The 113,607-nt window shown below is 51.4% G+C and carries 102 protein-coding genes, 1 rRNA gene and 1 pseudogene (1 of these 104 running past the window's edge); 77 read left to right on the plus strand and 27 right to left on the minus strand.

From position 1 onward, the window contains the following. From NR121_RS04840 to rpoN, 20 genes are all read left to right on the plus strand, one after another. Nucleotides 1-333, plus strand: the 3' portion of a protein-coding gene (locus tag NR121_RS04840) for an ABC transporter substrate-binding protein (protein WP_062410617.1). Its footprint begins 987 nt before the window's first position; only the last 333 of its 1,320 coding nucleotides appear in the window; its start codon lies beyond the left edge, outside the window; its stop codon occupies nt 331-333. A 72-nt stretch (nt 334-405) separates the two neighbouring features. After that, a complete protein-coding gene (locus tag NR121_RS04845) occupies nt 406-1,278 on the plus strand; it encodes a carbohydrate ABC transporter permease (protein WP_054817350.1) in 873 nt (290 codons plus the stop codon). Between the two features lie 10 nt (nt 1,279-1,288). Further along, the gene (locus NR121_RS04850; protein WP_062410618.1) at nt 1,289-2,116 is read left to right on the plus strand and encodes a carbohydrate ABC transporter permease; all 828 of its coding nucleotides are present in this window, start codon (nt 1,289-1,291) and stop codon (nt 2,114-2,116) included. Then, nucleotides 2,116-3,078 (plus strand): phosphoglycerate dehydrogenase, encoded by a 963-nt coding sequence (locus NR121_RS04855; protein WP_074727395.1) that lies wholly within the window; start codon nt 2,116-2,118, stop codon nt 3,076-3,078. Before NR121_RS04850 ends, NR121_RS04855 begins: the two co-directional genes overlap by 1 nt. Before the next feature lie 23 nt (nt 3,079-3,101). Beyond that, the gene (gene rbsK / locus NR121_RS04860) at nt 3,102-4,016 is read left to right on the plus strand and encodes a ribokinase (RefSeq protein WP_074727394.1); all 915 of its coding nucleotides are present in this window, start codon (nt 3,102-3,104) and stop codon (nt 4,014-4,016) included. Between the two features lie 18 nt (nt 4,017-4,034). Further along, a complete protein-coding gene (locus NR121_RS04865; RefSeq protein WP_074727393.1) occupies nt 4,035-4,943 on the plus strand; it encodes a dihydrodipicolinate synthase family protein in 909 nt (302 codons plus the stop codon). A 597-nt stretch (nt 4,944-5,540) separates the two neighbouring features. Then, nucleotides 5,541-6,272 (plus strand): IclR family transcriptional regulator, encoded by a 732-nt coding sequence (locus tag NR121_RS04870; RefSeq protein ID WP_062410623.1) that lies wholly within the window; start codon nt 5,541-5,543, stop codon nt 6,270-6,272. A gap of 63 nt (nt 6,273-6,335) precedes the next feature. After that, nucleotides 6,336-7,733: a dihydroorotase gene (locus NR121_RS04875; RefSeq protein ID WP_054817355.1), complete on the plus strand. Its 1,398-nt coding sequence runs from the start codon at nt 6,336-6,338 to the stop codon at nt 7,731-7,733. After that, nucleotides 7,730-8,854, plus strand: coding sequence for a betaine/proline/choline family ABC transporter ATP-binding protein (locus tag NR121_RS04880; RefSeq protein WP_054817356.1), 1,125 nt, complete (start codon nt 7,730-7,732; stop codon nt 8,852-8,854). The genes NR121_RS04875 and NR121_RS04880 overlap by 4 nt, the downstream gene beginning before the upstream one ends. A 15-nt stretch (nt 8,855-8,869) precedes the next feature. After that, the gene (locus NR121_RS04885) at nt 8,870-9,541 is read left to right on the plus strand and encodes an ABC transporter permease (protein WP_375162510.1); all 672 of its coding nucleotides are present in this window, start codon (nt 8,870-8,872) and stop codon (nt 9,539-9,541) included. Between the two features lie 42 nt (nt 9,542-9,583). Then, the gene (locus NR121_RS04890) at nt 9,584-10,516 is read left to right on the plus strand and encodes an ABC transporter substrate-binding protein (protein ID WP_256830745.1); all 933 of its coding nucleotides are present in this window, start codon (nt 9,584-9,586) and stop codon (nt 10,514-10,516) included. 29 nt (nt 10,517-10,545) lie between these two features. Continuing rightward, nucleotides 10,546-11,286 carry a cyclase family protein gene (locus NR121_RS04895; RefSeq protein ID WP_054817360.1) on the plus strand — a complete coding sequence of 247 codons (741 nt, stop codon included), beginning with the start codon at nt 10,546-10,548 and terminating at the stop codon, nt 11,284-11,286. 7 nt (nt 11,287-11,293) lie between these two features. Beyond that, entirely contained in the window at nt 11,294-12,658 is a 1,365-nt protein-coding gene (locus tag NR121_RS04900; RefSeq protein ID WP_062410629.1) for a UbiD family decarboxylase, read from the plus strand. Nucleotides 12,659-12,662: 4 nt separating this feature from the next. After that, the gene (locus tag NR121_RS04905) at nt 12,663-14,216 is read left to right on the plus strand and encodes an HAL/PAL/TAL family ammonia-lyase (RefSeq protein ID WP_074727389.1); all 1,554 of its coding nucleotides are present in this window, start codon (nt 12,663-12,665) and stop codon (nt 14,214-14,216) included. Between the two features lie 2 nt (nt 14,217-14,218). After that, the gene (locus NR121_RS04910; protein WP_054817365.1) at nt 14,219-14,959 is read left to right on the plus strand and encodes an SDR family NAD(P)-dependent oxidoreductase; all 741 of its coding nucleotides are present in this window, start codon (nt 14,219-14,221) and stop codon (nt 14,957-14,959) included. Between the two features lie 28 nt (nt 14,960-14,987). Then, a complete protein-coding gene (locus NR121_RS04915; protein WP_062410632.1) occupies nt 14,988-15,701 on the plus strand; it encodes a cyclase family protein in 714 nt (237 codons plus the stop codon). Between the two features lie 108 nt (nt 15,702-15,809). Beyond that, on the plus strand, nt 15,810-17,102 hold the full coding sequence (locus NR121_RS04920) for a Zn-dependent hydrolase (protein ID WP_256830756.1): 1,293 nt from the start codon (nt 15,810-15,812) through the stop codon (nt 17,100-17,102). Between the two features lie 412 nt (nt 17,103-17,514). Further along, nucleotides 17,515-18,375 (plus strand): DUF421 domain-containing protein, encoded by an 861-nt coding sequence (locus NR121_RS04925; RefSeq protein ID WP_074727387.1) that lies wholly within the window; start codon nt 17,515-17,517, stop codon nt 18,373-18,375. Between the two features lie 83 nt (nt 18,376-18,458). Further along, nucleotides 18,459-19,232 (plus strand): transporter substrate-binding domain-containing protein, encoded by a 774-nt coding sequence (locus NR121_RS04930; RefSeq protein WP_249929631.1) that lies wholly within the window; start codon nt 18,459-18,461, stop codon nt 19,230-19,232. Between the two features lie 174 nt (nt 19,233-19,406). Beyond that, nucleotides 19,407-20,723: an RNA polymerase factor sigma-54 gene (gene rpoN / locus NR121_RS04935; protein WP_062410635.1), complete on the plus strand. Its 1,317-nt coding sequence runs from the start codon at nt 19,407-19,409 to the stop codon at nt 20,721-20,723. Here rpoN and NR121_RS04940 read toward each other — a convergent pair. Further along, nucleotides 20,716-22,404: a sigma 54-interacting transcriptional regulator gene (locus NR121_RS04940; protein ID WP_074727385.1), complete on the minus strand. Its 1,689-nt coding sequence runs from the start codon at nt 22,402-22,404 to the stop codon at nt 20,716-20,718. The genes rpoN and NR121_RS04940 overlap by 8 nt on opposite strands. A 211-nt stretch (nt 22,405-22,615) precedes the next feature. On the opposite strand from NR121_RS04940, the gene NR121_RS04945 reads away from it, so the two are divergent. The 11 genes from NR121_RS04945 (at nt 22,616) to NR121_RS04995 (ending at nt 37,023) form a co-directional block, all read left to right on the plus strand. Beyond that, on the plus strand, nt 22,616-24,049 hold the full coding sequence (locus NR121_RS04945; protein WP_054817373.1) for an aldehyde dehydrogenase family protein: 1,434 nt from the start codon (nt 22,616-22,618) through the stop codon (nt 24,047-24,049). Nucleotides 24,050-24,062: 13 nt separating this feature from the next. Beyond that, nucleotides 24,063-24,911 (plus strand): AhlS family quorum-quenching N-acyl homoserine lactonase, encoded by an 849-nt coding sequence (ahlS, locus tag NR121_RS04950; protein ID WP_054817374.1) that lies wholly within the window; start codon nt 24,063-24,065, stop codon nt 24,909-24,911. 29 nt (nt 24,912-24,940) lie between these two features. Next, entirely contained in the window at nt 24,941-26,125 is a 1,185-nt protein-coding gene (locus tag NR121_RS04955; protein WP_054817375.1) for an iron-containing alcohol dehydrogenase, read from the plus strand. Between the two features lie 349 nt (nt 26,126-26,474). Further along, nucleotides 26,475-27,341: an AraC family transcriptional regulator gene (locus NR121_RS04960; RefSeq protein ID WP_062410637.1), complete on the plus strand. Its 867-nt coding sequence runs from the start codon at nt 26,475-26,477 to the stop codon at nt 27,339-27,341. Between the two features lie 64 nt (nt 27,342-27,405). Next, complete coding sequence (locus tag NR121_RS04965; protein ID WP_062410638.1) at nt 27,406-28,704, plus strand: ABC transporter substrate-binding protein; 1,299 nt, start codon at nt 27,406-27,408, stop codon at nt 28,702-28,704. Between the two features lie 69 nt (nt 28,705-28,773). Further along, nucleotides 28,774-29,673, plus strand: coding sequence for a carbohydrate ABC transporter permease (locus NR121_RS04970; protein WP_062410639.1), 900 nt, complete (start codon nt 28,774-28,776; stop codon nt 29,671-29,673). Between the two features lies 1 nt (nt 29,674). Then, on the plus strand, nt 29,675-30,499 hold the full coding sequence (locus NR121_RS04975) for a carbohydrate ABC transporter permease (protein ID WP_062410640.1): 825 nt from the start codon (nt 29,675-29,677) through the stop codon (nt 30,497-30,499). 118 nt (nt 30,500-30,617) lie between these two features. After that, on the plus strand, nt 30,618-32,114 hold the full coding sequence (gene glpK, locus NR121_RS04980; protein ID WP_062410641.1) for a glycerol kinase GlpK: 1,497 nt from the start codon (nt 30,618-30,620) through the stop codon (nt 32,112-32,114). Between the two features lie 220 nt (nt 32,115-32,334). Continuing rightward, nucleotides 32,335-34,821, plus strand: coding sequence for a glycoside hydrolase family 31 protein (locus tag NR121_RS04985; protein ID WP_054817377.1), 2,487 nt, complete (start codon nt 32,335-32,337; stop codon nt 34,819-34,821). A gap of 35 nt (nt 34,822-34,856) precedes the next feature. Continuing rightward, nucleotides 34,857-36,542 (plus strand): glycerol-3-phosphate dehydrogenase/oxidase, encoded by a 1,686-nt coding sequence (locus NR121_RS04990; protein WP_062410642.1) that lies wholly within the window; start codon nt 34,857-34,859, stop codon nt 36,540-36,542. A gap of 169 nt (nt 36,543-36,711) precedes the next feature. Continuing rightward, on the plus strand, nt 36,712-37,023 hold the full coding sequence (locus NR121_RS04995) for a YnfA family protein (RefSeq protein WP_373864985.1): 312 nt from the start codon (nt 36,712-36,714) through the stop codon (nt 37,021-37,023). Here NR121_RS04995 and NR121_RS05000 read toward each other — a convergent pair. The 3 genes from NR121_RS05000 to NR121_RS05010 are packed head-to-tail and all read right to left on the minus strand — an operon-like array spanning nt 36,998 to nt 40,745. Next, a complete protein-coding gene (locus NR121_RS05000; protein ID WP_062410643.1) occupies nt 36,998-38,119 on the minus strand; it encodes a GerAB/ArcD/ProY family transporter in 1,122 nt (373 codons plus the stop codon). The genes NR121_RS04995 and NR121_RS05000 overlap by 26 nt on opposite strands. A gap of 1 nt (nt 38,120) precedes the next feature. Next, entirely contained in the window at nt 38,121-39,200 is a 1,080-nt protein-coding gene (locus NR121_RS05005; protein ID WP_054817379.1) for a Ger(x)C family spore germination protein, read from the minus strand. 15 nt (nt 39,201-39,215) lie between these two features. Beyond that, on the minus strand, nt 39,216-40,745 hold the full coding sequence (locus NR121_RS05010; protein WP_074727381.1) for a spore germination protein: 1,530 nt from the start codon (nt 40,743-40,745) through the stop codon (nt 39,216-39,218). A gap of 207 nt (nt 40,746-40,952) precedes the next feature. On the opposite strand from NR121_RS05010, the gene NR121_RS05015 reads away from it, so the two are divergent. After that, nucleotides 40,953-41,213: a metal-sensitive transcriptional regulator gene (locus tag NR121_RS05015; RefSeq protein WP_054817380.1), complete on the plus strand. Its 261-nt coding sequence runs from the start codon at nt 40,953-40,955 to the stop codon at nt 41,211-41,213. A gap of 143 nt (nt 41,214-41,356) precedes the next feature. Here the strand turns inward: NR121_RS05015 and NR121_RS05020 are convergent, their stop codons facing one another. Next, nucleotides 41,357-41,908, minus strand: a complete 552-nt coding sequence (locus NR121_RS05020; protein WP_062410644.1) for a DJ-1/PfpI family protein — start codon at nt 41,906-41,908, stop codon at nt 41,357-41,359. Between the two features lie 175 nt (nt 41,909-42,083). On the opposite strand from NR121_RS05020, the gene cdaS reads away from it, so the two are divergent. After that, nucleotides 42,084-42,698 carry a sporulation-specific diadenylate cyclase CdaS gene (cdaS, locus tag NR121_RS05025; RefSeq protein WP_062410645.1) on the plus strand — a complete coding sequence of 205 codons (615 nt, stop codon included), beginning with the start codon at nt 42,084-42,086 and terminating at the stop codon, nt 42,696-42,698. 141 nt (nt 42,699-42,839) lie between these two features. Here cdaS and NR121_RS05030 read toward each other — a convergent pair whose 3' ends face one another. Continuing rightward, nucleotides 42,840-44,453 (minus strand): catalase, encoded by a 1,614-nt coding sequence (locus NR121_RS05030; protein WP_235594379.1) that lies wholly within the window; start codon nt 44,451-44,453, stop codon nt 42,840-42,842. 150 nt (nt 44,454-44,603) lie between these two features. On the opposite strand from NR121_RS05030, the gene NR121_RS05035 reads away from it, so the two are divergent. From NR121_RS05035 to NR121_RS05055, 5 genes and pseudogenes are all read left to right on the plus strand, one after another. Then, nucleotides 44,604-45,530, plus strand: coding sequence for an MBL fold metallo-hydrolase (locus NR121_RS05035; RefSeq protein ID WP_054817381.1), 927 nt, complete (start codon nt 44,604-44,606; stop codon nt 45,528-45,530). A 137-nt stretch (nt 45,531-45,667) separates the two neighbouring features. Then, on the plus strand, nt 45,668-46,435 hold the full coding sequence (locus tag NR121_RS05040) for a DODA-type extradiol aromatic ring-opening family dioxygenase (protein ID WP_074727377.1): 768 nt from the start codon (nt 45,668-45,670) through the stop codon (nt 46,433-46,435). A gap of 33 nt (nt 46,436-46,468) precedes the next feature. Then, entirely contained in the window at nt 46,469-46,882 is a 414-nt protein-coding gene (locus tag NR121_RS05045; RefSeq protein WP_054817382.1) for a DoxX family protein, read from the plus strand. 223 nt (nt 46,883-47,105) lie between these two features. Beyond that, complete coding sequence (locus tag NR121_RS05050) at nt 47,106-47,756, plus strand: DsbA family oxidoreductase (RefSeq protein WP_054817383.1); 651 nt, start codon at nt 47,106-47,108, stop codon at nt 47,754-47,756. 93 nt (nt 47,757-47,849) lie between these two features. Further along, a pseudogene (locus NR121_RS05055) lies at nt 47,850-48,982 on the plus strand (NADH-dependent flavin oxidoreductase). Nucleotides 48,983-49,041: 59 nt separating this feature from the next. On the opposite strand, the gene NR121_RS05060 reads toward NR121_RS05055, so the two are convergent. Next, nucleotides 49,042-49,713 carry an SOS response-associated peptidase gene (locus NR121_RS05060; RefSeq protein WP_054817384.1) on the minus strand — a complete coding sequence of 224 codons (672 nt, stop codon included), beginning with the start codon at nt 49,711-49,713 and terminating at the stop codon, nt 49,042-49,044. A 134-nt stretch (nt 49,714-49,847) separates the two neighbouring features. Here NR121_RS05060 and fdhF point away from each other — a divergent pair, with 134 nt between their 5' ends. The 8 genes from fdhF (at nt 49,848) to NR121_RS05100 (ending at nt 56,214) form a co-directional block, all read left to right on the plus strand. Continuing rightward, a complete protein-coding gene (fdhF, locus tag NR121_RS05065; RefSeq protein WP_074727373.1) occupies nt 49,848-52,826 on the plus strand; it encodes a formate dehydrogenase subunit alpha in 2,979 nt (992 codons plus the stop codon). After that, on the plus strand, nt 52,801-53,283 hold the full coding sequence (locus NR121_RS25250; protein ID WP_074727372.1) for a helical membrane plugin domain-containing protein: 483 nt from the start codon (nt 52,801-52,803) through the stop codon (nt 53,281-53,283). Before fdhF ends, NR121_RS25250 begins: the two co-directional genes overlap by 26 nt. Nucleotides 53,284-53,308: 25 nt before the next feature. Further along, nucleotides 53,309-53,536 carry a heavy-metal-associated domain-containing protein gene (locus tag NR121_RS05075; RefSeq protein WP_054817386.1) on the plus strand — a complete coding sequence of 76 codons (228 nt, stop codon included), beginning with the start codon at nt 53,309-53,311 and terminating at the stop codon, nt 53,534-53,536. A 47-nt stretch (nt 53,537-53,583) separates the two neighbouring features. Further along, nucleotides 53,584-53,727 (plus strand): hypothetical protein, encoded by a 144-nt coding sequence (locus NR121_RS05080; RefSeq protein ID WP_160327408.1) that lies wholly within the window; start codon nt 53,584-53,586, stop codon nt 53,725-53,727. 121 nt (nt 53,728-53,848) lie between these two features. Beyond that, nucleotides 53,849-54,550: an MBL fold metallo-hydrolase gene (locus NR121_RS05085; RefSeq protein WP_062410654.1), complete on the plus strand. Its 702-nt coding sequence runs from the start codon at nt 53,849-53,851 to the stop codon at nt 54,548-54,550. A gap of 36 nt (nt 54,551-54,586) precedes the next feature. Next, entirely contained in the window at nt 54,587-55,174 is a 588-nt protein-coding gene (locus NR121_RS05090; RefSeq protein WP_062410655.1) for a TetR-like C-terminal domain-containing protein, read from the plus strand. Nucleotides 55,175-55,259: 85 nt separating this feature from the next. After that, nucleotides 55,260-55,562: a hypothetical protein gene (locus NR121_RS05095; RefSeq protein ID WP_054817387.1), complete on the plus strand. Its 303-nt coding sequence runs from the start codon at nt 55,260-55,262 to the stop codon at nt 55,560-55,562. A gap of 241 nt (nt 55,563-55,803) precedes the next feature. Continuing rightward, nucleotides 55,804-56,214: a hypothetical protein gene (locus tag NR121_RS05100; protein WP_054817388.1), complete on the plus strand. Its 411-nt coding sequence runs from the start codon at nt 55,804-55,806 to the stop codon at nt 56,212-56,214. A 128-nt stretch (nt 56,215-56,342) separates the two neighbouring features. On the opposite strand, the gene NR121_RS05105 is transcribed toward NR121_RS05100, so the two are convergent. After that, complete coding sequence (locus NR121_RS05105) at nt 56,343-57,071, minus strand: YwmB family TATA-box binding protein (protein ID WP_062410656.1); 729 nt, start codon at nt 57,069-57,071, stop codon at nt 56,343-56,345. A 271-nt stretch (nt 57,072-57,342) separates the two neighbouring features. After that, nucleotides 57,343-58,023 carry an SMI1/KNR4 family protein gene (locus NR121_RS05110; RefSeq protein WP_074727370.1) on the minus strand — a complete coding sequence of 227 codons (681 nt, stop codon included), beginning with the start codon at nt 58,021-58,023 and terminating at the stop codon, nt 57,343-57,345. Nucleotides 58,024-58,167: 144 nt separating this feature from the next. Between NR121_RS05110 and NR121_RS05115 the strand changes: the two genes are divergently transcribed. The 8 genes from NR121_RS05115 to NR121_RS05150 are packed head-to-tail and all read left to right on the plus strand — an operon-like array spanning nt 58,168 to nt 70,977. Then, complete coding sequence (locus tag NR121_RS05115) at nt 58,168-60,570, plus strand: DUF7408 domain-containing protein (protein WP_256830784.1); 2,403 nt, start codon at nt 58,168-58,170, stop codon at nt 60,568-60,570. Nucleotides 60,571-60,578: 8 nt separating this feature from the next. Then, nucleotides 60,579-61,508: an ABC transporter ATP-binding protein gene (locus tag NR121_RS05120; protein ID WP_074727462.1), complete on the plus strand. Its 930-nt coding sequence runs from the start codon at nt 60,579-60,581 to the stop codon at nt 61,506-61,508. Beyond that, entirely contained in the window at nt 61,505-62,404 is a 900-nt protein-coding gene (locus NR121_RS05125) for an ABC transporter permease (protein ID WP_418007066.1), read from the plus strand. The genes NR121_RS05120 and NR121_RS05125 overlap by 4 nt, the downstream gene beginning before the upstream one ends. A gap of 12 nt (nt 62,405-62,416) precedes the next feature. Beyond that, entirely contained in the window at nt 62,417-64,147 is a 1,731-nt protein-coding gene (locus NR121_RS05130; protein ID WP_256830786.1) for a hypothetical protein, read from the plus strand. Between the two features lie 33 nt (nt 64,148-64,180). After that, a complete protein-coding gene (locus NR121_RS05135) occupies nt 64,181-65,170 on the plus strand; it encodes an AAA family ATPase (protein WP_137670770.1) in 990 nt (329 codons plus the stop codon). Beyond that, nucleotides 65,167-66,066, plus strand: coding sequence for a DUF58 domain-containing protein (locus NR121_RS05140; RefSeq protein ID WP_256830790.1), 900 nt, complete (start codon nt 65,167-65,169; stop codon nt 66,064-66,066). Before NR121_RS05135 ends, NR121_RS05140 begins: the two co-directional genes overlap by 4 nt. Nucleotides 66,067-66,116: 50 nt before the next feature. Beyond that, nucleotides 66,117-68,096, plus strand: coding sequence for a vWA domain-containing protein (locus tag NR121_RS05145; protein WP_256830791.1), 1,980 nt, complete (start codon nt 66,117-66,119; stop codon nt 68,094-68,096). Next, nucleotides 68,077-70,977 (plus strand): VWA domain-containing protein, encoded by a 2,901-nt coding sequence (locus NR121_RS05150; RefSeq protein WP_256830792.1) that lies wholly within the window; start codon nt 68,077-68,079, stop codon nt 70,975-70,977. Before NR121_RS05145 ends, NR121_RS05150 begins: the two co-directional genes overlap by 20 nt. A gap of 27 nt (nt 70,978-71,004) precedes the next feature. Here NR121_RS05150 and NR121_RS05155 read toward each other — a convergent pair whose 3' ends face one another. Beyond that, nucleotides 71,005-71,340, minus strand: a complete 336-nt coding sequence (locus NR121_RS05155; protein ID WP_054820148.1) for a L,D-transpeptidase — start codon at nt 71,338-71,340, stop codon at nt 71,005-71,007. A 192-nt stretch (nt 71,341-71,532) separates the two neighbouring features. On the opposite strand from NR121_RS05155, the gene bacA reads away from it, so the two are divergent. Next, the gene (gene bacA, locus NR121_RS05160) at nt 71,533-72,330 is read left to right on the plus strand and encodes an undecaprenyl-diphosphate phosphatase (protein WP_054820149.1); all 798 of its coding nucleotides are present in this window, start codon (nt 71,533-71,535) and stop codon (nt 72,328-72,330) included. A 74-nt stretch (nt 72,331-72,404) separates the two neighbouring features. Here the strand turns inward: bacA and NR121_RS05165 are convergent, their stop codons facing one another. Continuing rightward, a complete protein-coding gene (locus tag NR121_RS05165; RefSeq protein WP_062410664.1) occupies nt 72,405-73,184 on the minus strand; it encodes a DUF1836 domain-containing protein in 780 nt (259 codons plus the stop codon). Between the two features lie 255 nt (nt 73,185-73,439). On the opposite strand from NR121_RS05165, the gene NR121_RS05170 reads away from it, so the two are divergent. Beyond that, on the plus strand, nt 73,440-74,780 hold the full coding sequence (locus NR121_RS05170; RefSeq protein WP_062410665.1) for a hemolysin family protein: 1,341 nt from the start codon (nt 73,440-73,442) through the stop codon (nt 74,778-74,780). Nucleotides 74,781-75,310: 530 nt separating this feature from the next. On the opposite strand, the gene NR121_RS05175 is transcribed toward NR121_RS05170, so the two are convergent. Beyond that, nucleotides 75,311-76,168, minus strand: coding sequence for a transposase (locus NR121_RS05175; RefSeq protein ID WP_256830794.1), 858 nt, complete (start codon nt 76,166-76,168; stop codon nt 75,311-75,313). 324 nt (nt 76,169-76,492) lie between these two features. On the opposite strand from NR121_RS05175, the gene NR121_RS05180 reads away from it, so the two are divergent. The 5 genes from NR121_RS05180 to NR121_RS05200 all read left to right on the plus strand — a co-directional run bounded on the left by NR121_RS05180 (nt 76,493) and on the right by NR121_RS05200 (nt 81,084). Further along, nucleotides 76,493-76,816: a DUF2325 domain-containing protein gene (locus NR121_RS05180; RefSeq protein WP_054820151.1), complete on the plus strand. Its 324-nt coding sequence runs from the start codon at nt 76,493-76,495 to the stop codon at nt 76,814-76,816. A 178-nt stretch (nt 76,817-76,994) separates the two neighbouring features. Next, nucleotides 76,995-77,627, plus strand: coding sequence for a stalk domain-containing protein (locus NR121_RS05185; protein WP_054820152.1), 633 nt, complete (start codon nt 76,995-76,997; stop codon nt 77,625-77,627). Between the two features lie 163 nt (nt 77,628-77,790). Then, nucleotides 77,791-78,450 (plus strand): hypothetical protein, encoded by a 660-nt coding sequence (locus tag NR121_RS05190; RefSeq protein WP_171005975.1) that lies wholly within the window; start codon nt 77,791-77,793, stop codon nt 78,448-78,450. An 86-nt stretch (nt 78,451-78,536) separates the two neighbouring features. Beyond that, on the plus strand, nt 78,537-79,406 hold the full coding sequence (locus NR121_RS05195) for an alpha/beta fold hydrolase (protein WP_062410669.1): 870 nt from the start codon (nt 78,537-78,539) through the stop codon (nt 79,404-79,406). A gap of 196 nt (nt 79,407-79,602) precedes the next feature. Next, nucleotides 79,603-81,084 (plus strand): DUF3658 domain-containing protein, encoded by a 1,482-nt coding sequence (locus NR121_RS05200; RefSeq protein WP_082660946.1) that lies wholly within the window; start codon nt 79,603-79,605, stop codon nt 81,082-81,084. A gap of 99 nt (nt 81,085-81,183) precedes the next feature. Here the strand turns inward: NR121_RS05200 and NR121_RS05205 are convergent, their stop codons facing one another. Continuing rightward, nucleotides 81,184-81,657 (minus strand): hypothetical protein, encoded by a 474-nt coding sequence (locus tag NR121_RS05205; RefSeq protein ID WP_054820158.1) that lies wholly within the window; start codon nt 81,655-81,657, stop codon nt 81,184-81,186. A gap of 256 nt (nt 81,658-81,913) precedes the next feature. Here NR121_RS05205 and NR121_RS05210 point away from each other — a divergent pair, with 256 nt between their 5' ends. Genes NR121_RS05210 through NR121_RS05220 form a run of 3 tightly spaced genes read left to right on the plus strand, consistent with a single transcriptional unit; the run spans nt 81,914 to nt 86,293 of the window. Continuing rightward, nucleotides 81,914-84,214, plus strand: coding sequence for a putative bifunctional diguanylate cyclase/phosphodiesterase (locus tag NR121_RS05210; RefSeq protein ID WP_082660947.1), 2,301 nt, complete (start codon nt 81,914-81,916; stop codon nt 84,212-84,214). 17 nt (nt 84,215-84,231) lie between these two features. Then, entirely contained in the window at nt 84,232-85,872 is a 1,641-nt protein-coding gene (locus tag NR121_RS05215; protein WP_054819609.1) for a thiamine pyrophosphate-binding protein, read from the plus strand. Between the two features lie 40 nt (nt 85,873-85,912). Continuing rightward, nucleotides 85,913-86,293, plus strand: a complete 381-nt coding sequence (locus tag NR121_RS05220; RefSeq protein WP_235594216.1) for a carboxymuconolactone decarboxylase family protein — start codon at nt 85,913-85,915, stop codon at nt 86,291-86,293. Nucleotides 86,294-86,364: 71 nt separating this feature from the next. Here NR121_RS05220 and NR121_RS05225 read toward each other — a convergent pair whose 3' ends face one another. Continuing rightward, on the minus strand, nt 86,365-87,969 hold the full coding sequence (locus NR121_RS05225) for an ATP-binding protein (protein WP_062410670.1): 1,605 nt from the start codon (nt 87,967-87,969) through the stop codon (nt 86,365-86,367). Between the two features lie 334 nt (nt 87,970-88,303). On the opposite strand from NR121_RS05225, the gene NR121_RS05230 reads away from it, so the two are divergent. Continuing rightward, a complete protein-coding gene (locus NR121_RS05230; RefSeq protein ID WP_054819613.1) occupies nt 88,304-89,536 on the plus strand; it encodes an aminopeptidase in 1,233 nt (410 codons plus the stop codon). Nucleotides 89,537-89,628: 92 nt separating this feature from the next. Here the strand turns inward: NR121_RS05230 and NR121_RS05235 are convergent, their stop codons facing one another. The 3 genes from NR121_RS05235 to NR121_RS05245 all read right to left on the minus strand — a co-directional run bounded on the left by NR121_RS05235 (nt 89,629) and on the right by NR121_RS05245 (nt 92,815). Beyond that, nucleotides 89,629-90,207: a thymidine kinase gene (locus NR121_RS05235; protein WP_062410671.1), complete on the minus strand. Its 579-nt coding sequence runs from the start codon at nt 90,205-90,207 to the stop codon at nt 89,629-89,631. A 245-nt stretch (nt 90,208-90,452) separates the two neighbouring features. Next, the gene (locus NR121_RS05240; protein ID WP_137670777.1) at nt 90,453-90,962 is read right to left on the minus strand and encodes a hypothetical protein; all 510 of its coding nucleotides are present in this window, start codon (nt 90,960-90,962) and stop codon (nt 90,453-90,455) included. Nucleotides 90,963-91,021: 59 nt separating this feature from the next. Then, nucleotides 91,022-92,815: an ABC transporter substrate-binding protein gene (locus NR121_RS05245; protein WP_062410673.1), complete on the minus strand. Its 1,794-nt coding sequence runs from the start codon at nt 92,813-92,815 to the stop codon at nt 91,022-91,024. Between the two features lie 139 nt (nt 92,816-92,954). On the opposite strand from NR121_RS05245, the gene NR121_RS05250 reads away from it, so the two are divergent. Then, the gene (locus NR121_RS05250) at nt 92,955-93,371 is read left to right on the plus strand and encodes a hypothetical protein (RefSeq protein WP_256830816.1); all 417 of its coding nucleotides are present in this window, start codon (nt 92,955-92,957) and stop codon (nt 93,369-93,371) included. A 22-nt stretch (nt 93,372-93,393) separates the two neighbouring features. After that, nucleotides 93,394-94,920: a DUF4153 domain-containing protein gene (locus NR121_RS05255; RefSeq protein WP_256830818.1), complete on the plus strand. Its 1,527-nt coding sequence runs from the start codon at nt 93,394-93,396 to the stop codon at nt 94,918-94,920. Nucleotides 94,921-94,937: 17 nt separating this feature from the next. On the opposite strand, the gene shc is transcribed toward NR121_RS05255, so the two are convergent. The 8 genes from shc to NR121_RS05295 all read right to left on the minus strand — a co-directional run bounded on the left by shc (nt 94,938) and on the right by NR121_RS05295 (nt 103,670). Further along, nucleotides 94,938-96,845: a squalene--hopene cyclase gene (gene shc / locus NR121_RS05260; RefSeq protein ID WP_256830819.1), complete on the minus strand. Its 1,908-nt coding sequence runs from the start codon at nt 96,843-96,845 to the stop codon at nt 94,938-94,940. Between the two features lie 59 nt (nt 96,846-96,904). Next, nucleotides 96,905-97,657 carry an HAD family hydrolase gene (locus NR121_RS05265; RefSeq protein ID WP_062410677.1) on the minus strand — a complete coding sequence of 251 codons (753 nt, stop codon included), beginning with the start codon at nt 97,655-97,657 and terminating at the stop codon, nt 96,905-96,907. Between the two features lie 36 nt (nt 97,658-97,693). Further along, nucleotides 97,694-98,098, minus strand: coding sequence for a bactofilin family protein (locus NR121_RS05270; RefSeq protein WP_054819616.1), 405 nt, complete (start codon nt 98,096-98,098; stop codon nt 97,694-97,696). An 18-nt stretch (nt 98,099-98,116) separates the two neighbouring features. Beyond that, the gene (locus NR121_RS05275; RefSeq protein ID WP_054819617.1) at nt 98,117-99,109 is read right to left on the minus strand and encodes a M23 family metallopeptidase; all 993 of its coding nucleotides are present in this window, start codon (nt 99,107-99,109) and stop codon (nt 98,117-98,119) included. A gap of 105 nt (nt 99,110-99,214) precedes the next feature. Then, nucleotides 99,215-100,630, minus strand: coding sequence for a GerAB/ArcD/ProY family transporter (locus NR121_RS05280; protein ID WP_256830822.1), 1,416 nt, complete (start codon nt 100,628-100,630; stop codon nt 99,215-99,217). A 24-nt stretch (nt 100,631-100,654) separates the two neighbouring features. Further along, the gene (locus NR121_RS05285; RefSeq protein WP_054819618.1) at nt 100,655-100,888 is read right to left on the minus strand and encodes a hypothetical protein; all 234 of its coding nucleotides are present in this window, start codon (nt 100,886-100,888) and stop codon (nt 100,655-100,657) included. After that, nucleotides 100,885-102,057, minus strand: coding sequence for a Ger(x)C family spore germination protein (locus NR121_RS05290; protein WP_256830823.1), 1,173 nt, complete (start codon nt 102,055-102,057; stop codon nt 100,885-100,887). The genes NR121_RS05285 and NR121_RS05290 overlap by 4 nt, the downstream gene beginning before the upstream one ends. Further along, nucleotides 102,054-103,670 carry a spore germination protein gene (locus tag NR121_RS05295; protein ID WP_062410682.1) on the minus strand — a complete coding sequence of 539 codons (1,617 nt, stop codon included), beginning with the start codon at nt 103,668-103,670 and terminating at the stop codon, nt 102,054-102,056. The genes NR121_RS05290 and NR121_RS05295 overlap by 4 nt, the downstream gene beginning before the upstream one ends. A gap of 180 nt (nt 103,671-103,850) precedes the next feature. On the opposite strand from NR121_RS05295, the gene cls reads away from it, so the two are divergent. Further along, nucleotides 103,851-105,281 (plus strand): cardiolipin synthase, encoded by a 1,431-nt coding sequence (cls, locus tag NR121_RS05300; protein WP_054819619.1) that lies wholly within the window; start codon nt 103,851-103,853, stop codon nt 105,279-105,281. Nucleotides 105,282-105,401: 120 nt separating this feature from the next. Here cls and ligD read toward each other — a convergent pair whose 3' ends face one another. Continuing rightward, complete coding sequence (ligD, locus tag NR121_RS05305) at nt 105,402-106,310, minus strand: non-homologous end-joining DNA ligase (RefSeq protein ID WP_054819620.1); 909 nt, start codon at nt 106,308-106,310, stop codon at nt 105,402-105,404. Nucleotides 106,311-106,411: 101 nt separating this feature from the next. On the opposite strand from ligD, the gene NR121_RS05310 reads away from it, so the two are divergent. After that, nucleotides 106,412-107,362 carry an ATP-dependent DNA ligase gene (locus NR121_RS05310; RefSeq protein WP_256830840.1) on the plus strand — a complete coding sequence of 317 codons (951 nt, stop codon included), beginning with the start codon at nt 106,412-106,414 and terminating at the stop codon, nt 107,360-107,362. A 112-nt stretch (nt 107,363-107,474) separates the two neighbouring features. Here NR121_RS05310 and ku read toward each other — a convergent pair whose 3' ends face one another. Next, complete coding sequence (ku, locus tag NR121_RS05315; RefSeq protein WP_074727351.1) at nt 107,475-108,341, minus strand: non-homologous end joining protein Ku; 867 nt, start codon at nt 108,339-108,341, stop codon at nt 107,475-107,477. A gap of 187 nt (nt 108,342-108,528) precedes the next feature. Between ku and NR121_RS05320 the strand changes: the two genes are divergently transcribed. From NR121_RS05320 to NR121_RS05355, 8 genes are all read left to right on the plus strand, one after another. Further along, the gene (locus NR121_RS05320; protein WP_054819625.1) at nt 108,529-108,735 is read left to right on the plus strand and encodes a hypothetical protein; all 207 of its coding nucleotides are present in this window, start codon (nt 108,529-108,531) and stop codon (nt 108,733-108,735) included. After that, nucleotides 108,732-108,914 carry an H-type small acid-soluble spore protein gene (locus NR121_RS05325; RefSeq protein ID WP_054819621.1) on the plus strand — a complete coding sequence of 61 codons (183 nt, stop codon included), beginning with the start codon at nt 108,732-108,734 and terminating at the stop codon, nt 108,912-108,914. Before NR121_RS05320 ends, NR121_RS05325 begins: the two co-directional genes overlap by 4 nt. Nucleotides 108,915-109,042: 128 nt before the next feature. Continuing rightward, nucleotides 109,043-110,080, plus strand: coding sequence for a thiamine-phosphate kinase (gene thiL / locus NR121_RS05330; RefSeq protein ID WP_054819622.1), 1,038 nt, complete (start codon nt 109,043-109,045; stop codon nt 110,078-110,080). A gap of 20 nt (nt 110,081-110,100) precedes the next feature. Next, entirely contained in the window at nt 110,101-110,574 is a 474-nt protein-coding gene (gene tsaE / locus NR121_RS05335) for a tRNA (adenosine(37)-N6)-threonylcarbamoyltransferase complex ATPase subunit type 1 TsaE (RefSeq protein ID WP_054819623.1), read from the plus strand. Further along, complete coding sequence (tsaB, locus tag NR121_RS05340; protein ID WP_062410687.1) at nt 110,571-111,434, plus strand: tRNA (adenosine(37)-N6)-threonylcarbamoyltransferase complex dimerization subunit type 1 TsaB; 864 nt, start codon at nt 110,571-110,573, stop codon at nt 111,432-111,434. The genes tsaE and tsaB overlap by 4 nt, the downstream gene beginning before the upstream one ends. A 16-nt stretch (nt 111,435-111,450) precedes the next feature. After that, nucleotides 111,451-111,945, plus strand: a complete 495-nt coding sequence (rimI, locus tag NR121_RS05345; protein WP_074727350.1) for a ribosomal protein S18-alanine N-acetyltransferase — start codon at nt 111,451-111,453, stop codon at nt 111,943-111,945. A gap of 110 nt (nt 111,946-112,055) precedes the next feature. Then, nucleotides 112,056-113,117, plus strand: coding sequence for a tRNA (adenosine(37)-N6)-threonylcarbamoyltransferase complex transferase subunit TsaD (gene tsaD, locus NR121_RS05350; protein ID WP_249929633.1), 1,062 nt, complete (start codon nt 112,056-112,058; stop codon nt 113,115-113,117). A 358-nt stretch (nt 113,118-113,475) separates the two neighbouring features. Then, a 16S ribosomal RNA gene (locus tag NR121_RS05355) occupies nt 113,476-113,607 on the plus strand; the annotation flags it as partial.

The raw sequence follows: 113,607 nt of genomic DNA on the forward strand, positions 1-113,607 counted from the left end.
GACCTGGCGAAGAAGTTTGTCGAGTACATGGTGAAAGAGGATTGGTACAAAACCTGGGTGGAAAAAGGCGCTCCGCTGACAGGACCGATCTATCCGGAATTGGCCAATGAGCCGGTGTGGCAGGAAGAGAAAAACAAAGGGTTTGTGGAATCCATCAAAAGCTTTGCGTTCCTGGGATTCCCCAGCGAGTACAATCCGAAGGCGGGAGAAGTATTCAACCTGCGTTACGTGAACGATACATTCCAGAAGCTGTTGCTCGATGCCAACTATACTCCGGAAACGGCAATCCAAGATTTGCATGCCAAAATTGAAGAAGTGTACAACAAACAATAATGTCCAAAGGCGGTTAAGGTATCAGAGGAATTCTCCTGATACCTTAACCTAACAAGTAAGGCGGGGTGCGGCTTGAAAACCAATATAGATCATAAACTTGCCTATGTGTTAGTGAGTCCGGTAGTGATTTACCTGCTTGCCATCATGGTTCTTCCGTTCGGATGGGCGGTCTATTTAAGCTTTACCAACAAAGTCGTGGGTGTACCTGCCACGTTTATCGGTTTGAATAACTACATTGAATTAGTCAAAGACTCGTTGTTTTGGAAAGCCGTATGGAACACCATCCTGTTTACTGCGGCAGCCGTCATCGCCAAAACGGTGTTCGGCATGATTATGGCCTTGGTATTGAATGAAAAAATCGTGTTTCGCAATCTATTTAGAGTTCTGTTATTTCTCCCTTGGACAATTCCGACCATCGTCTCGGTCTTTACATGGCAGTGGATATACTCCGACGTTGGAGGCGTACTGAATTTCTTATTACTAAAAACCGGCATCATCAGTCAACCGGTAGGCTGGCTGTCCACTCCGGATTTAGCGATGTTCTCCGTTATTCTGGTCAATGTCTGGCGGGGCATTCCGTTCATGGGCATTGCCATCCTTGCAGGTCTGCAGACCATATCCAAGGAAATGTACGAAGCGGCTATGCTGGACGGAGCTGGGGCGGTCAAACGCTTTTTCTATATGACCCTGCCTTCCATCAAAGAAGTCACGATACTGGCAGCCGTGATGACCACGATCTGGACGCTGAACGATTTTGAAATCATTTGGTTATTGACCCGCGGAGGTCCGGACAACGGCACTCAAGTATTGTCTACACTCAGCTATACGATAGGGTTTTTGAACATGAGCCTGGGTAAGGCGATTGCCATTGCGATCATGACCATGCCTCCGCTGATTATGCTCATCAACTATGTAACGAAGCGTTCGCTTTCATCGAAAGAGTAGGTGGTCCGCTATGGAAAGAAATTCATTAAGCAAGCAAATCATAGTTTACGCAACGTTGGCCGTTTTGTTGATCTTCGCCCTGTTTCCGCTGTATTGGATGATCAATACCTCCTTTAAATCACAAAGCGAGATCTACAATATGACCCCGACGTTCTGGCCTCATCACTTCGGCTGGTCGGCCTATGTCAAATTAATGGAAAAAGAATTTCTCGTCAATATCAAGAACAGCCTGATCGTTTCCCTGGTTGTATCCTTTGCGTCTATTATCGTCAGCATGCTTGCGGCTTACGCCATAGCCAAGCTGAAATTCCGGGGCAGAAGCATGATGTCCAAAGGAATCTTGTATGCCTATTTGATGCCGAGAGCGGTATTGTTTATTCCGCTGTATATGCTGGTGTCCTCTATCGGATGGAACGATTCCATCTACGGCCTGATGCTCATCTACCCGACCATTACCGTGCCGTATGCGACATGGATGCTGATTTCGTATTTTAAATCCATTCCCGTGGAAATTGAAGAGGCGGCGATGATCGACGGCTGCACGAGGCTTCGAACCATGCTTAATATTATCTTTCCGCTGTCGGCTCCCGGTATTGCGGCTACGTTCATTTTCGCTTTCACCTTGTGCTGGAGCGAATACCTGTACGCACTGGTCGTGGTGACCAAGAGCGTCGACAAAACGATTACGTTGGGCTTGTCCGATATGATCGTGGGTGACGTATTTGCTTGGGGTCCTCTGATGGGCGGCTCCATCATTGCTTCCATTCCGGTCATTATCATGTATCTCTTTACATCCAAATATATGGTTAGCGGCATGACGGTAGGAGGAGTTAAATAATGACACAGGCGAAAAAAGTATTAGTGACGGCGACCAATTATTCGACGCTTTGTGCAGAAGCCAAGCAGCTGTTGGAAAGCCACGGCTGTGAAGTGATCGAAAACAAGCTGGGCCGGCCGCATACGTTCGAGGAGCTTAAGCCTCTTGTGGGCGATATCGATGCCGTGGTTGCCGGAGTCGATACATGGGACGAAGCGGTGTTCCAACTGGCCCCCAAGCTGAAGATCATCGCAAGATTCGGTGTCGGTGTAGATAATATTGATTTGGAGAAGGCCAAGCAATACGGAATCCGGGTCACCAATGTACCGGGAGGTAACGCCAACGCAGTGGCGGAGCTGGCCGTCGGTCTGATCCTGGGCGCGATGCGCAACATTCCGGGCCTGCATCAGTCGGCAAGAAGAGGATACTGGGACCGGTTTGTAGGGGCGGAATTGATAGGCCGCAAAATCGGACTGCTTGGCTTCGGAAATATCGCCCAGATGGTAGCCAAGAAGCTGCAGGGCTTTGATGTACAGCTGTATGCCTACGATAAGTATCCAAATGTGGAAAAAGCCAGGGCGCTCCATGTCACCTTAACCTCCTATGAAGAAATATTGCGCGAATCCGATGTGGTCAGCATGCATCTGCCCAGCCTGAAGGAAACGCATCATTTTATGAACCGCGAAACCTTCGGCATGATGAAGGACGGGTCCTATTTCGTCAACACGGCAAGAGGAGCCGTCGTCAGTGAAGAAGCGCTCGCCGAGGCGCTGAAATCCGGGAAGCTGGCCGGAGCGGCTATCGATGTATACGAGCAGGAGCCGGTATCCGCTGACAATCCGTTGTTTCAGCTGCCGAATCTCATCACGACGCCTCATACGGCAGCGGAAACCTATGAAACCTATCATAAAGTCAGCCTGACAACAGCACAGGCGATTCTTGATGTATTTCAAAATAAGGTACCGGAGAACATCGTCGTTTAAACAGAAACAAGCGGGGTGAGAAGATGAAGCCGAGTGTAGTCGTTGTGGGCAGCTTGAATCAGGATATTGTGGTTCAGGTAGAGGAGCTGCCCCGGGAGGGCGAAACGCTGATGGGCATCGGCATGTCGGAGAGCCCCGGCGGGAAGGGAGCTAACCAGGGGGTTGCAATCGGAAAGCTGCAGGCCTGCGTGAGCATGATCGGCAAAGTGGGCTCCGATCCGCACGCCGCCAGCCTGATGAAATCGCTGCAGCAGGCAGGAGTAGATACCCGATATATCATGACGTCCAATCGTCCGACAGGGTTGGCCTTCGTCACGGTCGACCGGGCGGGAAGCAACCATATTGTGGTTATTCCCGGAGCCAATCATGAGCTGACGCCGGAGGATATCGACAGCCAACGTCAAGCCATCGAGAAATGCGAAATCGTCGTCTTGCAGCTGGAGATTCCCTTGAAAACGGTGGAATATACGCTTCGGTTAGCGAAGGAGCTGGGGAAAACGACGGTATTGAATCCGGCGCCGGCCCAAATGCTCCGTGACGAGATCCTGCGTTTTGTGGATTTTTTGATCCCCAATGAGCATGAACTGCAGAGCATGTCGGGTATGACGATAACGGACGCGTCTACTCTTCAAGCGGCGGCCCGGGTTTATTTAAGCAAGGGCGTTCGTGCGTTAATTGTTACGTTGGGCGGCAAGGGCTGCTGCTATATCGATCATGAAAGAGTACAGACCTATCCGGCCCGCAAAGTGAAGGCGCAGGATACCACCGCGGCCGGTGACAGCTTTATCGGAGGCTTTGTCGCGGGATATCTCAAGTATCATGATGTGGACCTAGCCATTGAACTGGCTCAAAAAGCAGCGGCGATAACGGTAACCAGGCATGGAGCGCAAAGCTCTCTTCCCACCTGGGAAGAAGTAGCCGCCTTTGACTTATCATAAAGAGGAGATGCAGGAATCATGAAACATTTATACGGTGTGACAACAGCTATGGTAACCCCATTTGACCGCAATGGGCAGGTAGACCTGGAAAAAGCGGCGGGTTTGACGGAGTTCCTGATCTCCAAAGGCGTGCATTGTTTATACCCTTTGGGTACAACGGGCGAAATGGTCAGACTGTCCGTATCCGAACGAAAAGCCGTGGCGGAAACCGTAGTCAAAACCGCTGCGGGCAGAGTGACCGTGTTTATCCACGTGGGAGCAGTAACCCTGGAAGATACGATAGAGCTTGCGCAGCACGCCCATTCCATCGGCGCTGACGGCATCGGCGTCGTAACCCCGATTTTCCTGGGCGCCAACGACAGGGAAATGGAACAATACTTTGCAAGCGTAGCTTCAAGCATTCCCGGGGATTTTCCAATGTATCTTTACAATATCCCTCAATGCGCCGCTAACGACTTGAAGACGGAAGTGGCCCAAAGAATAGCAGAACGATTCAAGAATGTGATCGGCATCAAATACAGCTATCCTGACTTTTTGAGAACGGCGGAATACCTTGGTATTAACGATGGGCATTTCTCGGTGATGCACGGCACGGACCGCTTGTTCCTGGCGTCTTTGGCTATGGGCTGCGACGGCACCGTATCCGGCGTATCATGCGTATATCCCGAGCCTTTCGTCGCCTTGTATCAGGCCTTCCAGGAGAAGGATCTGGAAAAGGCGAGACAGCTGCAAAAAGTAGCCGTAAAATATTGCGAGACGTTGAGAAACGGAAGCAATATGTCCTACTTTAAAGAAGCGCTCAAAATGAGAGGCGTGGACGTTGGTTATATGAGAGCGCCTCAATTGGACCTGACTCCGGAAGAAAAGATGCAATTGCAAAACCGGTTAAATGAATTAAATAACGAAACGCGTTATATCCAGGCATGATTTTCGATTAGGTCCTCCGTTTTCGGAGGGCTTTTTTTATATGCAGGGACGCCATAAGGCTGATTTCGGTTTTCCTTGGATCCGTGGCAATCGGTTTCAGCGCTTCTGGAATATATATCCATCATATGTAAAATCATCTTACTCGGGATGTAATATCATAGCCTGCATCGAACATCATCGTAAACGAAAATGACATAAGAATACAAATGCAATAATATCATTTTTTTCTCCAAATCGCGGGGACGATGCATCATGCGAAGGAAGCCGTCCTCGAATTGTCCTTGTGCGGCAATGCATTGATGCATTGCCGTTATCGATCGGGCCGGCACCGCAATGTTCGTGCAAACAACGTTTGGGACGTCGGGCCGCCGCATGGCGAGCATGGTCGAACCATCGATTCCGCCTGCCTTTTTCCTGATATGCAAGTAATTATATCGGAATTTAAGAAAAAATGTCAAGAAAATCTCGAAATGCTATTGACAACCTTCTGCTGCGTCAAATAATATAACGTCAACAGCAGTTTGAAAATGATAATCGAATATCACTATTTGATAATTATTCTATGAGGAAGTATGGCTCTACGTAAGGAGGATCGGTGTGAGCGCAGAGAAAACGTTGGACATTCTTGATTTGTTCAGTTTGGAAACTCGCGAGCTAAGCGTGGCCCGCATCGCGGAATTGCTGGATCAGCCCCAAAGCTCTGTGTACAGGCATCTAAGGACATTGAAGGAGAAGGGGTACATCGTTGAATCGAACACAGGGACCTACAGGCTCGGATACCGTTTTTTGGCGCTGGCCAAAATTGTAAGAGCCGATAATACCCTCTCATCCATTGTCCTGCCAGTTATGAGACATCTCACGAAAGAAACGGGAGAAACGTCAATCCTGACGATTGTATCCGAGTTGAATGTCGTTTGTTTGGAGACGATCGCTTCTCCGCAGCCGATTAAAGTATCCGCAGAACAGGGGCAGCTTTTGCCTTTGCATGCAGGCGCTTCATCCAAGCCGTTTCTGGCATTCATGCCGGAAAAAACGGTGGACGAGCTAGCCAAACGGGGAGACCTGCGCCAATTTACGGAACATACGATTACGGATGTGCAGCTGTTGAAAGCGGAGCTGGCGCAAATCCGCAAGCAGGGCTATGCGGTGTCCGATTCCGAGGTGGATGAAGGCGTTTATGCGATTGGGGCGCCCATCCGGGATTCGGAAGACCGGATCGCCGGGGTGCTAAGTATTGCGGGGCCAAGAGAGCGCTTCTTAAACAAAGAGGTGGGAAGCTTGGTGCAGCATGTGCTGACGGCCGTGGAGGAAGCGCAAAAATATTTATAGCCTCGGAGACCGCCGTCTAAATGGACGTTTGGAATAAGACACACAACAAGGGATTGTATGCCAATGCAACTATTCGATTTGGTTATAAGCGGACAGCTGGTCTTGGAGGATAAGGTGGTTGTCGGGGAAATCGGCGTGAAGAACGGAAAAATCGCTTGTATCGCAAAGGAAGGAGGCACGCTGGAAGGCAAGGAACACAAGCCGTTCGGCAAAGCCTATATTTTTCCCGGCTTTATCGATACCCACGTGCACTGCTTCAGCAATCCGGACGAAGGGTTTATCCGGACAAGCGCCTCCGCTGCGGCGGGCGGCGTAACGACGTTCCTCGATATGCCCTATGATCTCCCGCATCCGATCAATCATGTGGAGCGGTTCAAGCGCAAGACGGAGCAAGTGGAGAAGGAAGCGATCGTGGACATTTGCTTATGGGCGACGATATCCAAATTCGACGGAACGGATCAAATCGGTCGGCTTGCCGAAGCAGGCGCGGTCGCCTTTAAATTGTCCACGTTCGAGACGGACGCCTACCGATTCCCGAGGATTCCCGATCACGAAATGCTGAAGGCGATGAAGCTGATCGGAGAGACCGGGCTGCGTGCGGCTTTTCATTCCGAAAACAACGAAATCATCAGCGATCTTATGGAACGGTATCGGCAGGCGGGCAGCGTTTATCCGCGCGCTCATATGGAGACGCGTCCGCCTGTCACCGAATCGAGCGAAGTTTTGAAGCTGATGGAATTCGCATATTGGACGGGTGCGAAAATTCACATCGTGCATGTCAGTCATCCGCGCACCGTTGATTTGATTGAAAACTTTAGACAGAGCGGCCTGGACGTGACATGCGAAACGTGTTATCCGTATCTGCTGCTCGACGTAAACGATCTGGATCGGCTTGGGCCCAAGGCAAAGATGAATCCGCCGCTTCGCCATCCGGAGGATGTACAGGGGATGTGGAAGCATCTGCAGTCAGGACGAATTGATCTGCTGAGCTCGGATCATGCGCCATGGGGGAAGGAGAAGAAGGAAGCGGGCAACAACAACATCTTTATGGCTTCTTCAGGCCTGTCGGGCGTCGAGCTCCTTGTGCCGCTCATGTATGACGGCGCCGTGGCCAGCGGCAAGCTGACTCCGGTCGAATTCGCCAAGGTCATGGCGCAGCATCCGGCGGAGGTGTACCAAATCGCGGGGAAAGGAAAATTGGCTCAAGGCTATGATGCCGATTTTACGGTTATCGATCCGGACGCTTCATTCACGATCGACGAAACCAGGCTGCGTTCGATATCCAAGATGACGCCTTTTCACGGCAGAAGATTGCGGGGCAAAATCGCCTGCACTTTTGTCCGGGGCCGTGTTGTGTATGACGGCAGCGAAGTCGTCGCGGAGCCGGGATATGGAACCTTTGTCGCCGGTCATGTCCGGCAAAAGGCCCCGGGACAACGATGTAAAGGAGGGCATATATGATTCGTTTCGACAACGTGAACAAACGATACGGAGATATCCACGCGCTTAAAGATATCAGCTTTCAGGTCGAGAAAGCGGAATTGGTATCCTTGATCGGTCCGAGCGGCTGCGGCAAAACAACGATGCTGCGTATGATCAACCGGTTGATCGAGGCAAGCTCCGGCACCATTTATGTTCAGGGCCGGGATATTTCCAAGGTCGATCCCGTTGAACTGCGGCGGAGCATCGGCTATGTCATTCAGCAGATTGGCCTGCTTCCCCACCTGACCATCGGCAAAAACATCGGTCTGGTGCCGAAGCTGAAAGGCATGAAAGAGTCGCAATATGCTGCGCGCATCGATGAACTGCTCGATATAGTCGGCCTGGATTCGAAAGTGTTCCGAAACCGGTATCCTTCCGAGCTCAGCGGGGGGCAGCAGCAAAGAATCGGCGTAATTCGCGCATTGGCCGCCGAGCCTCCGATCGTATTAATGGACGAACCGTTCAGCGCATTGGACCCGATCAGCCGAGAACAGCTTCAGGACGAACTGGTCCGTTTGCAGAAATCGATCCATAAAACGATCGTATTCGTCACGCATGATATGGACGAGGCGCTTAAAATTTCCGACCGGATTGCGATCATGAATCAAGGCGAAATCGTGCAGTTTGACACGCCCGAAGCCATTCTGAGGCAGCCTGCCAACGATTTTGTCAGAGGGTTTATCGGGGAGAAACGGCTGGCCGCCGCCAAGAAAAGCGCAGAAACCGTACTGGACGTGATGGTTTCACAATCGTCCACGCTGACACCGGAACATCGGATCAAAGACGCTTTGGCGGTCGCGGAGGCATCCTCGCTGGATGCGGTTCTTGTCACTGACAAGGACGACCGTTTAGTCGGCTATGTTCCGGCGGCGGACTTGAGAAGCCATACAGGTGTCGGCGAGCGGCCGTTGGGTGAGATGACGAAACGCGGCATGCCGCAAATCGAATATTCATCGCACTGGAATGAGGCGGCGAAGCTGATCGTCGATTCGGACGGGCGTGCGGTGGCCGTGATGAGGAATGGCAAGCCCCTGGGGATTGTAACCGAGAGGTCAATTCTGAGACAAATGCTGCGTGAGCGGGCTTCCGCAGATGCGTAAGTGGAGGTGATGAGTGTGGACGATTTCTGGGTCAAGTTCGTTGACGTTATTGTAAATCGGCGGGATATGATCTTAACTTCGTTATGGCAGCATGTATACATATCGCTATCCGCCATGGCCATTGCGCTCCTCGTCGCGGTTCCGCTGGGCGTCTGCTTGACGAGGAAGAGAAAAATCGCCGATTCGGTCATTGCCTTCACCGGCATATTCCAAACGATTCCAAGCATCGCGCTGTTCGGTTTTCTGCTGCCGTTTGTCGGAATCGGGGTGAAGCCGACGATTATCGCGCTGGTACTTTACGCGCTGCTGCCGATCGTACGAAACGTATATACGGGCATTGTCGAGGTGGATCAGTCGGTAGTCGATGCCGGCCGGGGAATGGGAATGACCGATTGGCAAATTCTGCGGATCATCGAACTGCCGCTTGCGCTTCCCGTCATTATGGCCGGCATCCGCACCGCTACCATATCGACGATCGGCGTAACGACGATTGCCGCTTTTGTGGGAGCGGGCGGTCTGGGAGAAATTATTTTCCGGGGCGTGTCCATGCTCCGGACGGAACTGATTTTAGCCGGCGCGATACCGGCTGCGCTGCTTGCGGTATTGGCCGATTTCCTGCTGAAGAGGCTGGAGATTAGAGTGATTCCCCGCGGGATGTCCAAGAGAAAGGGCCTGAACCGGCAATAATGCTATACCCGATAGAGACCAATCATATGGAGGAGAGTAACGATGAAAAAAATTGTATTGGCCGTTCTGATTTTTGCCGGTACCCTGTTGTCCGCCTGCGGATCTTCCGGGAACCAGCCTTCAAATGAGGCGGCGTCCGGAGAAAATGTGCAGCCGGCCCGCATTACCGTCGGCGGAAAGCCGTTCACCGAGCAGCTCATATTGGTTCAACTGATGGCTCAGCTGCTGGATGCGAAAACCGGGCATACGATCTCGACAGCAGAAGGCCTGGGGTCCTCGAATGTGCTGATGCAAGCGCTGAAGGACGACGATATCCAGGTTTACGCGGATTATACCGGAACAGGTTATATTAACATTTTGAAAAACGAGCTGAAGCCCGACGATACCCCGGAAACGGTCTATGAGAAGGCGAAGCAAGGATATGAGGAACAATTCGGATTCACCTGGCTTAATCCGATCAAATACTCCAATACCTTCACCCTGATTATGAAGCGGGAAAAAGCGGACGCACTCGGCGTGAAAACGTTCTCCGATCTGGTCCGGCATGCGCCGAATCTGGTGCTCGGCTCCGATGCCCAATTTTTCGAACGCGGTGACGGTTATAAAGGCATGGCGGAAAAGTACGGATTTGAATTTAAAGGCCGCAAGGAGATGGATATCGGCATCGCCTATCAGGCGCTCACCGAAGGCCAGATCGACGTGCTGGTCGGTTATTCCACGGATGGCCGGATTCCCGCACTCGAGCTTCAAATTCTCGAAGACGATAAAGGCTACTTTCCGCCGTATTACCCGGCTCCCATTCTGAAAATGGAGTTCCTGAAGAAGTACCCTGAGGTAGGCGAAACGCTTAATCTGCTGGCGGACAAGCTGGACGAGACGACGATGGCCGAGCTAAACGCCAAGGTAGATGTAAAGAAGGAAGAGCCGAAGGATGTGGCTGCAAACTTTTTGAAGCAGGCCGGACTTATCGAATAGCCATATACGAAAGCGAGGGACGAGTCGCCATGAAAATCATTGATCTTTCGTTAGTCATTGACGAGGAGACGAAATTTGCCGGTTTCCCAAGAAGTCTTGTCTACGGTGAAGAGGAATCGAGTACCAAAATTACAGAAGTGGCTTCGATCGCCAAAAATAAGGTTCAATCGCATAATTTTACGATGTGCACGCAGCATTTCACCCATTATGACGCACCTGCCCATTTCCTGGAGGGCGGCTTGCAAAATCACGAGGTGCCGCTGGATTCATTCATCGGCGAAGCGGTTCTCGTGGACATGCTGCACAAAGAACCCGGCTCCTATGTGATGAAAGAAGATTTGCTGCAGTCTGGCGCCGATATCCGAGAAGGCGACATCGTCGTGATCCGCACCGGCTGGACGGATCAGGCGTGGGGCACGTTCCGGTTCTGGGATGAGATGATCGGCTTGTCCACTTGTGCCGCAGAGTGGCTGAGGGACCAACGTATCAAATCGGTCGCGGGCGATTTTATGCTTTGCGATTCTCCGCTCCATCCCCCGGAAGGGCGTACGTGGAGCAGCGATGAATGGAGCCCGAATCACTTTACGTTTTTGAAAGAGAACATTGTGATGCTGGAATGGCTGACGAACTTGAAGGCCATTACAGAGAAACGGTTTCTGTTCGGCTGTGTACCGATCAAGCTGAAAGGTACGGACGGGGCTCCGTGCCGCGCCTTTGCCATTGAAGGCCTGCTGTCCCGGGAAAGCGTTCCTGATACCGAAAGGGCGTGAAAGAGGAATGGGATGGAAAGAGCAAGATATGCGCTCCGCTCTCCGCAAGCTGGAGAAATCGGGGCGTCTGACCACCGTACAAGGCGCCGTGCATCCAAAGTTTGAGCTTGCAGCGGTGCTTGCGCAGGCACCGGGAAGAAATGCGGTGATGTTCAACCGTGTAGAAGGCTATGAAACCCGTGTTGTCGGAAATCTCGTCGACCGGACTAATTTTTCCGTCAGCTGCGGAATTGAACCGACACTGGAGGCATCCCTGCAGCACATTTCCCGAGGCATCGAGCATCCGGTACCAGCCGCTCTGATCCATGACGCGCCGTGCCGGGAGGTCGTAATCACCGATAAGATCGATATCATGAGCATCATGCCCGTCGCCACTTTTTTTGAACGGGAGGCCGGTCCATATATTACGGCAGGCGTCATCGCAGCGAAAGATCCGGAAACCGGAAAGCGCAATGTGTCGATGAACCGGCTGCTTGTTCTCGGCCCGGATAAGCTGATGATCGGCATGTCTCCAAGCCATCACTTATATCAGCTGATGATCAAAGCCGAGAAGCTCGGCAAGCCGCTCGAAATTTCCGCAGCGATAGGCAATCACCCGGCCGTGCTGGTCGCAGCCAACGCTTATGTCGATCTTGGATTTGACGAATTCGAAATCGCCGGCGGCATGTTCGGTGAACCTTTCGAGCTGTCTCCCGGTGTTACGGTTAACGTTGAGGCGCCTGCAGGCGCGGAATTTGTGATCGAGGCGGAATTCGTTCCGGGCGAGCTGTACGAGGAAGGGCCGGTATCGGAATTTCACGGCATGTACGTAGACTATGGCAAAAGCCCGGTCCTGTGTGTGAAGGCGGTCACGCACCGCAAAGATGCGATCTATCAGACGATTCTTCCCGGTAAATACCATGAACATTTTCTGATCGGCGCGATGGCGATCGAGACGACGGTTCTGCATCACGTCCGCCGTGCTGTACCGAGGGCCAAAGCCGCCTACATTACAGAAGGCGGAATGGGGCGCTGTCATGCCGTCATTTCGATTGCCGAACCGAGACCCGGCGAAGGGCAAAAGGCGATGTTCGCCGCCTTCGCGCACTGCAATTTGGTTAAACAGGTCATTGTGGTTGACGACGACATTCCTATCGACGATCCGATTGCGGTCGAGTGGGCGATCGCGGCAAGAATGCGCGCGGAGCGGGATATGATCGTCATTCCGGGCGTACGCACGGACCGCGCGGAGGCGCTTGTTCATCATGGCACGGTAGCGAAGGTAGGGATCTTCGCGCTGCGTGAAGCGGAGTCGCCCCCTCTCGCCGAAATTCCACGGTCGGTGATGGAGCACGTACGTCAGAAATGGGATAGCTACCAGGTGCGGGGATAACGATATGCTGACCAACTCATTCAACAAGCAGACCAATGAAATTGTATTAAACGGCGAGCAGTTGACCGTGCAGGATGTCGTCCGGGCAGCCTGTCAAAACGTACGGGTAAGGTTTGGCGGCGAAGTGATGGAGCGTGCCGCAGCCGACCGCGAGGCTCTTCTGCGCATTGCCGGCCGAAATACGCCGATCTATGGCGTAACGACCGGGGTTGGCGCGAACCGGAACGTCGTCATTTCCCCGGAGGATATGGCGGCATATCAAAGAAGAATTCTTGTCAGCCACTGCGTCGGTATCGGCCCTTACTACCCGGAATCCGTCGTCCGGGCCATTTTGACCGTCCGGGCGAATGCGCTGGCTAAAGGCGGAAGCGGCGTCAATCCCGAGATACTGCACATGCATGCGGCGTTCTTAAATAAAGGCATCCATCCGTTGACCCCGTCGGGCGGCTCGATCGGCGCCGCCGATCTGGGCCCTCTCGCCGAAATGGGGCTGGCGTTTATTGGCGAAGGGGAGGTCATGTACAAAGGCGAGATCGTCCCTGCTGCGCAGGCGCTTCATGCCGCCGGGCTCGACCCCGTCGTACTGGGGCCGAAAGACGGGCTCATTCTGTGCAGCCATAACTCGGCTTCACTGGGTCATGCCGCGCTTCTGCTTCACCGATGCGCTTGTGTGCTCGATCTGGCCGATCTGTCGTCTTCTCTCTCGCTGGAGGGGTTTGGCGGCAACGTATCGCCGCTTGACGCCCGGATCGGGCGTTTCCGCCCGCACCCGGGCCAGCTATCCTGCGCGAACGACATCAGAGCCTATCTCGAAGGAAGCTATCTGTGGGAGGGCAAGGTGCAGCGGACCGTTCAGGATCCGATCAGCTTCCGCAGCGTAACGCAGGTTCACGGGGCTTGCCGCGACGTGTATGAGTTCGCGCTGCAGGGAATGAACATCGAGTTGAACAGCCTCGGCGACAACCCGTTCGTATTGACCGATGATGAGGAGGTCGTCTCTCACGGCAATTTTCACATCGCGACCATCGCGATGCGGTTTGATTTTCTGGGTATACAGCTTTCATCGCTCGCCGGCATGATTCAGAATCGCCTGCAGCGGCTGATGACGTCGGAATTCAGCGGACTGCCCAAATTTCTGGCGAGGCGCGAAGGCACAACGAACGGATTCAGCACGCTGCAAAAAACATACACAGCATTGGCCGCCGAAATACGGCATTTCGCCGATCCCGGCTCGCTGGATGCCCTGCCGGTGGCCAACGGCGTCGAGGATCATGCTACGATGGCTCCCTGGGTGATGCAGAAGACGGAGCGTATACTCGACAAGCTGGAATACATGATCGGCATCGAACTGATGGCAGCCGCCCAAGCGATCGACCTGCGCGGACATCCGCGCCTCGGCCGGGGAACGGAAGCCGCTTATGCGTGCATTCGCCGGTTCATTCCCCCGCTGGATGATGACCGGGTGCTCCGCCAGGACATCGAAAGCGCCAGACGTCTGGCAGCGGACGGCACCTTGCTGGAGGCGGTGATGAACGCGATTCAAAACAAGGAGGAGTAAAGATGCGGCTTCAGGGAAAAGTGGCTATCGTTACAGGCGGCCTGCAAGGTATCGGCAAAGCGACAGTTGAACTGTTTCTACAGGAAGGGGCCAGCGTGGTCGTGGCCGACTTGCCGAAGTCAGGGGGAGAATGGAATCCGGCGGCGGACAGCGAGCCGTCAAAATACGTTTACATCCAAACGGACGTTACGCAAGAAGAGAGCGTAAAGCGACTTGTTGCGCAAACGGTCGATCGGTTTGGCCGTCTGGACATTCTGTTCGCCAATGCTGGCATAGGCGAATCCGCCATGATCCATACGATGACTTATGCGGATTGGCAGCGGGTTATTGACGTCAACCTTAACTCGGTCTTTTTATCCAACAAGTACGGGATCGAAGCGATGCTTGCGGGGGGCGGCGGCTCCATTATCAATAATGCGTCGTTCCTCGGCTTTGTGGGACAGCAAGGCGTCATAGCGAACGCGGCCGCCAAAGGCGGTGTCATCAATTTGACGAGGACGCTCGGGGTCAATTATGCGAAGCAAGGCATTCGCGTCAATTCCATCTGCGCCGGTTACACGTTGACGCCGGTCATCACGGCCAAGCCGCAAGAGGTCATCGACGAATTTGTAAGCAAACATCCGATCGGCCGGCTAGCGGAACCGATCGAGATCGCCAAAGCGGTGTTATTCCTCGCCAGCGACGATTCATCTTTTGTCGTCGGCTCCAATCTAATGGTCGACGGGGGCTATACCGCTCAATAATTACATAAATTTAAGGAGCGTGCTGACAATGAAAGTGATCGACCTGACTCTGACGATCGATCCCGAAACGAAATATCCCGGATTCCCGCGCAGCAAAGTTTACGGAAAGCCCGAATCCGTCAACACCATTACACAAGTCGCGTCGGTGGAAGAAAACAAGGTTTCTTCCCATGATGTGCAGCTGTCGACTCAGCATTTCACGCATTACGATGCGCCCTCCCATTATATTATCGGCGGGTTGAACAACGATGAGGTGCCGCTCGATTGGCTCGTCGGCGAAGCCGTCGTGTTCGATATGATGCACAAACAGGCCGGCGAATGCGTAAGTGCAGCCGATTTGGAGGCGACGGGCGTTCAAATGAAGCGGGGCGATATCGTCGTTATCCGAACCGGATGGACGGATAAAATGTTCGGGACCTTCGAATTTTGGGATCAAATGATCTATTTGACGACCGATGCGGCGGAATGGCTGATGGAACGCGGGATCAAGACGCTCGTTCAGGATTTCATGACGTGCGATTCTCCGCTCCATCCTCCAGCCGGCCGCGAATGGGGACAGCCGAATTGGAGTCCGAATCACCTGACATTCCTGGGCAATAATGTTTGTCTTGTCGAATGGTGCACCAATTTGGGGGCGATTACCGAAGAACGGGTGCTGCTCGTATGCGCACCGATCAAGTTGAAAGGTACTGAAGGAGCGCCGTGCCGTGTGATGGCGATTGAGGGTATACTTCCCCAATAATTTGCGAACAGCCGAATGACAGGCCATGTTCTCGATCATTCGGACATCATGGATGTCCGTTTCGAACGATGAAAAGGGATCTGATGAAAAGGCGAAGGGGAGAGACGGATGAACGATGCTCTTTTAAAAGCGGATGCGGAGACGATTGAACGGGATATCGAGTCGCTTGCCGCGATGGTGGATTCTTCGAAGCCGGGGTGGACAAGAAGGCCTTTTACACCCTGGTATGAACAGGGGCGGCAGTGGTTGCGGGAACGGATGGTGGAGATCGGCATGCATGTCGAAATCGACGCCGCCTCCAACCTGATCGGCCGCTTGCCGGGCAGCGACCCGTCTCTGAAGCCGATCATGGTGGGATCGCATACCGATACGGTAACGGGCGGAGGTAGATTTGACGGCATCATCGGCGTACTGGCCGGTCTTGAAATCGTGCGCACCTTGAAGCGGGCCGGGATTGTCCTGCGCCATCCGCTGATGGTCGTCGATTTCACGGCGGAGGAGCCGAGTGAATTCGGCATCTCCACGATCGGCAGCAGGGGGATGGTCGGCAATCTGCCGGAAGAGATGCTGGAAAGAACCGATCCCTCCGGCCTGGTGCTGCGGGATGCGATCCGGCTGGCTGGCGGCGATCCGGATGCGCTGCCTTCCGCCGCCCTTGGACCGGGCGACATCGCGTTGTATTTGGAGCTCCATATCGAGCAGGGTCCCGTATTGGAGCAAACGGGCACCAAGCTTGGCGTGGTTACGGGGATTGTTGGCATCCATCGTTACCGGGTGACTGTCGAGGGCCGGCCCAATCATGCGGGTACGACGCCTATGACGATGAGAAGCGATGCGCTTACGGGCGCCGCCAGAATGATACTGGAATTGGAGGCAATATGCCGGGAACATGATGCGGAACCCGTTGTGGGCACGGTAGGCAAGCTCACGGTCGAGCCCAACGCCTCCAATGTCATTCCGGGACGCGTTGTGTTCGATTTAGAGGTCCGCTCGCTCAGCGTGGACATCATGGAAGAGCTGATTTGCGCTTTCAAGAGGAGAACGGAAGAGATCGCCTTGAATTGCGGCATCGCCATTTCCATGGACTGCTTATCCAAATCGGAGCCGATTCGCGTAGACGAAGACGTCCAGGCAATTATACGCAGCGGCTGCGCAGCGACCGCATCGTCGATTTCCCTGCCAAGCGGAGCTGGACACGATGCCAATCAAATTGCCAGAATCGCGCCGATCGGAATGGTATTCGTTCCAAGCAAGGATGGCAGAAGCCATTGTCCCGAGGAGTGGACCGATTATGCGGACGTGGCGCTCGGTGTCGAAGCGCTGACGCGAACGATTGTGCTGTACGACAACCTGCGAATGAAAACCGAACTGAATAACCAAAAGCGTGATATCCAGGCATGATTTCCGATAAGGTCCTCCGTAATCCGGAGGGCTTTTTTCCTATGCAGGGACGCCATAAGGCCGACAAAAAACTGCATTCTTACTTGAAGTAAGCTTGTTATATATGATAGAGCATGCGGGCCATGCTGCAGGGTCACAAAATGCCCCCCCCCCAAAGCTTCCCGTCATTTCTTGGGCAAAGGAGAATGGCACATGAATCGTTTGACTATTCCTAGAGTTATATAAAACCCGAAAACGGCTTTCAAGTTGCTTTCGGGTTTTTCTTTGGACTGTGAGCTATTATTGCCCGGCGTGCTGCCAAGCTTTCTTGCTTCCAATATTTATGACCGTTAAAAACAAACCTCATAGCAAATAATTTATTTGTTGATATATGAAGGATGATGAAAGATGAAATCCATGGAGGTTATGCAAAATGCCCGATTGGTTGGAAGTCGCTCTTCGAACCTTGTTCGCTGTTGTGATTCTCTTCTTAATGACCCGACTCTTGGGGAAAAGGCAAATTTCCCAGCTATCTTTTTTTGAATATATTACCGGCATTACGATCGGCAGCCTTGCCGCTTATATCTCAATGGATTTGGAATCCCATTGGTTATTGGGTTTTGTTTCGTTAATTGTCTGGGTACTGGTTTCCCTGGGCATTGAATTTCTGCAAATGAAAAGCAAAAAGGTACGCGACTTCATCGACAGCAAAGCGACTATCCTTATAAAGGACGGTAAAATTCTCGAAGACAACGTAAAGAAAGAACGTCTTTCTTCCGATGAACTGCTCCAGCAGCTTCGGAAAAAGAATGTGTTCAAAACAGCCGACGTCGAATTTGCGGTCATTGAACCAAGCGGAGAAATCAACGTTCTTCTCAAAAAAGAGCACCAGCCCCTAACCCCCTCTCATTTAGGCATTACCGTCGGGCCGGAGCCGGAACCTCAGACGGTGATCATGGACGGCAAAATGATGGATGAACCGCTGGCTACCATCGGATTAAGCCGGGAATGGCTTTATACCGAGCTGGAGAAGATCGGCGTAACGATTGAGAATGTGTTTTTGGGTCAAGTCGATGCTTACGGGCAGTTGTATGTCGATTTATACGACGATAAGCTTCAGGTTCCGGAACCGCAGCAAAAGGCTTCGCTACTGGCTCAATTAAAGAAATGCGAAGCGGACCTCGAAATGTTCGGGCTCTCTACGGATAATGAAACGGTAAAGCAAATGTATGAGCAATGTTCCAATCAGCTTAAACAAATTATTACGGATGTAAGGCCGCTGCTTATTCGATAACGATTTGAAAAAGGCGAATACGCGGGGGTATAGGAATCCCTGAGGCGAGATAAAATATCCCTGAACAGTTAGGAGGGAGCAGCTTGAGTTACAGATGGCCGAAAATGTGGATGATTTTCAAGCTTTTGATCTTGGGTTTGCTTTTAACATCATGCGGAACAACTAAAACGCTGCAGGTAGGGATAGAAAATAACCTCAAACCGCTGAGTTATGTGGAGAATGAAGAAAAAAAGGGCTTTGAAGTTGAATTGTGGGATGCGATTGCCGAAGAAGCCGGATTTGAGTATAAGCTCCAACCGATGGGAATGGGGGAAATGCTGCAGGCCGTCGAATCCGGAAAACTCGATGTGGCGATTGCCGGGATCACCGTCAAAGGTGACAGGGTGAGAAAGCTGGACTTTGCTATCCCTTATTATGATACCGGTCTTGTCCTGGTTACTGCGGCGGATAATCAGGATATTCAGAGCACCAAGGATTTGGACAAAAAAGTGGTCGCTACGCGAATCGGAACAACCGGATATGAGTATATCGGCAGACAAAAGGGAATTAAAGAGGTTAAAGCTTACCCCGATATTGCCCAAGCCTATCAGGCATTAATCAATAAACAGGTAGATGCGGTCGTATTCGATGAGCCGAATGTGAAATATTTTATCCGGAACGGCGGTCAAGGGAAAGTAAAAACGGTGGGTAAAGTCCTTACTAATGAACAATATGGCATTGCGTTGACCAAAAAGAGCAACTATACCGGCCGAATCAGCAGAGCTTTAGAAACGCTGGCCAAAAACGGAACGTACGAGCGGATTTATATGAAATGGTTCAATGAAAAGCCGACATCTTTACCCGGCGATAAAGAATAAGTGACACCGCTCAAGGCTTTTGCCTCCCATTACCGCGAGCTTACAATCAAAAGCAGTTCGCCTCTGACAAGGCCAACTGCTTATTATATATTCATCAAGCATGTTGTCATCCTCCCTTATAAGGTAATACAATAGAAGAAACATCACAGAAAGCTTTGTAAAGGGGGGGACGTGATGCAGCTTCAGCCAGCCTTAACCCAACAACAGCAAATCCAGCTTCATATGACGCCGCAAATGCTTCAGTCGATGAATGTACTGCAAATGTCGTCGGCGGATTTGTTGAATTACCTGGAAGAACAAGCGGCGGAGAATCCTTTTCTTGAGGTTGCCTATGGTTTCGACTCCTATAAACAGAGAAAGGCCGGATCCAAAGGCCAAAATCAGCAAAGAGAAAAAACGCTTCTGGAGCTAGTCGATCCGCGGCAGGAAACACTGGAAGCGGTGCTGCTCAGTCAGCTCCGCGTCAACGGGATTCCGCCGGAGGATTATCCGCTGGCGGCTTTCCTGGTTGGCAATCTAAATGAGGACGGATGGTTAAGCATCACGCTGGAGGAAGCCGGGCGTCAGCTTCGTGAGCCCATGGAAAAAATGCAAAGGGCGCTTGTCTGGGTGCAGTCTCTGGAGCCTGCAGGGGTAGGCGCACGAACGCTGCAGGAGTGCTTGGCCATTCAAATCGGGAGGGATCCCAATGCCGACCCTTGGGCTGCGGTGATCGTCGGCGATTATTTGCAAGAGTTGGCGGAAGGCAAGCTTCGGCGGATTGCGGAGAACCTGGGTATTTCCGTAGAACAGGTAGAAGCCTCGCTGGCTTATATTCGTTCGCTTCAGCCACGGCCCGGCTCCGCTTACCATCACGAATCACAGAGTTATATCGAACCGGACGCTACGGTTCTCAAAAGAAACGGCATCTATGTGACCATCATGAATGAAGCGAATTTTCCCCAGGTTTCGCTTCATCCGTTGTACGGGCAGCCCCATTTTGACAGCGGTTACAATCAGGAGGCCAAGGCGTTTTTGAAGCAGTATATCCAACCCGCCCAATGGCTGATTCGCAGCTTGGAGCAGCGGCGCCTGACGCTGCAGCGAGTCATTGAAGCGATCGTGGAAGAACAGGTTGATTTTTTGGAGGAAGGCATTGATGCCTTGAAGCCCATGGTCTTAAGGACGGTGGCCCAAAAAGTGGAGCTCCACGAGTCGACCGTCAGCAGAGCGGTTGCGCACAAATATATACACACGCCCCGCGGCACCTTTGCGTTAAAATATTTTTTTACGAACGGCTTGATGAACAGCGATGGCACGCTCACATCGGCTGCAGCCATTAAAGTGAAGATCGCTCGTTTAATTGAGCAGGAAAGCAAAGACAGTCCGCTGTCCGACCAGAACATCGCCGATAAGCTGGCTGAGCAGGGCGTACAGGTTTCCCGTAGAACGGTCATGAAATACAGGGAGGAAATGAATATTGTATCCTCCAGGTATCGCAGGGTTAATTGAGCTGCCATCGTTTAAGCTTCTTCACCAGCGTGGAGTGATCCACACCAAGAATCGCCGCGGCTTTTCTTAGCGATTTATGCTTTTCGAGGGCCTCCTGGATCATGCGTTTCTCAAATTCCTCCACCCGCTGCTTCAGGGTGCCGTGGGACCAGGGAAGGGTGGAATCATAGATATGCTGCGGCAAATGATGCGGCTCAATCAAGGTCGAGGGAACCGAAACGATCATATTTTCGATCAAATTGCGCATCTCCCGAACGTTCCCCGGCCAATGATAGGCATTTAAAATATGTTTGGTCTTTTCGGACAGCTGTTTTTCAATGCGAAACAACCGGCAGTAATAAGAAAAGTAGTGCTCAACCAGCACTTCGATATCTTCCGGCCGTTCGGCAAGGGAAGGAATGCGGATTTCCACCACCTGCAGCCGGTAATAGAGATCCTCCCGGAACTTTCCTTCTCTGATCCGTTCCCGGAGGTCGCGGTTGGTGGCGGAAATAATACGGATATCGAGATTTCTTGGCTTCGTGCCGCCAACTCTCTGCACTTGTTTTTCCTGCAGGACCCGCAGCAGCTTGACTTGAAGGGACAAGGGCATCTCGCCAATTTCATCGAACATGATGGTTCCCTGATCAGCCAGCTCCAGCAAACCGATTCTCCCGTCGCGGTTCGCCCCGGTGAATGCGCCCGCTTCGTACCCGAAAAGCTCCGCTTCCAACAGCTGTTCGGGGATGGCCGCGCAGTTTACTTTAATAAAAGGCTTATCTTTACGGTTGCTCAAATGATGAATAAGGTTGGCGACGACTTCCTTGCCCGCACCGGATGGGCCGGACAACAGAATGCTCGTGGGAAAAGGCGCCACATGGTGGATTTGCTCATAAATCTGCTCCATTTTGGCGCTGCGGAAAACGATCGCCTGTTCTTTCCCTTCAAATTCCAATGCGTATCGGTGCTGATGAATTTGCGAGATGCTCCTGGCCTTGTTCAGCTCATGCTTCAATTCGTTAAGCTGGGTAATATCCCTGACGCTGGTCACAACCATTTCAATTACCCCCGATTCATTGAACACGGGAGTTCCGGTAGCGATCACATCTTTTTTTCCCCCGATTTTCTGAATGACGGAAATACGCTTTTTCTGCTCAAGCACGAGCAGGGAGACCGACTGATCGAAATAACCTTCATGGGTCAGCTCCGCCATATGGCGACCAACGAGCTCCTCCCGGCGAAAGCCGGTAATTTCTTCATAGGCCGAATTGACTAATAAAGTAATTCCCTCTGTATTTACGACATAGATGCCATCCGTGGAGAATTCAATGACCATTTCCATTTGTTTTAATAAATTGCGGGAATGCTCCATTTCGGAAATATCCTGAATGACACCGATCGCACCGATCATCTCGCCTTCACGGTACAAAGGGGTGCGGTTTACCATACATACGCGGCCTGCAATGTTCATCTTCTCGCCGATGGAGCTGACACCGTTTTCAAGCACATGATGCATTTTGGAGTTGGGCAGCAATGATTTGATCGGCATCCCCTTCCACGCGATTCCTTCAATCTGCAGCATCTTTTCGGCGGAGGGGTTGATCATCATCACTTTGTTGTCCCGGTCAACGACGATCAATCCATTATGCATAGAGTTGAAAATATATTCTGCCAAATCGGCTGAAATCAGACGATGGTCCATGGAAAAAGCCTCCTGGTGAATATTTTCATACCTGGTGAAATTCTTCACCAATCTAATTTCGACACTTTCGGGCAAATTCCTGCTGATTTGGTGAAAAATTTCACCGATGATTTAAAATCAGGATCGGCAAAGTTGATTTTACAGGGATTTTTATAGTTGGCATGATTTTTGCTTATTAATCTATCGAACAATCGGAAAGGAGAAGAAGAAAATGGCAGCGGTAACAAAAGACCTCTGGATCAACGGCAAATTTGTTGCCACAGAAAGAACTTATCCCCTATATGCTCCTTATGACGGCCAACAGCTGGCCGCCATCGCGAAAGCCGATCCCGGCCATGTTCAGGAAGCCATAGCGGGCGCCCACAGGGCATTTCAGACGATGCGGGAGCTGCCGGCGCACCGCCGCGCGGAAATTTTATTTGAGGTGGTGCGGCAGTTAAAGGAAAGAAAAGAAGAGCTGGCCCGCATTTGTTCGTTGGAAGCCGGCAAACCGATTCGCACGGCAAGAGGGGAAATCGAACGCACCATTGCGACCTATCAATTCGCCGGAGAAGAGGCCAAGCGCATCTCGGGAGAAACGATCCCTATGGATGCGGCACCCGGAGGCGAGGATCGGGTAGGGTTTACCTGGAGAGAGCCGCTCGGTGTGGTCGTGGCGATCTCGCCGTTCAACTTTCCTTTCAATTTAGTGGCCCATAAGTTAGGTCCGGCTATTGCCGCAGGGAATACGGTGGTCTTAAAACCGGCCGAGCAAACTCCGCTGAGCGCATTGATCATGGGAGAGCTGTTCCACAATGCCGGATTGCCGGAAGGGGCGCTGCAAATCGTGACCGGCAGCGGAAGAGAGCTAAGCGAAGCGTTGATCAGCGATGAGCGGGTGAAGAAAATTACTTTCACCGGAAGCTCGGAGGTCGGCAGGCTGATTAAATCCAAAGCGGGCTTGAGAAAGACCACGATGGAGCTCGGGTCCAACTCGGCGCTCATTGTGGAACCGGACGTTCCGCTGGACAAAATCATTCCGAGATGTGTCGAGGGGGCTTTCGCGTATGCCGGCCAAGTCTGCATTTCACTGCAGCGCATCTTTGTTCATGAGAGCATTTACTCTGAATTTAGCGAGCGCTTTATTGAAAGAACCCAACAGCTCAACGTAGGGGACCCGTTGGACGAGAATACGGATCTTAGCGCCATGATCAACAGCAGGGAAGCGGACCGAATTGAGTCCTGGATTCGGGAAGCGGTGGATGCAGGCGCAAAAATCGGTTGTGGAGGTCGGAGGGACGGCTCGACGTTTTCTCCTACCGTACTGCTCGATGTAACGAGAGATATGTCGGTTTCGTGCAAGGAAGTTTTCGCCCCGATCGTTTCCATTGTGCCGTACCGCAGCCTGGATGAAGCTATTGAGCTGGTCAATGATTCCATGTACGGGCTCAATGTCGGCATCTATACGCAAAACATCGGCCATGCGTTTTATGCTTCGCGTAAAATCGAATCCGGCGGAGTGATCGTTAACGATATACCGACTTTTCGGGTGGATCATATGCCCTACGGCGGGGTCAAGGAAAGCGGCTATGGACGCGAAGGGATCAAATATGCGGTGCAGGAAATGACGGAACTGAAATTTGTTACCATCAAAACACAACTATAAGGGAGGAAGTATCATGGCGAACCTTATTAAAGCACAACCTAAGCTGTATGTGATGGACAACGGCCGTATGAGAATGGACAAAAACTGGATGATTGCCATGCATAACCCGGCAACCATCGACAATCCCAATGCGCCTGCGGAATTTATAGAATTTCCGATTTATACCGTTTTGATCGATCACCCGGAAGGGAAAATTTTGTTTGATACGGCTTGCAATCCGAATTCCATGGGACCTTCGGGGCGTTGGGCGGAGTCTACCCAAAAGGCGTTTCCTTGGACGGCCAGCGAAGAGTGTTATCTTCACAACCGCCTGGAGCAGTTGAAGGTGCGTCCGGAGGATATCAAATTCGTGGTTGCGTCCCATCTGCATCTCGATCATGCGGGATGTCTGGAAATGTTCACGAATGCTACGATTGTCGTTCATGAAGACGAGTTCAACGGCACGCTTCAAACGTATGCGCGCAATCAAAAAGGCGGCGCCTACGTCTGGGCGGATATTGACGCATGGATCAAAAGTAATTTGCAGTGGCGCACCGTGAAGCGCAATGAAGATAACTTGCCTCTCGCGGAAGGGATTCGCGTCATTAATCTGGGAAGCGGTCATGCCTGGGGCATGCTGGGCCTACATGTTCAAATGCCGGAGACGGGCGGCATCATCCTTGCCTCCGATGCGATTTATACGGCCGAAAGCTACGGGCCTCCGATCAAACCGCCGGGCATTATTTATGACTCTTTGGGTTACAGCCAATCGGTGGAGAAAATTCGGCGCCTCGCCCAAGAAACCGGATCACAGGTTTGGTTCGGACATGATGCCGCGCAGTTTGCCAAATTCCGCAAATCGACAGAAGGCTATTACGAATGATGCAAAAGAAGCAAAGGAGGCCGTAACCCATGGAACATTCCAGATTGGTATTTACACCGCTTATTTATACAGGATGGGGAGCTGCTGCCGAGCTTCTCCCGGAGGTGGAGAAATACAGTCCTGCTCGTATTCTCCTTGTCACCGACTCCGTTCTGGTGCAGATCGGGTTAGCGGAGCGAGTGATTGCCCCTTTGAAATCCAAGGGATATGAAGTCGAGGTGTATGCCGAAACCGTGCCCGAGCCGCCGTTGGAGGTCGGGGAAAAGCTGGTGGCCTACACGAAGAACGGCAAATTCGACATGGTGATCGGTATGGGCGGAGGCAGCGCTTTGGATTTGGCCAAGCTGGCTGCCGTGTTATCCGTGCATGAAGGACCGGTGGCCGATTACTTGAATTTGACCGGTACAAGGAAGGTGGAGAAGAAAGGGTTGCCCAAGATTCTGATTCCGACCACGTCCGGAACCGGCTCCGAGGTAACCAACATCTCCGTACTTTCCCTGGAAAGCACCAAAGATGTGGTGACTCACGATCATCTGCTGGCTGATGCGGCCATCGTCGATCCGGAGCTTACGGTTACGGTTCCTCCAAGGGTTACTGCGGCCACAGGCATAGATGCGCTTACGCATGCTGTCGAGGCCTATGTGTCGGTGAATGCCAATCCGGCCACGGACGGCTTGGCCCTGAAGGCGATTCGGCTCATCAGCCGCTCGCTAAGGAAAGCGGTTGCCAACGGCAGGGATAAGCAGGCCCGTATCGATATGAGCAGCGGAAGTTATCTGGCGGGGCTTGCTTTCTTCAATGCCGGGGTTGCGGGAGTACATGCGCTGGCGTATCCGATAGGCGGCCAATTTCATATCGCCCACGGGGAATCGAACGCCGTCCTGCTGCCGTACGTCATGGGATATATCCGCAAAAGCTGCACCAAACGAATGTCCGATATCCTCAACGCGCTGGGAGGAAACTCCGCTTATTTGTCGGAGGAAGAAGCGTCTTACCGCTGCGTGGAGGAGCTGGAGCGACTGGTCAAAGATGTGGGTATCCCGAACACATTAGGCGGGTTTAATATCCCGGAAAGCGCACTCGACAGCTTGACGGAGGACGGCGCAAAGCAAAAACGCCTGCTGGCCCGCAGTCCCCTGCCTTTGGAGAAGGAAGATATCCGGAAAATCTACCGGGCTGCTTTCGACGGAGTTATCGTCGAACCGGGAGCATAGCGCTATTGCGGATCATTCCGGAGGAGCAGCTTCCGGAAATCTTCCGATGGATGAGCGGGTTTGGAACGACATTCTACAGATTCTACAGATTAACGTCGGAAACCACTTTTATAATGGAGCGGCTTATAGCTTAAGCTGCTCCATTTTTTGTTATTTCATCCACGAGGGCATCGAAGTGGAAATGAAAACACTTCATTATATTTTCAGCAATTCTGATTAAATTAACAGCAATTTTTGTTATATGTTGTTGTCAAATATGTGATAATATTCAATTGTAAGCGTTCGAAATTTGTCGAAAGAAATTACAGTCTTGCACAATCTTGCTATCGAGAAAGGGGGAATGATTGGGTTGATGATTCATACTCCCACCAATCTTGCGCTCAAACGAAACGGGATTTATGTTCGCGCGGATGCAGACGATTGGCAGTATAACTGGCCTGTGCATACTCACGAAGGGTTTGAGATCTACTACTTTATTCGCGGGAATGCAAATTACGTGGTAGGGGAAGATATATATGAGCTTTTACCTGGAGATATGCTGCTTTTTAACGGGAGCACGATACACCGGGTCAATCCTCAAAAGGATGTTCCCTATCTGCGCAGCTATGTGAACTTTACCGAATCGTTCCTGCAAGGGCAAGTGCCGGAGCCGATGTTCAGGAAGCTGATGTCGTTATTCGATGCTCCTAGCGGTTTATTGATCCGGTGGAATGTGGAGGAGCGGGCGGAAATTGAAAACGTTTATCGCTCGATTTACCAGGAAAATGAAAGGGAAGCTTTCGGTTACGAGATCGTTTTGAGGACGTTGTTAATTCAATTATTGATCAAAATTTACCGCAAGTCCAAGCACCTGATTGAAATGCTGCCGTCACAGCAGCCATCGCATAGTCAGGCCAACGTGCGGCGGATTTTGCAATATATTAATCAAAATTTCACGGAAAACATCAATCTTGATGATCTTTCCGCAGCGCTTCACTTGAACAAATACTACATGTGTCACTGCTTCAAGGAAGTCACAGGGTACACCATCAATAATTACCTGATGAGCAAACGGATCGAAGAGGCCAAGAAATTATTGCGGACCACCGATGAACCGATCGGAGAAATATCGGAGAAACTGGGCTTTAATACCTCCGTCCATTTTAGCCGAGCGTTCAAACAATATGCGGGTGTGTCGCCTCAAAATTTCCGGAAGCTGAGCTCGACAACGACGTAGGTTTCACTACATTCCATGCTGTTTATAAAATGATAAGTTTAAAAAAGATAGGGAGAGGTCACACATGAAGAAACACTTTAAAGTCATATCGATTTTGATGGTTTTTGTTCTTCTGGCTTTAACGTCGATGGCTTGCGCCAAAAAAGATGATGCCGGTTCCGCGGGAGGAGCGGCAGGCGGGAAAAATGTAACGCTGGATTTCGTCTGGTTTTCCGATGGTAAAGAAGGCGAAGTCATGAAAAACATTATTAAAGATTATGAGACTAAAAATCCGAATGTTAAAATTAACTTGATTGAAATTGCTTACAAGGATTTGTCGACCAAGCTGAAGACGATGATTACCGGCGGCCAACCACCGGCACTGGCCCGGATCAGCACAACGGAAATCGGGGCATTCTCTAATCAGGCTTTGGATCTCGCCACTTATGTGGGCGGCGTTGACAAATTTACAGAGCAGTTCATTGATTCCATCAAGCCTTACTATGTAGTAAACAATAAGGTTATAGCCGCTCCGATGGATGTGACGGCTAACGGTTTGTTCTATAACAAAACCTTGTTTGATAAAGCTGGAGTAAAAGTACCGACTTCTCCGGATAATATCTGGACTTGGGATGAATTTCAAGCGGCGCTGAAGCAGGTTATGGAAAAAGGCGGAGCCAAATACGGCATGGTATGGGATTTCACGCCTCACCGCTGGTCTACGCTTCTGTACCAATTTGGCGGCAGCATGATCAGCCCCGACGGAACAAAGGCGACGATCAACGATGAAGCAGGTGTCCAAGCAGCTGAATATTTCAAGAAGCTTCATACCGACGGTACGATGCCGACATCCGTTTGGTTCGGCGGCGAAAATCCGAATAACCTGTTCCGTTCCGGTACGGTTGCAGCACATTTGGCCGGCAACTGGATGATCAGCAACTACAAAGATATTACCAATTTTGAGTGGGGCGTAACGTACATGCCTAAAGCGAAACAGCGTTCTTCCGTGCCGGGCGGTAAATTCGTAATGGCCTTCAATGGTTCGAAAGTTGAAAAGGAAGCCGCTGATTTCATCCAATACTTGTCTACAAAAGAAGTGAATTCGAAGTTTAACCAAGAGTCCTTGTTCATGAGTCCGCGTAAGGACAGCGCAAAGCTTGACTACGAATTTGGCAAGGAAATGTTTGAAATCTTCTCCGATGAATTGAACAACACCAGTGCGGCAGCAGCGGAAGATTGGTCCAAACAAACGATTGTGCCTAAATTCAGCAACGATTTGAAGAACAGTCTGGTGGAAGTCATTGCCGGTAAAACGACGGCGAAAGAGGCAATGGATAAAACGGCAAAAGCCATTGATAAAGCCATTGCCGAAGACAAGAAATAAGTGAATCATATGGCTGCCGCTGAAAGTTGGCGGCAGTCCTTTATTTTCTGATGAGAAGGGGGAAGGGTGATGGCTGCAGATGCGGCAATTTCGAAGCCGGGTAAACGACGGAAAAAAGGATTTCCATTAGCGCCCTATTTGTTCGTGCTTCCGAATTTTTTGATTTTCAGTGTGTTTATCATTATCCCAACCATCATGGGTTTTATTTATTCGTTTAATGAGTATGATGGCTTAAATCCGATGGAATTTATAGGATTTGAGAATTATGTGAACGTATTTACGAACGAGGAGTTCTGGTCGGCGCTCGGTAAAACGGCATTGTACGCCGTCATTGTGGTGCCGTTGATTTATTGCTTGTCTCTGGCCGTAGCCGTGCTGCTGGTTCAGGAGATTCGATTCAAGGGGTTATTCCGCGCTGTGTTCTATTGGCCGACCATGATCTCGTTTATTATTGTCGGATTAACGTGGAAATGGATTTTTGGTGATCTGGGTGTTCTCAACTACATTTTGACTCTGTTCGGGGCGGATACGATTCCGTTTTTGTCCTCTCCGTTTTACGCTAATTTGTCAGTTATTGTGGCTACCGTGTGGTCGCGTCTCGGTTTCTTCATGGTCATCTTCGTGGCCGGCTTACAAGCGATTCCCGGCGATTACTATGAGGCCGCACATCTGGATGGAGCCTCCAAGCTGCGTTCCTTTTGGAGCATTACACTCCCGCTGCTCAAGCCGACAAGCCTGCTGGTGATTATGATTTCCCTGATCGATGCATTTAAGTCCTATCCGCTGATGTTTGCTTTGACAGGTGGCGGTCCGGGAAGAGAGACGACCTTTATCGTGCAGTATATTTATGAAGTCGGCTTTATGAAACAAGAATTGGGAGTGGCAAGTGCGATGTCCGTTGTCCTGTTTGTCATTATTTCGCTGTTTACGGTTCTGCAATTCCGCCTTGCGAAGGGGGGCGCCGTATAACATGGAAATCAAGTCTTCGGCCAAATGGATCGTGTATGTGCTGCTGCTCGTACTCAGCCTGCTGTGGATATTCCCGGTCATCTGGATCTTGCTCTCGTCTTTAAAAACAACGACCGATTTGTACAGCTTTCCGCCAAAGTTTTTGCCCGAGCCGGTAACTTTTGAGCATTTTATCAACGCTTTTGAGAAAGGCAATTTCGGTGTCTATTTCTTAAACAGTGCGATCGTTACGGTCAGCTCCACGCTGCTGCTGTTGTTGATTAACTCGATGGCCGGCTTCGCTCTGGCAAAGTACCGGTTTAAAGGGGACACCGTGCTGTTAGTCGGATTTATTTCGACGCTGATGATCCCGCTGGAGGTCATCATGATTCCGATTTTCAAGGTGATCAGCTATTTGGGGCTTTACAACAATCTGCTTAGTATTATTATCCCTCCCGCAGCTACTCCGACAGGCGTATTTCTGATGCGGCAGTATTTGCTGACGGTACCTGACGAGCTGCTCGAAGCGGCGCGGATGGACGGAGCCAGTGAGTGGAAAATTTATTGGAGCATTATTCTTCCTATTGCCAAGCCTATATTGGCTGTACTGGCTATTTTCTCCTTCATGTGGCGTTGGGATGACTTCTTGTGGCCGTTGATCGGAATCAGCGATCCGTCCCTGTATACGATTCAATTGGCTCTTTCCAACTTTATTGGTGAGTTCAACGTGGATTGGGGCAGCCTGCTGGCCATGTCCGTAATCACAATGATTCCTGTATTAGTGGTGTTCATCATGTTCCAGCGCTACTTCGTCAAAGGAATGGTCACTTCGGGTATGAAAGGGTAAAGCTTGTTAGAAACCATCCGATTCCCTATAAGTAACAGTGACGCAAGCGGATGCTGTTACTTGAGGGAATTTTTTGTCCATATCGTTTGTTACAGGTCAGACCAATGGGGGAATCCTTATGGAAACATATATTCTATCTTTGGATCAAGGTACTACGAGTTCAAGAGCGATATTATTCAACGGCAAAAGTGAAATCATTCATTCAGCCCAGCAGGAAATTACACAGTTTTATCCCCAACCGGGGTGGGTGGAGCAGGATGCGGAGGAAATCTGGGAATCGGTCCGATCGGTGATAGCGACATGTTTAGCCCAATCCGGAATCCGGCCGAGTCAGATTTCAGCCATCGGCATCACGAATCAACGCGAAACAACGGTGGTATGGGACAAGCATACGGGCAAGCCGGTTTATCGCGCCATTGTTTGGCAGTCCCGGCAAACGGCGGATATTTGCGAGCAGCTGCATGCTGAGGGACTGGAAGAAATGGTCCGGAGTAAAACGGGGCTGCTGATCGATCCGTATTTCTCGGGCACGAAGCTGGCATGGATCTTGAATCGGACGCAAGACGCAAGACAAAGAGCGGAAAAAGGAGAGCTTCTGTTTGGCACGGTGGATTCCTGGCTGATTTGGAAGCTCACGGGGGGAAGTGTGCATGTCACGGATTATTCAAACGCTTCCCGAACGATGCTTTACAATATCCATAAGTTAGCCTGGGATGACGAACTGCTCAGCCTGCTTCGGATTCCTCGCGCCATGCTGCCGGAAGTCAGACCGTCCTCTTGCATCTACGGTTATACTGCGGATGATCTGTTTAAGGGACAGTCCATCCCGATTGCCGGGGCTGCAGGGGATCAGCAGGCGGCGCTTTTCGGGCAGGCCTGCTTTGAAGAGGGAATGGCGAAAAACACCTACGGTACGGGCTGCTTTATGCTGATGAATACCGGTGAAAAAGCGGTGACCTCCAGGCATGGCCTGCTGACAACAATCGCTTGGGGGATTGGCGGAAAAGTTCAATACGCTTTGGAAGGCAGTATCTTCGTAGCGGGGTCGGCCATTCAGTGGCTAAGGGACGGACTTCGTATGATCGCTGACGCAAAGGAGAGCGAAGAGTTCGCCGTGGCTGCTGGGTCGACCGATGGGGTGTACGTGGTACCGGCTTTTGTCGGATTAGGCACGCCCTACTGGGATAGCGACGTACGAGGGGCCGTCTTTGGGCTGACCCGGGGAACAACCAAGGAACATTTCATTCGCGCCACTTTGGAATCCCTCGCGTATCAAACCAAGGATGTGCTAACAGCCATGGAGGGCGACTCGGGCCTTTCGTTAAAAGCATTGCGCGTCGACGGCGGGGCGGTCAAAAATAATTTTCTGATGCAGTTTCAAAGCGACATGCTGGGTGTGCCGGTAGACCGTCCGGTCGTCAGCGAGACGACAGCCTTAGGCGCTGCTTATTTAGCGGGCCTTGCAATCGGGTACTGGAAAGACCAGTCAGAGATTAACGCGCAATGGAGTGTGGACCGTACGTTCCGCTCGACGATGAAGGAAGCTGAAAGAGAGAAGCTGTACGGCGGATGGAAGAAAGCGGTTCATGCGGCCAGAGCTTTTAAATTGTCATAAGCCGTCTGAAATCAGACAAGATCGGTAAAATATACAGCAATAATGGTAAAGCAATGTAAATTATAAATGATATCATAGAAGTAAGAATCCTGCTGCAAAGGGATTTTAACTTACTGAATACATTCAAGGTCTTGCTTATGATTGATGAATATTGTTTTCAAATGGGGAGCTATGATCGGGTTTATGTTTATTATCATCAGGAAGAAAGGCAGATGTTGTCATGAAAATAAGCCATAAAATTGTAAATATCGCCTCCGGCGCCAATGTGTTGGAGCTGGAGACCAATGCGGCCAAGTACAGAATCATGCTTATAAACGATGAGATCGTGAGAATCCGCTGTACGTTTGACGAGCAGTTTGCGGAGGAAGCTTCGTATGCGCTGGCCATGACCGCGTGGGAAGATAAAATGGATGACCTGCTGGAAGAAAGAACCCGGGTAGCGGCCCTTCCTATCCCTTATGAAGACTTAGGCACGCATTTGCTTTTGTCGACGTCCAATTTAAAGGTTCGTGTGTACAAAGAACCATTCGCCATTGAGATCACTGATCCGAACGGTCAGGTACTGCATTCCGATTTGAAAGAAAAATCCTATGTCAAGGACAGCCTGGGCAGACTTTATCATTATTCGTGCATGGATGATGACGATTATTTCTATGGCTTTGGGGAAAAATCGGGATATCTAAACAAAACGAAACGCAGAATGCGGATGCACAATGTGGATACGCTCGGTTACGATTCAGAACTGACGGACCCTTTATACAAGCATATTCCGTTTTACATTAAATTAAACGGGAAAAGCAAAATCGCTTCAGGCTTGTTCTATCACAACTCCCATGATTCAGTGTTTGATATGGGATGTGAACGCAGCGGCTATTGGAACAAGTACTCCTATTTCTGTGCGGACGGGGGAGAACTGGATGTCTTCTTCATCCTGGGTCCTCAAATCAAGGATGTCATCCGGAATTATACCGACTTGACGGGAAAGACGATGCTGCCTGCCAAATATTCACTCGGGTATATGGGCTCCACGATGTATTATACGGAGCTGGAAAAGGATTCGGATAAGGCCATTCTGAAATTTTTGGAAAAATGCGAGCAGGAGGGCATTCCCTGCGACGGTTTCTTCTTGTCTTCCGGATATACAACCGGACAAGACGGGAAGCGGTATGTATTCAACTGGAACCGCGACAGGTTCCAAGATCCGAAGGGCTTTGTGGAGCAAATGGAGCGCAAAGGCGCTTCCCTAGCGCCTAACATCAAGCCGGGCATGCTGAAAACCCATCCTCTGTATGCCGAATTTGCCGAAGCCGGGGCCTATATCAAAGACGAGCAGGGGGAGCGGCCCGAGATCGACCGATACTGGGGAGGAGCGGCCTCATTCGTTGACTTTACGAATCCGAAAGGCAGGGAGCTTTGGAAGAAGCATCTGAAGGACGCTTATATTTCCTTGGGAATCACTTCGATCTGGAACGATAATAACGAATACGAAATAAATAATTTGGATGCGCAATGTCATTTTGAGGGCTCCGGTAAAGAAATCGGCGCATTACGGCCGATTATGCCAAACCTGATGGCATTGATGGCCAAGCAGGCCATAGCCGAGGTCGATCCCGACGTAAGGCCTTATATCGTGAATAGAGCCGGCTTTGCGGGGATACAGCGTTATGCCCAAACCTGGGCTGGAGACAACCATACGAGCTGGAAAAGCCTGAAGTTCAATATCCCGGTCATTCTTGGAATGGGCCTTTCCGGTGTCGCGAACCAAGGCTGCGATATCGGCGGCTTTTACGGACCCGCCCCGGAGCCGGAATTGTTCGTCAGATGGGTGCAGAACGGAATATTCCAGCCGCGGTTCTCCATCCACTCCTGTAACACGGATAATACCGTAACGGAGCCTTGGATGTATCCGGGCTACACCCAGTATATCCGGGATGCGATTCAGCTTAGATATCAACTGGTGCCTTACTTTTATTCGCTGTTGTTTGAAGCTTCTACAGTGGGATCTCCGGTGATGCGTCCTTTGGTCTATGAATTTCAGCAGGATGCGAAGGTGCTGGAGGAAAGCTTCGACTTTATGCTCGGCAGCTTCCTCCTGGTGGCCAATGTGCTGGAAAAGGGGGCGGAAACCAGAAGCGTTTACTTGCCGGAAGGAACGGATTGGTTTGACTGGTACACCAAAGAATGGTACCGCGGAGGACAGACGATTGAACAGAAGGTTACTTTGGGCTCGATTCCGATGTTCATCCGCAGCGGAGCGATTATCCCGATGGCGCCCGGACTCCGTAATATTCATAAGGACGTGATCGAAGAGCTTCGGCTGCTGATCGAACCGTCCGAGGAATCCAGCTTTGTGTATTATGAGGATGACGGAAAGACGAACAACTATCAAAAAGGCGATTATCTGAAAACAACCATCAGCATCCGGAACGGCAAAGAAACGAAAATCTCCTTTGTGAAAGAAGGGCGTTATGAGACGCCGCTCAAAACGGTCGTCGTCGACGTCATCTGTAAAGAAGTCGCTCCGGTTCAAGTGAAGCTCGCGGATACCAAACTCCCCATGTTTTTGGAACCGGCGGAATGGGAAGCGAGCGCGGCGGGCTGGTATTATGACATGGAACAAAAAACGGCAAGAATTAAGCATGAGTATGTGAAAGACGATTACGATTTGATCATTAATTTTGATGTGAAAGATCTGATTTCGATTTAACCATACGGATCGATTCAATAGAGGAGATAACGGCCATGGAAAATTCGTTTTCTGGCGTGCAAAGAGAAGCGCTGTTTCAAAAATTAGCTCATCAGACCTTTGACCTGCTGGTTATCGGCGGAGGCATTACGGGGTCTGGCATTGCTTTGGATGCGGTCGCCCGCGGGATGAAGACCGTGCTTGTCGAAATGCAGGATTATGCCGCCGGCACTTCGAGCCGGTCGACGAAGCTTGTTCACGGGGGACTGCGCTACCTCAAACAGCTGGAAGTCAAGATGGTGGCGGAAGTCGGTAAAGAGCGGGCTGTCGTATATGAGAACGGGCCTCATGTGACAACCCCGGAATGGATGATGCTGCCGCTGCATCAGGGGGGCACCTTCGGTAAATTCAGCACTTCACTCGGGTTAAGAGTATATGATTACCTGGCCGGCGTAAAAAGAAGCGAGCGCCGCACCATGTTAAACGCCGAAGAAACCGCGCAAAGAGAGCCCTTGGTGAAGCGGGAGGGGCTAAAAGGCAGCGGGGTTTACGTGGAGTATCGGACGGATGATGCAAGACTGACGATAGAGGTGCTGAAAGAAGCGGTTCACCGGGGGGCCTCGGCAGTCAATTATGCGGAGGTCGTAGGCTTCCTCTATACCGAAGGCAAAGTATCCGGTGTTCAAGTGAAGGATCGCATCGGGGGCGGAATTATCGAGATCTACGCCAAAAAGATCGTCAATGCCGCCGGACCATGGGTGGATACCCTCCGGGAGAAGGATAGATCCAAAGATAAGAAGCGTCTCCAGTTAACCAAAGGGATCCACCTGGTCATAGACCAGCGCCGCTTCCCGCTCCGGCAGGCCATATATTTCGACACCCCGGACGGCCGAATGATCTTTGCGATCCCCCGTGACGGCAAAACCTACGTTGGAACGACGGATACGGTATATCAAGGGGATATGGAGCACCCGCGGATGACTTCGGCAGATCGCCAATATGTCATAGACGCGATCAATTATATGTTTCCTTCCGTGAATATCACGGTCAAGGATATTGAATCCAGCTGGACCGGCCTTCGCCCCTTGATCTATGAGGAAGGGAAAAGCGCATCGGAAATATCCCGGAAAGACGAAGTGTGGCAATCCCCATCCGGTTTAATTACCATCGCGGGCGGTAAATTAACGGGATACCGGAAAATGGCGGAGATGGTTGTCGATCTGGTCGTTGATTTGTTCAAACAAGAGCACGGCGCATCTTTCCCCTCCAGCAGTACCAAAAACATGCCGATTTCGGGAGGGCAAGTCGGAGGGTCGGACCGTTTTGCGGCGTATTGCCAAAGGAAGGCCAGAGAGGGATTGGTTGTCGGCTTTACGCTGGAGCAATCGGAGCGGCTGGTCCGCAGATACGGCTCGAATATCGACCGGTTGTATACACTGGCTGCACAGCATGCTAAACAAGCTGCGGCATATCGGCTGCCGTTGGATGTGTTCACGATGCTGGAGTACGCGATTGAAGAGGAAATGGCGGTCAAGCCTGTAGACTTCTTTATCAGACGTACCGGCGCATTATTGTTTGATATCGCCTGGGTAAAGCGGCATAAAGCTTCGGTTATAGCCTATATGGCTGAAAAGCTGGGCTGGAGCGAGGAACTGCAAAAGCAATATACGGAAGAGCTGGAGAAGCATTTGCATGATGCTGTCGTTCCGGTAGATGAAGAGGCAGGCTTGCGGCAGGCATGAAACCAATCCCGTTCCACGTTGAAGTGGAGCGGGATTTTTTCATGTATTTGTATTCCTTCCATCTTGTCCGTTATATTGTTAGTATAATTTGATCAAAGATCAACCCGCTCAGGCTGCCTCTCTAAAGAGTTCCTTAGGATAGGAGTGTTATCTGTTGATTAGCGCGATCATGCTGTTCGTTCTTGCCGGATTGGCCGAAATTGGCGGAGGCTATCTGGTATGGCTGTGGCTGAGGGAGTCCAAGCCGCTTTGGTATGGCATCGTGGGGAGCATCGTGCTTATTGCGTATGGCATCATTCCCACGCTGCAGAGCTTTCCGAGCTTCGGCCGGGTTTATGCCGCTTATGGCGGGGTGTTTGTCGTGCTTGCCGTTGTCTGGGGATGGTGGATAGACAAGAAGACCCCTGACCTCTACGACTGGATCGGAGCCATCGTTTGCATCGCGGGTGTCTCTATTATGCTTTGGGCGCCTCGTCAGTGACCGTCCCCGGCTTTATCCATTTTTGTCTAATGTGGACGGCAACAAAGAGCAGCGGGATATATACATAGATAAAATAAAACCCGATTTCGCTGTACACGGCGGTAAATCGTCTAATGAGATTGCGGTCCTCTATTATATTGGTTAACAAGCCGAAACCCACTAAAAAAATCAACAGCAGGATACGCTGCTTGCACTGCACCATTTTTCTCACACCGCGGCAGGCCGACCATAAATGGAGGGTAATGGTGGGCAATACGACCAGAAGCCATAAGGAGACTACAATATATTCAAATCTTTCGATGATGGGCACTTGCGCAATCTTGAGCAGGGTTAATGTCGGCCATAAGGTATGCTTCAGCTGTCCCTCACTAAAGTAAACAAAGGTAACAATGGTCACCAAAAGGTACAGCAATATGCTGAATAAAGTTCCGTAATGGGCCCATTTTTGCGATTTTTCGGCATTTTTTATAAAGGGGTAGAACATAAATAAGGTTTCAAAGCCCTGAAACTGAAACAGCATGGACTTGGAAGATTCGAATATTTCTTTCGCCGAGTGATGGAATAAGGGGAGCAGGTTGTTAAAATGCGCAAATTCCAAAGGAGAAAATATGAGTGGAAACAGAAAAAGGAAAGGCAGTACGGCACCCCAAAAACATAACCCGGTAATCACGCGGAATCCGCTTGAAACGATGTAATAGATGAGCAGCAGAATAATAATGCTGATTTGCCATGTACTCATCAGGGGAAACATCCAAACCTGGATCACTTCAATGTACGAGCGGAATACAACAAATGCCGCAAAAAGATAGTACAGCATGATACAGAGATTAAACATTCCCCCGATCCATTGGCCAAAGCAAAATGAGTTGATATGAATGACATCGCGATTACCGGTTCCGAGAATGCGATACATCATCCAAATGACGGCTTGAATGCTTAATCCGCAGATGATGACGGACATCCAGGCATCGTAACCGGCACTCTTCGCTATGGTTCGTTGAAACGTAAGCATCCCTACATCAACCTGGCTCGAATAAATCAGAAAAAAGACGAAAAAAGGAGATACTACAAACCGTTTGTCAATGAATGGTTTCACCTTATTCCCCCGCACCCGTTTGAATAATATTCACCTTCGTATTCACTTCCGTTTTCAGTTGAGGATAAATCTCATCCTGAAATCTTTTGTAATCCCAATTTCGCGATTTTGTCCGGACTAAATCTCCAAGCCCGAGCGGATCCGTCCTATGCTTTTGGAACAGTGAAATTAAATTCCGGATGTCATCGTTAAAATGTTTGCCTATGAGCTTTTCCAGATCCCGAAGATTTTTGGTTCCGGTTAGAAGCGTTCCCGGGGGAACATCCTTGATTTCGGTGTCCATGGTTAAATCAATGGCTATTTTCGGTATGGGATCGGTCTGCACAATCGTAAAATGAACTTTTGCACTCAAATTTTTCAACTGCATCACCCCTTTATTCTTAATGTCGATTTGATAGCTCGCGTTTTTGGCACCATCCAATAACGTTTTTAAGATAAAGGACTGCCTTAAACTGATAGGCCGGATAAATTTTCCTTTCCTGAATAGAGCCAGCCCGTCGATTTTGATTTGATTCTTCTCCATGATGAAATAGGGTAAATAAGGATCCATTCCTTCCGCATATAATCTGGCCAAAAAGACGTGAAGGTTGGTTGCGGGCAAATTTCCTTTTTGTATATTGTGGACTATTTTATTGCTTAGATGGAAAGGAACATTCTCTTCTTTACTCCTTAATAAAAAGTCATCGGCAAGGTGTTCTGCAACGCCGATTTGTATCCGGCTGCCTGCTACGGGATCCCGGCTGTAGCTATATAGCACTTTATCGATTCCTCGCTTCGCAAACGTGCTTCCAAACAAAATCATGCGTAATTGGCCTATTTCGATCGGAAACGCAGATTTTGAATTTAGCCTGGGGAGGATATCATGATACGAATTCGATTCGGTCTCATATATCTTGAGCCGGCTCTTGCCCTTTTCCTCGAAAATAGGATAGATCACGGTCCCTTTAATTTTGTCATCAACTACATCGTATCCGATCCCTTGTATAACCTGAATTTTATCGACGATCCTTTGACTGGTGCACCCGGTTAGAAAAATCATGCAGCTCATCATCAAGAGAAAATAAGGGTTTATTTTTATCATAGGGAACCACTCCGGTTATTCATCAAACTCATTTTTATTTTGTTGTTCGCGGCTTGGATGATATCTCCAAATGGACCGCGTTCGTAAATGGGCCGGTCTTTTGGCAATCACCATTAAAGAAGAGCGGATGATGCTGTCTTTGAAATCGGTTGGCCGGAAGGGATATAAAGGAACAGTATAGGGTGAGCCTAATGATTCCAACCGTGAGAGATGGACGAGCAAAAAACTGATTCCTATCGCGATGCCTAATCCGCCCCATATCGAAGCAAATATAATTAAGGGAAAACGCAGAAAGCGTATGGTGTTCGACATTTTAAAAATAGGCGTAGTAAAGGAAGCCAGGGCGGATAAAGCCACGATAATCAGCAGTACATTGCTTGTCAGGGCAGCCTCGACGGAGGCCTGCCCTATAACGATACCGCCTACGATACCGAGTGTTTGTCCTACTTTTGCAGGTAACCGGGCTCCGGCTTCACGTAAAAGCTCAATCGTAATTTCCAAAAAGAAGACCTCTAACACAGGCGGAAAAGGAACGTTATGACGCGAAAAGTTAAGGGGACCCAGCAAAACCCTTGGAATCATTTCATAATGGTAGGTTAGAACGGCGATATAGATGGAGCTGGCAAAGATGGAGAACAAAGCCCCGAAAATACGTATTACGCGAAAAAAAGAAGCAAGTAACCAAGGTAAATAGTAATCTTCAGGTGAGATAAAAAAATCCAGCAGTGTGGCAGGGGCCGTGATGGCATATGGCGATCCGTTGCTGAGCACAGCCACCTGTCCGGTAATGAGTGACCAGACCGCTCTGTCGACACGTTCCGTGGTCAAAGCCAGCGGAAAGGGCGTCAAGCTATTGTCGGATATAATTTGATGAAGCTGGGAGGAATCAAAAACAACATCATAATCAATATTTTGCAGTCGTTCGGTCATCGTTTGCACATGGTGTTCATTCGTCACGCCTTCAATATAAATGATGATCACTTTCGTATGGGACATCGATCCGATATTCATTTCTTTGATGATGAGTTGGGATGAATTGATGTGCTGTCTTAATAAATGAATATTAATCTCAATATTTTCGACAAAGCCGATCTTGGGCCCTACGACACTGAATTCATTTTCAGCTTCGTTCTGATCACGAAGCCCGGTATTTTCATGAAATAATTGGATCATGGCGCATCTGCGGTCAGATGCTTTGAGCTGCAGCATCCCGTATCCCTGAAGAAGCTTGGACTCGATCATCTCTGTATCCTCTGTAATCACAATATCTTCAATAGGAATGATATTCGTGATATCGTCAATCCGGTGAATATCGCTTTGCTGCAAAGCCAGCTCCCGGAACACTTTCAACACACGTTCCTGCAGTTTTTGATGATCAACAAGAGTTCGGTAATAAGAGATAATCAAATATCCTTTTTCGTTCGTCAGAGAAAATTGTCTGAAATCGCTTGATCGTTTAAGCAGGGTTAATAAGTCGTCCATACTTTGGGGGGTTGCCGGTTGCTGCTTATGCTTATTGTTTTGAAGCCATTTTTTGAAAAACATTTCACCACTCCCAAGGTAAAAAATCAATGATTATCTATAGGATGATGAACTTGGAATTTAATTATGTATGCTCAGCCTTATAATTAAGCTTCTGCTTCATATGCTCCTCCAGGGTACAGGTATGTTGAGAGTCCAAGTATTTATCGGGAGACGAGTTCCGCCAATTCGGGTATAATGAACCTATATGGGTATGGGAGGATGACGGTCATGAATTACGATGATGACATTAAAAGACGCCTGCGCCGGGTGGAAGGACAGGTTCGCGGTGTGTTGAAGATGATAGAAGAAGAGAAAAATTGCAAGGATGTCGTCAGTCAATTGTCGGCGGTGCGCAGTGCGGTGGATAAAGCGATGGCTTATATCGTAGCAGTCAATCTGGAACAATGCATTCTTGAAGAAAAGGAATCCGGCAGAGACACCGGCAAGCTGGTTCAAGAGGCCGTGGAACTGCTGATCAAGAGCAGGTAACGTCTTACGCCGCAGTCCAAACCAAAATTCTGCCGGGCAAACGGAAAAACCTTTGTTTGAATCCCCCATCATACGAATCCATTACGGCAGGCCACCCTGTCTGCAAAGCAAGCTTTACTCGAAGGATGGCCCGCTTTCGTTTTTTATCTCAGCAGCTTAATAAACTCCCGCATGAAGCCGGGCAGGTCGGGCCAAGCGCGGCCTGAAACCAGATTTCGGTGCGTATGTAATCCTTCATCAATATAAGTCGCCCCGCATACCGTCACATCAGGCTTGCAATTTGTAAACGCAGTGTATTCCCGGCCTTTCATTACATCCGGAATGACCGTAAGAATCTGCGCCGCATGGCAGATCGCGCCCACAGGTTTATCCTGCTCAAAAAAGTGGCGGACAATCTTCGGCAGCGCTTCATTCATACGGATATATTCCGGAGCGCGTCCTCCCGGAATGATTAAGCCGTCATATTGCGCGGGATTCACATCTGCAAAAGCCGTATCGGATTGAATGCCGTAAGCGGGTTTTTCCACGAACGTTTCCATATCGTCAATAAAATCGTGGCTTACGGTATGCAGCTTTTTGACAGAAGGGGAAGCGATCGTGACATCAAATCCTTCTTCGAGGCAGCGGTAATACGGATAAAATATTTCGAGAGCTTCTACCGCATCTCCGGAAACAATCAGCACTTTTTTGCTCAAAACATAACCTCCATTCGTTATACACCCAGAAATAGAAGCAAATGTACCTGCTTCAATACCTCTTATCATGCTTGTAAATGTAAAAACCTATGCGCGTTTTTTGTGTATAGCAGCGGTGAACCTGGGGATTATAGGTTTATAACAACTCCGCAGAAAACAAAGGATAGTGACAATAATGGAAAAAGACTGTGATTTTTCTTCTCTGAAATTGGAGCTCAAAGAAAAAATTCAAACCCTTATAGGCAAAATGCAGCAAACGTTAAATGGATTGGACGAAGAAGAGACCTGCATTTTAAACGAGTTCGGACAAATAGGCGGAGAAATCAACAGGATTGAATCGCTTGCCGCATCCTTTTATTTGAAATGTTATATATCTTCTTATACCGACAAGTACTCCGAAATATCGTATTCCGTCCGGAATCTCTCTCAACGGCGGCATGGTGCCCTTATTGTAATCCAACGGGAGGATGCGCTTGAACGGCTGATTACACCGGGTGTTTCCATTGATGCAAACTTAACCTGCTCTTTATTGGAATCTGTCTTTGTGCCGGGAGGGCCTTTGCATGACGGAGCCGTTCTGGTACAGGGGAATAAAATTGCCTCCGCGGCAAATGTGCTCCCATTAACGAATCTGGTGACAGACCGGAAGCTTGGCACCAGGCATCGGGCCGCACTGGGGCTGACGGAACGAAGTGATGCGTTTGTCATCGTCGTTTCTGAAGAGACCGGGAAGGCGTCTTTCAGCATTGAAGGAAATATGTATGCTTTTGCCACGGAATCATCAGATTAAAAAATTCGCATAGGTATTATTTTTTATCATAAAAGATTCAGGCGATCGATACTTCGGTGCTTCACTGGAGGCGGTCGCCTGTTTGTTTACATCGCAATCCAAATGTAAAAGAACACCTTTCGGTGTCCTTTGTCCTGACAGTCAATATCCATCCGTACGTTGTCCCAATTCTTCCGCCAGTTCCATGGACGTTCTGGCGGTGTCGGAGCCCATATGAGACGGGTCGGCTTTTGCCTTCGCAAGCCCTTCCGCAACCCGGCTGCCATACTCGGGATCGGCAAGGGTGAAATGCTCGATCATCTTTTGTTGGATCTGAGGATTGCACACCTTCAAGGCGTCGACCAGGTTGCTGATTAATTCATCGCGTTCCCATGGCTCGAATTTGCGATACGTTTCTCCCGCTTGTTTAAAGTCATTGGCTCGTTCGATTCTTTGCCGGACCAGCTTCGCGTTATAGGCAGGCTGATGTTCTTTGCCCCGTCTGGTTACCTCCTGCAAGCCGCCCAGGGAGGAAGGCTCATAATTGACGTGGGGAGACTGTCCGGGTGCCCGATCGACGAAATACGTCATTTGACCGTCGCGCTGATTGGTGGCTACCCGCTTTTTGGGCGCATTGATAGGAAGCTGCAAATAATTGGTGCCCACCCGATAGCGCTGCGTATCGGAATAGGAGAAGGTGCGTCCTTGAAGCAGCTTGTCATCGGAGAAATCAAGTCCGTCGACCAATACGCCCGTGCCGAAAGCCGCCTGTTCCACTTCGGCAAAATAATTTTCCGGATTTTTATTGAGCACCATTTTACCGACCGGAAGAAAAGGAAATTGTTCACGGTCCCATAGTTTGGTCGGATCCAGAGGATCATAATCGAGCTCGGGATGCTCGTCATCGCTCATCATTTGAACGTACAGCTCCCATTCCGGATAATCGCCGCGCTCGATCGCTTCATAAAGGTCTTGCGTAGCATGACTGTAATTTTTTGCTTGGATGGCCTCGGCTTCCTTTTGGGTCAGATTGCGGATGCCAAGCTTGGGTTCCCAGTGATATTTAATTAAAACCGCTTGCCCTTCCGCATTGACCCATTTGTAGGTGTTGACGCCGGAGCCCTGCATCTCTCTGTAATTCGCAGGTATCCCCCACGGAGAGAAGACGAAAGTAATCATATGGGTCGCCTCCGGCGAATTCGAGACAAAGTCAAACATCCTTTCCGGATTTGAAATTTCGCTGACGGGGTCAGGACGGAAGGCATGTATCATATCCGGAAACTTCAACGGATCGCGGATGAAAAATATTTTCAGGTTATTGCCGACCAAATCCCAGTTTCCATCCTCCGTATAGAACTTTACGGCAAAACCGCGCGGGTCGCGGAGCGTTTCGGGCGAATGCCTTCCATGTATGACCGTGGAGAACCTGACGAATACGGGCGTCCGCTTCCCGGCTTCCTGAAAAAGCTTCGCGCGGGTGTATTTGGCGATCGGCTCATCTCCTACCTTGCCGTAGGCTTCAAAATAGCCATGGGCGCCTGCTCCGCGCGCATGAACGACTCTTTCCGGAACCTTTTCGCGGTCAAAATGGGATATTTTTTCAAGCAGGTGGTAGTTCTCCAGAGTTACGGGACCACGGCTGCCTACGGTTCGTACGTTTTGATTATCGGCTATGGGATGGCCTTGGCGGTTTGTTAAAGTCATCTCATTCTCATTCGTACCCAACCTTTGATCGGCAGGCCCGCCCGTGCCCTCTATATTTGTTCCGCTGGTCATATTTCCATCCATCAAATCCAACCTCCATTGTGATCGTTGTACAGAACCATGTTTTGCCTTTGAAGCTGTTTTTATGCATTTAAGTTTTTCGTTCCGAACCGATATAATGAGAATAGTCACACATCCTTTACAGACGGAGACAGGGGAAATATGAAAAAAACCAGATATCAAAATTATGACGGCGTACAAAATACACATACATTTTCTGATATGGTCCGATGGTACAAAGAGAGAAAAGCCAAAATAAAAGATTTATCCACACTCATTCCTCAGGCGGAACATAAGGACATAAAGAGAATACAAGAAAACCGGACTTCATTTTCTATTACCTGGATAGGGCACTCCACCTTTTTGATTCAAATGCAGGGACTGAATATTTTAACGGATCCGGTATGGGCCAAGCGGATGGGCTTTGGCAGCAGATTGACAGAGCCGGGCATTCCGATCGGACAGCTTCCGGAAATCGACATCGTTTTAATATCCCACGGCCACTACGACCATCTGGATTTCGGCTCGATCAGGAAGCTCAAAGGATCGCCTGCATTTTATGTTCCGATAGGATTGAAACGGGCCTTTACCCGCAGAGGGTACCGTAACGTCATTGAAGCGAGTTGGTGGGACCGGTTTACGCATAACGGGGTAAGCCTCTCTTTTGTACCTGCACAGCATTGGACAAGAAGAACGCTGTCCGACATCAATACGTCTCATTGGGGAGGATGGATTGTAGAGCATCCGAAGACGAACCAATCGGTTTACTTCGTAGGGGATACCGGCTACTTCAGAGGGTTTAAGGATATAGCCGACCGTTATGAGCTGGATATTGTCTTAATGCCTATCGGAGCCTACGAACCGGAGTGGTTTATGTCTATTTCCCATATCAATCCGGAGGATGCGGTCAAAGCCTTCCTGGAACTGAAGGGCAAGACGTGTATTCCGATGCATTACGGGGCGTACCGGCTTGCGGACGATACAGGACCGGAAGCTTTGGAACGGCTGTTTAAAGAATGGGACCGGCTGCGGTTAAATAAGGATAGGTTAAAAGTGATGGCATTGGGCGAGTCATATTGGATCACTTAGCATCATGCAGATAACCCCGCTTCTTTGGAGGCGGGGTTACGCTTTAAAAATTAATTACTTGACACAAATTTATTATTAATATATATTAGCTTACATAAAGTAACTATATAAATTATACGTAAGGAGGGGGTTGAGTTATGGTTCCGGCTTTATTTTTAGCGCACGGGTCGCCGATGCTCGCCATAGAAGATACGGTCTACAGCGGCTTTCTGAATACCTTGTCCCGGCAGGTGCAGCCCAAGGCGATCGTGATTTTTACCGCGCATTGGGAAAGCGAGGTTCTCACCATTTCGTCCCTGGACGGCACATACGACACCATTTACGATTTCGGCGGATTTCCCGATGCGCTGTATCAGATTAAATACCCGGCCAAAGGTTCTACAACCATCGCCTCAAAGGTCGAAGAGCGGTTCCAACAACAGGGAATCCCGGTGAAAAAGGATACATCAAGAGGGCTGGATCACGGTTCATGGACTTTATTATATCGCATGTATCCAAAAGCCGATATTCCGGTGGTGCAAATTTCCGTTCATCCCTATCTGTCGCCGGACAAACAATTCCGGATTGGCGAATGCCTTCGGGAGCTGGGAGAAGAAGACATTCTGGTGATCGGCAGCGGGGTAACCGTTCATAATTTAAGGATGATTCATTGGGGGCAATCGGCTCCTGAGCCCTGGGCTATTGCGTTTGATGACTGGCTGATAGATAAGGTAGAAAAAAGAGACCTGGAGTCGCTTTTCAACTATGAAAAGCTTGCTCCGTATGCCCGTCAGGCTGTGCCCAGACCGGAGCATTTCGTTCCGTTTTTTATTGCGATGGGCAGTGGAAATCCGCAAAACACACCGAAGGTCATTCATCGAAGCTATGACCATGGAACATTAAGTTATTTAAGCTATCAATTTTGATGAAACGTCTATTTCTTGGGGGAGTATGAATCAATGAGTACAAAACATGAAGCGGGTTCGCTTATTTTGAGATTGGTACTGGGGATTTCTTTCCTGGTTCACGGATGGATCAAGTTTCAGAGCGGTATCGATAACATCGCCGGATGGTTCCAAAGTATCGGCCTGCCCGGATTTGCCGCTTATGCCGTGGCCGTCATTGAACTGGTTGGCGGTATAGCGCTTATTGTTGGAATCGGGACCCGTATCGTATCGGTATTGTTTGCTCTGATTATGGTAGGGGCCATCCTATTGGTGAAATTGGCGGCAGGCTTTGCCGGGAATGGCCAAATGCCCGGCTATGAATTGGATTTGGCTTTTCTGGCCATGGCGATTTATCTCGCATTGAACGGAAGCCGTTTATACTCGTTGGGAAGCCTGTTCGGCTCAAATCCAAAGAATGCTGCTTAAAAATCGTAATCATACAGATGGAGGTTCTTGCCCATGGGCGGGGCCTTTTCTTTTTTAGTGAGATCGCGGTCTCCCGTCCATCTGTTTGACATTGGCTTCAATAAGGTATATGATTTACCATGAACTAATTAAAAATTAGTAACCTATTTTTAATATGAATATGGGGAGGATATGGCTTTTTGGTGCTCTAGTGCTCTAATGCGGATGTGAAGGGGGGAATCCTATGACTCTTAAAATCAAAGTCTATTCCGATTACGTATGTCCGTTTTGTTATATAGCGGAGGTTCCGTTGGAAGAGGCCGTCAAAGGCAAGGATGTAGAGATCGAATGGATGCCTTTTGAGCTCCGTCCCTATCCAAACCCTACGCTTCGGCCGGAAGACGAATATTTACCCAGCGTTTGGAACCAGTCTGTGTATCCCATGGCGGCCCAATACGGTTTGCAAATGGTATTACCCAAGGTTTCGCCGCAGCCGTATACCCATTTGGCGTTTGAAGGGTATCAATATGCCAAGGAGCATGGGAAGGGCAATGCCTACACGCATCGGATGTTCAAGGCCTTTTTCCAAGAGGAGCGGGATATCGGTAAAATCGATGTGCTGACCTCATTGGCCGGTGAGCTGGGGCTGAATGAGCAGGAATTCCGCCAGGCTTTAGAAACCCGCAAATATCGGGAAATTCACCGGAAGGCCTTGGAGCATGCGGTTCAAGAGGCGCAAATTACAGCCGTTCCTACGATGGTGATTGGAGAAACGATCCTTCAAGGGGTCCGTTCCAAAGCATCGCTCGAAAAGGTTATTGAAGAAGAGCTTGCGAAGAAGCCGAGGCTGCTGGATTTTGCCGAAGGCATGGCCTGCGGAATCGATGGCTGTTAATCCGCGCCCGATGGCAGGCCGGAATAGCATTCAAACCGGCAGCAAAGAATAGCAATTGCATTTTGTCTTAAGACGAAAAAGGAGGCCCTATAGATGAAAGAACAGTTTAAGCCGTTATTCGAATCCTTTACTCTCAGAAGCGGAATTCATTTGAAAAATCGCGTGGTTCTTGCTCCGATGACCAATTTCTCCTCCAATCCTGACGGTACGTCACGGACGATGAAATAAAGTATTACATCCGCAGATCCTCGGGAGTCGGTATGGTCATTACGGCATGTACGTATGTAACGGCCAACGGCAAAGGGTTTCCGGGAGAATTCGGTGCGGACACCGACGAGATGATCCCCAGCTTACGCCGCCTGGCCACTGCAATCAAAGAGCAAGGCGCCAAAGCCGTATTGCAAATCTTCCACGGCGGCCGGGCATGTCCGCCGGAATTAGTGCCTAACGGCGATATCGTCAGCGCAAGCGATGTAGCCATGAACCAGGAAGGCGCCAAAGCCCCCAGACCGCTTACGGATTCGGAAGTGGAGTCGATTGTCAAGGCCTTTGGAGAAACCACGCGAAGAGCGATTGAAGCCGGATTTGACGGCGTAGAGATCCATGGAGCGAACGGTTATTTGATTCAGCAATTTTTCTCACCGCATACGAACCGCCGGACCGACCGCTGGGGCGGCAGCGTTGAGCAGCGCTTGAGCTTCCCTCTGGCCGTTGTGAAGGAAGTCAAGAAAGCCGTGGCTTTGCATGCCAAGGAGCCGTTCATTGTAGGCTACCGTTTTTCACCGGAAGAAGAGGAGACGCCTGGTATTACGATGGCGGAAACCTTGGTATTAGTGGATGCTCTGGCGGATCAGGAGCTTGACTATCTCCACGTTTCTCTGATGGATTTCTGGTCAAAGCCAAGACGTGGAGTAGAGGATACAAGATCCCGTATCGAAATCATCAAAGAACGCGCAGGAGATCGGGTGCCTGTGATTGGGGTAGGCTCGATCCATACCGCGGCTGATGCGGCGAAGGCTTTGAGCGTCGTTCCTCTGGTCGCACTCGGACGTGAATTAATCGTAGAACCGGATTGGGTAGAAAAAGTGGAGCAGGGCCGCGAAAGCGAAATCGCGACGACCCTGACAAAGGACGATCAGCAGCGTTTGGTCATTCCCGACCCGCTTTGGCAAGCGATTATAAACACACCGGGATGGTTCCCTGTCGTTGAATCTTCCTCTAAATAAAAATAGACCCGCAAGCTGCCGGCTTGCGGGTCTATTTTTTTACCTGATATGAGGTTCTCTTAAGGAGCAAGCTGCTGTATGCATTCGGGAACATCGTTCCTGGCATTTCCTACTAATGAAGGAACAGGATAGGCCTTCATTTCCTCTGCAGGATAAGGTTTGAGAAGAGGCATAAGCGCCGCCTCCGGGTCGTGTATATTCCTGTTTAACCAAACGGCCTCATCCTGCGGGCTTAAAATCACCGGCATCCGGTGATGAATGCCGGCAACCAGCGAATTCGCCTGTGTTGTAATAATGGTACAGCTATTGATCTTCTGCCCATCGGGAGCAATCCATGTTTCGTACAGGCCGGCCATGCTAAAGAGCTTTCCCGATTTCAGCATGATTCTCATCGGCTGCTTGCCCGCCTCCGTCTTTTTCCACTCAAAAAAGCTGTCTGCAGGAATCAGGCATCTTTTTCTTGCAAACGGAACTTTAAATGCCGGCTTGTCCTTCAAGGTTTCGGCGCGGGCATTGGCGAGCGCCGTTTTATCGTCTTTGGACCAAGAGGGAATGAGCCCCCACTTCAACGGTCCTATCCGGTTATGGACCCCGTCGTTGATGACGGCTAAAACCGTCTGGGAAGGACTGATGTTGAACCGGGGTTGATGCCGGACCGAACCGGATAAGCTGGAGTAAAAATGGACCATCAATTCATCCAACGTAACGGTAAGCGTATATCTGCCGCACATAAAGCCTCCGTCATACCACAGTGGTTTTCTGTCTATTATACTACAGCCCCCTGTTCTTTTTGAAATGGAGTTTAGATTTTCTATAATTCGGAAACCATATGGGCAATAGGAGAGCTATAAGAGGTGGTGTGTATATGAAGGACCCGACATTTGCTATTCGGATTAATGACCAGGAATATACCTGTACCCCGAATCAAACGATTTTGGAGGTAGCCAAAGCGAACGAGGATTACATCCCGCACGTCTGTTATCATCCCAACTTGGGTGCGATTCAATCGTGCGATACGTGTATGGTGGAAGTAGACGGTGAATTAAAACGGGCCTGTGCCACTCCGGCTGTACCCGGGTTAAAGGTCTACAGCAAGTCCAAGCGGGCCAAGGACGCCCAAATGGAGGCCATGCAGCGGATTTTGGAAAATCATGAGCTGTACTGTACCGTTTGTGACAATAACAACGGGAACTGCACCGTACATAATACGGCGGAATATTTGCAGGTCGAGCATCAAAAATACGAATTTTCGCCGAAACCTTACCCTCCGGACAACTCGCATCCTTTTTATCGCTATGAGCCGGATCAATGCATCCTTTGCGGCCGGTGCGTTGAAGCGTGCCAGGATCTGCAAGTGAATGAAACGTTAACGATTGACTGGAGTCTGGAAAAACCGCGGGTCCTGTGGGATAACGGGGTTCCTATCGATCAGTCCTCCTGTGTGTCGTGCGGACACTGCGTAACCGTATGCCCGTGCAATGCGTTAATGGAAAAATCCATGCTGGGTGAAGCGGGGTATTTGACGGGGCTCCCGAATACTCTCCTTTTGCCGATGATTGATTTGACCAAAAATGTGGAACCGGGGTATCAGGAGATCTTTGCCATCTCGGAAGTCGAAGCGGCGATGAGGACATCCCGCATCAAGCGGACCAAGACCGTTTGTACCTATTGCGGGGTCGGGTGCAGCTTTGAAGTGTGGACCAAAGACCGGAAAATTCTCAAAATCGAGCCGCAGGCGGAAGCCCCGGTCAACGGAATTTCGACATGCATCAAAGGCAAGTTCGGCTGGGATTTTGTCAACAGCGAAGAGAGATTAACGAAGCCGTTAATTCGCAAAGGGGATACGTTTGTCGAGGCGACATGGGATGAGGCTCTGACCTTGATTGCCGGCAAAATGAAAGAAATGAAGGAAACGTATGGCCCCGATTCGATCGGCTATATTGCTTCCTCGAAATGCAGCAATGAGGAGAATTTCATCTTTCAAAAGTTTGCCCGGGCTGTGATGGGAACGAACAACGTAGATAACTGCTCGCGTTATTGTCAGTCTCCGGCTACGGCGGGGCTGATGCGTACAGTGGGAATCGGCGGCGATTCCGGAACCATTGTGGATATTGCCAGTGCGGAATTGGTGTTGGTGGTCGGAGCGAACCCGGCGGAATCTCATCCTGTACTGGCTACGCGGGTCAAACGGGCTCATAAGCTCCACGGCCAGAAATTGGTGGTCGTCGATCTTAGAAAGCATGAATTGGGGGAGAGAGCGGACCTTTTTCTTCGCCCCAAACCGGGCAGCGATTTAATTTGGCTGTCTGCTGTGACCAGGTACATTCTGGAGCAAGGATGGGAAGATAAAGAATTCCTCAACCAACGGGTGAACGGTTTCGAGGAATACATAAAATCCCTGGACCTATACACGCTGGATTATGCAGAAGAGCAAACCGGACTAACCAAAGACGAGATCGTTCGAATCGCAACCATGATTCATGAGTCCAAAGCGACGTGTATTTTATGGGCCATGGGGATTACCCAGCATATGGGGGCGACGGATACCAGCACGGCGATATCCAATCTGCTGCTAATTACAGGAAATTATGGGCGCCCAGGTACAGGGGCCTATCCTCTGCGGGGACATAACAATGTTCAGGGGGCTTGTGATTTCGGGACGATGCCGGCATGGTTTCCGGGCTATGAGGCTGTACAAAACGACACCGTCCGGGCCCGGTATGAGCGGGCATGGGGCGTGAAGCTTCCGGAAAAACCGGGTATGAACAACCACCAGATGGTCGAAGGGATTCATGACGGCAAGCTGAAGGCCTTGTATTTGTTCGGGGAAGATATGGCGCTTGTCGATTCCAACTCGAATCACGTGCAGGCCGCATTCGAAAAGCTGGAATTTTTCGTGGTTCAGGATATTTTCTTTTCCAAAACCGCCCAGTTTGCCGATGTGGTGCTTCCCGCGGCGCCAAGTCTTGAAAAGGACGGGACATTCACCAACACGGAAAGAAGGATTCAGCGCTTTTACAAGGTGTTCGAGCCTCTTGGCGATTCCAAGCCCGATTGGGAAATCATTCAAGAGATGGCTAACCGTCTTGGGGCTAATTGGAACTACAAGCATCCGTCCGAGCTGATGGATGAGGCGGCAAGCCTCGCGCCTGTTTTTGCAGGGGTCAGTTATGAACGGCTGGAAGACTGGAAGAGCCTGGTGTGGCCCGTGGCGGCCGACGGAACGGATACACCTCTGTTATACACGGAGAAGTTCGCGTTTCCCGACGGAAAGGCCAGATTGTTCCCGGTGGAATGGACACCGCCGTATGAAGCTGGAGAGGAATTCGATTTGCATTTGAACAACGGCCGATTGCTTGAGCATTTCCATGAAGGAAACATGACCTACAAATCCAAAGGGATATCGCATAAGGTGCCTAGCGAATGGGTGGAGGTATCGCCTGAACTGGCTAAAGAACGCGGCATTGATCATGGCGCATTGGTTCGTCTTACCTCGCCCTATGGCAAAGTGGAGGTGCGGGTGGAGGTGACGGACCGGGTGAAAGGCAATGAATTGTATATGACGATGAATTCGGCGGAAGACCTGTCTGCGGTGAATCGTTTGACGAGCAGCTATCACGACCGGATTACGCACACGCCGAATTTCAAAGAAATGGGAGTGAAGATGGAAGTATTGGAACCGAAGGGGAAGCGGCCGCTTCCGCCCGTGAACCATCGTTTTGGGCATCGTGTACCGCAGCTCGGCGTAAAGATAGAGGAAAAGTGGAAGCGTTCCGACTATACGCCGATTCCGGAGATCATTGACGGGGGGGACAGCCGTGGCGAAGGCGATTACCAACATTGAAAAGCACATACCCGATCAGGCGGAGAAAGAGGCACAAGCGGTTCGGCACATCGTACAAGCTGCCGCGGGCTCTCCCGAGCCGCTGGTCAAATTGCTGGATATCCTCCAGGAACTGGACCGGCTGGGCGTGCTGGATGCGATTCAGGGAATATTGAAAAACAGCGAACAAATCGCTTCCATCGGGATCCATCAGTTGAATAAACCCGGTGCTCATCGAATCATAAAGAATGCGATAGGGGCCGTTCAATTTTTGAGCCGATTGGATCCGGACAAGCTTCAAACGATTTTTCACGGCTTGTCCGCCGGCGTAGAATATGCCGCCGACGATTCGCCAACCAAGAAGCAGGGATTATGGGAGATCATCAAAACATTGCGCGAACCCGAAGCCGGCGCATCGCTATCCATGATGACGAAATTTTTGCAGGGGATGGGCAAAGGGCTGAAGGAATCTCAGTAACGGTGATGAACGGGGTGCAGCAGACATGATTACAAAAACGGTAGTCATTCAAGGTATGGATGACCAGGAGGATGTCAATAAAGTCCGACGCGCCCTGCATGAGGTTTGGGGTGTCGACAGCGTGGAGGTCAGCTTAAGTAAAAAAAAGGCTACATTTACCTATGACGAGACGGCTGCCTCCTTTCGTGATTTCGAGCAGGCCGTTCATGAATTGGGGTATGAAATCAAGACGGAGGATGGCGTTGCGGAATAACATTTGCATGATTGACGTACCCGAAATATGGCAGGAGGAAATGACGTATGCCCATCATCTGTGAAGTTTGCGGAAGTATCGAAGATTCCGGGGAGTGGATTGCTCCAAACGATCATCTCCACGTTTGTGCAAATTGTGTGACGGATCGGCAGCCGCCTGACCTATCCGGGCTGCAGGATGAGGAAAAATAGCGCAGTGATAAGGAAAAGGGCTGCTCAAGCGTGAGGCAGTCCTTTTTGCACTTGCATAAACTAATAATGTTAGTTATATTAAAACTAATATCATTAGTTTTTGTGACAAGGAGATGGTTCCATGAGAATCATTCGGGAAAATAGCTTATACCAATTGACGTTTTTGTCCCGCATTTTCCCCGTGAACTGTTATTTGGTGGAGGAAGATGACGGTTTGACGCTGGTGGATGCCGCACTGCCTTACAGCTCAAAGGGAATTATGCAGGCGGCCGCTCAGATCGGCAAGCCGATCACCCGGATCGTATTGACCCATGCGCATGATGATCACGTAGGCGCTCTCGACGCGCTCAAACAAGTGCTTCCCGATGTTCCCGTGCATATTTCCGCAAGGGATGCGCGGCTGCTTGCCGGAGACCGCACGTTGGAGCCCGGCGAGCCGGATACCCCAATTCGCGGCGGCATCTCGGGTAAAGTTCGGACGAGGGAGGACGTTCGTCTTCAGGAAGGAGACCGGATCGGTTCACTGCTTGCTGTAGCGGCGCCGGGGCATACGCCGGGCTCGATGGCTTTTCTCGATACGCGCACGCATGCGCTCATCGCCGGCGATGCCTTGCAGACCAGGGGCGGTATTGCGGCAGCCGGACAGCTTCGGCCATGGTTCCCTTTTCCTGCCTGGGCTACATGGAATAAGCAGGCGGCGCTAGAGAGCGTACTCAAGCTGAGGGACTACCGTCCTTCGCTGCTTGCGGTGGGTCACGGACGCATGCTGAGGGAGCCCGAAGCCGCTATGGATCGCGTTATTGCTGAAGCAGGCGGAATCTGAAGCATCATCAATCGTTCTAGTAAAGGAGCAAATGGTATGTCCCCAAGAATCGGCCTCGACTTGCCAACCATTATACAAGCCGCTGCAGAAATTGCCGATACGCAAGGCGTCGATGAAGTGACTCTGGCCTCGCTTGCCGGCAAATTAAAGATTCGCCCCCCGTCGCTCTACAATCATGTGAACGGGCTTCACGACTTGCGCAAAAAGCTCGCGATCCATGGCCTCGAGCAGCTCCGCATCGTATTGACGCGCGCTGCGGTAGGACGCGCAGGAGATGAGGCGGTGCGAGCGCTCGGTGAAGCTTATGTAGCTTTTGCCAAAACCCATCCCGGATTGTATGAAGCGACCCTTCGCGCGCCCGAGCCGCAGGACCCTGACGTCCAAAAGGCGGGAGCGGAAATCGTGGATCTGGTCGTACGCGTGCTGAGGGCTTACGATCTGGAGGGGGAAGCGGCGCTTCACGCTGTACGAGGCTTGCGCAGTATTCTCCACGGCTTCGCCTCGCTTGAGCAGCGTGGAGGCTTCGGACTCCCGCTCGACCTCCATGTGAGCCTTCGTTTTTTGCTCGATACCTTTTTGGCCGGAATCCATAAAATGAAACCGGGCGGGAAAACATTCGGATGAGTTTTCGTTTCCTTTGTAGCGGGCTAGGTGCAGAAATTGTATAATATGGATGTATCTGCAGGGTAAAATAGGAAGGGTGAGTTTAATGAATCCGCAAACGGCTAGATTGTTAAACCTTATACAGTTGATATCCGAGATCGGAATTGCTGCCGGTTATTTGATCGGTATGATTCCTTTGGCATACGCCTGGTCGGGTACTTGGGTCGTTCCGCTGGCGGTCGTTAACTTGATCATTGCGTTATTGACCTCTAATGGAACCCTCGTGATGACCATCATTAATGTCGTGCTTTCACTGGTCAGCTGGATTCCGATTGTCGGCTTCGTGACCCGGATCGGCGGGAGCATCGTATCCGTCATAAACATCATGAACCTCCGCCAGCGTGTCTAAAGGCTCCGGCCTTCAGACGCTGTCGGGTGGCCGATTACGTTTTTGCGGCCAAGCTTTCTGTGGACCGAATGGTTCTTGCCCGAAAGGCTTCTACAAGAAGCTTTTCTTTTTTTTTGCGCCTTTTTTTACGGCGTATGGGGATAAGGCGGGCAAATCCGCCACCGGCAGAACACCGGAAACGGATAATACTTAATATTTTGGTTACGTTATAAACATCATCCAGTATGTTAGGAGTCAGACGATGATCAGTAACCGCGAACTGAAAGGCCAGATGGATCAATTAGCCGAACAAAACCAGTATTTGACGGAAGAACTGGAGCAAATCAAGGCATTATTGAAACAGCAGGCGAAAAAAAATCAAGGACAACAAGCTTCTAACCAAGATTCACAGGATAGCGGCGGAAGCTCCGCCAGTTCCGGGGGTTCCAATGGCAATAGCATCTCCGATCTGGCCAACGATTTCAGCAAGCTCAAAGATTTAACGAGCCAATTGGAGAACAAGATGAACAATTATATTGCCCAGCAATCCTCCACTAAGCCGATGAGCGACGAAGATGCCGTCAATCTCATCTTAACGATGATGAACGGGATGATCGACTGGTCGATGGACCTCCTTTCGAGGTCGTCCAATTCATCGAATTCACAGCAATAGAACCGCTCACGGCTGACCGTCCCCGTCAAGGGGACGTTTTTTTTATGCGGCTCCGCTGCCTGACGACTGCGCTGCCAAGCCGATTTTCAATCCAGCATCCGCCGAGTGCATGGATTCAGCCGCTTCACTCAATATTCCATGGTGATGACCGGAACGCCCAAGGTGACTCTCTGTTTGCCCGTGTCGGAATGTTCATGGACGGCTGCCTGAAGGTTCATTTGCCGTTCTCCCGTAAGCAGTCGGGCCTTAAGATCGCGAGAAAAATAAGAGACGCTGACCGTCCCGTTGTCCGTATAGCGTTCTACTTCTGCCGCATTCAACAGCTGCGGCAGCCGCTGCAGAAATTCGCCTGCAGCCGCATGTTTTCCCCGCAGCTCCCCTTGAACCATCACATTCCACTGGACCGGCATGTTCAAGGAAGCCATTTTTTGCTCAAGCTCTTGCTGCAGCTCCAAAATGTGCGCCAACCCTGTTTCGCTATCCGTTTCCAGGCTGAGGACAAGGTACGCTGACCGGTCCTGCAGGGTGCCCGTATAAAGCAAGGAAAGCACTACGTCATGCAGTGTCTTCGTCGTTTTGTATGCCAGATGATCGGCCTCATGCGCAAGCTGATGATTGACAGGCAGACCGAATACCGTGCTTAATTCCGCGGCTGTCTCGGCAAAATCCTCTTTATTTATGAACGTGGAATAAGGGCTGAATTGTTTGATAAGCACCTTTTTATTACCTTCCATGACCCGGTCGGATAACGATAGCAGCCGCTGAGCGTCAGATTTCGCATTGGCGCTGACATCGAATCCCTTCCAAATCAATAGTGCAGCTATGATCATCCCTATAAAAAACCATCTGGATTTCATGATACCGGACCTCCCGTGAATACTTGACATACTCTAAGGATGACCCAATCTGGCAATCTTTAAACATCGATTGATAGATTACGAGAATCGTCCTTCCTCTTGCCGTTTAACGTGACGTACCCATGATGTTCCTTACCTCTTCCATAGTCGGCATACCGTCTAGTATTTTTGGTTGTTTCACGGCTATTCCTCCTTATTTGAGATCCACAGTCTGCTCCACAGATCAGGGACATCCGCCATCCCCTTTTTTGTCATGATTGCGGCAAATAATCTAGGACCCGAAGTGCTGTATCCCGAGCCACTGCTTCACGAGCAGAGCATGATCGCTGGTGTGATCGATATACGGTGCGTTAGCGGAAGAGAACAGCATGAAATCTTGCCCCCAATGACCGGCACAGCCGACATGAATCCAATGATGCATAAAAGACGCGAAATCATAACCTAGCCGCCAGCCGTGCATGATCCCGTCCATGGACAAATAAATGACCTCTCCGCTCGTTTGATCAATGCCAAAATAGCTTCCGTTTCCGTGGCTGCAAAACAGCAGGGAGTCGGCCCAATGGGTTCTGCAGCCGTTCTCGTCAAGGTAGTCCAGATCCTCCCTGAGCTGCTCCAAAGCCGTCAGTTGATCCAGATCCCACAGCCCGCAGTCCAAATAACCGCCGCTGTAGATGGACCTTTCCTTGAATTCAGGCACGTTTTCGTTGTCGCTTTGATAAGTCCGGGCATTTTTTCGCAGGACAAGACGCTCCGACTCGTCTAAAAACCAATGAAACCTCACCTGTTTCGAGAAACCGCTAAGCACGCTGCGCATCGATTCCGGAAGCCTCCTGCCGAGCTTGGACTCGACGTCAGCGCGAAACTGCTCTTCCGGCATGCGATAGTCTTTAGCGGTTGAAGGGTTTCCGTCCCGTATACTCATCAGTATATGAAACAGGTATCTCATACTCATGGCTTCACTCCTCCAAATTAATAGTATTGAAAAAAAGGAGGGATTTCCAGTTTCATTCCAAACTTTTCTTTATAGCAGCAACTTTTAAATGAGCTTTCTCGTCATAGGATTTATGCGGATAATACGATGCTTAGGAGGATCGCAATGGAAGGGTTACGATCAGAGAGAATAAAGGGGGTCCGTCGGCTGCTGCTCCTGCTGCTTGCGCTTTGCATGACCTTTCAAATCATGGCAGGAACGGTTGGCGCAGCGCCGGCTGCTTCCGGAGTCGAACTGCAAATTCAGACGGGCATCGACGGAAAAATGAAGGAAGGCCGATGGTTTCCTGTCAAATTCACGCTGACCAGTCCACATGAGGATATAAGCGGTGATTTGGTCGTACAAGTGGCAAGTCAGACGGGAGGCAAGGATATCACCTACGTGAAGCACGTCGAGCTGCCCAGGCAGAGCACGAAAACCGTATGGATGGCGCTGCCGGGCATGACCCTGAACAGCCGCAATAATGTCGTGAAGCTCTATCAGGGTCCGGTAGAAGGCGGGACATTAGTGCCGATCTCAAAAGGCAGCAATTATATTGAAACGGTAAGCGTGCGTTCTACCCAGGTAGGGGTGCTGGCACGCGATCCCGATACGCTGAATTTTTTGTCTCTATTGAATACGCAGGGCTATGACGTGAGTGTATCCCGCTTGAATGTGGCGGACTTTCCCGCGGAAACCATGATGCTGGACGGTCTGGATGCGATTGCGATTAATGATATAGCTACCGACCAGCTCAGTCCGGAGCAGGTACAGGCGATTAACGGCTGGGTGGCCAGAGGGGGAAGCTTGATTCTGGCCGGCGGCGCGGGATATGCCAAGACGGCCAAAGCATTCGAAAGCCTGTCTCCAGTCACTTACCAAGGCACGATCTCTTTAAGCAAGCTGGGCTCTCTGGAGAACTTGGCGGCCAAAGAGCTGACCCTGACGGAGCCGTTTACGGTGTCCTCCGCTGCGGTGAAGTCCGGGAATGTGCTTGCGCAGGAAGGACAGGTTCCGCTGCTTGTGAGCAAAGAGGTGGAAAAAGGCCGGGTCTGGTACGCAGGATACGATTTATCCTTGCAGCCGCTGGCATCATGGACGGGCAATCCGAAGCTGTGGGAGCAGGTGCTTCAACCCCACCTGGTTACCTCCGCGGCTAAGAACGGATTCCAGACCAATATCATGAACCGGTACTGGGACCTGCAGTATATTCTCGATTTTTTCCCGTCGATGAGGATGCCATCCTTCTTTTTATTGCTGACGCTGTTTCTGGTGTACGTCCTGATAGCGGCGCCATTGTTATATTTACTGCTGAAACGATTGGATAAACGCGAATGGGCCTGGGTCATCATTCCCGTCCTTTCCATCATCTCCAGTATCGGTATATTTAGCGTAGGCGCCTCGGACAAAAGCTCCGTAATGACTCACACGCTGAATACGCTGGAGCTCAGCGGGAATGGCCAAGGCACGCGAAGTGCGGCAACGGCGGTATTCGTTCCAAGCGGCGGAACCTATGAGCTTCAGCTGCCGAAATCGGCTAAAGTGGTATCGTTCAGTGAAAACCGCGGATCGATGAATCAGAATGGCGAACTGGCCGGGGCAACCGATCAATATTTGTACATGGATGAAGCTGCACGTCTTGTGTGGACGGATGTGCCTTACTGGTCCGTCCGCAAAGCTCAGGTGGAGCATGCGGAAAGCGAGCCTCTTGGCCAATTTGATGTGGCGGCGAGCATTGACCAAAACGGAATCAAAGGCGAAGTGACGAACCAAACCAAGTCGGACTTAACGAACGTCAGCTTGATCTATAACCGCCAGCTGTTTGCCGTCGGCGATTTGAAGGCGGGAGAGAAAAAAACGATCGGCGGCAGCATCAATACGATACTGCAAGGCTATATCGATTTCGGCCAGTTGATGTTTCCATATAACCATACCGGAGGGCCGGATGTATTCAACCGGGAGCGGCAAATGGTCAATGCCTACATGAACAGGCTGTGGAACACCGGTGCAGGCGGTGAAACTATGATCATCGGTTGGAGCAAGGATAACGAATCGTTGTATCAGGTCAACGGCCGGAAGGCGCAATCCGACCAACTGAACATGTGGGTGCAGGAAGTGAAGCTTCAAGTGGTGCAGGGAGACAAGATCTCCATCCCTTACGGATATTTGAGTCCGTCCATTGTACAGAACAATCTGCAGCAGATGCATCGCGAGCCGGACGGCAACATGTTTGCCGGCAGCGGCGATTTCACGTTCGAATATAACCTCCCGGTCATTCCGGGGGCACAGTACGATACGCTTCGCATTCAGAGCGCCGGAGGCTTGCCGCCTTATTTATCGCTGCAAATATGGAACGAGGCCAGGAAGGATTGGGATCCGCTTGATTTGCGTTCGGTGTTCGTGCTGCAGGACGGCCGGCAGAACGATATGCTGATCGGAGGCCGGACGATTAGGCTGAAGGCTACGGTGACGCAGGATCTGAGCTTCCGTTATCCGCAAGTGTCTTTGGAAGGAACGGTGAAACGATGACCACGCCTATGATCGAAATTGAGAACTTAACCAAAACCTACGGCAGCTTCACAGCGCTGAAATCGATGAGCATGTCGATTGCCAAAGGAACGGTTTTTGGGTTTGTCGGACCAAACGGCGCGGGCAAATCGACGACGATGTCGATCCTCGCGACGCTGCTTGCACCGACCTCCGGGACGGCGAAGGTTGGGGGTTACGAGGTTACGCGGCACCCGCAGGAAGTACGCAAGCTGATTGGTTATATGCCGGATTTCTTCGGCGTGTACGATCATTTCAAGACGACCGAGTATTTGCATTTTTACGGTGCGAGCTACGGGATTCCCCGGGCGGAGCGGGAAAAAATGATTCCGCAGCTGCTCGAGCTTGTCAATCTGACGGACAAAGCCGACTTTTACGTCGACTCGTTATCCAGAGGAATGAAACAGAGGCTGTGTCTGGCGCGGTGTCTTGTCCATGATCCCGAGCTGCTGATCCTCGACGAACCGGCATCGGGGCTGGATCCCCGGGCCCGTATTGAGATGCGGGAAATTTTAAAAGAGCTGAAATCGATGGGCAAAACGATCATGATCTCCTCGCACATTTTGCCGGAGCTTGCGGAGATGGTTGACGAGATTGGCGTCATCGAGCATGGCGAACTGATCGCCAAGGGCAAGGTACAGGACATCCAGAACCGGATGCGAACCAATCGGACGCTGCATATCCGGCTCATGGAGGGAGAAAAGGACGCCGCGGAATTTTTGCGCGACCAGCCGCATGTCTCGATGGTGCTGGAGGATGAACAAGGCGTGCACGCGCATTTCGGCGGTCAGGATGAAGAGCAGGCGGAACTCCTCGGCGCTTTGATAGCCAAAGGGTTTCGGATCGTATCCTTTAGCGAGGCGCAGACGAATCTGGAGGATGTATTCCTGGAAATCACCAAAGGAGGGGACTCGGCATGATGGATCGCATGTCTTGGCGCAGCAAGCTGATCAACCCCGTGCTGGATAAGGAGTTTCGCTTGCGGATGAGAACGTTCCGTTCGCCGCTGGCGCTCATGTTCTACCTGCTTACGATCGGGCTTATAGCGCTGGGCTTCATTTATTTGAACATAGGCGGGTTTCGTGGTGGTCCGGTCGGCTTCAACCCGAATCAGAGCCGTGAAATGTTCTATGTATTGAGCGTGGCGCAGCTCGTCCTCATCGCTTTCATGACACCGGGCTTGACGGCGGGCGTGGTCAGCGGAGAAAGGGAAAAGCAAACGCTGAGCATTCTGCTCACCACGCAGCAAAGCTCGGCTACGATCATTTTAAGCAAGCTGGTCTCCTCGTTAAGTTTTATGCTGCTTGTCATTCTGGCGACGCTGCCGGTGTACAGCATCGTCTTCTTGTTTGGAGGCATCTCGCCGAAGCAGCTTGTACTTGTCTTTTTGTTTTACGTGTTTACCATGTTCGTACTCGGGGCGTTCGGTGTGATGTTCTCGACACTGGTCAAACGGACGATGGTATCGGTTATCGTGACGTATGGCTTCACGATGTTCATTTTCGGGGCAACGGGGCTGCTATTCTTGTTTCTTCAAGGCTTGATGAGGCAGATTTATCAAAGCAGCACTGCCACTTACTCCTGGATCGGCTACGTGCTTGGGTTAAATCCGGTGGCGGCGCTGTTGAGCCTGTTTGAGCCGGATATTTCAAGAGAGGCGTTTCGTACGTGGAATAACAACAGCTCCGTGATGAATCAAGCCCCTCCGATTGAGCTGTGGCAGGAGTTTGTGGCGGTTTATGCCGTGCTGGCGGTAGCAGCGGTCTTGATCAGCATCCGGTACATTCGTCCGGTGCTCAAGAAACGAAGAAAATAAGGAGGCGGCAGGATGGACGGAAGGCGTTTGTTGGAACTGCTGAAGCCTGTACGGCTTCGTTTGCAGTGGCTGCGTACGATCGAGACGGGCTTGCTCGGGGCGGTGGTCGGCGCCGCGGCGGGCCTGCTGCTGACGGCAGCCGCCTGGATGCTGCCTGTAGCCTATTACCGGGTGACCGCGGCCGCTCTTGTACCGGCAGGGATGATGGCAGGCGCCCTTTACGTGCTCCTGCTGCGCAGAGTGACGCCGGAGACCGCCGCCGGGACGGTGGATGCCTCGGGCGGGGACGATACGGTCCGAACCGCGCTGGAATATTTGCGTGAAGATACGCCCATCGCACGGATGCAGCGCGAAGGCGCGATTCGTTACGCAGAGGCGTATGCGGCGCAAATGCCCAAATGGGAACTCAGTCCACTGCTTCGGAAAAGGCTGTGGATCGCGGCGGCCAGCGTGGCTGTGATGGTTATTGCGGTTGCCCTGCCCAGTCCGATGGACCATGTTGTAGCTCAAAGACAGGAGGAAGCCCAATGGATAGACGAACAGCAGCAAAAGGTTGAAGAGCTGAAGGCGGATATCCCGGAGGAGCTGACTCCGGAAGGCAAAAAAACGCTGGAGGACAGCCTGAACCGGCTGGAGGAAGGCTTGGAGCAAAGCAAGACCGCGACGGAAGCGCTGGATGAGATGGAGAAGGCGATGAAGGAATTGGACGGAGAAGCGAAGGAGCTCGAAAAGAAGCAGGTGAAGGCTGAACAATGGGCAGAGCGTTTGAAGCAGGAGCCCATGCTGAAGGATGTTGGCGAGAGCCTGCGGCAGATGGATGAGAATGCTCTTCAAAAAGGTATGGAGCAGCTGCGGAGCCAGATGCTGAAGCTCACGCCCGAACAGAAGCAAGCGCTCGCGGAGCTGCTCGAGAAGCTGGCGGCTTCGGCGTCCAATCCGGATGCGGAGAAGGAAAAGCAGCTGCGGGAGACGATGGAGCGTGCGGCTGCCGAGCTGAAGGCTAATGCGAAAGCGTCCGCTGAAGGCGCTGCTGTGGACCCGAAGCAGCTGGAAGAGCAGCTGAAGCAGCTTGAGCAGCAGCTCTCCGAGGCGCTGAAGCAGCTGCAGCAAAATGCCGCGCAGCATGCGGCTTCGGCGCAGCAGGCAGCCGGCATCGCGCAGCTCGGCCTGCCGATGGCCGGGCAGCTTGCGGGCCAAGGCGCAGCATTGCCATCGGCATGGCTGCCGGGCGGCCTCGCGAATGCGCTGGCCGCTGCCAGCGGCGCCGCCAGCCCGGGCGGGACGCAGCCGGGGGCCGGGACGCAGCCGGGGGCCGGGACGCAGCCGGGGGCCGGAGCGCAGCCGGGGGCCGGAGCGCAGCCGGGAGCTGGCGCGGGCGCGGGAGCAGGTGCGGGCACCGGAGCCGGTACAGGAGCAGGAGCAGGAGCCGGAGCAGGTGCAGGAGCCGGAACGGGCGGGCTGCAGGGCGGTTTCGGCAGCGGGCACCGCAATCTGGTGGCAACGCCGCGCGTTTTTGAGGGCTCGGGCAACATACAGTCCGACCAAGGCCCGATAACGGGTGGCGGAGGCGAGCTGCAGAAAGGCGGCACATCCCCGATGATCGACGGAACGTCCAGACCGTACGAGGAAGTGTTTTCCGAATACGAAAGGGAAGCCAAGAGCGCATTGGATCGTCACCCGCTGCCTCAGAACATGCAAAATCTGGTGCGGGATTATTTTACGGAGATTCAGCCGAACCCTTGACGGATGTCAAATCGGCACGAGGAGGAACCGTTCATGATAGAAACAAGAGAGCAAGTCGAAGCGTGGGGGGCGACGATCACTGCGGTCAAGGAACAGATCGGCCGGGTGATCGTCGGGCAGCAGGATGTAGTGGAGCAGCTGTTGTGGTGTATTTTTGCAGGGGGACACGCATTGCTTGAAGGGATACCGGGACTCGGCAAAACGATGCTGGTGCGAACGATTGCCGATACGCTCGATATGAGCTTCTCGCGCATCCAGTTTACGCCCGACCTGATGCCGGCCGACATCACAGGAACAAACGTAATCCAGTTCGGTTTGAAAGGTGAAACGTCTTACCAATTTCAGCCGGGTCCGATTTTCGGCAATCTCGTCCTGGCCGATGAGATCAACAGGGCGACGCCGAAAACGCAAAGCGCGCTGCTGGAAGCGATGCAGGAGAAGACGGTGACAGTCGGGGCGGAGACGCATCGGCTGCCAAATCCGTTTTTCGTGCTTGCAACGCAGAACCCGCTGGAGAACGAGGGGACGTATCCTCTGCCGGAGGCGCAGCTCGACCGGTTTTTGCTAAAAATCAACGTATCATACCCCAGCCGGGACGAGCTGAAGGAGATTGTCCGGCGGACAACGGCTTCGCATGAAGCGACGGCGGAGAAAACGGCGGATGCCGCGGCCTTGTCGGCCATACAGCAGGGGGCCAAAGAAATCCTGCTGGCTGAAGAGGTGCTGGATTACGCTGTACAACTGACGATGATGACGCATCCCGGAGAGCAGGGGGTGCCGGACTCGGTGAAAAAATATGTACGGTTCGGCTCGGGCCCGCGCGGTCTGCAGTCGATCATTTCCGCAGCCAAGGTGAGGGCGCTGACGGCCGGAAGGCTGCACGTATCGGTGAACGACATCCAGAAGGTGGCTCTGCCGGCGCTCCGCCATCGGATCTTCCTGAACTTTGAAGGTCAGGCGATGGGTGTGGGAACCGATGCGGTGATTGAGGATATCTTAGCCGCAGTGGAGAAGCGGAAATGAGCGCGTCGGATTTAGGGCTGGATCCGAAGCTTTTGCTGCGTCTGGAGCAGATGTCGCTTGCGGCCAAGCGGCGCACCCGCGGTACGATGCAGGGCAAACGGCGATCGAAGCAGCTGGGCGCTTCGCTGGAGTTCGCCGACTATCGCATGTACGCGCCGGGTGATGACATCCGCCGTTTCGATTGGGGTGCATACGCCCGTACGGGAAAGCCGTTCATCAAGCAGTTCATGGATGAACAGGAGCTTCAGGTGAACTTGTATATCGATGTCACTCGTTCGATGGGCTTCCCGCTGGAAGAAGCTGCGGGAAACAAGCTGATGTACGCCCGGCAGCTTGCTGCTTGTATCGGTTATATGGCGTTGTCCGGCTATGACCGGGTTAGCGCCCGCCTGTTTAGCGACCGGATTGTGCGAGAGCTCCCGATGCTGAGAGGCAAGGGCTCCGTACATCGGCTGTTCCGTTTTTTGTCGGAGGCGGAAGCGGAATCGGGAGGGGATATAGCCGATGCCGTGATGAAACCCGGAGCCATACCCAGGCAGCCGGGGATGACATGGATTTTTTCCGATTTTTTATATGAATCCGGTATTGAAGAGGCGTTAAACTATTTGCTGGCCGCCCGGCAAGAGGTCGTCGTGGTGCAGGTGCTGTCGGAAGAAGAAGTGCGGCCGGCGCTGACAGGCGATCTTAGGCTGATTGACAGTGAATCCGGAACCGGCAAAGAGGTGGCCGTCACCGCCAGGGTCATCGAAGCTTATCAGGCTGCAATCCGGCAGTATACGCATGGCTTGAAGCAGTTTTGTCATGAGAGAGGCATGACGTACGTGCTTGCGACGACAGATGTTCCGGTAGCGGATGCCGTTTTGCGTTCGCTGCGGGAACACGGCCTGCTGCTGTAAAGGTTCGGAGCATCGGGTAAGAACAAATCGCGAACGGAGGTGATCGCCAGATGCAATTTCAATCGCTTGTCAGCTTATGGTTTGGCTTGACGCTGCCGGCTATCGTTCTGATGTATTTGCTTAAGCGCAAATATGTCGATACCGAGGTGCCGAGCCATTTGCTGTGGAACAGGGTGTTGCGCAGCCTCGAAGCGAACCGCCCTTGGCAGCGGCTGCGCAATCAGCTGCTGCTGATTTTGCAGCTTCTCACGGCGGCGTTGCTGGTGCTCGCGCTGATGCAGCCATGGATATGGGCCGAAAGCGGTGCGAAAGGGCATCTTGTGCTCGTACTGGACCGTTCGGCCAGCATGGATGCGCTCACTCCGGATCCGGAGCACTCGAAGGAGAAGCTGACAAGACTGGAGCTCGCCAAGCGCAAGGCGGCTGATGTAGTCAAGGGTGGAGCGAACGGCAGCGCCGTTACGGTCATCTCCATGGGCAGTCAGCCGGAGGTGCTGGTCTCAAGAGAAACAACGGCGGATACGGTTCTGGCTGCTATAGCGGGTATAGAGCCTTTTTACGGGAGAACGGCTTACAAGGAAACGATGTCTTTGGCGGCCGCTTTGACTCAGGACGATACGGACGCGGAAATTCGGGTATTGACCGATGCAGTGTGGAGTGAAGGCACGGAAGGGTTAACGTTCCGTGTACCCGTTCGGGTTGAGCCTGTCGGAGCCAATCCGGCGAACAACGTCGCCATCGTACAGTTCGGCGTGAGGAACGGCGCAGACGCGGCGGGAGGCTCCGCCGTCAGCGGCGTCGCCGCTTTGAAAAACACGGGGAGCGGGAAGCTGGATACGGACGTCACCCTGTATGCCGGCACTTCTGCCGCGGAAACGGTACGGATTCAGCTTGAACCTGGCGAACAAAGGACGCTCCATTTTGACAATATACGAAGCTCGGAATATTACAAGCTGTCGGTGGATGCCGAAGATGATTATGCGGCGGATAACCAAGCCTATGCTTTTTTGTCCGGTGAGCGCAACCGCAGGGTGCTGCTGCTGACCGAAGGGAATTTGTTTCTGGAAAAAGCGCTGCAACTCGCAAGGGCCGAGGTCATTAAGGTGCAGGCCGCAGGGATGGCTGCACCTCCCCAAGGCGATTTCGATCTGGTCGTTGCGGATCGGCTTGCGAGCGGCGCCGCTGCCGGAGAGGCTTGGCAGCGGCTGTTCCGCGAGAAACCGCTCTGGTCCATTCGCAGCGGCTACCAAGGGGAGGAGGTCCGTCCGCCTCAGGCCGATTACCGGATCGGCGAGCATCCCGTGACCAAATATATCCGCTTTCAGGATACGCATATCGCCAAGCTCCTGCCCATCGATCCGAAGGATCTAGCGGCCTGGGGTCAGCCGGTCGTATCGGCCGGCTCACAGCCGTTGATCGTCGCAGGTATGGAGAACGGCCGTCCGAGGCTGCTGTTTACCTTTGATTTGCAGCAGTCCGATCTGCCGCTGCGTCCGGAATTTCCGATCCTGGTGCAGAATGCGGTCGATTGGCTGGGAAGTGCCCAAAGCGCCAGTTTGGGGCGTGTCATTGCGGGTGAGAAAACGGACATCCCGATTGTTGCCCAAACCGTCTCAGCCCACTGGGTGCCGATGGAGCTCGCAGGATCGGCTGCAGGTGAATTACAAGCTGCAGGGCAGTCTTATCTCCCCGCCGAACAGGCGGATGGAGCCGTGCTAAGCCGTCAGAGTGTCCCGAATCGTCCGGGGCTTTATCAATTTGTAGAAAAGGGAGAAGACGGAAGCGAGCGGAAAACGCTTTTGGAAGTATCGGCCGATCCGGGAGAGTCAGCCATCGGAGAACGTAGGGAACTATCGTTCACCAGCGCTTCATCGAGCCCTCCTGCGACCGAACAGGGCGGAGCTCAGGCGCTGACGGAAGAACGTGAAGGAGAGTCGCCATATCCGCTGCTCCCATGGATTATCGGCTTGGTTATGTTGATCGTTTTGGCGGAATGGGGGGTGTACCATCGTGGGAATTCAATTTCGTGAGCCCTGGTTTTTGCTGCTGCTCATTCCGTTGGCGGGCTTTGCCGTTTGGGCCTGGCGATCCAAGCTGCGCATGGAAGACAACCGAAAACGGCTGGCGGTCGGGCTGCGTACACTCATCCTTTTGCTGCTGCTTACAGCGCTGGCAGGCATGCAGTGGTTTGTTACATTGGAGCGGCAAGCCGTATTTTACATCGTGGACCGTTCAGACAGCATGCCTGCGGGAAGCCAGTCCTATGAGCAGTGGTTGAAGACGTCCGCAGAGGCCAGAAAAGATCAGGATCTTATTGGCGTCATCTCTGCCGGCGGCAATGCCGTGGTCGAACGCAGCCTTTCTTTGCAGGCTTTGCGGCAGTTTTCCTTCTCCGGCGAAGTGAACCGGCAGTTTTCAAACATGGCGCAGGGGATGCAGTTGGCGGCAGGCTTGATGCCGGAAGATGCTGCTCCGCGGATCGTGTTGATTACGGACGGACAGGAGAATGTCGGCGATCTGCTGCGCCAAGGGCAGCTGTTGAACAATAAAGGCGTGGCCGTCGATGTGCTGCCCATTCCGGCACCTGCACGCAAGGATGTCGCGATCGAAAACGTGAAGCTGCCGGAGAACCTGTACCAGGCGGAAAAATATGCTTTGGAAATACAGCTCTCCAGTACCTTTGCTGCAACGGGAGAGCTCCGGGTATACGAAGACAACCGGGAGCTGACACGGCAGACGGTGTCCGTTGAACGCGGCGACAACCGATTTGCTCTGCAGGGCTTGGCCAAAGAACCGGGCTTTCACCGGTATCGGGCCGAGATTTATTTCGAGGGTGACGAGCAGGCGGTGAACAATGCCGGCTACGCGTTCAGCCGGGTGAGCGGACCTCCCAAGGTGCTGATCGTAGAAGGAACGCCTGGTTCCTCCGGCAACCTGGAATCGGTTATGGCTTCCGGCCTGATCGGTTATGAAACGATTGCGCCCGAGATGCTTCCGCTGGAGATAGCCGATTATACCGGGTATGACAGCATGATTTTGAATAATGTGTCCGCTACTCGGATGTCCGGCATGCAGATGGAAATGATCGAGAAGGCGGTCAAAGATCACGGGATTGGTCTGGTGATGATCGGCGGCGAGGACAGCTACGGTATGGGCGGCTACTTCAAAACGCCGATTGAGCGAGCCCTTCCCGTATCGATGGAGCTGGAGGGAAAACGGGAAATTCCTTCGCTGGGACTCATTCTTGTCATTGACCGGTCGGGCAGTATGGATGGCGATAAACTGGAGCTTGCCAAGGAAGCGGCCATGCGAACGGTCGAGCTGATGCGCGAGAAGGACAGCGTGGGTGTGGTCGCCTTTGATTCCACACCTTGGTGGGTAGTAGAGCCCCAGAAGCTGACGGATAAGAAGAAAGTGCTGAGTCAGATTCAATCGATTCAGCCGGCAGGCGGCACAGAAATTTATACGGCCGTGCAGGATGCCTATCAGCAGCTGCTTAAGGTTGACGCCCAGCGCAAGCATATCATTTTGCTGACGGACGGTCAGTCGTCTACGAATCAAAGCTACGACCAGCTTACGGCAAACATGGTCCAAAACAACATGACGCTATCCTCTGTAGCCGTAGGAGACGGGGCGGATGTGGCGCTGCTTGAGGCGCTTGCCAAGCAGGCCAAGGGACGGTTTTATTTCACGAACGATCAGAGCACGATACCCGCGATTTTCAGCCGGGAGGCGGTGATCATGGCGCGGACGTACATCGTGGATCAGCCTTTTGTGCCGGCGGTAGGCCAGCCGGGGGATTGGGGGACTTTATTCGGGCGGGGCGTGCCGCAAATTAACGCCTACGTAGCCACAACGGCTAAGCAGACGGCAGAAGTGGCGCTGACCAGTCCGGAGCCCGATCCGCTGCTTGCCCGCTGGCAGTATGGCTCAGGCCGTACGGTCGCCTGGACAAGCGATGTCACCGGCAAATGGTCACGCGACTGGGTGGCGTGGGATGCGTTTGCACAGACGTTCACTCAAATCGTAAAATGGACCTTTCCCCAATTTCAGGATATGCCGCTGGAGCTGACGACAAGGCTGAACGGTAATGAAATGAAGCTTGGCATCAAAAGCCAGGATGCCGAATTCAAAGGCGGGCTTCGCGCCTCGGTAACCGATGAAGCGCTGCAAACGAAAACGCTGCAGGTAACGCCGACCGCCCCGGGAGAATATGAGGCCGGCATGGATATCTCCAAGCCGGGCGTCTTTCTGACGAGGATTGACTTATTGGACGAGAGCGATCCGGACCGCACTTTAGGCAGCTTTACTACAGGCTTCGTGCTGTCTTACTCACCGGAATACCGTATCGGCTCCGGTGATCCGACGGCCAAACTGAAACAGCTGGCCGACATGACCGGCGGCAGAATGCTCAGCATGGAACGCCCCGAGGAAGTGTTCCAGGGGGATGTCACGGCGAAGAAGCAGCTGCACGATCTGACGCGTTGGCTGCTGACTTTGGCCGTGCTCCTGTGGGTGCTCGACATCGCCGTACGCCGTCTGTCGCTGCCTTGGGGGCGTCTGGCCGCACTGCCGGGTGCGCTGCTGCGCCGCGGACGCGGAACCGCAGCGCCGAAGGCGCCTGATGCGGAAGCCGCGATGGAGCGGCTGCGGGAACGCAAGCGCAAGGTCGGCGCATTCTATCGTGGGGCAGACGCGATTCAGGATGCTGCCGACAGGTCCAGGGACAGTTCCTCGCTGCTGGAGCGTGGAACTGAGGCTGCGCCTGCTGAAGTGCCGCAGCAGACCTCGACCGAACAACGGTCCAAACCAGGGACGACCGTTTCTAAACCCGCCGTTTCAGAGGCGACGGACAAAAGCGCGGAAACCATGAACCGGCTGCTCGCGGCCAAGAACCGCCGCCGAAGGTAAAACCCCTAAGGGAGCGGCAGAGACCGGTTATTCTCTTATGGTGACGCGCGTCCCGATTGGAACGAGCCTGGATAAAGCGAGAACGTCGGCATTATGCATGCGGATGCATCCTTTTGAGACGGATTGGCCGATGGACGCAGGATTGTCGGTGCCGTGAATGCCGTAATGGGGCCTTGATAAGCCCATCCAGAACGCGCCAAACGGACCGCCCGGGTTTGGGGCTTTGTTTACGATCGTATATTCTCCGACAGGAGTTTGCGTCAGCATTTTCCCGATTGCGATAGGATAGGAATGAATGACGGTATTGTCTTCCAACAGGTGCAGCCGACGGTCAGACAGGTCGACGATGATCCGGTAGGCCATAATCAAATTTCTCCTTTATCAAGCGGATGGAAACTGTATTACCTTATGCGTATCGGCCTTCTGATGCATTGGTCAAACACCTGAAAGCATACTGCCTTTTTACATGTAAATTCCTTATTTTGCTTTTAACTTTCCATAAACATCAACTATAATGTGTATGGAGGTAACTAGAGACAGGAGAGAGGGAGAGCATTGAGTGACATACTGATCGCCATCATTATGGGAATTGTGGAGGGCCTGACGGAATTTTTGCCTGTATCGTCTACCGGACATATGATTCTTACGGCACATTTGCTAGGATTTGAGGGTGAGAAGGCCAAAACGTTTGAAATCGTCATACAGCTTGGAGCGGTATTGGCCGTGTTTGTATTATACTGGCGCCGTTTTTTGGGTATGCTGCACTTCAAGCCGGGCTACATGCAGGAACGCCGTGCCAATATTGTTCATGTTGCCCTTGCGATGGCTCCGGCGGTTGTGATTGGTCTTGCTTTGCATAGCTTGATCAAGACATACTTGTTCGGACCGGAAACGGTATTGGTCGGTTTGGTGGCCGGAGGCATTCTGATGATTGTGGCTGAAAAATCCAGGAGAAAGGTAACGGCCGAAACCATGGACGACATTTCGTATAAACAAGCGTTCGGTATCGGAGTATTTCAATGCCTTGCCTTGTGGCCCGGATTCTCAAGGTCAGGCTCGACCATATCCGGAGGGATGCTGCTGGGTACGAGCCAGAAAGCCGCGGCGGAATTTACCTTTATCGTTTCTGTGCCGATCATGTTCGCGGCGACGATTCTTGACTTATACAAGAGCCGTGAGTACTTATCTGTGGAAGACATGGGATTGTTTATTACAGGTTTGGTATCCGCATTCGTCGTCGCTATGATTGCGGTAGTAACCTTTCTGAATCTGATCAAACGCCTTAAGCTGTCGTGGTTTGCTTATTATCGTTTTGTGTTAGCCGCTATTTTCATTTATGTCTTGTTTATGTAGAAAAAACAAACAAGCCGTAAGCTTTTGGGGCCGTGGATGAGCGGGGCCGGAAAGCTTGCGGCTTTTCTTTTAACTTACGATTGCAGATTCTGCAGGAATAAGGTAGCGTTCAAGAAGCGCCTGGCCAGCGATTGAAAATAGGTGGTTTGTACGGAAACCATGGCAATAAAGATCGTATTGCTCACGGCTTCCTTTTGTTCTTCGCTTAGCCCATCAAGCGAGTCCGTGAAATCGTCCGCCCTTTGCTTAATAAGCTGTTCCAGCATATGATCGTGGTTGCGTCTGCCGATGTCATGTCCGGAGAGATCCAATACCTGATCGTTGTTCTGATCCATTTCCTCAAAGATTGAGGAATACAAAGCATATAATTGGAGCGGGCTGATCAAATCGTCGGAGTCTTCATCCGGGCTTTGAAACAGCAGCGTCAACAGCTTGCGGATGGATTCGAAATCCAGAGTCGCTTTCAAATCATCAATAATGAACAGAACGGCGGTTTGCTTGATCGAATACTTTTTTCCTACCTGCGGAGAACCGATTAAATCTTTAAAATCCCGTTTCACCCAATTTTGTACCGTGGTGATAGAAAAATGAGTATATTCGATCTGATTGCCCAGCGAAACGATTTCCGTCAGAGAAAATCCGTCATTTTGAACTTTTGTTTTGATGATTTTTTCAAAAATCGGGGGGAGTGACGTGGAAATAAAGGCGCCGAACGATTTGCCGCCTTGAATTTCGGCCCTATGCGATTTGGCCCATGCTTCCTGCAGGACGGCCAGAGGCGTCTTGCAGCTTATTCCTTGCAATGACATTAAGAGAGCGGCCATTTGTTTTCTCGTCAAATAGAACAATTCCATCGGGTTTCTTCCTTCTCGATTTTGAAGTTCATATGAACTCATCATATGATTATTTCGTAAAAAAGTCAAAGCCCCCAAGAAGAAAAGAATACCACATGCACAGGTGTCAATTAAGCATAAATTGCTTTAATTTAAGCAAAAATGATCAAATACGGACTTTGCAGTTTTCTTACGAAAAGGTCTATGATAAGTTCATAAGAACTTTATATGTTGGTGTTCATAAATCACAAAATCCTAATAAATAAGGAGAATCAGATGTACGCCTTAAATTTGTTTATGGTCGCAGTGCTCATTGTGGCTACGGCATTTTTTGTAGCTACGGAATTCGCCATCGTTAAACTCCGGCCCAGCCGGGTAGATCAGATGGTGATGGAGGGCCGCAAAAATGCGCTTGCTGTGAAACAGGTCACCAGCAATCTGGACGGCTATTTGTCCGCCTGTCAGCTGGGGATTACCATTACAGCTTTAGGACTGGGCTGGTTAGGAGAGCCGACAGTGGAGGAAATACTCCATCCGGTGTTTGAGCGGTTCCAGCTGCCGGGTGAGCTTGTCACTATTCTTTCTTTCGGAATTGCCTTCATATCCATCACTTATCTTCATGTGGTGCTCGGTGAGCTAGCCCCGAAATCGGTAGCCATTCAGAAGGCCGAATGGATTAGCATCATCACGGCAAAACCGATTATTTTCTTTTATAAAGTAATGTATCCGTTTATCTGGGTTTTAAATGGCTCGGCGAACGCATTGGTAAGACTTTTTGGTATGCGGCCCGCTAAAGAGCATGAGGAAGCACATACGGAAGAAGAACTGCGCATCATTTTGGCCGAAAGCTATACGAGCGGCAATATCAATATGACCGAGTACGGTTATGTGAACCGGATCTTCGCTTTTGATGAGCTGCTAGCCAAAGAAATTATGGTTCCCCGGACGGATATGGTATGTCTGTATCTAAACAACACGCCGGAAGAGAACCTCCGCATCATTAAAGAAGAAAAATACACCCGTTTTCCGGTAGTCAAAGAAAGCAAGGACCACGTGGTCGGGATGATCAACACAAAAGAATATTTTCTGCGTCGAGATGACGAACCTGGAATCGAGCTATCCGAACTGATTCATCCGGTGATGACGGTCTCGGAAGTGATGCCGGTCAAAACACTTTTGAAAAAGATGCAGCAGGAGCGCGCGCATATCGCCATCCTGGTAGACGAATTCGGCGGCACATCCGGCATGGTCACCATCGAAGACGTATTGGAGGAAATCGTCGGGGAGATCCGGGACGAGTTCGATGCAGAAGAGCAGTTGGAAGTGGAGAAGCTTGGCGAAGGCCACCTGATCGTAGACGGCAAGGTGACATTGACTCACCTGAACGATCTACTGAATACGGATATTACCAGCGAAGAACTGGATACGATCGGCGGTTGGTTATACCGGCAAAATCCGGATTTGGAAAAAGGCCGGGAGTGGAAATACGAGAATCTGACCTTTATCATTCGTGAAAAAGAAGAGCACCGGATTCGTAAATTGGAGGTTGTGAAGCACGGGCCGCAGGATGCGGAGGCAGATTCCAACGAAGGCCGTGAAGAACCGGTAAACATGTAAAGAAAGCTTTGGGCGAGAGGAGAAATCCAACCTTGTCCAAAGCTTTTTTATTCCATAGGTGCGTTGCTTTGCTTTGTCGGACGGTTCTCTTGTTCCGTATGTTTAATAACTCCTTATGGCCACTATCCCCTCGGCTCAGATGATATTTCCGCCAGCCCAATTGCCGAATCGAAATGGATGGATTATCGACTAATAGACGTACGGGGTGTGAATAGGAGGGAACTGCAGACGTGCTGCTCTCGAATCAAGAGTTTTCAACACCAAAGATACGACGTATCAACCCTGAGTTGGAAGGATGATCAGCATATAAGATGTGCAAGATGCGGCAGAAGCATAGCTGCAGCCAAATATAATGTGCAAGGTGCCGGCAGCAGCATAGCTTCAGCCAAATTTGATTTCATGTCTGTCATTGCACACGAAGAATCCGGATTCACCGAATGAGAAATAATATAGCTATGGGGTTAATGGGTTGGTTCCAGTACGAGCCTTTGTGAAAAGTGCGGCCGACGTAAAGGATAAAGTTCATCTGGTTACGGTACCCTTAACATCGAATAGGTAACTTTCTCTGATTTGGCGCATAGGTGCGTCAGGTGGTGGAATATTGGCGTTCTTTGAAGGGAGAGATTCAGACGATAACAAAATTCGTCCAGATAAGCTTGAAGATGTTTGGAGCCAAGTCCATGAAAGGTGGAGTTGATCCATTTGCTAGCCGCGGCGGAGACGCGCAGCAGCCGTTGGAAGCGTTTGTGACTCCAGCGGCTTGTGACGGTTTGGACATCTTTTGTCCGAGGTTCTATATGCTGTTCAATAAAATTCTGTTCAGCGGAACGAAGGATCAGCCGCTCCCTTCTGTATTCCTCGGAGACAAGCTTCATTTTGATGCAGATAGGCTCTCCTTGCTCGTCCATCGATGCGCCGATCAGCAGCGGATGTTCTTGTGGATGGTGATACCAGCTGGGATTGTGAGGTCGTCCGTAAACGGATCCGTTAACCCGAACGATGCCTGATAGAAGGGAGCGGCCATCGGCCTCACTGATGACATGACGGATCTTTCTTAGGATTAACCAGGCTGTTTTGTAAGTAACACCGATCACACGGCTTAGCTCGACGGCATTCGTGCCGGACTCGGTCTGTGAGATAAGAAAGAAGGCCATAAACCATTTGCGCAGATGAGTGCGGCTTCCTTCCATAATCGTTCCCGAGGTAAGAGATGATTGGTAGTGACAATGGCGGCACTCATAGAGCGGCAGCCTGCGGGTGACGATTGTAGAGGCAAGGTGATGTCCACAGCGGGCGCAGGAGAACCCGTTGGGCCACTTGAATTGATACAAGGCATCGGCGCAAGCCTCCTCCGTATTGAAATATTGACAAAATTCTTCCCAAGTCATGGCCCTATACTCCAAACGAAACCCACCCTTAACAGAAACGTATGTTCGTAATATAATATTACCAAACATATGTTCTGATTTCAAGTGTGAATTTTGCCGTTTCGATCCGAAATGTCATTTGAATACCATACTGAGCTTTGGGGATAGTGGCTATAAGCGTTCAAAAGGGACCACATATTTCCCAAAAAAGTTGACAATAAGACTGAGAACAATTATCATTAATAACATAGATGATATTGAGAATCATTATCATAAAACAACTTTGGTATACATAGAACAGCTAAGTTCATCCCCTAAAACTATTTGGTAAAGGAGAACGTTAACATGGCATCGATTTTGGTCGTAGGAGCCGATCATTTGGGCAATATGCCCGAGCATTTGGCCGGTCTTGGGTTTGATGAAGTCATGCATATGTCGGGTCGCAAGTGTCAAATGGTACGAAAGGGCATACCGGACAAGGTTGATGCAGTGCTGGTGCTCACCGATTACGTCAATCATAATTTGACAAAAGCGATTAAACAGCAGGCTAAAGAGCAGGAAGTGCCGATCTATTATGCCAAGCGGTCGTGGTGTTCGGTCAAAAAAGCATTGTGTGCATGTGCGGATACCTGCGAATGGTTGAATGACAGGAAGGACGTGCTTTCGTAAACATCCGGAATATACTCCGCTGGTGAAAGCGGCGGAGGATAGGAAGAGAAACGGAGACTTTCCCGTCTGGGGAGTCTTTTTTTGCCTTTGGTGATAAAACTTTCTATGATTCTCGGGCTCTAAACCTAGTATGATAGAGGAAGAGGATGAGGAGGATAGCACCCGAGGAGGTTTTTTTATGAAGAAATTTATCATGGGACTGGTTTGCGGGGCCGCTCTGGCTACTTCTGCTACCATTAACGCATCCAGTGAAATTCAGGCGCTGCTGTTTCCTGTCAAATTTCAATTTAACGGCGCGAGCAAGGAATTAGGCTCCCGTTTCTCTGCATTGAACTATGAAGGACATACGTATGTGCCGCTTAGGTTCGTAGCTGAAAATCTCGGCGCAGGGGCTGTCTATGATGCGAAAGCAGGTATGGTTTCTGTTGTTTCGGAGCCGAAGGACGCGGATGAAGCACAGCATAAAATCTGGGCGGTCAAGTATCGCCTGGAACGCGGAATGGATCAAAAAGAAGTAAAAGCGGTGCTTGGCGATCCGTCTTTTATGACTTTGATCGAAAGCTCGAAGCAGCAAGTGTGGCGTTATGATTTTGGAGCTCAAGCGGACTACCTGTACGGAGGATTGAACGCCGATGTAGAGGGAATACGCCGGGGGGACCTCGAAGCACAGCTGTTTATCAATTGGAATTCCAGCGGTCAAGTCGACCGGTATGAACTGTGGAGCACTGCTGTATCCGGCAACGGAACCGGCAGCGTGTCAAGCTATATCGTTTATCCTGACGGCTCTATTGGAGGCTCAGCGGCAGACTAAATAAACAGCCGGTATCCCTTCAAGGAGCCGGCCATTGTTTTATGAATTCCGGATATCGAAAATTTGGATATTCTGTGTATATTAAGTTCAAACCGCAACTTGTAAGCGCTTTTTTCGTATAAAAAGGTATTATTTTCTTTTTTTTAGAAATGTAGGTGATGAGTTGAACTCCATATTTTTTCCCAAACCTCTTTTTATTGCCGTCGTTGTAACGCTAACTTTGTTTCTTATAGTTATTGGAGTAGGGTTCAGGAAGGACAGTACCCGAATCATGCATGCGGTCAGCTGGGATCGGGTCAAGGCTTATCAATATGAAAAAACGCCCGGGCTTAAAAGGGCAGAGGAGCTGGGTTTGACCAGAAGCTATCAGATTGAGATGCCTGTACCTGAAACGGACCTGATTTTATCCATTTACGAGGTTTGGTACAACAAAGAACACGTTTATTTTTTCTACAGCTTTGAGCGGACTAAAGGAAGCTTCGCCAAACATTTGAAGGACCGTGAAGCGCCTGTTTTATCGTTTCGGGCGTTTTTATCCGACAGCACGGAGGATACCGATACCGCCGGCAATGCGTCTTACCCTTTGAACTGGCCATCATGGGAAGGAGCGCAGCATCAAGGGAAGTTCCATCAAAGGCTGGCGGTGGCCCCCTTTATTGAAGAGGATCAGGTTCTCGTATCCAGAATTGAGGAGATTGTGCTGAAGCAAGTCTTGGTTCAGTGGGGAGACCATACGTACCCGCTTGAAGATATACGGCTGCCGTTGCATATTGACCTTACCACCGGGCAGAACGAGACGGTACCGCTCTGGCATAGTGAATGAATTTGCCGAATGTGTATAACTTCCCCAAGCCCTGGAAAGGATAAATGCGATTTATCTCAGGACAATACCAAAAGGGGTTGGCCCACATGCCTTATGCCGACATCAACGGAACCAGGCTGTACTACCAGGTCAAAGGACAGGGTGTGCCTATTCTGTTCTTGCACCCGCCCTTGATGACGGGACTCACGTTTGCTTATCAACAACATCAGCTTGCGGATCAATTTCAGGTGATCACTTTCGACATCCGCGGCCACGGCAAAAGCCCTTATTCCAGGCAGTCCGTTACATACTCGCTTATAGCCGAGGATATACGGCAGCTGATGGATGAATTGGGGATTCCAAAAGCGTACCTTTGCGGATACTCCACCGGCGGTTCGATAGCGCTGGAGGCGATGCTGAACTACCCTGATCGCTTCCTTGGAGCCATTCTTGTCAGTACTATGTCGGAGGTTAGCACCCCTGTTCTCAAAATGCAAATTTGGCTGGCCTCCGCTCTTACGGCGGCAAGAGTTAAACGTTTGCTTGCGGCCGCCATTTCAGCCGGCAATGCCGACAGCCTGCAAACGTATAAACAGCTGTACGGATCCTCCATGCAAGGGGATATCCGGAACATGTATCAATATTATCGCTTCAGTGCGAAATACAATTGCACGAAACGCCTGAAAGAGGTCCGCGCCCCCATCCTGCTCTTATTCGGGCAAAAGGACAAGAGATTCAAGCGTTATGTCCGCATTCTCCATAGGCAATTGCCGGTGAGCTCGCTTTATATGCTGGAAAATGCCAGGCATCAGCTCCCGACGAAAGAAGCGCAGCGCATGAATGACATCATTCGTACATGGGTTGCGCGCCAGCAGGAAGAAGCCAGCCAAAGCCGTGCTCTCTGCCCGGACGGGGGACTGCCGTACTTGGCAGAAGAGATGATGACGGTAACTGAACCGGAGGAAACACATATTTAGCCAAACGAGCGCGCTATGTGACTCTTCCTGTGGAATAAATGGCCATCGGACCGTTCGGAGACTGCCGAATGGTCTTTTTAGCTTTTCGTCCGTTTTTTCCTGAGTCCTCTTACCAAAATCGACTTCATAAGCTACAATACTTTGTACAAGCCCTTGTCAAGGAAGCTGCGAAGGCGAGGAGGTTAACAAGACGGTTATGAACCGACATCGCATAATCGAAGAGGCAAGAAGTTATGTAAAAAAAGAATTGGAGCGCGACAGCAGCGGCCACGACTGGTGGCATATCGTACGGGTAGCTGGAACGGCCAAGCGGCTTGCCGCTTTGGAACAGGCGGATGTCTTTATCTGTGAGCTGTCAGCACTGCTGCATGATATTGCTGATGAGAAGCTGAATCCGGACAAGGAAGCGGGGCTTAGCAAGGTTGAGCAGTGGCTGGAAGAAGCCGGGGTGGATGTCCGTCATCGTCAACATGTGATGGAAATTATCTCCACGATGTCCTTCAGGGGAGGCCGTGGTCAGCCGATGTCCACGCTGGAAGGACGCATTGTTCAGGATGCCGACCGGCTCGATGCCATCGGCGCGATCGGGATTGCGAGGACGTTCGCCTACGCCGGATGGAAAGGTCATGCCTTGCATCACCCGGAGCTTCCTCCGCGGGAGCATATGACCAAAGAGCAGTACAGGAACGAACCAGGAACCGCAATCAACCATTTTCATGAAAAGCTGCTGAAGCTGAAATCGTTGATGAACACAGAGGCCGCACGCGCGTTGGCGGAAGAAAGGCACAGCTTCATGAATCTGTTTTTGGAGCGATTCGATCAGGAATGGTATCTGGGAGACGATGTATCTTCCCGGTTTTCGCCGTCCGTACAAGCTGGAGATTGGAGCGGATATAGGACACATGTGGTTTTCGGACCGTCAGCACGCGGGGCGGTGAAGCTGGCACTCCGCAGCCGTCCGCAGGAGTCGGTCATCAGCCTGGATGATGATTTGATGCATGGACCTCTGGAAGGCGTTGGAGGACCGTCACGTTTGGCATGGTGGAAGCAGTTTCTGAATGAAGAAGATCGAGCTGATATGATCCCGGCACTACTCAAACATTTCATGTTGTGGCAGGGATGGCCGCGCCAGATCAAAGGCTCCGTCGTTTTGTGGGCGGGAAACTCGGCGACCGAGCAAATAGGGCTTCGCTATGCGCTGGCCGCTTTGCCTGAGGATATCCCCGTATCCGTCATCGATGTCACTTCCGAGCTGCATCGGCTCTACCCCGACAGGGATTATCGCAGCGCAGCTCAGGCTTCACCGGGTCAACTGGCCGGGCTGGCGGACAACGCCGTCTCTTTATCCGGCCGGGATAGAGCGGATCAGATCAAGGATTGGAACCGGCTTGTCGCCGACGGAGGGCTGCTTCGCATCGTGGAGAATGGATCGGTACGTACTGTGGACGAGGGTTACTTTGATGCGCTGATCTTGGAAACTGCACACCGGCTCCTTTCGAACAGAGACAGCGAGCTGAAAGCGGCCCGTCTGGTCGGTGAAATCATCGGCGTCTTGGATCAGCCCGTATCCGACACGTACATCGAATACCGCCTGCGGAAGCTGTTGGACCAGGGGCAGCTGGAGTATACCGGCTCTTTGCAAGCGATGAGGTATTACAGCGTAAAGCTGGCCACGTAACGGCATGCTGCAAGCCTTCCGGCTGGATGTACCGGAAGGCTTATTCCAAACGGAAGACGGATACCCGTATGTGAATCAGCCGGCTATCGCGCGGCCCGATTATTTCGGCGGTTGATCTCCGGAGGTCTTCTCATTGTTTCCGTTGAACAGGGTTTCCGTCAAAACCTTCAATTTATCCATCAGCTTGCCGTAGCCGAAGCCGACCAAAAAAGCGATGCCGATTTTCGCTTCCATCGAGGTGCCGGTTTGCAGCAGCATGATGCCGCTTTGGAACAGCACGATCGTCATTACCGCCGCTCCCGCGCATTTAATCGGCCTCAGCAAATACCATAAAATCCAACGATCCGATATTTGATCATAAAACGCGTGAAACAGTCTCATGGCGTACAGGGTGCCCCCGATCGCTCCGGCAAGCGCGTAGTATACGTATTCTTCCACCGCCCGCAGCTCGACGCCGAGCCAGTGGACGATTGCGCCGCTTTTTATCATTCCGCCCATCCAGAAGCTCCCCATAAACCAAACCAGCATATACAGAAGCAGGCCAAGCTTGTACCATTGATCTCTGGGAAACATCTTATCGCCCTCCCGCATAGATGTATATCAGCTTATTCCCAAATAAGCGAAAAGGTGCAGGCCGTTGTACATAGGCATTATTTTAAGCGTTATCCCATAGATCTAGAGAACTACAAGAGAATAAAGTCAAGTTTTAACCATTATTTTATGTTTTTTTTTGCAGGAATTGCTCAGGTATTTGTGGAAGAGTAGGTAGCGCTCACTCTCATAAATTGCCTATTTTCGTTCTTATTTTACAAAAGGGATGTTGATTATTATGCTGGACAGTCAAAGTAACGAAGAAGCGGGAGGCTTGGGAAAAAGCGTAAAAAGGGAGAGGGACCAAAAACCGTCCAAGGCGCAATATATCATGGCATCCAAGCAAAGAAGCCGGGAGGCTCGCCTCAACCCTGACACCATTCCCGTTTTTAAAGAAAAGTTGTCGACGTCCGAGCTGAACCGCAAATTGAGCGAGTATGAGAACGTGCTGGCCGTCGTTCGATTCTTTGTGAAGAAACTGCTGCTGTCTTCCAAAGGAAATCCGATTTTAATCGTCATATCCGATGAAACGGGAGTCATTCTGGACATGGATGGGGATGAGACGATTAAACAGACGGTCAATCAGCTCGGGATTCAAATCGGTGTTCGGTTTACCGAGGAATCATGCGGGACGAATGTGATTAATCTGAGCCTCAAAGAACGCCACCCGGTAGAACTGATCGGCCAAGATCATTACCACACTTATTTTTTCACCCACGCTTGCTATGCGGTTCCTTTTCATTATAGAGATCGCAATGACCTGCTCGGAACGATCTCCATCATGACCTCGATTGATCTGGCCAACCCTTTTTATTTGACTCTGCTTGATTTGGCTGTCGATTCGATTGAACGCGAGCTGCTTCTGATTAAGCAGAACCAAAGGCTGAACATGTTGAACCAAATCATGATCAATTCCACCCGCAACGGCATCATCATGACGGACAAAGAAGGCACCATTGTGGAAATGAACGAAATCGCCGAACAATTAACTGGCTTAAGGAAAGGCTTGAACCGACATCAAGTTGTGCGTATGTTCAGTCCTATGGGACAATACATATCGGATGTTATCGAAAAAGGAAGCAAATACGAGAACATTCAGCTCATCCTCGAAAGAAACAGGACCAAATCGAAATTTGTCTGCTTGTTTGATGCGATCCCGATATATGACGAACATTACCAGATTATCGGAGCCATCGGCCAGTTCAGAGATGTGACAAGGCTATACGAGGCCGAAGAAAAATATAATCATTTGGCTTATCACGATGACTTGACGGGATTGCCGAACCGCAGAAATTTTTATAAGCAGCTTGGTGAAATGTTTGAGACGGCCAGACACAACGACAGCCGGTTCGCTGTCCTGTATATTGATCTCGACCGGTTCAAAATGGTCAATGATACGTTTGGCCATCAAAACGGAGATATGCTGTTGTGCGAAGCCGCCGACCGTCTGAAGAACGGACTCCGCACCGGCAGCTTCCTCTCTCGGATGGGCGGAGACGAATTTACGATTATCGTACCGCTAGGTTCCGAACCGGAGGCGGCCGTCCTTACGGCGAAGACCATCTTATGCAACTTTGAACGCAGCTTTATGATCCAGGGGCAGGAATTCCATATTTCTGCGAGCGTCGGCATTGCTTATTACCCGGATGACGGACAAGATGCGGAAACCTTAATGATTCACGCCGATACGGCTCTTTATAAAGCCAAGGAAGCAGGACGAAATACGTATGTGCTGTACGCACCTTCTATGGACCAGTCGTCCCATGAGAGATTGGCGCTGGAGAATGCACTTCGCAAAGCAGTGGAGAGGGAGGAATGGGTTCTTCACTACCAGCCGCAAATCGATATGAATACCGGCCAAATCGTCGGCGTGGAAGCGCTGATTCGTTGGAAGCATCCCGTGTATAAGCTGATTCCCCCAAGCGAATTTATACCTCTTGCCGAAGAAACGGGGTTGATTGTTCCGATCGGCGAGTGGGTCTTAAAGGAAGCTTGTTTGCAAAACAAGCGCTGGCAGGATTCGGGCTTTCCTAAGATACGGATCGCCGTCAACTTATCGACAGCACAATTTATGAAGAAAAATTTGTACAAAACAGTAGAAAAAGTACTTGAGGAAACCGGACTGGAGCCGCAGTATTTGGAACTGGAAATCACCGAAACGATGACCATGGATGTGGAAAAAGCGAGTGCGATATTGGATGAGCTAAGCGGGCTCGGCATCCAAATCAGCATCGACGATTTCGGTACGGGCTACAGCTCCCTGAATTATTTGAAGCAATTTTCGATCCACCGCCTGAAAATTGACAAATCTTTCATCAGGGATATCATAAGCGATGAGAGCAATGCGAGGATCGTAGGGGCCATTATTGCCATGGCCCATCACTTGGGCTTGCATGTGATCGCCGAGGGTGTCGAGACGCGGGAGCAGATGTCTTTTTTGAAAGAGCAGAAGTGTGATGAGATCCAGGGCTATTATTACAGTCCTCCCCTGCCTGCTGAGGAATTGAAGACAAAATACTTTAAAAGCGTCACAGTCTGATATAGGAAGGTGTAACCATGCGATTGTCGCAAGTATTGGCGAACAATGTGAAGGAATGGGGGATCAATCACGTATTTGGCATACCCGGAAAATCCATTTCCCCCTTGATGCTCGATTTTGACAGCGCGGGTGTGGAATTCGTACTGACCCGACACGAAGCAGGAGCGGGCTTTGCAGCGGCGGGCTACGCGTTGGGCAACAAAAAACTGGGAGTGGCCATAGGAACGTCCGGGCCGGGAGGGACTAATCTGCTGACTGCGGCCGGCCAAGCGAAGGCTTATAACCTGCCGCTGCTGATTATTACAGGTCAGCCTTCGGCTGCGGAATCGGGCAAAGCATTAGGACAGGATTCCAGCAGCTTCGGTACCGACTTGGTCAAAATGTTTGAACCGGTTACGCTGTTCAGTGCCAGAATCGAACGGCCGGACCTCGTCCCCCTTTATGTTCAACATGCTCTAGAGAAAGCCAAAACCGGCGTTAAAGGACCGGTGCACCTTTGCATTCCTTTTGATGTTCTGATGGCGCAGGTCGAGCCGTTCACGATTCATCTGCCCGATCATATTCCTCAGATGATCTCGGCTAATGTGGAAGAAGCCATCCCGCTGCTGAATGCCGCCAAAAGGCCTGTGCTGTTCATCGGCAAAGGCGTGATGGCTGCGGAAGCCTACGATGAAATCCGCATATTGGCCGAACACTGGAACATCCCGGTCATTATGACACCCGGCGGCAAAGGGGCCTTTCCTACAAATCATCCGCTCAGCCTTGGAAATTTTGGGCTTGGAGGTACGATACAGGCAAACGACTACATGAAATCAGGCGTCGATCTGTTAATTGCGGTAGGGACGAAACTGAGCGATATGACCTTGTCCGGGTTTACGCCCCAAATGATGCCGAAGCAGGTTATTCATTTTGATTATGACGTGACCTTTGTATCCAAAGCGCTTCCGGTTCCAACCTGCGTCATTCTCGGGGACGCCAAGACGAATCTGGCGAGGTTGATTGATCTGGCTGCTGCAGAGGTACAGGTCTATGAAGCGGCCGCGACAGCGGAGCTGGATGTGCCGCCCAAGGAATTGGGGGAGACACACGTTCTCTCTGCGGAAACGGCGATTCTGGCCCTTCGCTCTTCTTTGCCGGACGATGCGATTATATTCGGAGATGACGGCAGTCATACCTTCTACGCGATTCGCCATTATGATATTCGCATCCCGGGCACATTTTATTTCGACGATGTCTTCGGCGCCATGGGTCACGCCATCGGCTACGCCGTCGGAGCCAAAGCGGCTTTGCCGGATCGTACGATCGTGTGCCTGACCGGGGACGGGTGCGCCATGATGCACGGAATGGAAATTGCCACTGCCGTTAACCACCGGCTCCCGGTCGTGTTTGTTGTCATGAATAACGGTAGACTGGACATGGTCGACAAAGGTATGTCCTATAATACCGGACGCAGTGTAGGCGCGGTATACGAAACGCCTCTGGATGCCGCCATGTTCGCCCGTTCCTTAGGGGCAACCGGCATATGCTGCCGAACCGCCCAGGAGATCCGGGATGCCGTAAGAACAGCGCTGCATTCGCATGGTCCTACCGTCATTGAGATCATAGTTGACCCCAATGAAATCCCGCCCATTTTAACCAGACTGTTAACCTTGGAATAACCTTGGCAAGAATCTTTTTACGGTTGAAAGGAGTATGATTATGGCAGACGAAAGGTATGAGCAAGGGTTGGAGGTTTTAAAAGAAATGACGGGGGGAAAGGAGTTCCCTCCGTTAGAAGCGATTCATAGCTTCTATCCGGGATTCGCTGAATTTATCGTCAGCAACGGCTTTGCGGATATTTACAGCCGTCCCGGACTGGATATCAAGCAGCGCGAGCTCATTACCCTGTCTTCGTTGATCACGCAAGGGGCCGTGGATCAGCTCGACTTTCATATTCACGCCGCTCTGAATGTGGGACTCAGTCCTAAGGAAATAGTGGAATTGGTCCTGCACTGCTCGGCATACGCGGGCTTTCCCAAAGCGATAGCCGCATTGGGCGTAGTGATGCGTATTTTCAAAGAAAGAGAAGTTCAAATCTAAAACCTCCCCAAGCAGTGCCTGCGGGAGGCTCGAGCCGGAGGACGCTTGAAGAAGCGTCCTCTTTATTGTTGTCAGGACTGCAGCAAGGGTAACGTAATCGTCATGGTGGTTCCCGCATATTTATCCGAGGTAATGTCAATCGTTCCCCCGTGATTCTCAATAATCCGATAGCTGACCGACAGCCCCAGCCCCAGCCCGTTTTCTTTGGTAGTGAAAAAAGGATTCAGAATTTGGCCAAGCTCGTCCTCATCCAGGCCGATGCCGTTATCCTCGATCCGGATTTTCACATAATTCAAATCGGATTCCAACGAAACCAGAATCATTCCTTTCTCATCAACGGCTTCTAACGCATTCTGCAGGATATTAATCAGCACTTGCTTGATTTGGAGAGGATCGGCATGCAGCATAATGGGGTTGTTCTCGTGGAGAAATTGTGCAGAAACATTCTTGATAATAAATTGGCTTTCCATAAAAAGCAGTGTTTCTTGAACCAGCTCCTGGATGTTGAATAGCTTACGGTCGGGAAAGCTTGGCTTGGCCATCAACACAAACTGGGAAACCAGCTTGTCCAACTGCAGCAGCTCATTGTAAACGATTTCAATATATTTTTTTTCCTTGGTGGCCGGGTTTTCACTGGTTTTGAGTATTTTAATAAAGCCGATTATGGAAGTCAACGGATTGCGGATTTCATGTGCCAGACCGGCAGCCAGCTTGCCGATCACGGAGAACTTCTCCGCCGTGATGACCTGCCGCTCCAACAGGAAGCGCTCCGTGATGTCACGAAACTGGGCGTAGGCGCCGATGACCCTGTTTTTATCGTCGTAGATCGCATAGCTGTCAAACTGGCATACGATGCCTCCGTTTTGAATATTACCAAAGGTTAATTCCACGTTCTCGTAAGATTGGCCGTATTCGAGCACTTTGTACATGTATTTTCCGAACGGTTGTATGTCAAATATAGAGCTTCCGATCAGGTCCTGTTTTTTGCAATTGGCAATTTGCTCGGCAAAGGGATTGCATTCGGAAACTCTTCCGTAAGGATCGGTGATAATGATTCCGTGCCGCATATTTTTAATGAGAATCCGGTTCAACAGATCGAGCTTTTGGTTGTTTCTTGAAAGCAGAAGCTCTCGTTCAATGGAGTCCACGATATTGGAAAGCAGGGCGATAAAAACCGGGTTTTGGTGGTCGATTGTCGTCAGCAGGGATATGGTGCCCGACAAATGATGGCTTCTGGTGAAGTGAAACGGGACGCTGTAGCAAGCCAAATGATGCAAAGCCTCGTGATAATGCTCTTGACCGACCAGAGAAACGGGTGATCGTTCCGTCAAGGCCATATGAACCGAATTGGTTCCCATGGATTCTTCCGTGTACTGGATGCCTTTGACGATTCCAAGGTCGGTTACGGTCTTCTTGATTAATTGATCGCCGTACATCTCCAATATATAACCACTTTCATCCGTAAGGACCAACAAAAGAGGCGTGTTGTTCAGCAGATGCATGATTCGACCGGCAAACAAGCTCATGACGGATAGGAGTTCGTCAAACCTGATCCTTCTGTTTTGCAGCTCGGCCGGCGTCAATTTTCCGGAAGGCTTTGGAATCATGACGGGGTTCAATCCGAAGGTTTGGCATCTTTTTTTGGATGCCGATATACGTTCCGAAAGGTTAATCATAAGTTACCTTGGCTCCTAAATTTTGGAATTCTTTACAGATTGGAATCAACTCTTACATGATATATCAGGGAGTCTAAAAATGTTGTCTATTATTGTCGGCTGTATAACTTTTTTTGCTCCGCACCAAGGTCCATTTTTATGCTGCTAACAGCCTATAAAAGGGAATATCGGCATGCGAAAATGTTACTTGCTTCGGTAATATTTGAACGCTTGCTCCGCCTTGAGGCATGGTACCGTCCTATAAGGCGGTTTTCTTTATGTGGAAAAAATTTGGTGCCGCGGTGAGAAAAGGTTATACTGTAGAGAAAACAACTTTAATGATGGAGGATGCTCTATGGTTCCTACAAAAGAACAGTTGGAGAAGTACGCGGCGTTGGCTGTGCATGTGGGTGTGAACGTGCAGAAAGGGCAGACGCTGGTTGTGAACGCACCGCTTCAAGCAGTCGAACTGGTAAGGCTCATTGCCGTCAAAGCTTATGAAGCCGGAGCCAAACATGTGCATGTAGAGTGGAACGACGAGCAGCTCGCGCATATCAAATATAAGCTGGCTCCTGTGGAGGCTTTTCAGGAATATCCGATGTGGAAGGCTCAGGGATTGACGGAGATGGCGGAGAACGGAGCGGCGTTCCTTTCGATTTATTCACCCAGCCCGGATCTGATGAAGGATGTGGATCCCGACCGGATCTCAGCCGCCACGAAAACGAATGCTTCGGCCTTGAAAACGTACAAAAGTTATATCATGGCGCATAAGGTTGCGTGGTCGCTCATCTCGATCGCTACCGATCAATGGGCGCAAAAGGTATTTCCGGATCTGCCGGCGGATGCCGCTGTGGAAGCGTTGTGGAACCGCATATTTGAGGCGACCCGTGTGAATTTGGAGGATCCGATCGAGGCGTGGAAAAAGCACAATGCGCACCTGGCACAAACCGTCGAGCTGTTAAATAACAAACGGTATAAGCAGTTGATCTACGAAGCGCCGGGCACGAATCTGACCGTCGATCTGCCGGAGAAACATGTATGGCTGGGGGGAGCCAAAGAGAATGCCAAGGGGGTTTGGTTCAACCCCAATATGCCGACGGAGGAGGTGTTTACCATGCCTCATAAGGATGGCGTAAACGGGGTGGTGCGCAGCACTAAGCCGCTGAATTACGCCGGACAAATCATCGACGGATTTTCCCTTACTTTTAAAGACGGCAAGGTCGTGGATTTTTCGGCCGAAACGGGTTACGATGCGCTAAAACGGCTTCTGGACACGGACGACGGAGCAGGCCGTTTGGGTGAAATTGCGCTGGTGCCGCATCAATCGCCCATCTCGAATGCCAATCTGATTTTCTATAATACGTTGTTTGATGAGAATGCCTCCAGCCATTTGGCTTTAGGGCAAGCCTACCAGGTGAATCTTCAAGGAGGCACCGGGATGTCCGAAAAGGAGCTCTCAGACAACGGCGCCAACACCAGCTTAGTCCATGTGGATTTTATGATCGGTTCCGGGGATATGAATGTAGACGGATTGACCCCGGACGGCCGCCGGGAACCCCTGATTAGAAACGGGAATTGGGCGGTGTAGGTTTAGCCCGCCGTTGATCAACCGCAAATGAAAAGGACGAAGCAAAGCCGCATGCGCTTCGCTTTCGTCCTTTGGTTAAGGGATATCCCTTATTACAGGATATGAGCTTGTTTCTTTTTTGATGAATAGCATTTGCGGCAGACCGGCAGATAGCTTTCGTTGCCGCCGATTTGAATTTGTTCGCCTTCGAATACCGGACGTCCGTCCTCAAGGCGCATATTCATGGTTGCCTTCCTGTCGCAGTACCAGCAGACCGTCTTGATCTCCTCAATTTTATCCGCCCACGCGAGCAGATGATAGCTGCCCTCGAACAGCTGGGCCATGAAATCCGCCCGAAGCCCGTAAGCAATTACGGGAATGCCCAGCGTATCGGTAATTTCCGTTAACTGGAGCACCTGCTGCTTGTTCAGAAACTGCGCTTCGTCAATCAGGATGCATTTGGGTCTTTCTTTGGCTGCCAATGCCACCATGTCGAGTTGATCGTCAATCACAATCCCTTCTTTGCGCATGCCGATGCGGGAAGCTACGGTGCCCACGCCATCGCGGTAATCCACCGCTGGAGTAAAAAGCAGCACTTTCTTTCCCTGTTCCTCGTAATTATGCGCTACACGCAGCACTTCAATCGATTTTCCGCTGTTCATGGTCCCGTATCGAAAATATAGCTTGGCCACGTTGAACGCTCGTCCTCTCCACAAAAAATAACGAAGACTTATCATAGCACAAGATGACAGAGAGGTACAGGGCGACTCATAGAATTGTACGCGGGCATGGACGGGCACTTCGAAACCAAAGCGGGGAAGGAAGGTTGGGAGCGGCCCGTGAGGCGGACCGCGATCTGATGGGTTCCACTTGCGATTTTTTTCAGTACGGAGGCGCCGGCCTGCGCCCGCATGGGCGTTTGACCGGTGGTAAGGGGTTATTTCCGCTTGATGCGATTGTGAATGCGACAGGAGCATACTTTGCTCAGGAGATAAGGGGTCGATGTCATCGTAACCGCATGGCCAAAGAAGCGCAGCGACTGTACAATCCGCGGTACATCCTGGTTGACCATTCTTTTGAGCAGCTCAATGGCGGCCCGGTATTTTTTGTAATCATAGTCTCCGGTTTTATTGTCGTAAAAAGCATGCGGCAGTTCTTCCGGCGTCAAATAGGCGAACACTCGGCCGTCCACTTCCGCAATAAACGAAAGCGGCGACTCCGCGTATCCCTGCTTTATCCATTCCTCCCGCGTCATTCGATACACCAGAATCGTAAAGATATCTTCGTATAATTTCCCCTTATACTTAAAGCGAAAATGCAGCTCATACTCGGAATCGCGATCCTGTCTTCTTGCACCGACAACGCAGTAATTTCTCCACCATGTGGGAAAACGCAGGGTAAATCCGTATCGGTCGTTACGGTATACGAATTGGTTCGGCTTCCTCACGTCTTACCGATCTCCTTTCGCTCTCTCCTTCCTTATACTTTATTCACAAGAAAGGCTGCTTATGGCTTGAACCAAATGTTTTTGAACTGCACCCAATCCAGAGAATCGAGCGCAATGCCCCGGACGGAGGAGTGGTAGAGCGTTTTGAGCCTTTTAAAATAAAGAAAGCAAAGCATTTGCCTGGCGGTCAAATGAGATTCGATGGCCTGCAGCCATTCAGCGCGCCGCCAAGCGGACGGCTCCCGGAGAATCTTATCGGTCAATTTGGCGACATGCGCTTTGACGGAGGGCTCGAGATGTCGCTGCATGCTTTTGTATAAATCGATGATCCTCAGTTCCGCATCGTTGTCGAGCATGATGGAAAAAAGCAGCAGATCGGCGTGCAGCCGCTGCTCGCTCTTGAACTCCTGAGCCGTCAAGAGGTTGATTTCCACAGCAAATCCTGCCTCCCGCAGCAGTGCCTGGACATGCAGAGCGTCCCGTTCGTAATTGGTGATTGTGCACAGAGTAAGCGGCTGCCCTGCGTAGCCCGAGCGCTTGACCAGCATCCTCAGCTTTTCAGGAGAGTAAGGAACCGGTTCCGCATCGTGCGGAAGACCGTTCCGGTGCCGGATAAAGCTGTCCCCCGCGAAAATGGCGTCGCCGCCGAGCCTCTCGAGCAGCCTTCCGCGATGAAGGGCGGAACACACGAGGCCGCGCAATTCCGGATCGTTCATCGGTCCTTGTTTCAATAGATTGAAGGTGAGAAAGCGGCACGTTGTACCCTGCTGCTGCACCTGTTCCCACCGATGTTCCGCCTCGTCCGCCAGCCTGTAGTTATGAATGATCTGGAAGCTCTCCAGTGTCCGATCGCGATCCTGCTTCTCCATATCCGGGATATGCCATAGCTCGACCCGGTCCAGATGCGCCCTCCCTTGGAAATAGTTGTGAAAGGCGTCCAGGACGCAAACGGAACCGTCGTAATGTGTAAGCTTAAACGGTCCGGTGCCGACGGGAGCGAGCGCAAAATCCGCTTGCCGCTCCTCGCAAATCTCCGCCGGCAGGATGGAAGCCCGGTTTGTGCCGGCGAACTGAAGGAACAGCTCGTTAGGTTCGGTGAGACGGATGCTGACGGTAACCGGATCCAGCACTTCCGCACCATCGATCTGCTGCTGTATCCAGCTGTAAAGGGAGCCTGCCGCAAGCCGTTTGAGCCGTTCGAACGTATACCGGACATCCTCTGCCGTCAGCTCCCGCCCATGGTGAAACTGCACACCCTTGCGCAGATGAAAGGTCCATACCGTTCTGGACTCGTCCGCTTCCCAAGCGTGCGCCAGGTGTGCCTCTATCGCTCCGGTAAGTCGGTTGTAGCGGACCAATGGGTCGAACAATTGGTGGACAAGATGCGCCTCGGCCGTATAGTGAATTGTGGCCGGATCCAGTGATTGCAGCGGCTGCGCAAGCGGAAAGCGAAGCGTATCCAGCCGCCGGCTGCCCTTGACCTCGCTGCGGTGACCGAAGTAGCTGTTCAGCCAATGATGAAAGCTGTCTTTGAACGTATCGGGTAAGGTCGATACGTTGATTTGCGCCAGTGCGCCCCGCAGATCCTTGCGCTCCACGAGCTCTTTGGCGGCGGAAAGAATCATATCGTCCGCATTCTGAATAAACAAGAGCCGGGAGCGGCGGCCGCGTCCCCGTTCGGCGGTCCAGGTCAGCCAACCCTCATCCTGCATTTTTCTCAGCAGCAGCTGGACGTTGCGGTGTGTGCAATCGAGCTGAACCGCCAGCTCGTCCAAGGTAACAAAAAACTCCTGATGTTCGGTGATATGCGGATATTGACGGCGAAGACGGATGTAGTGGCCCGATAATTTCATAACCGGCTTTCCTCCCGTAAAATACAAATCCAATATGATAAAATACGAAATTTTCAATTTAAAAGTTGCGCTTTTTGTTCGTATTTTTCAAGCTACACTATAAAGTAACGACGAAGAACATTTGAAGGAGGAATGATTGATGCAGTCCAATGTGCTGCCGGAAATGGAGTGCCGCCGCAGCGGCGGAGCGGCAATGCCGCTTACCGTAGGGTGGGAGGAACAGATCCTGCGGGAGGTTGAAAGGTCTGTGCAGCAGGCCCAGACGGAGGAACGGCTGCTGCAAGTCTTTGGGAGTATAGCCAAGCTTGCCTATGGCCGCCTGCATGGAATGGGCTGGGTGGAGACGTTTGTACTCGAGGAGGCCGAACTGTTCGTCTATTGGGCGGATAAGCTGCCGGATCACCGAAGCACTTTAGTGATGCTGAAGGACAGGCTTCCTTTTGGAGAAAGGATCAAAAGCCCGTCCGGTGAAGGGACAACAAAGGAAATGCGCAAGCTGATCCTGGACATGCTCCGATACATGCGCCGTCCGCGGGAAGAGGCTGCGATTCATTAAAGATCTAAGGAGGGGCCTTCATATGATCAAATCTTCGGAGAGACTGCGAAGCGATGTTATGCTGCTGGCTGCCGCTTTCGGCTGCGGAGTGCTGCATCATTATTTATTTTACGCTAAAGCTTGGGGAGTATCGTATCCTTTATTCGTACTGGTGTTCTATCTGTATTTTTATCTCTACGTCCCGAGAACCGAATCGTTCCGATCCAGGCTTTCCGCTGTCTTGCTCGTGCCGGTGCTGTTTCTGTCGTTTACTTATGTATGGTATACGAACGTTCTGTTGCACGTTTTCAACTCCCTCGCCGTACCGCTGCTGATCATCGTACATACCGTGTGGGGCATAAGAGGAGAGCAGCGCAGCACTTCCGTCGTGCTCCTGCTGGAGCAAGTGATCCTTGGGACGTTAAAACGGCTGCCGCAGCCTGTAGTGATCCTGATCCAATCATTGACCGGGCAGATGAAAGCGGATAAGGCTAAAGGGATGCTCAAGGTGATGTTGGGGATCGCTCTGTCCGTTCCGCTGCTGATCGCTGTCATCGGGCTTCTGGCATCGGCCGATTCCGTGTTTGAACGAACCTTAGCCCAGCTACCTGACTTGATGGGGGACCTTTCTGTGGGCTTGCTTCGCTTCGCTTGGATTGCGGCTGTTACCTTCGTTCTCTTTGCCTATGTTCAGGCGGGTAGGGAAGTGAAGCGTTCGGGTCCGATTCCCGTTGAAGCCCAGGATCAAACGGCCTTATGGGAGCCATCCGACTCAGGGTCTGAATCGAACCGCCTGCTTTCCGTCTTACCACAGCTGGATGCGACAGTAGCCGCTACCATTCTGATGCTGCTGAATGCCGTTTATGTATGGTTTGCCGTGTTTCAGTTTTCCTATTTGTTCGGAGGAGGCGCCGCCGCCCTTCCGGAGGGTATCACTTATGCCTCCTATGCGAGAAAAGGCTTTGCCGAGCTGGTTCTGGTCACCCTGATCAATTTCTCCGTGCTGCTAACCGCTCTATACGGCGTAAAGCGTCCCGGCCGGAAGGCATGGCGCTTTCTTCGCATCCTTCTAGCGGTGCTCATCGGCTGTACCGGCGTGGTGCTCAGCTCCGCGTTTTTGCGCCTGACCATGTATGAGGAAGCATACGGTTATACGGTGACCAGGCTGCTGGTACACGCATTTATGATTTTGCTGCTGGTGCTGTTCATTATTGCTCTGCTTAAGCTGTGGAAAGAGAATTTGCCTCTGTTTCAATGGTATACGGCTGCTGTAATCACAGCTTATGTCGTCTTGAATTATATGAACATCGATGCGATGATCGCCTGCAATAACATTCAAAGGTATGAAGTTACAGGGGAGATCGATGCGGCTTATCTCGGCAGTCTAAGCTATGAGGCCGTACCCTATCTGCTAGAGCTGAAACGCCTGCATCCCGAAGTGCAAGGGGTAGATGACGCGTTGGAGCGCTTTCGGGTAAGACTTGAACACCGTCAACCGGAATCGTGGACGGAGTTCAACCTATCCGTCCGGAGGGCTGGCAAGGCGCTGAATGTAACACAGGCGGATTAATCTGGGCCCGTTTTCTCTCACCCGCCATACTTCTTTTTGTAATTTGCGAGGGTCAGTAAGGGCCAAATGAAATTGTAGCTGTGGTAGCGGGTATAAAAATTACCGGGCAGTCCTGCGCCCGTCGGGTATTCGGCAGTCCATCCGGCATTGTCATGCAATACCATTTCAGACAAAGTCAGGATTCCTTTTTGGATGGAATCGGCAGGTACCTGATGGACGGCCACGAGCGCATCAAGCGCCCAAGCCGTTTGCGAAGGGGTGCTGGCATGCAGCGGGACATAGGCTTTCACCTGGTCGCTGCGGCACGATTCGCCCCAGCCGCCATCGGGATTTTGGATCGAGTCCAGCCATTGCACCGCTTTCAGGACAGAGACATGCTGCTTCGGCGCTCTGACGGCCATAAGTCCGGTTATAGCGGCCCATGTCCCGTATATATAGCAGATCCCCCAGCGGCCGTACCAGGAGCCGTCCGGCTTCTGATGCCGGATCAGCCAGTCGGCGCCGCGGCGAACGAACGGATGAGCGATATCGAATCCCGCTTCACTGCCCAGATATTCCAGCGTGCGTCCTGTAAGGTCGGCGCTGGACGGATCGATGGCCGCTGCTTCGGCGCCGTCGACGGGCAGAAGCCGGGTGAGAAGGGCAGAGTCCTTGCCCTTCTCGAAAGCGGGCCAGCCGCCGTCCCTGTTTTGCATGGACAGCACCCAGTGCAGGCCGCGATCCCGCGCCTCCCGAAACTGCGGGCCAAAGCGGGCGGGGGTTGCGCGCAAAGCCCTCAGCGCTGCGGTCGTATCATCCACATCCGGTATGATCGTGTTCACATCGGAAAAACCCCAGCCGCCCGGCAGCGGATGATCCAATCCCAGGCTCCAGTCACCGAGCTTTGTGTGCTGGCGGGAGAGCAGGTATGCGTCCGCCCGCGCTATAGCCGGGTGCTCTGCGGAGTAACCGGCTGCCTGCAGAGCGTGGCTGATCAACGCGGTATCCCAAACCGTCGAAGAGGAATTCTGGATATGCTGCTGTCCGTCCGTCTCACCGGCCAACGATTTCAAGCCCTGGAGGGCATTGCGGATGACGGGATGATTAGCGTCGTATCGAAGCGCGAGCAAGGCATAGATCATCAAAAAAGTGCTGGAGGCATAGCTGTACAGGGTCCCGTTCGGCTCAATCCGATCCAGCATGTAGGATTCCGCACGCCGCAAGGCCTGCTGATGAAGCTCTTCGGGGAGCAGTGCGAGCTTCTGGATGCCCGCTTTGATTTGTTCGGCGAAGGGAAACCACCGCGACTCCTGCTCATGCTCTCGCAGCGCCGGATCCGGGTCAGCCGTCAACAGCTCGGACAGGTCGGGCGTTGCCTCGGTTCGTATTACAAATTTGAGGTCGGCGAGGATCAGAACGGGGGCCAGGTGTACCCTAGCATAGCTGGATAAATCATGGAAGCTGATCGGAAGGGAAGAAGGGAGCAGCATCATTTCAATCGGGATTTGGCGGAAACGGGGCCAGGGAACCTGTCCGGTGACAGCCAATATCACTTTGGTAAGCAATCCGCTGACGTTGTGAAGCCCGCCTTTGGCTATAATAAAACGTTTGGCTTTCTGTAGAGCCTCATCCGTTTGATCGACTGTACCTGAGTACAGAAGCGCGTAATAGGCCTCCACCGTAGCCGACAAATGCCCCTCATCGTCGTCATGGTACCATGTCCACGATCCCCCGGGTCTTTGTTTGTCCAGTATCCGGGAAGCCAAACGCCGTATAAGACGCTCATCGCCGAGCTTTAATAACCTTAAGATAATGATCATATAGGCATCGGTCATTATTCCGCTCTCAAAGCAAAAACGCCATGATCCGTCCGGGGATTGCCGCTCCAGCAATCCCTCTGCCAAACGATTCATGGCGGCTTCAACCGTTCCGGTATTCCGATTCATTCGCCCATCTCCTCTCCCCAATCATTGTATGGGAGAGAACGGGGAATCATTCAAAGTACTTAAGAGCCCGATGCATACTTCGAGAGCGTGTACCCGTGGATCGTTTTCGGAATTTGGTTTAATGATGTCAAGGTAAAATAAGCTCCGGACGGCTTGACGTCTACCTCCACCTGATTATACGCCCACTCCCGCTCCGCAGGCATGAATATGGCGTGAATCCCATTCTTCAGTGCAGGCAGAATATCGGTGCGCAAGGAATTGCCGATCATCCAAGTGTTCCTGCGGTCCAATCCGTATCCCCGGATCAACCCGTTCAGAAATTCGGCATTCTTGTGCCGGGTAATATGAATCCGGTCGCCAAAATAACGGTCAAGACCGGCCTCCGTTACTTTGCGCATCTGAATCGCCGGATCGCCCCCCGTGTACAGGTGGAGAGTGTGCCCGTTTTCCTGGAGCTCATTCAGCGTTTCTTCCATATGGGCGTAGGGCTCAATGCTGTGACTGTAAACGGAAGAGCCAAGTGCAAGCAAACGCCCGATTTCCTCCTGGCTCTTGGGGCGTCCCGTCAACTCCGAGTAATATTCGTAAGTATCCACGAACGACTGGGGAAAATGGTCCGGCGAAAATCCGTTTAACATTACCCGCTCCAGATCGATTTGAGCCTGTTTCCTCTTCAATTCCTCCACGGATAACGGATATCCTTGAAACCAGGTCTTCATCTGATCGGCAAACCGGTCGATCACCGAATCGAAAAATTTATTGCAATAAATGAGCGTATCGTCCATATCAAACAGTATCGTCTGTTTACTCATAAGCTACTCCTACTCTCTCTATTAGCTTTCTAATCATTATAGCATGGCGATAGCGATCGTCACATCCTCCTGCATGGACTCGCACATTTCGCTGTGGCCTTGGAAAACAGCGCCCTGTTCGATAATCAGCGAGGCCGCCTGCACCGTGCCGAGGAGGCGACCGGTAGAGGTGATGCGAACAATGCCGGCCGCCTGCACCTGACCCTCCAAATGCCCGGCGACAACTACATCGCGGGCCCGAAGCGCGGTGGAGCGGACTTTGCCCTTCTCTCCGACGGCGACTTCTCCTGTCGTTTGAAGCACTCCTTTGAATTCCCCTTCAATACGAATATCCGCCTCTGAGCGCCAAACGCCTTCGAATACGCTTTCCGCTCCGATTAACGAGACTTCACCGCCCGATTTGCGGGAAGAGCCGCCTTTACTGAATAAACGAATCCGCATAAACGCTTCTCCTTTCTATCATGAAGAGGGCAGGTAAGGCAGCGGGTCGGCGCTCTTATCCCCCATCAGCACCTCATAGTGCAGATGGGGGCCTGTACTGCGTCCTGTCGTCCCCAGCTTGCCAATGGTTTGGCCTTTATCGACAGCTACCCCCTTGCGCACATCGGCGCTGTTTAAATGCATATACCAGGTACGAAGCCCTGGGGTATGCTCTACGATAATATTGTGGCCGTGCAGCTTGTCGTAACCCACGGAATCCACGATACCTTCGGCCGCGGCATATACGGGATCGCCCAGTTGGCCGGCGATATCGATTCCGCGGTGAAAGCTGAGCTTCTTCGTGAACGGGTCTTTCCTGTACCCGTATGGCGAGGTCACAATTCTCGAAAGCGTAGGCCATATGTCGGGCGTGCGCCTCTGGTATTCCAGCTTTGCCTGCAGCAGCTGCTTCGAATGGGAAAAACGGGTATGCAGCTTATCCATCTCCGTTTGCAGCGCTGAATAGGCAGCTCCGGTGGCGCTTGCAAGCTTCCTGATTTCAGCGGTAGATACGGGCCATTCCGGCCCCCCTAGTCCATGGTAGGCGGCAGAGGAATCCGCCCCCGGCTCTGCTGAGGTAACGGCCGCTCCGCCGCTTCCGGCCGCATCGGCCGCGAGCTTTTGCAAATCCTGCTCAAGGCGCTTCATTTCTTCCATTTTGTGATGGATTTCCGCGGCCTGCTTGGAGAGGGCGAAAATGTCATTGTGCAGCTGCTCGATGGCTGCATTTTTATTCTGCAAATCCTGCTCAAGTGCTATTGTTTTGCCGTGCAGCGCAGCTTTTTGCATATACATGGAAGCGGCGGCGTGCAAATGGTGCAGGTAGATCCAACTGGCCGTGACAACCAGGAGCACTACAGCTGCGGTAGTACCCCATAGAGTACCGCGGGACAGCTTGACCCGAATTACGCTTTCATTCGCTTCGGGTATCATAACGAACGTCAGCTTGTTTTGAAACCACTTGAAATTCATGAAGACTCCTTTCAGTTTTTGCTCTTGTCATTGTTCCATACCGTCCGGATGAATGTAACGGAACGGGCGGCCTTGCATCGGCATGGGGATGGTATCTGGATGACTTTAAGAATCGGGTGCCTCCTTTGCCGAGTATTTAGAAACATATTTCATCTCCATATGCGAGGTCAGGACCATCCCGATTAAACAGATCCAATAGCCGGTCGCGCAGATCATGCCTGCGAAAGAGTAATCCCGGCTGACGGAAAGACCTAAGATAACAAATCCGAAACAAAGATAAATCAACAGGTTCCCTATCCGTACCCAGGATTGAAGGGGGATATGAGCCAACCGGTTCTGCATATGCTTGCCCGGGGGGCGATCCCGCTTGTCCTGAGGCTGTCCGGACTTTTGCTGCGTGCTGTCCTTATCCGGGCCGTGACGGTTCTTTTCTGTGCTGCGTATGGGAAAACGTCTCATCCGCAACCAGAGGGCGATCAACAGCACAGGCTGGTAGGCCAGCACAAGGACGGGTGAGCAGTAATTGCCAAAGCTGAACACCTCGGTCGTATTTTTGAAGGCGAGAAGTGTCGTCATGAGCAGAACGAGACTTAGCGGCGAGTTCAGAAGCGTATAATCTCTCTTCTTCAGCAGGCTGGTCACCCCGGTTAAAAAGGCCAGATAAATCAGGATCACCTTGCAGGCCGTCACCGGAAACCAGATGCTTAAGATAAACAAGTCGACCCTGTCGAGAAAGTCCGTAATATGAATTTGCTGCACCAGGCTGTAGCTCGGATAAATCATGTTGCCGGGAAGGTTCGGTCCAAAAACGATCACTTGCAGAAATTGGAAGATCGTCAGCAGCAGAACGGCCATCAGGGTCCCATGTCGAATACTGGACCGGAATTGCTTGATGCTCCACATCGTGTGCATAAAAGCGCCGATGACAAAGACATCGCCGAACCAACCGATGCCCAGAATATTGGAATACCATAAACGGATCGCTGGAACCGTCAAAATGGGTTGCAGCAATTCCAGGTCCAGCTCGTTGGACAGCATGAACGGCAGCAGAAGCACCAACAGGAAAAAAATCGGGAAAAACAAATCGTTCACTCTTGCGATCACTTCCACGCTGGTGCGTCCGTAGAACATCAGCAAAATCATAAACAGCAAGACGATAATTTCTTCCGGGGTTTGGGGAAGCAAGATCGTCCCTATAAATTTGCCGGATGACAGCAAATCCCGCATGAGGATCACCCAGAGGTGCACGACAAGCAGCAGGTTAACGACGGTGCCGATGATCCTGCCGAACAGCGCGAAAATGATCTCAAACAAATGCATATTGGGAAACCTCATGCTAAGCTGCACCAATACGTACCCAAACACCAGAACATACAGTGCAGGGAACAAATACGTAAACCAGGCGTCCATATGCGAGGTCCGGATCAGCTCATGCTGAAGGCTGAGCAGACCGCCTCCGGTTAATAATGATCCGAGCAACCAAGCTGCTTGACGTCCATTAATGATTTGTATAGATTTCATTGTCCGGTTCCTTCCTTTGGTTCATCACTGCGGATGAATAATGGAGAAGATCCAAGGCGATACCTTCTCAACAAGATAATGTGTCGGCATCGGCGGTTTGTAGCCCAGCGTTATGGAAACGAAGAGACCCAACGCAACGGCGTAGAGTAAAATATACAACCGCTTCACATCATTGGGCTGCTGCGCCCAGTGTTTGATGTCAAGGAAGATATGGAGAAGCATCAGCAGCGCAAACCCGATCAAAAATTGCGTATTCAATATCCGTTCCCCGCCTTCGTCACATTCTCATAAATCAAACCGGTCTCCGAAAGCGTGTTTTCTATGTGAACATTGAAATTGGCGTCTTTGAACCCTTGCGGCCAGGCTTTCTCGTAGGTTTCTTTCCATAACCGGGGATAAGCGATCCACAAGCGTGTCCCCAAGCTGATGGAGTCCGTTTCTTTATTCGCCATTTTTTTTAACGTTTCTTCAACAGAGCTTTTCATATAGGAGCCAATCCTTTGCTCCAGCTTCTTGATTTTGTTTATTTGACTAAGATCGTAGTAATCGCTGCTTTCAATAACCTTGGATTTCGAGTCAATGTATATGTCATAAGCGAGCTTGCCGCCTGCCAGCTTGGGCTGGATTTTGCTGCGGGGCTCATAGATGCTTGCGGTAATGAGCTTGTTCTTTTCTATAGGAACCGTGATTTTCAATGTAACCGGTTCGTTCTTCAGGAGCGCCAGTCCCAGAGCGGTGCGGCCTTCAAAGATCCCGACCATCTTGTCTTTCCGGAATTGGGCGTAGCCGAGAACCTCGATTTCCTTCGATGGCTTGGGGCCTTTCTCGGATTCTTTTACTCCGACATATACAACCACCGGATCGCTGCCGATGGTACTGAGAGATAAAGCAATATCCTTGATGTTTATATTCATCACCGTTCTTGCTTTCACAAGCTCCCGGATCGCCTCGGATGGAAATCTTTCAAACTGCGGGTTCGCTTGCAGAAGGTCATATGCCTTCCCTTTAGAGACGATTAAAAAAGTGGACATCCGGCTTTCCGCCGTACGTGCCGTAGCGTCAAAAATCTCCCGGATCCCTTTCTTGGCATATTCTTCTCCCACCACCAGCGTTCTGCGGTGAGCAAGGAACATCCGTCTGGACATTCTTTTCTGCAGCTTCGCTTGTGCGCTTCTGATTGTATCTCCGACCGCCGAATCGATGTAGTACGTTGTATTGCCGGCCGTACCTCCTCCTCCCCCGGTAGGACCGCCCATAGACCCGGGGAGCGGCAGAAGCACGCTGTAACGAATCGAGCCGTCTTCTTCCAGATCCACCGCCGTGGTAAGGATAAAAGCCAGGTCGTTGATTTCCGTCCGATCCCAGCAGCCCGTAAGGGAGACCAGGATGAGCATAAGGAGCGGCAGGCGGGTTAGCGCGGGTCTCATTCCTTTTTCACCTCTGAAGACTCATGTTTGATTTTTTTTCCTTTCTGACCGGATTGTTCCATGATTTCCTGTGACAGCGATTCTCCCATTCTTTTTTCATCCTGCAGGGGGATATAAGTCGGCCGTGTCCTCATCAGCCACCAAGGGGATCGGATGATCACGTCCTTCAGGTCGCTCGATGACAACGGGCCAAAGGGCGACAAGTAAGGAATTCCGAAGGATCGCAAGCTTGCCATGTGCCCGATGATGAGCAGGATCGATATCAAGATGCCGTACATTCCGAGCAGCGCGGCGGCAACAATGATCGGAAACCGCAGCATCCGGATGGCGATCGCTCCGTTAAACCTCGGGATCGTGAAAGAGGCGATGCCCGTAAGGGAAACGACGATAACCATTGGAGCGGAAACGATTCCCGCTTCCACTGCGGCTTGACCGACAACCAACGCGCCCAAAATGCTGACGGCAGAGCCGACCGCCTTCGGCAAACGGATGCCCGCTTCCCGCAAAGCCTCGAAGGTGACCTCCATGATGAAGGCTTCGACTACAGCCGGGAAAGGAATCGATTCGCGGGCAGCGGCTACTGAAAGCAGCAGCGTCGTCGGCAGCAAGTCTTGGTGGAAAGTGGTGATGGCGACGTATAGGCCAGGGGTGAGCAGGGAGAGCACCATGAAAAAATAGCGCAGCCATCTGATTAGCGTGGCGATCTGAAACCTTTCGTAGTAGTCCTCGCTGGCCTGCATAATTTCCGTGAACACAAAGGGAACGATAAGAACAAACGGTGTGCCGTCCACCATGATGCCTATCCGGCCTTGGAGCAGAGCCGCCGCTACCATGTCCGGCCTTTCCGTGTACTGCACCTGCGGAAACGGAGAATAGGCCGAGTCCTGAATAAACTCCTCGAGATAACCCGTCTCCAGGACGGCGTCAATATTGATTTTCTCCAATCGTCCGATGACCTCTTCTACGATTTTGGGATCTGCAAGGTCTTCTAAATAAGTGATGATTACGCTGGTGTTGCTTTCGCGGCCGATGGTCAAGGGCTTCATTTTGAGGTGCGGCGTTTTCAGCTTGCGGCGAATCATGGAGGTGTTGGTTCGTATATTTTCAACGAAGCCTTCCCTTGGTCCCCGGATAACGGTCTCCGTATCCGGTTCATTGATCGAACGCTTTTCCATGCCCCGAATCCCAAGCATTAAAGCTTTGTTGTTTCGATCGACGATCAGTCCCGTATCCCCGCCCAGCACCGAGAGCAGGAGATCCGCATAATTGTTCGCTTTCTGGATTTGCGAAACGGGGAGCACCGATTCCGATATGTTATCGATAAGCTGCTCTCCGCCCTCCAGAATCATAAGCGTCTTCATCGCTTCATTGACGAGCTCCGTATTGGTTAATCCATCAACAAAGAACAGGATGGCATCCTGGCTTTGCTCCAGCCTAAATTCGCGAATGACAAAATCGGAGCTGTCCTTGAACAGCTCTTTCAAATAATTTTTATTCTCCTCCAGACTAAGGAAAACCGGTACCGAACGGAGCTCGTCGATAAAGCGGTAATTCCGTTTTTGCAGCAGGCTTTCTTCATCTTCCTTTTGTTTCTTGCGGTTGATTCCCGTCATGATCCTGACGACCTCCTTCGCCCACTAGGTCAAATCCAAGCTTTGCCGGAGCATGTTCGGTATATTTTTCTCCAATTGCGAAAAATTATGACAATCTTGATTCATCTTGTTACAATCAGGGGGAATAGGTCCTTGCGCATATGTAAATGATAGACACCAGTTAAAGGGGGAAGGCTAGCGGTGCTGTGGCTCGTTATTGCGTTGTTATTATTCATTCTGCAGATATTGACCATTCTCATCGGAGAGTTCCGGCATCCGCCCAAAGCCATGGCCTGGCTTTTTATTCTGTTTATTATTCCGGTCGTCGGTTGTGTTATGTACTATTTTCTGGCCAAAGAATACAACCGCAGAAGAAAGGTGCGGCGCAGAGGGCTGTCTGCAAGAAGCGATATTCGTCTTGTGGGGTCAAAACTAAAGGCATCGGATCCCGAGTGGGATGACAATCAATTCAAAAACTGGCGGCACGAACAGCGGCTATTCGCCCTGCTCAACAATATTCCCGGTTCACAAGTTACCTACCGCAATGAGATCGAAGTGCTGACGAATGCCAGTGAGGCATACCCTGCCATGCTCGAAGCGATGGAGCAGGCGAAGGATCACATCCATTTTGAATTTTATACGATCCGCGATGACGGAGTGGGGAAGCAATTTCAAGATGTATTGATCCGTAAGGCGCGGGAAGGCGTGAAGGTTCGTTGTATTTTTGACGGGATCGGCAGCTATCAATTGAGCAGCAAGTTTACAGATGAGCTGAAGCAGGCCGGTTGTGAAGTCTATTTTTTTCTGCCCATCATGATCGCTTTTTTCAATCAGCGGATCAATTACCGGAATCATCGTAAAATCGTGGTGGTGGACGGGCTAAAGGGGTTTGTCGGCGGCATCAACATCGGAGATGAATATTTGGGCGGGAATCCGAAGCTCGGTTTTTGGCGGGATACGCATTTGAAGCTGGAGGGCGACGTGGTGTATTCCCTGCAGCATACGTTTTTGGTCGATTGGCTGTTTGTCAGCGGTAACCGCCTTACGGACACCAGCCTGTTTCCCGAGCATGAGTGCCGTGGCCGGAAGCCGGCGCAGATCATAGACAGCGGACCTGATGCGCACTGGGATGCGATCCTGGAAATGTACTTCGGAGCCATTACGGCGGCGAAGAAACGACTCTATATAACAACGCCTTATTTTATCCCGGACGCCAGCATCTGCATGGGACTCAAAACGGCGGCAATCAGCGGTGTCGATGTGCGTATTATTTTCCCGCAGAAGTCGGATTCAAGCATTGTAAATTATGCATCCATGTCTTACTTTGAGGAATTGCTGCAGGCGGGAGTCCGGTTTTATGCCTACCAAAAAGGGTTTATTCACGCCAAGGTGATGCTGATCGACAATCTGCTGGGGACCGTTGGAACGGCGAATGTGGACATGCGCAGCTTTTACAGCAATTTTGAACTGAACGCCGTAGTGTACGATAGGGAGACGCTGCATCGGTTGGAAAGTGATTTCCTGCATGATTTGAAGGATTGCCGCGAGATCAAGCTGGAAGCGTTCGAAAAACGGTCCCGATGGCAGAAAATCAAGGAGGTTATGGGGCGCATTTTATCTCCGCTGTATTAAAGCTTCCTGCAGGATATGGATGGTATCCGCGGCCCCTTACGAACACGATTCCCCTCGCTCCGCTGCACGTCATTCAGGAGCTAACGCGCAAGGTTCGAGGCGGAAACTTTATCCTGAATGTTATTTCCTGATGAACGACAGTACATGATCGAGATTTTGCGGGGGGAGCTGAGCAATCAGGTCTCCTTTTTGCTGCAGGCGTTCGATGATGTTGAGCAGGTGAAAGTCGCGCGGATCGCAGCGCAAAGACACTTCCTCCCAGGTCAGCGGCGTCGACACCGTGGCATCCTTGCGGGCACGGGGCGTATAGGGAGCGGAGAGCGTTTTGCCGTACCAATGCTGCAAATAGTCGATATAAATTAAAGTGCCGCGGTCTTTCTTCAGCCGCTCCACCGTAAACAGCTTCGGGTGCTTTTGTACCGCATAGGAGGCGACGAACTGCCCGATACCACGCAGCTCTTCGAAGGTATATCCGCGGTCAGCCGGAATCGGAACATAAATTTGTACGCCGGTTGCACCGGATGTCTTGGGCACGGACTTGATCTTCATGCCCTCAAGGATCTCTCCGATGATTTCCGCAGCCTCCATGATGCGCGGCTCCGGGTCGACACTCGGGTCGATGTCGATCAACCATTCGACCGGAAGCGTCTCCCCGATCCGATGGAAGGAGGGATGAAACTCCAGACAGGCCAAATTTCCCAACCACAGCAGCGTAGGCAGAGAGTCGAGGTGAACGTAATTAATCGACTCAAGCACAGCTGTTTTCACAAAATCGGGCGTGGGCTCCGGCGCATTTTTCTGGTAAAACGATTTATCGTTCCAGCCATGAGGAAACCGGATCGTCGTCAAATAACGGTTTTTGCAGTAAGTCAGCAAGTAGGGTGAAAGCTGGGCCAGCTTCTCCAAATACATCGCTTTGGTGATCCCCTTCTCAGGCCATAACGGCTTATCGGGATTCGTGATCGTCAGTTCATGACCATCAACCCTCAAGGTGCCCTTCGTTTTCTTATGTTTAGCGGTCACAGCCATTGGACTGCTTCACTTCCTTTTCTAAGTGCTATTCATAGCTTTTCGCCGAATGGGGAATCGTATCCCTTGAAGAAAGGCAGGCGGTGACCGGAATGTGTCCGATGAAGCCCGTCATTCCCTTCGAACCGGTGTCCGAAAGCTTAGTGCCTTCAGAGGACCGTTGGATTCACCAGGTCAAATGGGATGGCGTCCGTATGTTGACTTATTACGACGGCCGGCAGTGCCGTTTATTTAACCGCAAATTGAATGAAAGAACGTTCCAATACCCTGAGCTTACGGAGGTACAAAAGTATTGCCGGGCCGATTCCGTTATTCTTGACGGCGAAATTATAGCGCTGGGCAAGGACGGGAAGCCCTCGTTTCATGAGGTCATGAAGCGAGACGGCATCCGCAAGCTGGACAGGGTTCCACAGGCGATGAGGCAGGTGCCCGTTGCTTACATGCTCTTCGATCTGCTGTATTATGACGGCCAATGGGTATTGAACAAGCCGCTCAGCGCCCGGTTGGAGCTGCTGAACCAAACGATTATTCCGGGCCCTGTCATTCAGATTGTTCCTTCGTATGATGACGGAGCAGCTTTATTTCAAATGACGCGGCAGCAGGGCCTGGAGGGAATCGTCAGCAAGGAGCTTCACAGTACGTACAGCATTAACGGGAAAGACAGGCGATGGGTTAAAGTCAAAAATTACGGGGATATCGCAGCGGTCGTCGGGGGCTATACGCTAAACGGAGGCATTGTGAATGCGGTACTTGTCGGAGTCTATACCGCGGAAGGAAAGTTATGGTATATCGGCCATGTCGGAACTGGCAAGCTGAAAAAATCCGAATGGGTCGAGTTAACGGCCAAGCTGAAACCGGCGACCATCCGGGACAAGCCCTTCGACAATGAGCATCCGGAAATGAAAGGGGCTTATTGGGTCGAGCCCAGGCTTGTGGTCAAGCTTCAGTATACGGAATGGCGATGGCAGGAGGGGCGCACCTTGCGGCAGCCTTCCATTCAGGCTTTTATCGATGTGCCTCCTCGGGAATGTGTGTTTGACGGAGTGTTATGACGGCATAGTATTGCCGCTTCGCCCGTTCATGAAGGGGATCAAGCCAATTTGTGCATCAAAAAGGTTACCCGCCGCGTTTGGATTCCGACAGGTAACCTGTATGAATGACCGATCAGGAGCCGACCGTTTCCTTCGCCTTCGTCTTTGCTTTTCCTTTTTTGCCTGCTGCTTTGGGCTTATCCGCCGCTGCAGCCGCAGGATCGGGCGTTACCGGCTTCACTGCTTCCAAGCTGGCCTGAAGCGCCGCCATCAGGTCGATGACGTTGGTTTTACGCTGTTCCGGCGCCACACGGATCTGTTGTCCGGAAATTTTTTGTTCGATGGCCTGCATTACGGCAGCACGATAATCATCCTTATACTTTTCAGGCTCGAATTCCGTCGAGAGCTGGTTTATCAGCATCTTGGCCATTTCGAGCTCTTTGTCGTTCACGTTGATTTGCTCCGGCAGCCCCGGCACCTGATCGACAGAGCGGATTTCATCGGGGTAAAAAATCGTCTCCATCGCAATACAGCGGTCGATGATGCGGATGGCGGCGAGGCTGCTCTTGGAACGAATCGACACCTTGGCGATGCCGATTTTACCCGTTTGTTTCATGGCTTCCAGCAGCAGATTATAGGCCCCGGCGCCGGTTTCATTAGGTGAAAGATAATACGTCTTCTGAAAATAAATAGGGTCAATGTCGGAGAGATCGACAAAATCGAGAATTTTAATTTCCTTCGTCGCTTCGCCCCCTAAACTTTCGAGCTCATCCTTGTCAAAAAGCACGAAGGAACCAGGTTCATATTCATAGCCTCTGACAATCTCAGACCACTCGACCTCACGTTCGCAATGCTGGCATTTGCGCACGAAGTTGAGCGGGGTGCTGCATTCCTTATGAATCATCCGCATAGAGATATCCTTGTCCTCGGTGGCGGAAAACATTTTTACCGGTACGTGGACCAAGCCGAAGCTGATGGCTCCTTTCCAGACTGTATGCATGACGGGTTACCTCCCAGGGCTTACAAAAGCCCTCCTTTTTCCGTTAGTATGCACATCGGAAGCGGGATTCATGAAGTTTTATTCCTCGTTGTATGGAGTTCCGTGCGGTTGGGACATCCTAACAGGAGACGGCGGCGTTCAGGGAAAATGGAGCCGGTCTCATCTTCAGATCAAGGAGGGAACAACGTTGACGGAAGCCAATACGTCAGGCGGGAACAATACTGCGGATACGTCGAATGAAGGCCGGGATACCAGCTTTATGGATATCGACCGCATGATAAACGAAGGCTTGGGAGGCGGTACGGTCAGTATACATAACGGACTGATCGAGGAGAGTACGACCGATACGATGGATTATCCGGAGTCGGTGCTAAACGGTGGTGATGAACAATGAATCTGGCCCGCGCGAAGCAGATTTTGAATGCAGATGAGAAAATCGACGTGGAGCTGAACGGCGTATCCGTATGGATCGATAGCATCGATGCGGAGGAGAAAACCGCCAAGGTTCACGCGGAGCACCAACCGGCCGATACCCGTGTGGTTCCGGTTGAGGAACTTGAGGAAGTAAAGTAAAGCAAGAGCTTTCCCTGAGCGTCTGCCGCCATTTCGGGGGCAGGAAGGCAAAGGGGAAGCTTTTTTGTTGCTACAAAAAGGCGGTAGGGCTATAATAGTGGTCAAAACATAAGCGGAGGCGGATAGCATTGAGCTCGATCGAGGAATTTGCCTTGATTCGGCTGCTGACCGGCGGCAAGCAATCGACTGCTTTTCAAAAGTCAAAGGGCGTGGAAACGGGAATCGGAGACGATGCGGCCGTTGTGCATGTCCCGCATGGAAGCCGTTTGATACTGACTTGCGATACGATGACGGAAGAAATCCATTTTAAGCGTGTGACCATGCGGGATACGGACGTCGGATACAAGGCTATGGCATCGTCCGTAAGCGATATTGCCGCCATGGGCGGGACGCCGCGGTTTGCGCTGGTCGCACTCAGCCTTCCGAGGGATGCGCCGGTAGAGCGGGTTCGCGCGATGTACGAGGGATTGTATGACTGCGCCTCCCGCTATGGCGTTGCGATCGTAGGCGGCGATACGACGGCAAGCGCCGGAGGCATTACCTTGACGGTTACGGTTATCGGTGAAACCGAAGCGGACAAAGCGCTGCTGCGTTCTGCGGCGCGGTCGGGCGACGTTGTCTTTGCCACCGGGCTATTGGGCCGCTCCGCGGCGGGATTGGAATACCTGCTCGGGCTTGCGCAGCCATCGGATGTTTGGGATACTGTACCCGAGATGGAAATGTACCGGCCGCTGATACAAGCGCACTGCCGGCCCGAGCCCCAGGTGCAAGCCGGAGAGCTGCTTCGTCAGTCGGGGTTTCGTCATGCGCTGAATGACGTGAGCGACGGGCTTGCCAGCGAAGCCTGGGAGATTGCCGAAGCTTCCGGGGTCGGTATCGATCTGAATGAGGATCAAATCCCTGTGGCGGAGGAGCTGCTTTCGTATGCCGCGCGGGTAAACAGGGATCCGTTAGATTATATCCTGTACGGCGGAGAAGACTATCAATTGGTTGGAACGGTGCCTGCCGAGCATGCCATGGAGCTGCAGGCCGCTTTTAAGACGGCGGGGCTCCCGCTTTATCTGATTGGCTGTGTGAATGCCGAGCATCAAGGCGTTCGGCTTGTGCGAAGCAGCGGCGGTGCGCTGCCCCTCGGCAAGCGGGGTTACAATCATTTTGGCAGTTAAAAAGACGGAGGAATGGAAGAATGCCCTTATATGAATACAGATCACGCAGTGTGGGGGACACATCTCGGCTGGCAGAACGCTTAGCCTCGTTGTTTATTCCCGGCACCGTGCTGACGCTGGACGGGGAACTGGGCGCCGGTAAAACCACGTTCTCCCAGTCGGTTGCGAAGGCGATCGGGGTGAAGGAGATCGTAAACAGCCCTACCTTTACGATCATCAAAGAATATGAAGGAGAACGGTTTCCTTTTTACCATATGGATGTGTACCGCTTATCTGCCGAAGAGGCGGACGAACTTGGATTGGACGAATATTTTTACGGTCAGGGCGTGACTTTGATTGAATGGGCGTCCATTATCGAGGACCTGCTGCCGCCCGAGCGGCTGGCTGTGCGGATCGAGCATGATGGTGAGCAAGGACGGCGCTTCCAATTGATTCCCTATGGCGAACCTTACGAAGAATGGTGCCTGAAACTGAAGGAGAACGGATACTTATGATAACTGGAACGGGAACGGATCAAACCGGCCGGCACGGCGGCCTGATGCTTTCCGTGGATACGTCAACGGCATCCATGACGATTGCGCTCACCCGGGAAGACAAGCTGCTGGGAGAGATGACGTCGAAAGCGGAAAGAAACCATTCGCTGCACCTGATTCCCGCGATGAAGCGTCTTATGACGGAGGTGGACGTCAAGCCGGCGGAGCTTAACGGGTTTGCCATAGGCGTCGGCCCCGGATCGTATACGGGAGTACGTATAGGAGTAACGGCAGCAAAGACGTTTGCATGGACGCATAAACTGTCGCTGTTTGGCGTATCCACATTGGAAGCCATGGCGCTCGGAGGGGCGGAAACGGCTGTGACCGGAGCATCGTTTGGTATGACCGGGGAAATGTCGGAAGTCCGTGACGGTGAATTAGGCGCACTGGATCGCGTTCTGAAAGAGACGGAGAGAGCCCGCGAAACGGTATGGCTCATTCCTCTCATTGATGCGCGCAGGGGTCAGGCATTCACGGCTTTATACGAGGCAGGTGCCTCCGGCTGGAAGTGTGCCGTCCCGGACGGCATCCGGCTTATGGCCGCCTGGACGGAGGAATTGGCATTGCATGCCGCTAAACACCAACCGGACCGGATCGTCTTTACCGGTGAGCTTGAGCAGCATTCGGAGCCGATTCGATCCTTTGCATCCCGCTGTGCCGGGCGTGTGGAGGAAATGGTTCACGGCGTGAGGGCCCGCCATGTCGCAGAGCTCGGCCGTATTCGATGGAAGCGGGGGGAAACCGAGGATGTTCACGGGTTGGTTCCGAATTATACGCAGCTGGCGGAGGCCGAAGCCAAGCTTCTCGCTCAACGATCATAGAGGAGGACGGTCCGCTATGGAACGTAAACAGGAAACGGAAGCGATTCCTGACAGTGATGTGCAATTCAGAGCGATGCGACGAGAGGACATACCTGTCATCTGTGAGATCGAGCGGGAGTCGTTTACTACGCCCTGGACCGCCGGGGCTTTTGAGAATGAGCTGTCAAACAATCAGTTCGCCCAATATATTGTGATTGAGCATGACGGCGAGATCGCCGGTTACGGCGGAATGTGGCTTATTATGGAAGAAGCGCATGTCACCAATATAGCGATCCGGGCAAAATACCGGGGTCGCAAGCTGGGAGAACGATTGCTGACGGAAATGCAGCGCACCGCCAGCTTTTATGGGGCGGTACGGATGACGCTTGAGGTGCGCCCATCCAACAAGATTGCCCAGCGGCTGTACGAGAAAAAGGGATTTCGGTCTGTAGGCGTTCGCCGGGGATATTATACGGATAATAAAGAAGATGCCATCATCATGTGGGCAGATCTTCCAAAACGAACCGTATAAGCAAATAACGGCAGAGCAATTTCGCTTCTGCGAAGCCAATGAAGTAAAGAAGTATGAGAATTGCGATCCTGAGATTTTAACATTCAGGAACAGGAAGCAGGTTTGCATATATGAATAGAGATCATATGAAAAGCCATGGGAATGAAGGCGATTCGGCGCCCGTTTATATTCTTGCGGTGGAGACGAGCTGCGACGAAACGTCTGCAGCGGTAGTCCGTGACGGACGGGAAATTCTTTCTAACGTGGTTTCAAGTCAGGTGGAGACTCATAAAAGATTCGGCGGTGTTGTTCCGGAGGTAGCTTCACGGAAGCATGTGGAATCGATCACGTGGATTCTGGAAGAGGCGCTGACGCAGGCCGGGGTGCAGCCGCAGCAGTTGGCGGCCGTTGCCGTTACCCAGGGCCCGGGCTTGGTCGGTTCGCTGCTGGTTGGCGTGGTGGCCGCAAAAGCATTCGCTTGTGCCCTCGACCTGCCTCTTATTGGCGTACACCACATTGCCGGCCATATTTATGCCAACGAGCTGGTGCACAAGTTGGAATATCCTTTTATGGCTCTTGTGGTGTCGGGAGGACATACGGAGCTGGTGCATGTGGAATCCGAGGGGAGCTTCCGCATCATCGGTCAAACCAGAGACGATGCCGTTGGTGAAGCCTATGACAAAGTCGGACGGGCACTCAAGCTGCCGTATCCCGGCGGTCCTCATATTGATCGTCTGGCGCATGAGGCGACGGAAGCGGTGACGCTTCCCCGCGCATGGCTTGAGCCGGATTCTTACGACTTCAGCTTCAGCGGGCTGAAGTCGGCTGTGTTGGCTGTGTTGAATCAGGCCAACATGAAAGGGCAGCCTTTGGCCCCGGAGGCCGTGGCGCGAGGATTCCAGGACTCAGTCATCGACGTCCTGGTGGAAAAGGCCATTCGCGCCGTAAGGAAGTTTGGCGCAAAGCAGCTGCTGCTTGCGGGCGGGGTAGCCGCCAACAAGGGTCTGAGAACGGCGCTCGAAACGCGCTGTAGGCATGAAGGCGTACCTTTGCTCGCGCCGCCGCTTAGCTTGTGCACCGACAATGCGGCGATGATCGGCGCCGCCGCGTTCTTGAAATACCGCCGCGGCCAGTTTGCGGCGCTTGATATGAAAGCTGAACCGCAGTTAAAACTCGAGGCCTGGTCGGTATAGACTGGAATAATCATGGAGCAGGTTGAATCGGACTGCTCCATGGAAAATTTTCAACAAATAAAACAGTTGCTTTCTATTTTCATTTTTGATATATTACTCTTTGTCGCTTCTGAGGCAGGCATTGAAACAGATTCAACTTGAAACTTGAATATGAAGGTTGGAAAAAATGCTTGCATGCTGAGGAGAAATGTGATAATATATAAGAGTTGTTTCCGGAGGTCAATTGAGATTGATCGGCTTTATCGGAAACTTTTAAGAGAATGAAATTGCCCTTTGAAAACTGAACAACGAGTGAGTGTAAAGATAGAGAATCGAAAGATTCTCGCCAGTAGTAGATGATGAGCTAATCAGCTTTTCTTTATTGGAGAGTTTGATCCTGGCTCAGGACGAACGCTGGCGGCGTGCCTAATACATGCAAGTCGAGCGCTAGGGGTTCTCCCTTAGGGGAGACCTCCTGGAGCGGCGGACGGGTGAGTAACACGTAGGCAAC

Origin of the sequence: Paenibacillus sp. Pae15 (genome assembly GCF_024519685.1) — a bacterium.
In the GTDB taxonomy this organism is placed as follows: Bacteria; Bacillota; Bacilli; order Paenibacillales; family NBRC-103111; genus Paenibacillus_G; species Paenibacillus_G naphthalenovorans.

Coding starts and splice junctions, on each gene's coding strand:
- NR121_RS05205 (WP_054820158.1), bottom strand. CDS start 81,657: ATGTTTCCCAGAGATCAATGGTACAAGCTTGGCCTGCTTCTGTATATG.
- NR121_RS05175 (WP_256830794.1), bottom strand. CDS start 76,168: ATGACTTGGGAAGAATTTTGTCAATATTTCAATACGGAGGAGGCTTGC.
- rpoN (WP_062410635.1), top strand. CDS start 19,407: ATGCAGCTTCAGCCAGCCTTAACCCAACAACAGCAAATCCAGCTTCAT.
- NR121_RS04880 (WP_054817356.1), top strand. CDS start 7,730: ATGATTCGTTTCGACAACGTGAACAAACGATACGGAGATATCCACGCG.
- NR121_RS05155 (WP_054820148.1), bottom strand. CDS start 71,340: ATGGCCTACCGGATCATCGTCGACCTGTCTGACCGTCGGCTGCACCTG.
- shc (WP_256830819.1), bottom strand. CDS start 96,845: ATGAATCGGAATACCGGAACGGTTGAAGCCGCCATGAATCGTTTGGCA.
- rimI (WP_074727350.1), top strand. CDS start 111,451: ATGGAACGTAAACAGGAAACGGAAGCGATTCCTGACAGTGATGTGCAA.
- NR121_RS05325 (WP_054819621.1), top strand. CDS start 108,732: ATGAATCTGGCCCGCGCGAAGCAGATTTTGAATGCAGATGAGAAAATC.
- NR121_RS04990 (WP_062410642.1), top strand. CDS start 34,857: ATGGAAAATTCGTTTTCTGGCGTGCAAAGAGAAGCGCTGTTTCAAAAA.
- NR121_RS05210 (WP_082660947.1), top strand. CDS start 81,914: ATGCTGGACAGTCAAAGTAACGAAGAAGCGGGAGGCTTGGGAAAAAGC.
- NR121_RS04965 (WP_062410638.1), top strand. CDS start 27,406: ATGAAGAAACACTTTAAAGTCATATCGATTTTGATGGTTTTTGTTCTT.
- NR121_RS05115 (WP_256830784.1), top strand. CDS start 58,168: ATGGAAGGGTTACGATCAGAGAGAATAAAGGGGGTCCGTCGGCTGCTG.
- NR121_RS05200 (WP_082660946.1), top strand. CDS start 79,603: ATGAACCGACATCGCATAATCGAAGAGGCAAGAAGTTATGTAAAAAAA.
- NR121_RS05310 (WP_256830840.1), top strand. CDS start 106,412: ATGAAGCCCGTCATTCCCTTCGAACCGGTGTCCGAAAGCTTAGTGCCT.
- NR121_RS05295 (WP_062410682.1), bottom strand. CDS start 103,670: ATGACGGGAATCAACCGCAAGAAACAAAAGGAAGATGAAGAAAGCCTG.
- NR121_RS05105 (WP_062410656.1), bottom strand. CDS start 57,071: ATGAAATCCAGATGGTTTTTTATAGGGATGATCATAGCTGCACTATTG.
- NR121_RS05195 (WP_062410669.1), top strand. CDS start 78,537: ATGCCTTATGCCGACATCAACGGAACCAGGCTGTACTACCAGGTCAAA.
- NR121_RS05030 (WP_235594379.1), bottom strand. CDS start 44,453: ATGACCAGCGGAACAAATATAGAGGGCACGGGCGGGCCTGCCGATCAA.
- NR121_RS04925 (WP_074727387.1), top strand. CDS start 17,515: ATGCCCGATTGGTTGGAAGTCGCTCTTCGAACCTTGTTCGCTGTTGTG.
- NR121_RS04985 (WP_054817377.1), top strand. CDS start 32,335: ATGAAAATAAGCCATAAAATTGTAAATATCGCCTCCGGCGCCAATGTG.
- NR121_RS05035 (WP_054817381.1), top strand. CDS start 44,604: ATGAAAAAAACCAGATATCAAAATTATGACGGCGTACAAAATACACAT.
- NR121_RS05080 (WP_160327408.1), top strand. CDS start 53,584: ATGCCCATCATCTGTGAAGTTTGCGGAAGTATCGAAGATTCCGGGGAG.
- NR121_RS05045 (WP_054817382.1), top strand. CDS start 46,469: ATGAGTACAAAACATGAAGCGGGTTCGCTTATTTTGAGATTGGTACTG.
- NR121_RS05245 (WP_062410673.1), bottom strand. CDS start 92,815: ATGAAATTATCGGGCCACTACATCCGTCTTCGCCGTCAATATCCGCAT.
- tsaD (WP_249929633.1), top strand. CDS start 112,056: ATGAATAGAGATCATATGAAAAGCCATGGGAATGAAGGCGATTCGGCG.
- NR121_RS05170 (WP_062410665.1), top strand. CDS start 73,440: ATGTACGCCTTAAATTTGTTTATGGTCGCAGTGCTCATTGTGGCTACG.
- NR121_RS04895 (WP_054817360.1), top strand. CDS start 10,546: ATGAAAATCATTGATCTTTCGTTAGTCATTGACGAGGAGACGAAATTT.
- NR121_RS05075 (WP_054817386.1), top strand. CDS start 53,309: ATGATTACAAAAACGGTAGTCATTCAAGGTATGGATGACCAGGAGGAT.
- NR121_RS04975 (WP_062410640.1), top strand. CDS start 29,675: ATGGAAATCAAGTCTTCGGCCAAATGGATCGTGTATGTGCTGCTGCTC.
- NR121_RS05040 (WP_074727377.1), top strand. CDS start 45,668: ATGGTTCCGGCTTTATTTTTAGCGCACGGGTCGCCGATGCTCGCCATA.
- NR121_RS05085 (WP_062410654.1), top strand. CDS start 53,849: ATGAGAATCATTCGGGAAAATAGCTTATACCAATTGACGTTTTTGTCC.
- NR121_RS05250 (WP_256830816.1), top strand. CDS start 92,955: ATGCAGTCCAATGTGCTGCCGGAAATGGAGTGCCGCCGCAGCGGCGGA.
- tsaB (WP_062410687.1), top strand. CDS start 110,571: ATGATAACTGGAACGGGAACGGATCAAACCGGCCGGCACGGCGGCCTG.
- NR121_RS04940 (WP_074727385.1), bottom strand. CDS start 22,404: ATGGACCATCGTCTGATTTCAGCCGATTTGGCAGAATATATTTTCAAC.
- NR121_RS05220 (WP_235594216.1), top strand. CDS start 85,913: ATGGCAGACGAAAGGTATGAGCAAGGGTTGGAGGTTTTAAAAGAAATG.
- NR121_RS05270 (WP_054819616.1), bottom strand. CDS start 98,098: ATGCGGATTCGTTTATTCAGTAAAGGCGGCTCTTCCCGCAAATCGGGC.
- NR121_RS05005 (WP_054817379.1), bottom strand. CDS start 39,200: ATGATAAAAATAAACCCTTATTTTCTCTTGATGATGAGCTGCATGATT.
- NR121_RS04920 (WP_256830756.1), top strand. CDS start 15,810: ATGAACGATGCTCTTTTAAAAGCGGATGCGGAGACGATTGAACGGGAT.
- NR121_RS05165 (WP_062410664.1), bottom strand. CDS start 73,184: ATGGAATTGTTCTATTTGACGAGAAAACAAATGGCCGCTCTCTTAATG.
- NR121_RS05215 (WP_054819609.1), top strand. CDS start 84,232: ATGCGATTGTCGCAAGTATTGGCGAACAATGTGAAGGAATGGGGGATC.
- NR121_RS05100 (WP_054817388.1), top strand. CDS start 55,804: ATGATCAGTAACCGCGAACTGAAAGGCCAGATGGATCAATTAGCCGAA.
- NR121_RS05180 (WP_054820151.1), top strand. CDS start 76,493: ATGGCATCGATTTTGGTCGTAGGAGCCGATCATTTGGGCAATATGCCC.
- NR121_RS05280 (WP_256830822.1), bottom strand. CDS start 100,630: ATGAAATCTATACAAATCATTAATGGACGTCAAGCAGCTTGGTTGCTC.
- NR121_RS04875 (WP_054817355.1), top strand. CDS start 6,336: ATGCAACTATTCGATTTGGTTATAAGCGGACAGCTGGTCTTGGAGGAT.
- NR121_RS04900 (WP_062410629.1), top strand. CDS start 11,294: ATGGGATGGAAAGAGCAAGATATGCGCTCCGCTCTCCGCAAGCTGGAG.
- NR121_RS04855 (WP_074727395.1), top strand. CDS start 2,116: ATGACACAGGCGAAAAAAGTATTAGTGACGGCGACCAATTATTCGACG.
- NR121_RS05275 (WP_054819617.1), bottom strand. CDS start 99,109: ATGAATTTCAAGTGGTTTCAAAACAAGCTGACGTTCGTTATGATACCC.
- NR121_RS04970 (WP_062410639.1), top strand. CDS start 28,774: ATGGCTGCAGATGCGGCAATTTCGAAGCCGGGTAAACGACGGAAAAAA.
- NR121_RS05255 (WP_256830818.1), top strand. CDS start 93,394: ATGATCAAATCTTCGGAGAGACTGCGAAGCGATGTTATGCTGCTGGCT.
- NR121_RS05015 (WP_054817380.1), top strand. CDS start 40,953: ATGAATTACGATGATGACATTAAAAGACGCCTGCGCCGGGTGGAAGGA.
- rbsK (WP_074727394.1), top strand. CDS start 3,102: ATGAAGCCGAGTGTAGTCGTTGTGGGCAGCTTGAATCAGGATATTGTG.
- NR121_RS04945 (WP_054817373.1), top strand. CDS start 22,616: ATGGCAGCGGTAACAAAAGACCTCTGGATCAACGGCAAATTTGTTGCC.
- NR121_RS05125 (WP_418007066.1), top strand. CDS start 61,505: ATGATGGATCGCATGTCTTGGCGCAGCAAGCTGATCAACCCCGTGCTG.
- NR121_RS05095 (WP_054817387.1), top strand. CDS start 55,260: ATGAATCCGCAAACGGCTAGATTGTTAAACCTTATACAGTTGATATCC.
- NR121_RS05010 (WP_074727381.1), bottom strand. CDS start 40,745: ATGTTTTTCAAAAAATGGCTTCAAAACAATAAGCATAAGCAGCAACCG.
- cdaS (WP_062410645.1), top strand. CDS start 42,084: ATGGAAAAAGACTGTGATTTTTCTTCTCTGAAATTGGAGCTCAAAGAA.
- NR121_RS05290 (WP_256830823.1), bottom strand. CDS start 102,057: ATGAGACCCGCGCTAACCCGCCTGCCGCTCCTTATGCTCATCCTGGTC.
- NR121_RS04915 (WP_062410632.1), top strand. CDS start 14,988: ATGAAAGTGATCGACCTGACTCTGACGATCGATCCCGAAACGAAATAT.
- NR121_RS05050 (WP_054817383.1), top strand. CDS start 47,106: ATGACTCTTAAAATCAAAGTCTATTCCGATTACGTATGTCCGTTTTGT.
- NR121_RS04910 (WP_054817365.1), top strand. CDS start 14,219: ATGCGGCTTCAGGGAAAAGTGGCTATCGTTACAGGCGGCCTGCAAGGT.
- NR121_RS04955 (WP_054817375.1), top strand. CDS start 24,941: ATGGAACATTCCAGATTGGTATTTACACCGCTTATTTATACAGGATGG.
- NR121_RS04850 (WP_062410618.1), top strand. CDS start 1,289: ATGGAAAGAAATTCATTAAGCAAGCAAATCATAGTTTACGCAACGTTG.
- NR121_RS05130 (WP_256830786.1), top strand. CDS start 62,417: ATGGACGGAAGGCGTTTGTTGGAACTGCTGAAGCCTGTACGGCTTCGT.
- ku (WP_074727351.1), bottom strand. CDS start 108,341: ATGCATACAGTCTGGAAAGGAGCCATCAGCTTCGGCTTGGTCCACGTA.
- NR121_RS05110 (WP_074727370.1), bottom strand. CDS start 58,023: ATGAGTATGAGATACCTGTTTCATATACTGATGAGTATACGGGACGGA.
- NR121_RS05230 (WP_054819613.1), top strand. CDS start 88,304: ATGGTTCCTACAAAAGAACAGTTGGAGAAGTACGCGGCGTTGGCTGTG.
- ahlS (WP_054817374.1), top strand. CDS start 24,063: ATGGCGAACCTTATTAAAGCACAACCTAAGCTGTATGTGATGGACAAC.
- NR121_RS05145 (WP_256830791.1), top strand. CDS start 66,117: ATGCAATTTCAATCGCTTGTCAGCTTATGGTTTGGCTTGACGCTGCCG.
- NR121_RS05265 (WP_062410677.1), bottom strand. CDS start 97,657: ATGAGTAAACAGACGATACTGTTTGATATGGACGATACGCTCATTTAT.
- ligD (WP_054819620.1), bottom strand. CDS start 106,310: ATGGCTGTGACCGCTAAACATAAGAAAACGAAGGGCACCTTGAGGGTT.
- glpK (WP_062410641.1), top strand. CDS start 30,618: ATGGAAACATATATTCTATCTTTGGATCAAGGTACTACGAGTTCAAGA.
- NR121_RS05185 (WP_054820152.1), top strand. CDS start 76,995: ATGAAGAAATTTATCATGGGACTGGTTTGCGGGGCCGCTCTGGCTACT.
- NR121_RS05140 (WP_256830790.1), top strand. CDS start 65,167: ATGAGCGCGTCGGATTTAGGGCTGGATCCGAAGCTTTTGCTGCGTCTG.
- fdhF (WP_074727373.1), top strand. CDS start 49,848: ATGAAGGACCCGACATTTGCTATTCGGATTAATGACCAGGAATATACC.
- NR121_RS05090 (WP_062410655.1), top strand. CDS start 54,587: ATGTCCCCAAGAATCGGCCTCGACTTGCCAACCATTATACAAGCCGCT.
- NR121_RS04905 (WP_074727389.1), top strand. CDS start 12,663: ATGCTGACCAACTCATTCAACAAGCAGACCAATGAAATTGTATTAAAC.
- NR121_RS05135 (WP_137670770.1), top strand. CDS start 64,181: ATGATAGAAACAAGAGAGCAAGTCGAAGCGTGGGGGGCGACGATCACT.
- NR121_RS04865 (WP_074727393.1), top strand. CDS start 4,035: ATGAAACATTTATACGGTGTGACAACAGCTATGGTAACCCCATTTGAC.
- NR121_RS05060 (WP_054817384.1), bottom strand. CDS start 49,713: ATGTGCGGCAGATATACGCTTACCGTTACGTTGGATGAATTGATGGTC.
- NR121_RS04890 (WP_256830745.1), top strand. CDS start 9,584: ATGAAAAAAATTGTATTGGCCGTTCTGATTTTTGCCGGTACCCTGTTG.
- NR121_RS05120 (WP_074727462.1), top strand. CDS start 60,579: ATGATCGAAATTGAGAACTTAACCAAAACCTACGGCAGCTTCACAGCG.
- NR121_RS04995 (WP_373864985.1), top strand. CDS start 36,712: ATGCTGTTCGTTCTTGCCGGATTGGCCGAAATTGGCGGAGGCTATCTG.
- NR121_RS05225 (WP_062410670.1), bottom strand. CDS start 87,969: ATGATTAACCTTTCGGAACGTATATCGGCATCCAAAAAAAGATGCCAA.
- tsaE (WP_054819623.1), top strand. CDS start 110,101: ATGCCCTTATATGAATACAGATCACGCAGTGTGGGGGACACATCTCGG.